General features: G+C 68.0%; 111 protein-coding genes (1 of these 111 running past the window's edge). 71 read left to right on the top strand and 40 right to left on the bottom strand.

Features of this window, described 5'->3' with window-relative positions; genetic code table 11:
• Together N177_RS10530 and N177_RS10525 are read left to right on the top strand one after the other, a co-directional pair.
• Positions 1–41, top strand: partial view of a c-type cytochrome gene (locus N177_RS10530; RefSeq protein ID WP_023432299.1) — the 3' end only. Its footprint begins 406 nt before the window's first position; only the last 41 of its 447 coding nucleotides appear in the window; its start codon lies off the left edge, out of view; its stop codon occupies positions 39–41.
• A 16-nt stretch (positions 42–57) separates the two neighbouring features.
• Positions 58–975, top strand: a complete 918-nt coding sequence (locus N177_RS10525) for a c-type cytochrome (RefSeq protein ID WP_023432298.1) — start codon at positions 58–60, stop codon at positions 973–975.
• 24 nt (positions 976–999) lie between these two features.
• Here the strand turns inward: N177_RS10525 and N177_RS10520 are convergent, their stop codons facing one another.
• Positions 1,000–1,335 carry a hypothetical protein gene (locus N177_RS10520; RefSeq protein ID WP_023432297.1) on the bottom strand — a complete coding sequence of 112 codons (336 nt, stop codon included), beginning with the start codon at positions 1,333–1,335 and terminating at the stop codon, positions 1,000–1,002.
• Between the two features lie 365 nt (positions 1,336–1,700).
• On the opposite strand from N177_RS10520, the gene N177_RS10515 reads away from it, so the two are divergent.
• Complete coding sequence (locus N177_RS10515; protein ID WP_040485560.1) at positions 1,701–2,726, top strand: aspartate-semialdehyde dehydrogenase; 1,026 nt, start codon at positions 1,701–1,703, stop codon at positions 2,724–2,726.
• A gap of 46 nt (positions 2,727–2,772) precedes the next feature.
• On the opposite strand, the gene betA is transcribed toward N177_RS10515, so the two are convergent.
• Both betA and betI read right to left on the bottom strand, forming a co-directional pair.
• Complete coding sequence (betA, locus tag N177_RS10510; protein ID WP_023432295.1) at positions 2,773–4,437, bottom strand: choline dehydrogenase; 1,665 nt, start codon at positions 4,435–4,437, stop codon at positions 2,773–2,775.
• Positions 4,434–5,021 carry a transcriptional regulator BetI gene (betI, locus tag N177_RS10505; RefSeq protein WP_023432294.1) on the bottom strand — a complete coding sequence of 196 codons (588 nt, stop codon included), beginning with the start codon at positions 5,019–5,021 and terminating at the stop codon, positions 4,434–4,436. Before betI ends, betA begins: the two co-directional genes overlap by 4 nt.
• A gap of 145 nt (positions 5,022–5,166) precedes the next feature.
• On the opposite strand from betI, the gene N177_RS10500 reads away from it, so the two are divergent.
• The 7 genes from N177_RS10500 (at position 5,167) to mdoH (ending at position 13,755) form a co-directional block, all read left to right on the top strand.
• Positions 5,167–6,114 (top strand): choline ABC transporter substrate-binding protein, encoded by a 948-nt coding sequence (locus N177_RS10500; protein ID WP_023432293.1) that lies wholly within the window; start codon positions 5,167–5,169, stop codon positions 6,112–6,114.
• 73 nt (positions 6,115–6,187) lie between these two features.
• Complete coding sequence (choW, locus tag N177_RS10495; protein ID WP_023432292.1) at positions 6,188–7,033, top strand: choline ABC transporter permease subunit; 846 nt, start codon at positions 6,188–6,190, stop codon at positions 7,031–7,033.
• Positions 7,030–8,190, top strand: coding sequence for a choline ABC transporter ATP-binding protein (gene choV / locus N177_RS10490; RefSeq protein ID WP_023432291.1), 1,161 nt, complete (start codon positions 7,030–7,032; stop codon positions 8,188–8,190). The genes choW and choV overlap by 4 nt, the downstream gene beginning before the upstream one ends.
• Positions 8,191–8,288: 98 nt before the next feature.
• A complete protein-coding gene (locus N177_RS10485; RefSeq protein WP_160170927.1) occupies positions 8,289–8,939 on the top strand; it encodes a class I SAM-dependent methyltransferase in 651 nt (216 codons plus the stop codon).
• A complete protein-coding gene (locus tag N177_RS10480; RefSeq protein WP_023432289.1) occupies positions 8,936–9,817 on the top strand; it encodes a glycosyltransferase in 882 nt (293 codons plus the stop codon). The genes N177_RS10485 and N177_RS10480 overlap by 4 nt, the downstream gene beginning before the upstream one ends.
• A gap of 285 nt (positions 9,818–10,102) precedes the next feature.
• Complete coding sequence (locus N177_RS10475; protein ID WP_152527902.1) at positions 10,103–11,593, top strand: OpgD/OpgG family glucan biosynthesis protein; 1,491 nt, start codon at positions 10,103–10,105, stop codon at positions 11,591–11,593.
• Positions 11,581–13,755, top strand: a complete 2,175-nt coding sequence (mdoH, locus tag N177_RS10470) for a glucans biosynthesis glucosyltransferase MdoH (protein WP_023432287.1) — start codon at positions 11,581–11,583, stop codon at positions 13,753–13,755. Before N177_RS10475 ends, mdoH begins: the two co-directional genes overlap by 13 nt.
• On the opposite strand, the gene hisD is transcribed toward mdoH, so the two are convergent.
• From hisD to N177_RS10440, 6 genes are all read right to left on the bottom strand, one after another.
• Positions 13,756–15,102, bottom strand: a complete 1,347-nt coding sequence (hisD, locus tag N177_RS10465) for a histidinol dehydrogenase (protein ID WP_023432286.1) — start codon at positions 15,100–15,102, stop codon at positions 13,756–13,758.
• A gap of 428 nt (positions 15,103–15,530) precedes the next feature.
• Positions 15,531–16,031 carry a response regulator gene (locus N177_RS10460; RefSeq protein ID WP_023432284.1) on the bottom strand — a complete coding sequence of 167 codons (501 nt, stop codon included), beginning with the start codon at positions 16,029–16,031 and terminating at the stop codon, positions 15,531–15,533.
• 300 nt (positions 16,032–16,331) lie between these two features.
• On the bottom strand, positions 16,332–16,568 hold the full coding sequence (locus tag N177_RS10455) for an HP1242/YdcH family protein (RefSeq protein WP_023432283.1): 237 nt from the start codon (positions 16,566–16,568) through the stop codon (positions 16,332–16,334).
• 96 nt (positions 16,569–16,664) lie between these two features.
• Positions 16,665–17,210 carry a TadE/TadG family type IV pilus assembly protein gene (locus N177_RS10450; RefSeq protein WP_023432282.1) on the bottom strand — a complete coding sequence of 182 codons (546 nt, stop codon included), beginning with the start codon at positions 17,208–17,210 and terminating at the stop codon, positions 16,665–16,667.
• 18 nt (positions 17,211–17,228) lie between these two features.
• Positions 17,229–17,693 (bottom strand): TadE/TadG family type IV pilus assembly protein, encoded by a 465-nt coding sequence (locus N177_RS10445; protein WP_341872333.1) that lies wholly within the window; start codon positions 17,691–17,693, stop codon positions 17,229–17,231.
• A 195-nt stretch (positions 17,694–17,888) separates the two neighbouring features.
• Positions 17,889–18,341: a pilus assembly protein N-terminal domain-containing protein gene (locus tag N177_RS10440; RefSeq protein ID WP_023432280.1), complete on the bottom strand. Its 453-nt coding sequence runs from the start codon at positions 18,339–18,341 to the stop codon at positions 17,889–17,891.
• Positions 18,342–18,841: 500 nt separating this feature from the next.
• Between N177_RS10440 and N177_RS21055 the strand changes: the two genes are divergently transcribed.
• The 15 genes from N177_RS21055 to N177_RS10370 all read left to right on the top strand — a co-directional run bounded on the left by N177_RS21055 (position 18,842) and on the right by N177_RS10370 (position 36,058).
• Positions 18,842–19,009: a Flp family type IVb pilin gene (locus N177_RS21055; RefSeq protein ID WP_023432279.1), complete on the top strand. Its 168-nt coding sequence runs from the start codon at positions 18,842–18,844 to the stop codon at positions 19,007–19,009.
• An 82-nt stretch (positions 19,010–19,091) separates the two neighbouring features.
• Positions 19,092–19,598, top strand: coding sequence for an A24 family peptidase (locus N177_RS10435; protein WP_023432278.1), 507 nt, complete (start codon positions 19,092–19,094; stop codon positions 19,596–19,598).
• A 120-nt stretch (positions 19,599–19,718) separates the two neighbouring features.
• Positions 19,719–20,492: a Flp pilus assembly protein CpaB gene (gene cpaB / locus N177_RS10430; RefSeq protein ID WP_040485604.1), complete on the top strand. Its 774-nt coding sequence runs from the start codon at positions 19,719–19,721 to the stop codon at positions 20,490–20,492.
• Between the two features lie 70 nt (positions 20,493–20,562).
• Positions 20,563–22,041 (top strand): type II and III secretion system protein family protein, encoded by a 1,479-nt coding sequence (locus tag N177_RS10425; RefSeq protein WP_244444266.1) that lies wholly within the window; start codon positions 20,563–20,565, stop codon positions 22,039–22,041.
• A 23-nt stretch (positions 22,042–22,064) separates the two neighbouring features.
• Positions 22,065–22,742 carry a CpaD family pilus assembly protein gene (locus tag N177_RS20600; RefSeq protein ID WP_023432275.1) on the top strand — a complete coding sequence of 226 codons (678 nt, stop codon included), beginning with the start codon at positions 22,065–22,067 and terminating at the stop codon, positions 22,740–22,742.
• 1 nt (position 22,743) lies between these two features.
• A complete protein-coding gene (locus tag N177_RS10415; protein WP_023432274.1) occupies positions 22,744–24,021 on the top strand; it encodes a CpaE/TadZ family protein in 1,278 nt (425 codons plus the stop codon).
• A gap of 12 nt (positions 24,022–24,033) precedes the next feature.
• Positions 24,034–25,551 (top strand): TadA family conjugal transfer-associated ATPase, encoded by a 1,518-nt coding sequence (locus tag N177_RS10410; RefSeq protein WP_023432273.1) that lies wholly within the window; start codon positions 24,034–24,036, stop codon positions 25,549–25,551.
• 3 nt (positions 25,552–25,554) lie between these two features.
• The gene (locus N177_RS10405) at positions 25,555–26,553 is read left to right on the top strand and encodes a type II secretion system F family protein (protein WP_023432272.1); all 999 of its coding nucleotides are present in this window, start codon (positions 25,555–25,557) and stop codon (positions 26,551–26,553) included.
• A 16-nt stretch (positions 26,554–26,569) separates the two neighbouring features.
• Entirely contained in the window at positions 26,570–27,556 is a 987-nt protein-coding gene (locus N177_RS10400; protein WP_023432271.1) for a type II secretion system F family protein, read from the top strand.
• Positions 27,557–27,689: 133 nt separating this feature from the next.
• The gene (locus tag N177_RS10395; RefSeq protein WP_200863387.1) at positions 27,690–29,279 is read left to right on the top strand and encodes an ABC transporter substrate-binding protein; all 1,590 of its coding nucleotides are present in this window, start codon (positions 27,690–27,692) and stop codon (positions 29,277–29,279) included.
• An 81-nt stretch (positions 29,280–29,360) separates the two neighbouring features.
• A complete protein-coding gene (locus tag N177_RS10390; protein WP_023432269.1) occupies positions 29,361–30,341 on the top strand; it encodes an ABC transporter permease in 981 nt (326 codons plus the stop codon).
• A complete protein-coding gene (locus tag N177_RS10385; RefSeq protein ID WP_023432268.1) occupies positions 30,341–31,285 on the top strand; it encodes an ABC transporter permease in 945 nt (314 codons plus the stop codon). Before N177_RS10390 ends, N177_RS10385 begins: the two co-directional genes overlap by 1 nt.
• Before the next feature lie 5 nt (positions 31,286–31,290).
• Entirely contained in the window at positions 31,291–33,030 is a 1,740-nt protein-coding gene (locus tag N177_RS10380; RefSeq protein ID WP_023432267.1) for an ABC transporter ATP-binding protein, read from the top strand.
• A 74-nt stretch (positions 33,031–33,104) separates the two neighbouring features.
• A complete protein-coding gene (locus tag N177_RS10375) occupies positions 33,105–34,292 on the top strand; it encodes a M20 aminoacylase family protein (RefSeq protein WP_023432266.1) in 1,188 nt (395 codons plus the stop codon).
• 161 nt (positions 34,293–34,453) lie between these two features.
• Positions 34,454–36,058, top strand: a complete 1,605-nt coding sequence (locus tag N177_RS10370) for an OpgD/OpgG family glucan biosynthesis protein (RefSeq protein WP_023432265.1) — start codon at positions 34,454–34,456, stop codon at positions 36,056–36,058.
• A gap of 13 nt (positions 36,059–36,071) precedes the next feature.
• Here the strand turns inward: N177_RS10370 and ggt are convergent, their stop codons facing one another.
• A complete protein-coding gene (ggt, locus tag N177_RS10365) occupies positions 36,072–37,850 on the bottom strand; it encodes a gamma-glutamyltransferase (protein ID WP_023432264.1) in 1,779 nt (592 codons plus the stop codon).
• A 154-nt stretch (positions 37,851–38,004) separates the two neighbouring features.
• Between ggt and N177_RS10360 the strand changes: the two genes are divergently transcribed.
• From N177_RS10360 to N177_RS10345, 4 genes are all read left to right on the top strand, one after another.
• Positions 38,005–39,351, top strand: a complete 1,347-nt coding sequence (locus N177_RS10360; protein WP_023432263.1) for an aspartate aminotransferase family protein — start codon at positions 38,005–38,007, stop codon at positions 39,349–39,351.
• The gene (locus N177_RS10355; protein ID WP_023432262.1) at positions 39,348–40,181 is read left to right on the top strand and encodes a beta-keto acid cleavage family enzyme; all 834 of its coding nucleotides are present in this window, start codon (positions 39,348–39,350) and stop codon (positions 40,179–40,181) included. Before N177_RS10360 ends, N177_RS10355 begins: the two co-directional genes overlap by 4 nt.
• Before the next feature lie 74 nt (positions 40,182–40,255).
• On the top strand, positions 40,256–40,906 hold the full coding sequence (locus tag N177_RS10350; RefSeq protein WP_023432261.1) for a DUF1007 family protein: 651 nt from the start codon (positions 40,256–40,258) through the stop codon (positions 40,904–40,906).
• Between the two features lie 246 nt (positions 40,907–41,152).
• Positions 41,153–41,821, top strand: a complete 669-nt coding sequence (locus N177_RS10345) for a haloacid dehalogenase type II (RefSeq protein ID WP_023432260.1) — start codon at positions 41,153–41,155, stop codon at positions 41,819–41,821.
• Between the two features lie 15 nt (positions 41,822–41,836).
• Here N177_RS10345 and N177_RS20595 read toward each other — a convergent pair whose 3' ends face one another.
• Positions 41,837–42,259 (bottom strand): hypothetical protein, encoded by a 423-nt coding sequence (locus N177_RS20595; protein ID WP_023432259.1) that lies wholly within the window; start codon positions 42,257–42,259, stop codon positions 41,837–41,839.
• An 81-nt stretch (positions 42,260–42,340) separates the two neighbouring features.
• Entirely contained in the window at positions 42,341–43,108 is a 768-nt protein-coding gene (locus N177_RS10335; protein ID WP_040485558.1) for a gamma-glutamyl-gamma-aminobutyrate hydrolase family protein, read from the bottom strand.
• Positions 43,109–43,422: 314 nt separating this feature from the next.
• Here N177_RS10335 and N177_RS10330 point away from each other — a divergent pair, with 314 nt between their 5' ends.
• Positions 43,423–44,520, top strand: a complete 1,098-nt coding sequence (locus N177_RS10330) for a TRAP transporter substrate-binding protein (RefSeq protein WP_023432257.1) — start codon at positions 43,423–43,425, stop codon at positions 44,518–44,520.
• A gap of 102 nt (positions 44,521–44,622) precedes the next feature.
• Here the strand turns inward: N177_RS10330 and N177_RS10325 are convergent, their stop codons facing one another.
• Both N177_RS10325 and N177_RS10320 read right to left on the bottom strand, forming a co-directional pair.
• On the bottom strand, positions 44,623–46,014 hold the full coding sequence (locus tag N177_RS10325; RefSeq protein ID WP_023432256.1) for a TRAP transporter large permease: 1,392 nt from the start codon (positions 46,012–46,014) through the stop codon (positions 44,623–44,625).
• Positions 46,015–46,018: 4 nt separating this feature from the next.
• On the bottom strand, positions 46,019–46,564 hold the full coding sequence (locus N177_RS10320) for a TRAP transporter small permease subunit (protein ID WP_023432255.1): 546 nt from the start codon (positions 46,562–46,564) through the stop codon (positions 46,019–46,021).
• A gap of 258 nt (positions 46,565–46,822) precedes the next feature.
• On the opposite strand from N177_RS10320, the gene N177_RS10315 reads away from it, so the two are divergent.
• From N177_RS10315 to N177_RS10300, 4 genes are all read left to right on the top strand, one after another.
• Complete coding sequence (locus tag N177_RS10315) at positions 46,823–47,341, top strand: TRAP transporter small permease subunit (protein WP_023432254.1); 519 nt, start codon at positions 46,823–46,825, stop codon at positions 47,339–47,341.
• Between the two features lie 26 nt (positions 47,342–47,367).
• Positions 47,368–48,894 carry a TRAP transporter large permease gene (locus N177_RS10310; protein WP_040485597.1) on the top strand — a complete coding sequence of 509 codons (1,527 nt, stop codon included), beginning with the start codon at positions 47,368–47,370 and terminating at the stop codon, positions 48,892–48,894.
• An 84-nt stretch (positions 48,895–48,978) separates the two neighbouring features.
• Positions 48,979–49,167 (top strand): DUF3008 family protein, encoded by a 189-nt coding sequence (locus N177_RS10305; RefSeq protein WP_023432252.1) that lies wholly within the window; start codon positions 48,979–48,981, stop codon positions 49,165–49,167.
• Positions 49,168–49,235: 68 nt separating this feature from the next.
• Positions 49,236–50,264: an agmatine deiminase family protein gene (locus tag N177_RS10300; RefSeq protein WP_023432251.1), complete on the top strand. Its 1,029-nt coding sequence runs from the start codon at positions 49,236–49,238 to the stop codon at positions 50,262–50,264.
• Positions 50,265–50,321: 57 nt separating this feature from the next.
• Here the strand turns inward: N177_RS10300 and N177_RS10295 are convergent, their stop codons facing one another.
• Positions 50,322–51,440, bottom strand: coding sequence for a PA0069 family radical SAM protein (locus N177_RS10295; protein WP_023432250.1), 1,119 nt, complete (start codon positions 51,438–51,440; stop codon positions 50,322–50,324).
• Between the two features lie 99 nt (positions 51,441–51,539).
• On the opposite strand from N177_RS10295, the gene N177_RS10290 reads away from it, so the two are divergent.
• A complete protein-coding gene (locus N177_RS10290) occupies positions 51,540–52,232 on the top strand; it encodes a TIGR04283 family arsenosugar biosynthesis glycosyltransferase (protein WP_023432249.1) in 693 nt (230 codons plus the stop codon).
• A 2-nt stretch (positions 52,233–52,234) separates the two neighbouring features.
• Positions 52,235–52,825, top strand: a complete 591-nt coding sequence (locus N177_RS10285) for a TIGR04282 family arsenosugar biosynthesis glycosyltransferase (RefSeq protein ID WP_244444265.1) — start codon at positions 52,235–52,237, stop codon at positions 52,823–52,825.
• A 10-nt stretch (positions 52,826–52,835) separates the two neighbouring features.
• Here N177_RS10285 and N177_RS10280 read toward each other — a convergent pair whose 3' ends face one another.
• Positions 52,836–53,705, bottom strand: a complete 870-nt coding sequence (locus N177_RS10280) for an MBL fold metallo-hydrolase (protein ID WP_023432247.1) — start codon at positions 53,703–53,705, stop codon at positions 52,836–52,838.
• A gap of 195 nt (positions 53,706–53,900) precedes the next feature.
• Here N177_RS10280 and N177_RS10275 point away from each other — a divergent pair, with 195 nt between their 5' ends.
• Positions 53,901–55,517 (top strand): BCCT family transporter, encoded by a 1,617-nt coding sequence (locus N177_RS10275; RefSeq protein WP_023432246.1) that lies wholly within the window; start codon positions 53,901–53,903, stop codon positions 55,515–55,517.
• On the opposite strand, the gene N177_RS10270 is transcribed toward N177_RS10275, so the two are convergent.
• Entirely contained in the window at positions 55,493–56,449 is a 957-nt protein-coding gene (locus N177_RS10270) for a LysR family transcriptional regulator (protein ID WP_023432245.1), read from the bottom strand. The genes N177_RS10275 and N177_RS10270 overlap by 25 nt on opposite strands.
• 93 nt (positions 56,450–56,542) lie before the next feature.
• Between N177_RS10270 and N177_RS10265 the strand changes: the two genes are divergently transcribed.
• Both N177_RS10265 and N177_RS10260 read left to right on the top strand, forming a co-directional pair.
• A complete protein-coding gene (locus N177_RS10265; protein ID WP_023432244.1) occupies positions 56,543–57,547 on the top strand; it encodes an NAD(P)H-binding protein in 1,005 nt (334 codons plus the stop codon).
• Positions 57,547–57,936 carry a DUF6220 domain-containing protein gene (locus tag N177_RS10260; protein WP_023432243.1) on the top strand — a complete coding sequence of 130 codons (390 nt, stop codon included), beginning with the start codon at positions 57,547–57,549 and terminating at the stop codon, positions 57,934–57,936. Before N177_RS10265 ends, N177_RS10260 begins: the two co-directional genes overlap by 1 nt.
• A 13-nt stretch (positions 57,937–57,949) precedes the next feature.
• On the opposite strand, the gene moaB is transcribed toward N177_RS10260, so the two are convergent.
• Positions 57,950–58,498, bottom strand: coding sequence for a molybdenum cofactor biosynthesis protein B (gene moaB, locus N177_RS10255; RefSeq protein WP_023432242.1), 549 nt, complete (start codon positions 58,496–58,498; stop codon positions 57,950–57,952).
• A gap of 99 nt (positions 58,499–58,597) precedes the next feature.
• On the opposite strand from moaB, the gene N177_RS10250 reads away from it, so the two are divergent.
• Positions 58,598–59,209, top strand: a complete 612-nt coding sequence (locus N177_RS10250) for a LysE family translocator (protein WP_023432241.1) — start codon at positions 58,598–58,600, stop codon at positions 59,207–59,209.
• A gap of 19 nt (positions 59,210–59,228) precedes the next feature.
• Here N177_RS10250 and N177_RS10245 read toward each other — a convergent pair whose 3' ends face one another.
• From N177_RS10245 to N177_RS10235, 3 genes are all read right to left on the bottom strand, one after another.
• Positions 59,229–59,699, bottom strand: a complete 471-nt coding sequence (locus N177_RS10245) for a helix-turn-helix domain-containing protein (protein WP_081718476.1) — start codon at positions 59,697–59,699, stop codon at positions 59,229–59,231.
• The gene (locus tag N177_RS10240; RefSeq protein WP_040485556.1) at positions 59,696–59,995 is read right to left on the bottom strand and encodes a type II toxin-antitoxin system HigB family toxin; all 300 of its coding nucleotides are present in this window, start codon (positions 59,993–59,995) and stop codon (positions 59,696–59,698) included. Before N177_RS10240 ends, N177_RS10245 begins: the two co-directional genes overlap by 4 nt.
• 68 nt (positions 59,996–60,063) lie before the next feature.
• The gene (locus N177_RS10235) at positions 60,064–60,846 is read right to left on the bottom strand and encodes a uracil-DNA glycosylase (protein WP_023432239.1); all 783 of its coding nucleotides are present in this window, start codon (positions 60,844–60,846) and stop codon (positions 60,064–60,066) included.
• A gap of 119 nt (positions 60,847–60,965) precedes the next feature.
• Between N177_RS10235 and N177_RS10230 the strand changes: the two genes are divergently transcribed.
• The 3 genes from N177_RS10230 to N177_RS10220 are packed head-to-tail and all read left to right on the top strand — an operon-like array spanning position 60,966 to position 65,375.
• A complete protein-coding gene (locus N177_RS10230) occupies positions 60,966–62,627 on the top strand; it encodes an electron transfer flavoprotein-ubiquinone oxidoreductase (RefSeq protein WP_023432238.1) in 1,662 nt (553 codons plus the stop codon).
• Between the two features lie 52 nt (positions 62,628–62,679).
• Positions 62,680–64,476, top strand: a complete 1,797-nt coding sequence (locus tag N177_RS10225; RefSeq protein WP_023432237.1) for a tetratricopeptide repeat protein — start codon at positions 62,680–62,682, stop codon at positions 64,474–64,476.
• The gene (locus N177_RS10220) at positions 64,473–65,375 is read left to right on the top strand and encodes a 4-(cytidine 5'-diphospho)-2-C-methyl-D-erythritol kinase (RefSeq protein WP_023432236.1); all 903 of its coding nucleotides are present in this window, start codon (positions 64,473–64,475) and stop codon (positions 65,373–65,375) included. Before N177_RS10225 ends, N177_RS10220 begins: the two co-directional genes overlap by 4 nt.
• Here N177_RS10220 and N177_RS10215 read toward each other — a convergent pair.
• Positions 65,359–66,294, bottom strand: coding sequence for a polyprenyl synthetase family protein (locus N177_RS10215; protein WP_081718488.1), 936 nt, complete (start codon positions 66,292–66,294; stop codon positions 65,359–65,361). The two genes, N177_RS10220 and N177_RS10215, sit on opposite strands and share 17 nt — an antisense overlap.
• Before the next feature lie 218 nt (positions 66,295–66,512).
• On the opposite strand from N177_RS10215, the gene N177_RS10210 reads away from it, so the two are divergent.
• From N177_RS10210 to glyS, 7 genes are all read left to right on the top strand, one after another.
• Positions 66,513–66,731, top strand: a complete 219-nt coding sequence (locus N177_RS10210; RefSeq protein WP_023432234.1) for a putative signal transducing protein — start codon at positions 66,513–66,515, stop codon at positions 66,729–66,731.
• Positions 66,718–67,524: a tRNA1(Val) (adenine(37)-N6)-methyltransferase gene (locus N177_RS10205; protein ID WP_023432233.1), complete on the top strand. Its 807-nt coding sequence runs from the start codon at positions 66,718–66,720 to the stop codon at positions 67,522–67,524. Before N177_RS10210 ends, N177_RS10205 begins: the two co-directional genes overlap by 14 nt.
• Positions 67,525–67,532: 8 nt before the next feature.
• Complete coding sequence (locus tag N177_RS10200; protein WP_040485587.1) at positions 67,533–68,375, top strand: S49 family peptidase; 843 nt, start codon at positions 67,533–67,535, stop codon at positions 68,373–68,375.
• A gap of 14 nt (positions 68,376–68,389) precedes the next feature.
• Positions 68,390–68,596, top strand: coding sequence for a hypothetical protein (locus N177_RS10195; protein WP_023432231.1), 207 nt, complete (start codon positions 68,390–68,392; stop codon positions 68,594–68,596).
• Between the two features lie 109 nt (positions 68,597–68,705).
• Complete coding sequence (locus N177_RS10190) at positions 68,706–69,617, top strand: glycine--tRNA ligase subunit alpha (protein ID WP_200863391.1); 912 nt, start codon at positions 68,706–68,708, stop codon at positions 69,615–69,617.
• Positions 69,617–70,033, top strand: a complete 417-nt coding sequence (locus tag N177_RS10185) for an endonuclease domain-containing protein (protein WP_023432229.1) — start codon at positions 69,617–69,619, stop codon at positions 70,031–70,033. Before N177_RS10190 ends, N177_RS10185 begins: the two co-directional genes overlap by 1 nt.
• Entirely contained in the window at positions 70,026–72,278 is a 2,253-nt protein-coding gene (gene glyS / locus N177_RS10180) for a glycine--tRNA ligase subunit beta (RefSeq protein WP_023432228.1), read from the top strand. Before N177_RS10185 ends, glyS begins: the two co-directional genes overlap by 8 nt.
• A 40-nt stretch (positions 72,279–72,318) precedes the next feature.
• Here glyS and N177_RS10175 read toward each other — a convergent pair whose 3' ends face one another.
• Complete coding sequence (locus N177_RS10175) at positions 72,319–72,807, bottom strand: AAC(3)-I family aminoglycoside N-acetyltransferase (RefSeq protein ID WP_023432227.1); 489 nt, start codon at positions 72,805–72,807, stop codon at positions 72,319–72,321.
• A 122-nt stretch (positions 72,808–72,929) separates the two neighbouring features.
• On the opposite strand from N177_RS10175, the gene N177_RS21050 reads away from it, so the two are divergent.
• The 3 genes from N177_RS21050 to N177_RS20590 all read left to right on the top strand — a co-directional run bounded on the left by N177_RS21050 (position 72,930) and on the right by N177_RS20590 (position 77,267).
• The gene (locus N177_RS21050; RefSeq protein ID WP_023432226.1) at positions 72,930–73,067 is read left to right on the top strand and encodes a DUF3096 domain-containing protein; all 138 of its coding nucleotides are present in this window, start codon (positions 72,930–72,932) and stop codon (positions 73,065–73,067) included.
• 152 nt (positions 73,068–73,219) lie between these two features.
• Positions 73,220–75,898, top strand: coding sequence for a pyruvate, phosphate dikinase (gene ppdK / locus N177_RS10170; RefSeq protein ID WP_023432225.1), 2,679 nt, complete (start codon positions 73,220–73,222; stop codon positions 75,896–75,898).
• A 367-nt stretch (positions 75,899–76,265) separates the two neighbouring features.
• A complete protein-coding gene (locus tag N177_RS20590; protein WP_051402328.1) occupies positions 76,266–77,267 on the top strand; it encodes a cell wall hydrolase in 1,002 nt (333 codons plus the stop codon).
• Positions 77,268–77,280: 13 nt separating this feature from the next.
• Here N177_RS20590 and N177_RS10160 read toward each other — a convergent pair whose 3' ends face one another.
• Positions 77,281–77,880, bottom strand: a complete 600-nt coding sequence (locus tag N177_RS10160; protein ID WP_023432222.1) for a cysteine hydrolase family protein — start codon at positions 77,878–77,880, stop codon at positions 77,281–77,283.
• Positions 77,881–78,007: 127 nt separating this feature from the next.
• Here N177_RS10160 and N177_RS10155 point away from each other — a divergent pair, with 127 nt between their 5' ends.
• Entirely contained in the window at positions 78,008–78,625 is a 618-nt protein-coding gene (locus tag N177_RS10155) for a glutathione S-transferase family protein (RefSeq protein WP_040485554.1), read from the top strand.
• Positions 78,626–78,769: 144 nt separating this feature from the next.
• Positions 78,770–79,987 carry an MFS transporter gene (locus tag N177_RS10150; RefSeq protein WP_023432220.1) on the top strand — a complete coding sequence of 406 codons (1,218 nt, stop codon included), beginning with the start codon at positions 78,770–78,772 and terminating at the stop codon, positions 79,985–79,987.
• Positions 79,988–80,002: 15 nt separating this feature from the next.
• Here N177_RS10150 and N177_RS10145 read toward each other — a convergent pair whose 3' ends face one another.
• A complete protein-coding gene (locus N177_RS10145; RefSeq protein WP_040485553.1) occupies positions 80,003–80,911 on the bottom strand; it encodes an NAD(P)/FAD-dependent oxidoreductase in 909 nt (302 codons plus the stop codon).
• A 145-nt stretch (positions 80,912–81,056) separates the two neighbouring features.
• Between N177_RS10145 and acuI the strand changes: the two genes are divergently transcribed.
• Entirely contained in the window at positions 81,057–82,058 is a 1,002-nt protein-coding gene (acuI, locus tag N177_RS10140) for an acrylyl-CoA reductase (NADPH) (RefSeq protein WP_023432218.1), read from the top strand.
• On the opposite strand, the gene N177_RS10135 is transcribed toward acuI, so the two are convergent.
• From N177_RS10135 to ygfZ, 3 genes are read right to left on the bottom strand one after another with little or no spacing between them, the layout of a single operon-like run.
• Positions 82,055–82,576, bottom strand: coding sequence for a tyrosine phosphatase family protein (locus N177_RS10135; protein WP_023432217.1), 522 nt, complete (start codon positions 82,574–82,576; stop codon positions 82,055–82,057). The genes acuI and N177_RS10135 overlap by 4 nt on opposite strands.
• A gap of 28 nt (positions 82,577–82,604) precedes the next feature.
• Positions 82,605–83,210 (bottom strand): YfbR-like 5'-deoxynucleotidase, encoded by a 606-nt coding sequence (locus N177_RS10130; RefSeq protein ID WP_051402335.1) that lies wholly within the window; start codon positions 83,208–83,210, stop codon positions 82,605–82,607.
• Between the two features lie 35 nt (positions 83,211–83,245).
• Positions 83,246–84,124, bottom strand: coding sequence for a CAF17-like 4Fe-4S cluster assembly/insertion protein YgfZ (ygfZ, locus tag N177_RS10125; protein WP_023432215.1), 879 nt, complete (start codon positions 84,122–84,124; stop codon positions 83,246–83,248).
• Between the two features lie 93 nt (positions 84,125–84,217).
• Here ygfZ and N177_RS10120 point away from each other — a divergent pair, with 93 nt between their 5' ends.
• Positions 84,218–85,546 (top strand): dihydroorotase, encoded by a 1,329-nt coding sequence (locus N177_RS10120; RefSeq protein ID WP_023432214.1) that lies wholly within the window; start codon positions 84,218–84,220, stop codon positions 85,544–85,546.
• Between the two features lie 109 nt (positions 85,547–85,655).
• On the top strand, positions 85,656–86,291 hold the full coding sequence (locus N177_RS10115) for a LysE family translocator (RefSeq protein ID WP_023432213.1): 636 nt from the start codon (positions 85,656–85,658) through the stop codon (positions 86,289–86,291).
• Here N177_RS10115 and N177_RS10110 read toward each other — a convergent pair whose 3' ends face one another.
• On the bottom strand, positions 86,292–86,672 hold the full coding sequence (locus N177_RS10110) for a TIGR02301 family protein (RefSeq protein ID WP_023432212.1): 381 nt from the start codon (positions 86,670–86,672) through the stop codon (positions 86,292–86,294).
• Between the two features lie 10 nt (positions 86,673–86,682).
• A complete protein-coding gene (locus tag N177_RS10105) occupies positions 86,683–87,162 on the bottom strand; it encodes an NUDIX hydrolase (RefSeq protein WP_051402327.1) in 480 nt (159 codons plus the stop codon).
• A gap of 42 nt (positions 87,163–87,204) precedes the next feature.
• On the opposite strand from N177_RS10105, the gene N177_RS10100 reads away from it, so the two are divergent.
• Positions 87,205–87,945, top strand: coding sequence for an SOS response-associated peptidase (locus N177_RS10100; RefSeq protein ID WP_023432210.1), 741 nt, complete (start codon positions 87,205–87,207; stop codon positions 87,943–87,945).
• Positions 87,946–87,948: 3 nt separating this feature from the next.
• Here N177_RS10100 and N177_RS10095 read toward each other — a convergent pair whose 3' ends face one another.
• The 3 genes from N177_RS10095 to N177_RS10085 all read right to left on the bottom strand — a co-directional run bounded on the left by N177_RS10095 (position 87,949) and on the right by N177_RS10085 (position 92,599).
• Complete coding sequence (locus N177_RS10095; RefSeq protein ID WP_023432209.1) at positions 87,949–89,925, bottom strand: putative bifunctional diguanylate cyclase/phosphodiesterase; 1,977 nt, start codon at positions 89,923–89,925, stop codon at positions 87,949–87,951.
• Positions 89,926–90,047: 122 nt separating this feature from the next.
• Positions 90,048–91,463 carry an FAD-binding oxidoreductase gene (locus N177_RS10090; RefSeq protein ID WP_023432208.1) on the bottom strand — a complete coding sequence of 472 codons (1,416 nt, stop codon included), beginning with the start codon at positions 91,461–91,463 and terminating at the stop codon, positions 90,048–90,050.
• A 155-nt stretch (positions 91,464–91,618) separates the two neighbouring features.
• Positions 91,619–92,599, bottom strand: a complete 981-nt coding sequence (locus N177_RS10085; protein ID WP_023432207.1) for an L-threonylcarbamoyladenylate synthase — start codon at positions 92,597–92,599, stop codon at positions 91,619–91,621.
• Positions 92,600–92,744: 145 nt separating this feature from the next.
• On the opposite strand from N177_RS10085, the gene N177_RS10080 reads away from it, so the two are divergent.
• The 10 genes from N177_RS10080 to N177_RS10035 all read left to right on the top strand — a co-directional run bounded on the left by N177_RS10080 (position 92,745) and on the right by N177_RS10035 (position 103,413).
• Positions 92,745–94,520: an acyl-CoA dehydrogenase family protein gene (locus N177_RS10080; RefSeq protein WP_023432206.1), complete on the top strand. Its 1,776-nt coding sequence runs from the start codon at positions 92,745–92,747 to the stop codon at positions 94,518–94,520.
• 25 nt (positions 94,521–94,545) lie between these two features.
• The gene (locus N177_RS10075; RefSeq protein ID WP_023432205.1) at positions 94,546–95,409 is read left to right on the top strand and encodes an SDR family oxidoreductase; all 864 of its coding nucleotides are present in this window, start codon (positions 94,546–94,548) and stop codon (positions 95,407–95,409) included.
• 43 nt (positions 95,410–95,452) lie between these two features.
• Positions 95,453–96,388: a histone deacetylase family protein gene (locus N177_RS10070; RefSeq protein ID WP_023432204.1), complete on the top strand. Its 936-nt coding sequence runs from the start codon at positions 95,453–95,455 to the stop codon at positions 96,386–96,388.
• 124 nt (positions 96,389–96,512) lie between these two features.
• Positions 96,513–96,731 carry an exodeoxyribonuclease VII small subunit gene (locus N177_RS10065; protein ID WP_040485583.1) on the top strand — a complete coding sequence of 73 codons (219 nt, stop codon included), beginning with the start codon at positions 96,513–96,515 and terminating at the stop codon, positions 96,729–96,731.
• Positions 96,721–98,034, top strand: a complete 1,314-nt coding sequence (locus N177_RS10060; protein WP_051402326.1) for a hypothetical protein — start codon at positions 96,721–96,723, stop codon at positions 98,032–98,034. The genes N177_RS10065 and N177_RS10060 overlap by 11 nt, the downstream gene beginning before the upstream one ends.
• An 88-nt stretch (positions 98,035–98,122) precedes the next feature.
• The gene (dxs, locus tag N177_RS10055) at positions 98,123–100,039 is read left to right on the top strand and encodes a 1-deoxy-D-xylulose-5-phosphate synthase (protein ID WP_023432201.1); all 1,917 of its coding nucleotides are present in this window, start codon (positions 98,123–98,125) and stop codon (positions 100,037–100,039) included.
• A gap of 30 nt (positions 100,040–100,069) precedes the next feature.
• Positions 100,070–100,795: a TlyA family RNA methyltransferase gene (locus N177_RS10050; protein WP_023432200.1), complete on the top strand. Its 726-nt coding sequence runs from the start codon at positions 100,070–100,072 to the stop codon at positions 100,793–100,795.
• On the top strand, positions 100,788–102,017 hold the full coding sequence (locus N177_RS10045; RefSeq protein ID WP_023432199.1) for a class I SAM-dependent RNA methyltransferase: 1,230 nt from the start codon (positions 100,788–100,790) through the stop codon (positions 102,015–102,017). The genes N177_RS10050 and N177_RS10045 overlap by 8 nt, the downstream gene beginning before the upstream one ends.
• Before the next feature lie 127 nt (positions 102,018–102,144).
• Positions 102,145–103,098 (top strand): class I SAM-dependent methyltransferase, encoded by a 954-nt coding sequence (locus tag N177_RS10040; RefSeq protein WP_160170926.1) that lies wholly within the window; start codon positions 102,145–102,147, stop codon positions 103,096–103,098.
• Between the two features lie 21 nt (positions 103,099–103,119).
• Positions 103,120–103,413, top strand: coding sequence for a hypothetical protein (locus N177_RS10035; RefSeq protein WP_023432197.1), 294 nt, complete (start codon positions 103,120–103,122; stop codon positions 103,411–103,413).
• Positions 103,414–103,450: 37 nt separating this feature from the next.
• Here the strand turns inward: N177_RS10035 and ribB are convergent, their stop codons facing one another.
• The 6 genes from ribB to N177_RS10005 form a co-directional block, all read right to left on the bottom strand.
• Positions 103,451–104,557: a 3,4-dihydroxy-2-butanone-4-phosphate synthase gene (ribB, locus tag N177_RS10030; RefSeq protein WP_023432196.1), complete on the bottom strand. Its 1,107-nt coding sequence runs from the start codon at positions 104,555–104,557 to the stop codon at positions 103,451–103,453.
• A gap of 26 nt (positions 104,558–104,583) precedes the next feature.
• Positions 104,584–105,672, bottom strand: coding sequence for a chorismate synthase (gene aroC, locus N177_RS10025; protein ID WP_023432195.1), 1,089 nt, complete (start codon positions 105,670–105,672; stop codon positions 104,584–104,586).
• A 72-nt stretch (positions 105,673–105,744) separates the two neighbouring features.
• Positions 105,745–106,371: a histidine phosphatase family protein gene (locus N177_RS10020; RefSeq protein WP_023432194.1), complete on the bottom strand. Its 627-nt coding sequence runs from the start codon at positions 106,369–106,371 to the stop codon at positions 105,745–105,747.
• 73 nt (positions 106,372–106,444) lie between these two features.
• Positions 106,445–107,446, bottom strand: coding sequence for an NADP-dependent oxidoreductase (locus tag N177_RS10015; protein WP_023432193.1), 1,002 nt, complete (start codon positions 107,444–107,446; stop codon positions 106,445–106,447).
• Positions 107,446–108,276, bottom strand: a complete 831-nt coding sequence (fabI, locus tag N177_RS10010; RefSeq protein WP_023432192.1) for an enoyl-ACP reductase FabI — start codon at positions 108,274–108,276, stop codon at positions 107,446–107,448. The genes N177_RS10015 and fabI overlap by 1 nt, the downstream gene beginning before the upstream one ends.
• Positions 108,277–108,405: 129 nt before the next feature.
• Entirely contained in the window at positions 108,406–109,353 is a 948-nt protein-coding gene (locus N177_RS10005) for a DnaJ C-terminal domain-containing protein (RefSeq protein ID WP_023432191.1), read from the bottom strand.
• A gap of 241 nt (positions 109,354–109,594) precedes the next feature.
• Between N177_RS10005 and pdxH the strand changes: the two genes are divergently transcribed.
• Entirely contained in the window at positions 109,595–110,185 is a 591-nt protein-coding gene (pdxH, locus tag N177_RS10000; RefSeq protein WP_040485578.1) for a pyridoxamine 5'-phosphate oxidase, read from the top strand.
• A gap of 22 nt (positions 110,186–110,207) precedes the next feature.
• Positions 110,208–110,960, top strand: coding sequence for an SDR family NAD(P)-dependent oxidoreductase (locus N177_RS09995; RefSeq protein WP_023432189.1), 753 nt, complete (start codon positions 110,208–110,210; stop codon positions 110,958–110,960).
• A gap of 100 nt (positions 110,961–111,060) precedes the next feature.
• On the opposite strand, the gene N177_RS21660 is transcribed toward N177_RS09995, so the two are convergent.
• Positions 111,061–111,237, bottom strand: coding sequence for a hypothetical protein (locus tag N177_RS21660; protein ID WP_023432188.1), 177 nt, complete (start codon positions 111,235–111,237; stop codon positions 111,061–111,063).
• Between the last annotated feature and the right edge of the window lie 233 nt (positions 111,238–111,470).

Below are 111,470 nucleotides of genomic sequence, written 5' to 3'. Positions count from 1 at the left end.
GCGGCGCGTGCCACGAGGACTACCGCGTCAAGAAGGACTGATTCGGAGCACCCGACATTGCGCATCGCCCGCGCGCTTCTCGCCCTCGCCGCGGTCGCCGTCGTCATCGCGGCGGCCGCCCTCTTCTGGCTCAGCCGTCCCGTCAGCGTCGCCGCCGAGGACCTGCCGGGTCACCAGCCGGATCCCGCGAACGGAGAGTTCGTCTTCTGGGCGAGCGGCTGCGCCTCCTGCCACATCGCCCCCGGCAGCGACCAGCGCACGCTGCTCGCCGGCGGCGTGGAGCTCGAGACGCCTTACGGGGTGTTCCGCGCGCCGAACATCTCGCCCGATCCCGAGCACGGCATCGGCGGTTGGTCGATGGCGCAGTTCGTGAGCGCGGTGAAGTACGGCACCGCGCCGGACGGCCACCACTACTACCCGGCGTTCCCCTACGCCTCGTACCACAAGATGAGGGTCGAGGACGTGATGGACCTCAAGGCCTTCCTCGACACGCTGGAGCCGTCGGACAACGATGTCGCCGGCAACGTCCTGTCCTTTCCCTACAACATCCGCCGCGGCCTCGGCCTGTGGAAGTTGCGGTACCTCTCCGAGGATCCGGTGGTGGAAGACCTGCCGGACGACCCCGCCGTGCGCCACGGCCAGTACCTCGTCGAGGCGATGGGCCACTGCGGCGAGTGCCACACCGCGCGCGACGGCGCCGGCGGCATGCTCCCCTCGATCTGGCTCGCCGGGGCGCCGAACCCCGAGGGCGAGGGCATGGTCCCGAATATCACGCCGCACCCTCAGGGTCTCGCGGACTGGAGCGAGGGCGACATCGCCTACGCGCTGGAGACGGGGCTGACGCCGGAGTTCGATTCCCTCGGCGGCTCGATGGCCGAAGTGGTGCGCAACCAGTCCCGCCTCGCCGACGACGACAGGCGGGCGATCGCAGCCTATCTGAAGGCGATCCCGGCGCGCACCCCGGAGGACCGGTAGCCTGCTAGGGCCTCCGGGCCGGCTTCAACTCCCCGTGCCGGGGGTGAACAGGCAGATCGTCCGGCCGTCGGGATTTCCGCCCGCGCTGCAGATATGGTAGCGCCCGTCGGGGCTCACGCGCGCCTTCTCGAACGGTATCGTCTCGCCGGTCCGCTCGATGAGCCAGCCCGCTTCCGTGAATCGGACGGCGGTGGCCTCCACCGGCTTGCAGTCGCGGTCCGAGCAACACGACCAGGGGTACCAGCTGTGCGCCGCAGCCGGCTGCGGCGCCAGGATTGCGGCGGCGATCGAGGTGGCGAGAAGCGCAGCGCGCGCTGCATTGGCTTCCGAGGTCGAAAAGGTCGAGGACGTCCAGCGCATCGGGTGCCTCCCCGGCTGGAGTTGAGGAAGCGCGGCGCGCCCCGTCACAGGTGCTCGCGCGTTGTTGCTAACGTTGCGGAAGGTCTCCGGTTCGGGCTTTGGGGATTCTGTTGACAGCCGGACATTTATCGTGTTCCGGAATAGCAGCGCGCCCACGCGGCGCGACGGACGAGGATTTTCAGGATGACCGCCGTGGTCACGACGAAAACGACGAAGACCATCACGGGCACCGGCACGGCCGGCGCCTGACGCTCTTCCTCGTCCCCGGTTCCCTCTCCCCGGCGGGGCGAGAGGGCCGGCCCTCGAAGGGCCGCTTTCACTGCCCCGGGGAGAGACGGGACAGGTCGTTTCCAGGAGTTTTCGACATGGGCTACAAGGTCGCCGTCGTCGGTGCCACGGGCAATGTGGGCCGCGAGATGCTGAACATTCTCGACGAGCGGGAGTTTCCGGCCGACGAGGTCTTCGCCATAGCCTCGCGGCGTTCGCACGGGCGGGAGGTCTCCTTCGGCGACAAGACGCTGCGGTGCATCGACATCGAGCAGTTCGACTTCTCGAAGTGCGACTTCGCGCTGATGTCGGCGGGCGGCAGCGTCGCCAAGGAGTGGGCGCCGAAGATCGCCGCGACCGGCTGCCTCGTCATCGACAACTCCTCCTATTTCCGCACCGACCCGGACGTGCCGCTGATCGTGCCGGAGGTGAACGCCGACGCGGTCGACGGCTTCTCGAAGAAGAACATCATCGCGAACCCGAACTGCTCGACCGCGCAGCTCGTCGTGGCCCTGAAGCCGCTGCACGACCACGCGGGCATCAGGCGCGTCGTCGTGTCGACCTACCAGTCCGTCTCAGGGGCGGGCAAGGAGGCGATGGACGAGCTGTGGACGCAGACCCGCGGCATCTTCGTGACCGACCAGCCGAGCCCGGAGAAGTTCACGAAGCAGATCGCCTTCAACGTCATTCCCCACATCGACGTCTTCATGGAGGACGGCTCGACGAAGGAGGAGTGGAAGATGATGGTCGAGACGAAGAAGATCCTCGACCCGAAGATCAAGCTGACCGCCACCTGCGTGCGCGTGCCGGTCTTCGTCGGCCACTCTGAGGCGGTGAACATCGAGTTCGAGAACCCCATCACGGCCGATGAGGCTCGCAACATCCTGCGGTCCTCGCCCGGCATCCTGGTGATCGACAAGCGCGAGGACGGCGGCTACGTGACGCCCGTGGAGTGCGTCGGCGAGTATGCGACCTATATCAGCCGCATCCGCGAGGACATGACCGTGGAGAACGGGCTGGCGATGTGGATCGTCTCCGACAATCTCCGCAAGGGCGCCGCGCTGAACACCGTCCAGATCGCGGAGACGGTGGTCAATCGCGGCCTCCTGAAGAAGGCCGCCTGATCGCACGGAACAGGCTCCCGCGCTCCGTTCGCGGAGCGCGGGGCATCTATCTCTGCTTCGTCTGCCACTCCGGGTGGATCCACACCCGCCGCGTGTCGCGCGGCAGCGGAGGCTTGCCGAGGATGTGGTCGGCCGCCTTCTCCCCGACCATGATCGAGGGCGCGTTCAGGTTGCCGTTCGTGATGCGCGGGAAGATCGAGGAATCGACGACGCGGAGGCCCTCGACGCCGATCACCCGGCACTCGGGATCGACGACGGCGAGCGGATCCTCGGCCGCACCCATGCGGCACGTGCCGCAAGGGTGGTAGGCGCTCTCCACCTCCTCGCGCACGAACTCGTCGAGCGCCTCGTCGTCGGTCGCGTCCGGCCCCGGCATGATCTCCCGGCCGAGATAGTCCTTCATCGCCGGTTGCCGCAGGATCTCCCGCGTCAGTCGGATGCAGGCGCGGAAATCCTCCCAGTCCTCCGCATGCGACATGTAGTTGAAGAGGATCTCGGGAGCGGCCTCCGGTTCGGGCGAGGTGAGCGCCACGTGGCCGCGCGACTTCGAGCGCATCGGCCCGACATGCACCTGGAACCCGTGCGCCTTGACCGCGCTCGTGCCGTCGTAGCGCACCGCGAGCGGCAGGAAGTGGTACTGGATATCGGGGTAACTGACGCCGGCCTTCGAGCGGATGAAGGCGGCGGATTCGAACTGGTTCGAGGCTCCGAGGCCCGTCTTCGTGAAGAGCCACTGGGCACCGACGAGCGCCTTGCCGAGCAGGTTGTTGTAGCGATAGAGGGTCACCGGCTTCAGCGACTCCGCCTGTAGGTAGATCTCGAGGTGATCCTGAAGGTTGCGGCCGACGCCCGGACGGTCGGCCTTCACCTCGATGCCGAGCTTCCGAAGCGCGTCGGCGCCGCCGATGCCCGACAGCATCAGGAGCTTCGGCGAGTTGATGGAGGATGCCGACAGGATGACCTCGCGCCGGGCCCTGACCGTCCGCTCCACGCCCCTCGCGCCGATCTCGACGCCGGTCGCGCGGCCGTTCTCGATCACGACACGCCGCACGAAGCTGTTCGCCATGACCCGGACGTTCTTGCGCTTCCACGCCCTGCGCAGATAGGCGTTGGCGGCCGACCAGCGCCGCCCGCCCCAGACCGTCATCTCCATCGGGCCGAAGCCCTCCTGGCGGTGGCCGTTATAGTCGGCGGTCTCGCCGTAGCCCGCTTCCTTCCCGGCCTCGACGAAGGCGTGGTAGAGCGGGTTCCTGCGCGGGCCCCGCGTGACGTGGAGCGGACCGTCGCTGCCGCGCCATCCCGCCTCGCCGCCGTGGCTCGTCTCGAGCTTCAGGTAGTAGGGCAGGATATCGGCGAAGCCCCAGCCCTTCGCGCCATCCGCCTCCCACCCGTCGAAATCGCAGGCGTGGCCGCGCACATAGACCATTCCGTTGATGGAAGACGATCCTCCGAGCACTTTTCCGCGCGGCACGGCGAGCCGGCGGCCGCCGAGATGCGGTTCGGGTGCGGTGCGAAAACCCCAGTCGTAGCGATTCATGTTCATGGGATAGGAGAGGGCGGCCGGCATGTGGATGAACGGGCCCCAGTCGGTGCCGCCGCCCTCGATGACGAGCACGGAGTGGCGGCCGTCCTCGCTCAGCCGGTGGGCGAGCGCGCAGCCGGCCGAACCCGCTCCGACGATGACGAAATCGGCCTCGAGCGGCTCGCTCATGGCGCATTCACCTTCAGTTGCGTGTCGACATAGTCCTCCACGAGCGCGATCGCGGCGGCGGGGTCGGGGGGCTCGGCGCGCAGGGCGTGGCGGATCCACAGCCCGTCGATCAGCGCGGCGGTGCCGTCGGCGATGCGGGCGCCGGCCGTCCGGTCCGTGAGTTGGGCGAGCTCGTGCTGCAGGTTCGACTTCAGGCGCAGGGCGTAGATGCGCAGGAGGCGGTTCGCCCTCTCGCTCGTCTGCGCCTGGAGGTAGAAGGCGAGCCAGGCGGAGATGACGGTGGGGGTGAACTGCACGGGATCGAAATTGCCGGCGATGATCGCCGAAACCCGCGCGCGAGGGCCCGGCGCGGCCGCGAGGCGCTTCGAGACCTCCAGGCCGAGCTCGCTCAGGAGGTGGCGCATCGTCTCCGCGAGCAGCTGCTCCTTGGAGCCGAAATAGTGGTGGGCGAGGGCGGGCGAAACGCCGGCGCGGCGGGCGATCTGGCCCATCGTCACCTCGCAGAACCCCGCATCATGAATCGCCTCGATCGCCGCCCCGATCAGTGCCCGCCTGCGTATTGGCTGCACGCCCACCTTCGGCACGTCGGCCTCCAGAGCACTTTGATTGATTGACTGGTCAATCAATAAACCTTGCCAAGGCCGGCCGTAAAGTGCTCAAATGCCGCCATCCCGACGACGGCGGCGCCCGAGCGTGTCGTCATGTGCCATCGCTAGCGGAGGAACCCACATGAACCTTGCTCTGAAGGGGCTTTTCGGACTGACGGCACTGGCCGCCATCACCGGGCCGGCGTTTGCGCAGGAGCCCGAGGCGTGCCGAACCGTGACGTTCTCCGACGTCGGCTGGACCGACATCACCGCCACGACGGGGGTCGCGACGACGGTGCTGGAAGCCTTGGGCTACGACACGGAGGTGAAGGTTCTCTCCGTGCCCGTCACGTACACCTCCCTTGCCAGCGGGGACATCGACGTCTTCCTCGGCAACTGGATGCCGACCATGGAGGCCGATCTCGCGCCCTACCGTGAGAAGGGCACCGTCGAGGTGCTCGACGAGCCGAACCTCGAAGGCGCCAAATACACGCTCGCGACGCCGCAATACGCGTTTGACAATGGGCTCACGAGCTTCCAGAGCATCGACGAGTTCAGGGACGAGCTCGGCGGCAAGATCTACGGCATCGAGCCCGGCAACGACGGGAACCGCCTGATCCTCGACATGATCGAGGGCGACCAGTACGGCCTCGGCGACTTCGATCTCGTGGAATCCTCGGAGCAGGGCATGCTCGCCCAGGTGCGGCGCGCGGTGCAGCGCGAGGAGCCGATCGTGTTCCTCGCCTGGGAGCCGCACCCGATGAACTCGAACTTCGACATCGCCTATCTCGAAGGCGGCGACGACGTGTTCGGGCCGGACTACGGCGGCGCGACGGTCTATACCAACGTGCGCCAGGGCTACCTCGAGGCCTGCCCGAATGTCGGGCAGTTCCTGAGGAATCTCTCCTTCTCTCTCGAGATGGAGAACGAGATCATGGGCAAGATCCTGGACGACAACCAGGAAGCCCAGGCCGCGGCGACCGCGTGGCTCAAGGACAACCCCGACGCGCTCGACGGCTGGCTCGACGGCGTGACGACCGCAGCGGGCGAAGAGGGGCTTCCGGCGGCGAAGCAGGCGCTCGGCCTCTGACGCGGGCGCGACGTCCTTCCGGCGGCGCGTGGTTCAACCGCGCGCCGCTTGTCCTTCGTGAGGAGCCTCTCCGGTGAACTGGCTGACAGACCACAAGATTCCCGTCGGTGCGTGGGTCGCCGACGGCGTCGACTGGGTCACGATCAACGCGCAAGGGGTGTTCGACTTCATCTCCTTCGTGCTCGATCGGATGATCGGCGGCATCCTGTGGGTCCTGCAGTCGCCGCATCCCTTGATCATCGTCGCGATCGCCGGAGCGCTCGCCTATCTCGTCCGGCGATCGGCGGTCTTCGCGGTCTTCGTGGTCTTGAGCCTGCTCTTCATCATCAATCAGGGCTACTGGCGGGAGACGACGCAGACCCTGTCGCTCGTGCTGTCGGCGACCTTCGTCTGCATGGTCCTGGGCGTGCCCCTCGGGATCGCGGCGGCGCACCGGAAGTGGCTCCAGGAGGCGCTCCGCCCGATCCTGGACCTGATGCAGACGATCCCGACCTTCGTCTACCTCATCCCCGCGCTCATCCTCTTCGGCCTCGGCATGGTGCCGGGCCTGATCGCCACCGTCATATTCGCCATACCCGCGCCGATCCGCCTGACGCAGCTCGGCATCTCCTCGACGCCGAAGCAGCTCATCGAGGCCGGCCTCGCCTTCGGCGCGACGAAGCGGCAACTCCTGTGGCAGGTCGAGCTGCCTTACGCGCTGCCGAGCATCATGGCGGGGCTGACGCAGACGATCATGCTGTCGCTGTCCATGGTGGTGATCGCCGCCCTCGTCGGCGCCGACGGCCTCGGCGTGCCGACGCTGCGGGCGCTCAACACGGTCAATATCGCGCGCGGCTTCGAAGTCGGCATGGCCATCGTGCTCGTCGCGATCGTGCTCGACCGCTTCTTCCGTGTGAACGAGCCGGGGAAAGGCAGATGAACGAGAAGAGCGAGCCGATCGTTCGCTTCACGAACGTCTCGATCGTCTTCGGCGACGACCCGGGCTCGGCGCTGCCGCTGATCGACCAGAACAAGACCCGCGGCGAAATCCAGGAGGAGACGGGTCAGATCCTCGGGGTCGCGGATGCGACGCTGGACGTCGAGGAGGGCGAGATCGTCGTGCTGATGGGCCTGTCCGGCTCCGGCAAGTCGACCTTGATCCGCGCGGTGAACGGCCTGAACGACGTCGCACGCGGAGAAGTCGTGGTGCGCGGGCCGAAGAAGGCGATCAATCCGCACTCTTGCTCCAGGGCCGATCTCCGCGACCTCAGGCGGCACCTGGTGACGATGGTGTTCCAGCAGTTCGCGCTTCTGCCTTGGCGCACCGTCGCGGACAATGTCGGCTTCGGGCTGCAGCTCTCCGGCGTGAAGTCGGCGGAGCGGCAGAGGAAGGTCGAGGAGCAGCTCGCCCTCGTCGGTCTCGAGGGCTGGGGCGACAAGTACGTGCACGAACTGTCGGGCGGCATGCAGCAGCGCGTGGGCCTCGCCCGCGCCTTCGCGACCGACGCGCCGATCCTCCTGATGGACGAGCCGTTCTCGGCGCTCGACCCGCTGATCCGCTCACGGCTTCAGAACGAGCTGCTCGAGGTCCAGGAGCGCCTGAAGCGAACGATCATCTTCGTCAGTCACGACCTCGACGAGGCGCTGAAGATCGGCAACAAGATCGCGATCATGGAGGGCGGCCGGATCGTCCAGTTCGGAACGCCGCACGACATCGTGCTCGAGCCGGCCAACGAGTACGTCGCCGACTTCGTGGCGCACATGAACCCGCTGTCGGTTCTCAGGGCACAGGACATCATGCTGCCGGTGGAATCGTTCGCCCCGGTGAGCGGCGGCTACTACGTGGACCAGGTGCGAAACCTCGTGCTGACGGACGAGGGAAGGTTCCGCCAGAACGCGAGCGAGCTGCCGACTGTCGAGCTTCGGACGAACGAGCCCGTGGAGGGCTGCATCGCGATCGCCGACCGCGGGACATCGGTGCGCGACCTCATGATGGCGAGAACGGTCAGCGGCTATCCGGTCTTCGTCGCGGAGGAGGGCAGTATCGTCGGGCGCGTCGGAGACAGCGAGATCTACGCGGGGCTGCTCGGCCGCTGAGGCGCTTGCGGGGCGTCGCCTGCCGCGTATCCTGCGGCACCCGCAGCACGCGTACCGTGCGGCTGCCCGGCAACAGGATCGATCGCAGGCATTCGATGATGGACGGTGAACCCGGCGGATACTTCACGCGTGCCCGGCTGGAGGTGTTGCCCTACCTCCCGCAGCGCTGCGACAACGTGCTCGATGTCGGCTGCGGCTCGGGCGCGACCGTCGAGGCCATCCGTGTCCACCGCGACGTCGCTTGGGCCGGCGGAATAGAGATCGACCCGGCCGCGGCAGCCGCCGCGCGGGGACATCTGGACTACCTCTACGAGGGCGATGTCGCCTCCGCTCCGCTGGAAGAGGTCCTCGGGCCGGGAAGTCTGGACCTCGTCCTCTGTCTCGACGTGCTCGAGCATCTCGTCGACCCCTGGTCCACCGTGCACCGGCTTACGCCCCTGCTCGCGCCCGGAGGTCGCCTCGTCGTCTCGGTCCCGAACATTCGCAACTGGAAGTTCATCTGGCGGCTCCTGACGAAAGGAGACTTCCGCTACCGCGACTCCGGGCTTCTCGATCGGACGCATCTGCGCTTCTTCGTCCGCGAGACGGCGGCGGAGCTTGCCTGCTGCGGTGGCCTGAAGCTCGTGGCCTGCGACAATGCCACCCGCTACCGGGCGTCCGAGATGCGGGCCTGGATCTCCAGGGCGACCGGCGGGAGGGCGGACACGCTGCTCGCCAAGCAGTTCATCGTGGTCGCGACCCCACAATGATCGACGTCTCGATCACACGTCTCGTCGTCTCCTACAACTCCGCGGCGATTCTGCCGTGGCAGGCGCGGCAATGCTGCGAGATGCCGGTGCTCGTGGTGGACAATGCGAGTTCCGACGGCTCCGCCGATCTCGCCGCTTCGCTCGGCGCGCGCGTGCTGCGCCTTCCGGCCAACATCGGCTATGGCCGCGCGATCATGTCCGGTCTGGCGCAGGTCGATACGGATTTCGCCCTCGTGCTGAACCCCGACGCCGCGATCGATGCCGCAAGCCTCGGCGCGCTCGCGGACGCCGCCACGCGCTACCCGGAGTGCGATCTGTTCGTGCCGGCGCTGATCGGTGAGGACGGGACCGGCTTCTACCGCGTGGAGTCGAGCCTGGAGAAGCGCCAGCGGCATCGGCGTCCTCCCGAGGGCGAGGCATGCGTGCCCATTATCTCCGGCGCGGCCATGCTGGTACGGGTGCGCGCATTCCGGGAATTCGGGGGCTTCGATCCAGCGATCTTCCTCTATTTCGAGGAGGACGAGCTCTGCTTCCGCTACCGCGCAGCGCGCCGACCGATCATCTACGTGCCGTCCGCGACGGTGCAGCATCTTCGCGACCGCTCGTCGAGCGGGGACGATGCCACAGGCCTCGTGAAGGACGTGTCTTTCGGCTGGTCGTTGGCCTACGTCATGCGACGGCACGGGGTCGGCCGGCCCTGGCGGACCTTTTTTGGCCTCGTGGCGAAGCTCCCGCTCTACCTTCTGGCGGGGCGGCGGCGGCGCCTGCGTCGGCAACTCGCACGCATCCGCGGGTTTCTCGCAGGAGCGAGAGGAAGACCCGCTCCCTTCATGCCAGTGGACGGCCTGCATGAGGCGCGCGCGACCGCCCACGGCTAGACGAGCCGGTGAGCGCGTTCATATGCCTTGAAGCGGCCGGGTTCAGCCTTCATTCAACGCGCCGCCACAAATTGATGCGCAACTTCGCGTCGCTGCGGCCGGCGCCGCATTCTCAAGCTCGGGAAATGCCTCTAGAAAGGGCGTGACCTGATCGTGAGCATATGCGCCTGAAGTCACATTCTCCACTTAAGGGGGCGGAGCGGTTTCATGATGTTGGATCGTCGAGGACTTCTTCTTGTCGGCGCTGCCGCGGCGTTTGCGCGGTGGCTGCCGGCGGGAGAGGCGATGGCGCAGGAGGAGGGGGCGGTCCTGCAGTTTGGCGACCCGACCGAGTTCAACGCCGCGATGGTGCGCCAGCGGGCTCGTGCCCTGGCCGCGGAAGCCTACGAGCCGGCCGAAGGTGATTTGCCGGACGCGGTGAGCGACCTCACCTACGACCAGCTTCGGGACATCCGCTTCAGGAGCGCCTCCGCCCTGTGGGCGAACGAGGAACCTGAGTACGAGGTGCAGTTCTTCCATCCCGGCAACGTCTTCACGGACCTCGTGCGGATCAACGTCGTCGCCTCGGGCGAGGCACGGCAGGTCCTCTTCTCGCCTCAGCTCTTCGATTACGGTCCGCTCGTTCCGGAGGACCTGCCGAAGGAAGGCCTCGGCTTCTCGGGCTTCCGCGTGCACGGTCCGGTCAACCGGGACGACTATCTCGACGAAATCCTCGTCTTCCAGGGCGCGAGCTACTTCCGCGCGGTCGGCCGAAGCCAGACCTACGGCCTCTCCGCCCGCGGCCTCGCCATCGGCACCGCGGAGCCGCAGGGCGAGGAGTTTCCGACCTTCCGGGAGTTCTGGATCGAGCGCCCGCGGCCGCAGTCCAACTCGGTCGTCATCCACGCGCTCCTCGACAGCCCGAGCACGACCGGTGCCTTCCGCTTCACGGTGCGCCACGGCGACTTCACCGTCATGGATGTCGAATCGGTCTTCTACCCGCGCGCCGAGATCGACCGTGTCGGGATCGCGCCGATGACGTCGATGTTCTTCTTCTCGCCGCACGACCGGCAGGACGTGGACGACTACCGCGAAGCCGTGCACGATTCCGACGGCCTCCTCATCTGGAACGGCCGCGGGGAGTGGCTCTGGCGGCCCCTGATCAACCCGATGATCCTCCAGGTATCCTCCTTCGTCGACCAGCAGCCGCAGGGCTTCGGCCTGATGCAGCGGTCTCGCGGCTTTGCCGACTTCCGCGACCTCGAGGCGAGCTACGAGCGGCGCCCGAGCCTGTGGATCGAGCCCGTCGGCGACTGGGGCGAAGGCGCGGTGATGCTCGTGGAGATCCCGACGGCCCGCGAGGTGCACGACAATATCGTCGCCTTCTGGCGCCCGGCCGAGAGGCTCCTGCCGGGAGAAAGCTACCAGTACACCTACAAGCTCCACTGGGGCCCTTCGGTCCCGCTCGATCGCAACCTCGCTTACGTCGCGGGCACGTTCGGCGGCGCGGGCGGCAATCCGGCGCTGCACGAGAACACGTCGCGCCGGCTGCTGGTGGCGGAGTTCGTCGGAGGACTGCTGGCCGAGATGACCGACCTCAGCGAGATCGAGCCGGTCGTCACGACGACCGGGGGCGAGATGGCTCGTCCCGTGATCAGCCGAAATCCCCACACGTCGGGCATCCGTGTGAGCATGGATTTCGATCCTCAGGGCGCCCAGATGATCGACCTGCGCTGTTCCCTCGCCCGCGGAGGAAAGACGATTTCAGAGGTCTGGATCTACCGATGGGCGGCGTGAACGAGTCCGCCTACAAGCGGCGGGGGGTGGCCGACGTCGTTCTGCCGCCCGAGGCGCCGCTGGCGATGCCGGCACAGGACCTGCGACATCCGCCGGCCACCATTCGTGAACTGCCGCGGGACCGGACTGCCACGGTCATCCGCGCCGGTGTCGTCGTCGGCACGCTCGGGCTGACGGCCATCTTCTCCCACGAGATGTATGCGGTGCTCGCGGTCGCCGGCCTGACGAGCGTCGAGGCGGTGATGCTCGTCCTCTTCGTCATCAACATCGCCTGGATCGCCCTCTCGGCCGTCAGCGCGGTCGCGGGCTTCGCCGCGCTTGGACGCCGCCCCTCGGCCTGGCCGGCAGACGGCGGCGAGACGCCGATGCCGAGAAGCCGCACCGCCATCCTCATTCCTGCGTACAACGAGGATCCGGCCCGCGTCTTCGCGGCGGCAGCCGCCACGGCGGAAGGGTTGGCTGCGGCAGGTGCGGAACGCCTGTTCGACATCTATGTCCTCGCCGACACGACCGATCCCGACGTCTGGGTCGCGGAGGAGGTCGCCTATCGTGCCGTCCTCCGGCGGCGCGCCCCGCGTTGCCGGATCTTCTACCGGCGTCGCCGCAAGAACACCGAGCGCAAGGCCGGCAATGTCGCCGACTGGGTGAGGCTTTCCGGCGGCGCGTACCCGTTCTTCATCTGCCTCGACGCCGACAGCCTGATGCAGGTCGACACGCTCCTGCGGCTGGCGGCCACGATCGAGGCCAATCCCGATCTCGGGCTCCTGCAGACCGTGCCGATGCTCGCGAACCGGAACACGGTCTTCGCCCGCATGCAGCAGTTCGCCGGACGCGTGTACGGCCGCGTGATCGCCGCCGGGCTCGCCTCTTGGACCCGCTCCGAAGGCAACTACTGGGGCCACAACGCGATTATCCGCACGCGAGCGTTCGCGGAGGCCGCGGGCTTGCCGCATCTGAGGGGAAAGCCGCCCTTCGGCGGGCACATACTGAGCCACGACTTCGTGGAAGCCGCCCTGATGCGGCGCGCCGGCTGGCAGATCCAGATGGCGCCGACCCTCGACGGCTCATACGAGGAGAGCCCTCCGACCCTGATCGACCTGGCCCAGCGCGACCGGCGCTGGTGCCAGGGCAACCTGCAGCACTCCAAGGTGCTGCCGGCCAGGGGCCTGCACTGGATCAGCCGCGTGCATCTGGGCATGGGCATCATGTCCTATCTCGCTTCGCCGATCTGGCTCGCCTTCCTGCTCGCCGGTCTCGTCCTTGCCCTGCAGGCGCACTTCATCCGCCCGGAGTACTTCACGAGGGAGTTCCAGCTCTTTCCAACCTGGCCGGTCATCGACTCCGAGCGCGCGATCGGCCTGTTCATCGCGACGATGCTCCTCCTGTTCACGCCGAAGTTCCTCGGCCTCGCCTATGCGCTGCTCGACGAGAAGCGCCGGCGGGCGATCGGCGGCGGGTTGCGGGGGACGGTCTCGCTGCTCGTCGAGAGCCTGATCTCGGCTGTCATCGCGCCGATCCTGATGGCGATCCAGTCGGCCGCCGTCATCGAGATCCTGATCGGACGCGACAGCGGCTGGAACCCGCAACGGCGCGACGACGGCTCGATGCCGGTCATGGACGTGGCGCGCCGCCACTTCATGCACATGATGTTCGGCATCGTCCTCGGCGTGAGCGCGTGGCTCGTCTCGCCGCACCTGCTCGCCTGGATGAGCCCGGCGGTCGCGGGTCTGGTTCTCGCGATACCCGCCTCCCTCTTCGTCGCGCGCAGGGATGTCGGGCTTTGGCTGCGTCGCAAGGGCCTCATGATGACGCCGGAGGAGCAGGAAAAGCCGGCCATACTGACCGCTTCCCAGGCGATCACGGAGGATCTCGAGCGCGAGCTGAGCGGCGATATCGACGCCTATCTCCGCCTGTCGTCCGACCCGGCCCTCCTGGCCTTCCATCGCGCGAGCCTGCCGCCCGTGCAGCCGCTGCCGCCGGGGGAGATCGACATGTCGCTGGTGGCGGGGCTGGCGCGCCTCGAGGCCGCGGAGACCCTCGAGGACGCCATCCACTATCTTTCCAAGAAGGAGCGTCTGGCCCTTCTCGCCGACCCGGAGGGGCTCGACCGGGTGGCGATGTTGCCTCGCCGCAAGCCGCCGCAGGGCTTCGCGGCCAGCTGATCAGTCGGCGCTGTTGCCGCCGTCGCGCAGGCGCGAGACGGCGTTCGCATGGGCGTCGAACCCCTCGTATCTCGCGAACACCCTGGTGGGAGCCCGCAGCGGCTCGAGACCCTCGGCACTCAGGCAGGCGATCGTCTGGCGCTTCGTGAAGTCGAACACCGACAGCGGCGACCGGGTCCTGGCCCACCCTCCCGTCGGCAGGACATGGTTCGGTCCGAGGACGAAGTTCGCGATGGAGATGGCCGAATGCTCGCCGAGCAGGATCTCTCCCGCGTGGGTGAGCTTCGCGAGGTAGGGCCAGGGATCCTTGCTCTCGACCATGAGATGCTCGGGCGCGTAGTCGTTGACGAAGCGGCAGGCCTCGTCGATGTCGGGCGCGATGACGATGCCGCCGCGCGTGCCGGTGAGGACCGCCCGCGAAAACTCCACGCGCTGCGGGCTCATATGGGTCCAGAGGTGCTCCACGGCGAGCTCGACCCGGTCGGCGAGGCGCGGATCGTTCGTGACGAGATAGGCGGAGGAATCCGGCCCGTGCTCGGCCTCGTTCAGGAGGTCGAGCGCCGTGCGGCGCGGGTCGGCCGTCTCGTCGGCCAGGACGATCGACTCCGAGGGGCCGGCGGGCGGGCCGACATCGATCACGTTCGACAAGACGTGCATCGCCGCCACGACCCAGGACGAGCCCGGACCCACGATCTTCGAGCAGCGGGGAACGGTGCGGGTGCCGTAGGCGACGGCCGCGACGGCCTGGGCGCCGCCGCAGCGATAGGCGCGGGTCACGCCGGCGAGCCGGCAGGCGAAAAGCGTGGCATCGTCTATGCCGCCGCTCTCCGTCGGCGGTGTGAGAACGACGATCTCCGGGACACCCGCCACCGCCGCGGGGATCGCCGTCATCAGCGCCACGGAGGGAAAGGCGCCCTTGCCGCGGGGCACGTAGCACGCGACGGAGGGGATCGGGAGGGTGCGCTCGCCAGCGAGCTGCCCGGGGCCCATCTCCTCGAGCCACATGCCGTGCGGCATCTGCCGCTCGTGGAAGCGCCTGATGTTGGCGGCGGCGAGCCGCATCGCGTCCTTCAGCTCCGGATCGAGCCTGCGCTCCGCCGCGTCGAACTCCTCTTCGGTCGCCGCGAGGCGCCGCGGATCGAGATCGGCCGCCCTGTCGAAACGGCGGCCGTAGTCCGCGAGGGCCTCGTCGCCCCGTGCCTTCACGTCGGCGATGATCGGCTGCACGCCGGCGATGAAGTCGGAGAGGTCAGCCTCGCTGCGCAGGAGCAGGCGCTCGCGCTCCTCGTGCGAGAGGCGAGCGAGCTCGTGGCGGGACAGGCGGACGGTCGGGCGTTCGGCGGACATGGCGGCTTGAACCTCGGTTGGCGAGGTCGGAGTAGTCGACTTGCGCCGCCGTCTCAAGCCGCGAGTTGGCGGAGTGGCGCGCCCGGATCAGATCCTCGCGAGGAGGAACGGCGCGACGAGCACCGCGAAGAGGCCGAGCGCCTTCAGGCGATCGGAGAACCTGTCGATGCCAAGCACGCGGGGAGGAACGCGCATCTCTTTCTCCTGTGAATGCTGCGCCGCATATAAGCTCGCGCCGCGGGTCGCAGGAGGATGCAAAAGGTCGCATAGGTATTAGGCCAGAGGGCGGCCGCGGCGGGATCTTGCGCCTCGGTGGGCGCGGCTCCCCGCGTCCGTACGGCATGCCGATACTCTGGAGCCGGGGAGAACGGCTGCCACGACAGCAGGATCGTCAGTGGGGGACGCGAAGGCGGGCGCCGCCGGCCGTCTCAGAGCGCGTCGTCGCTGCCGGACAGGGCGGTCTCGAGCGTGCGGGCGAGCGCACTGGGGGTGATGTTCTTCTTGGAGTGGATGAACAGGTTCGCGTCGGTGAAGAAGGCCTGCAGCTCTTCGGAGGAGAGGCTCGACAGCATCACCACCGGGCAGGAGCAGGGCGAATTCGTCAGGAGCGAGACGAGCTCGACGCTGACGCCTCTGCCCAGCCACACGTCGATGATGACGAGGTCGTGCTTGTGCTCGCGCCAGACGTGCTGCGCCTCCTTCGGGTCGGAGACATGCCGGACGGTGAATTTCGGGTTCTGGCACTCGGCCAGCGAGGCCAGGATCTCCTGCGTCTCGGCATCCGTGCCGTCGATCAGCAGGACCGAGACGCCTTCGGACGGCGAGCGCTCGTGGTTATTCTCCCGACGCGTCTCGCGCCATGTCTCGCCTCTGCAACTATCGCGGAAAGACATAAGCGCGTGCGCGCCGGCAAGTGCGTCGCCGGACATCCAGGCCCCCTAGATCTCGTCCGTGCGCCGTCGACTTCGATGTGCCGCATCTAGCCGACAAGGTGAGCATTTTCCCCCTGCGCACGATTCGCGATCATCCTGCGCGTTGCGGGATTCGGCGTCAATCAGATTGGGGAAAATCTGCGGCAAATTCGATGCGAGTTTTGGCCGAAATGCGGCGCGGCCTGTGGGGAAAGCTGTGGACGAAGATGAGGAAGGGCAGGTGCGTCAACGACTTGTAAACCCGTTCGTGCGCCCTGCCGCTTCCTCCACAGTGGTGGACAACCTCCGTCTGCGGGCTCAAGCAGTGAGCAGGGCCGCGATCTCGTCCTTCAGCGCCACCCGCTCGTGTCTGAGCTGCCGCGCGCGCTCGTCCGAGGCCGGCTCGACATCCGTCTCGATGCGGTGGATCTGCCGGTTGATCTCGTGGTAGCGCTCCGCGAGACGGGCGAAGTGCGGGTCGCTCGTCTTCAGGGCGTGGATGCGCTCCGCCTTGTCGGGGAAGTCCTCATGAAGCTCGTGCGGGACGTGTGACATCGGGATCTCTCCATCCGGTGGTCGTTCCGGATGTTTGTTCCCGTTGTTCGGATCGCGTGCCTTGATCCCGGTCAACGCGGGGTGGCGGGATCGGCCTCAGCAGCTGTGCTCGATGACGGCGCTGCGGCGGGGGCGGAGGTAGAAGGTGTCGCTGAAGGTGATCGCTTCCTTGATCACGTTGCCGAAGGTCGGCTTGTAGCGGTACTTGACCTCGGCGACGACGAGGCTCGTGCCCTCGATCCTGATGTTGTCTGGAAGGTTCATGCTGCTGCCGCAGCCTCGCGCCGTTCCCCCGCCGCTGGCCTCGCTCCACAGGACTTCGGTGCCGTTCTGCGTGATCCTGACGTTCGAGACGACGATCTCGAGCGGCGCGGCGTCGTATGGGGTCAGCACGGCGTCCGTCGCGTCGAAGATGTTCCGGATGTCTGCATTGGAGAGCTGTGTGGCCTGCGCCACGAGGTCACCGACGACGCTCGCCGCCGTCGTCACCTTGCGGTCGACGGTGAGGGCGTGGCTCAATTCCACGCAGCCGAGATAGAGCAGCACCAGTATGGGAAGGATGAGCGCGAACTCGACCGCCGAAACGCCTCGCTCGTCGCGGAACTGCTTCAGCTCCGCCATCATGTTGCGAACTCCAAGCATGCCCCGATCTCGCCTCCCTCAGCTGCCGAACGGCTCGTTGCGGAACGCCACGGTCGAAGCCAGGAGCCTCTTGCCGTTCGGGAGGTTCGCCATGTCCGCTCCGAGGCCCGGCACGATGGTCGGCCACTCGTAGAAGGCGCGCACGACGACGATGTCGCCGCCATTGCCGGGCTGGAAGGCGAAGTCGTTGCGCAGGTTGCCGTCCTCGTCGACCGGCGGCGTGACGTCGATGGAGGCGAAGCTCGGGTAGGTGCGGACCTCGAGGCGCAGGCCTCCATCGCAGTCGAAGAGCGCGAGGATGCGGTCGCACACGGCCGTCTTGAAGGATGTCGCCTCGAAGCCTTGCGCCTGCCCGGTGCGGATGAGCCGCGCGGCCTGCGAGACACCGGTGTCCATGACCTGCTGGGCGAAGAAGATCAGCGCGACCTCGAGGATGGCGAAGAGGAGGGCGAAAAACGGTACTGCGACGAGAGCGAACTCCACCGCAGTCGCTCCGGTCTCGTCGCGACGGAACTTCCTGAACGGAAGCGGCCGAAGTAAGAGAGGCCTTTTCTTGCGCATCGACTGATCCTCGGGTGGAGAAGCGCGCGGTCTGTCGCGCCGATTTCCAGCCTGGATCAACCCATAAAAAGCTTTCGGAACCCTTGCCTCTATACCAGGGGCGAGGAGGCAGCCTGTTTATTGGGCCATTTGGCCGCGCGAGAGGCCGATGCGGCCTTCGAACTGCTGTTGCAGGGTGTCGAAGTCGTCCTTCTGCGTGCCGGGGGTCAGCATGCCGTTGCAGTTGGGCGTGCAGCTGTAGGAGTAGCGGCTCGGCCCGCGCTGCACCGTCACCGTCGTCCGGGCTTCCGCGCCGACCTGGAGAGCGTACTCGCCGACCTTCTCACCGGCCGCGTCGAGCACGATCAGGTTCGTGGCGCCGTAGCTCTTGCCGGTGACCACGAGGAGCTGGGGGCTCTGCACGAGCGCGTCCGCGATCGCCGGGTTGCCGACGATGATCGTGTTGGCCGGCTGATCGAGGCGCAGAACCTCTGCCTCGTCGAGGCCGAGCGTCACCGTCTCGGCCGCCGCGGCGCACGGAAGGGCGAGGAGAGCTGCGAGGAAGGCGGCGCCTCCGAAGCGAGCGATCATGGTTCAACGGCCTCTCTGTACCGGCACGCGCGCGATGCGGCGGTCCTTGGATCACAGCAATAGTGGGAATTGGTAAACAGATCGGAAACGCTTGCGCGCTGTAAGCACAGCCATCGGGCGTGGCCCGACTCGCGTCGGCACGAGATGCCCCGTCGTCTATCGATTGAGAGTATCGAGGCGCCATTCAGGTTCCTGCTCCTGCTGCGGGAGGCGTTTCGATCCTCAATTCAATCGTTAACTTCAGGGATAAACATCCTGCAGACACATTGGCTAACGGAGGTTAACCAATGTTGTGTTTCGGATAATCGCCTTGCGCCATAAATATGGCAAGTTATAATTTGTTTACTATAGGCGGAGACATGGCGGTTATTGGCCTGTCTGCACTATTTCATTAAGCCGTTCGTAACGGGCGGGGCGTAGCGTCACGGCAGTTCCGGACGGGGGAGCCACACCGCGACGGGACGATGTGCAGGAACCGGGAATTTCAGGGAGAAATGAAAATGAAGGCCCTCATCCAGCGCTTTGCCCGCGACGAGTCGGGCGCCACGGCCATCGAGTACGGCCTCATCGCCGCCGGCATCTCGGTTGCGATCATCGTGATCGTCAACACGCTCGGCGAGTCGCTGACCGGCACCTTCACCTCGGTCAACGATCAGCTGAACAAATAAGCTCTCACACCGATGATCCGCGCCGGGAGCCCCGGCGCGGTCATCATCCGTTTCCGCGGCTACCGAAATGGCGGGACACGACATGGACACTTCGATCGTCCTGCTGGCATTTCCGGCCCTCATGGGGCTGGCCGCCTCCTTCGACGCGTTGACCATGACGATCCCCAACCGGATCAGCATCGCGCTCGTGCTGTCCTTCGCCCTGGCCGCGATCCTCGTCGGCTTGCCGGCAGCCGGCGTTTGGGCTCATGTCGGCGCCGGCGCTTTGGCGCTCGCGGTTGGCTTCGCCTGCTTCGCCCTCGGCTGGATCGGAGGGGGGGATGCGAAGCTCGCGGCCGCGGCGGCCCTTTGGATCGGCTGGTCGCATCTTCTGGAGTACGCGCTCCTGTTCTCGATCCTTGGCGGCGTTCTCACGCTCGCGATCCTCATGGGTAGGCAGCTTCCGCTTCCACAGATGCTCTGCAGGGTCGGCTGGATCGATCGTCTGCACGACCGCAACACCGGCATTCCCTATGGGATAGCGCTTGCCGCCGCGGCGCTGGTGCTTTTCCCGGAGACCGGGTGGATGAGCCTCATACCCGCCCCGTAAACTTCCCCTACGGGCGCCTCCAGTTCTCATTAACCATAAGTTGACGAATGAGCCGGCATGCTCGGCCTCATGGTCGCACCTCCGCGGCCGGACGCGATCTCCCGCGCAATGAGGCTCTGTATGAAGGCGGCTCGACTCATCGTCCTTGTCATCGCGATCGGCGCGGGCCTCCTCGCGTGGATGATGGCGCGGAACCTCGGCTCATCCGATGCGGGGCCTGTCGTGGTCCAGCAGGAGATCGACGTCGACGAGGTGCTCGTCGCCGCCAGGGACCTGCCGCCCGGCTCCGTCGTCACGAGCGGCGACATGCGCTGGCAGAAATGGCCCATGGACGGCGTCGGAGCCGGAATGGTCACCCGCTCCGCCAGGGCAGGCGGCGCCGAGGAGTTCGTGGGCGCCGTCACGCGCTCGTCCTTCACCGCCGGCGAGCCGATCCGCGAGACGAAGCTCGCCCAGGCGGGCAGGGGCGGCTACCTCTCCGCCATCCTGCCTGCCGGCAAGCGGGCGGTCGCCACGCGCACCTCGCCGCAGACCGGCGCCGGTGGCTTCATCCTCCCGAACGACCGGGTCGACGTGATCGTGACGCAGCGCCAGTCGGACAACGGGCGCGACCTCTTCGTCAGTCGAACTGTGCTCGAGAACGTCCGTGTGCTGGCCATCGACCAGACGGTGGAGGACCAGGACGGACGGTCCGTGGTGGTCGGCAACGTGGCGACGCTCGAGCTCGAGCCGGGGGATGCGGAGACGCTCGCCCGCGCAGAGCAGCAGGGCGACCTCTCCCTCACGCTTCGCAGCATTCTCGACGGCGAGGGTGACACGACCACCGTCTCCCGCCGCTCCTCGACCGTGAACGTCGTGAAGTTCGGCGTGCAGAGCCAGGTCAACACGAACTGATTTTCGAGCGGATGGATCGGTGATGAACAGGTTGTCTCGGATTCTGGCGCCGCATCGGTCGCATCTGGCGATGCTCGCGGGCGCCGCGTTGCTCACGGTGGCGGCACCGGGCCTCGCGCCGCAAGCCCTCGCGCAGCAGTCTCACATGTCGATCAGCCCGGCGGAGCTCTCGTCCTCGCGGGACGTGGCTCTCGGTCTCGGAAAGTCCCTCGTGATCGACCTGCCGCGGGACGCCAAGGACGTGCTCGTGGCCAATCCCACCGTCGCCGACGCGGTCATGCGGACGGCGCGCCGGGCCTACCTGATCGGTATGACGGTCGGCCAGACGAACGTGTTCTTCTTCGACGAGGCCGGCCGTCAGATCGCGGTGCTCGAGGTGAACGTCGCCCGCGACACGCATGCGATCGGCCAGACGATCCGGCAGCTCATCCCGGGCTCGCAGGTCAAGGTCGAGGCGGCGGCCGACAACATCGTGCTGACCGGCAGCGTTCGGACGCCGGCCGACGCGAAGACCGCCGCCGACATCGCCGCGCGCTACATTGGCGAGCCCGAGAAGGTCTTGAACATGATCTCCTCGGCGGGGTCCGAGCAGGTGCACCTAAAGGTGACGATCGCGGAGGTGAAGCGTTCGGTCCTGAAACAGCTCGGAGTGAACCTCTCGTTCCTTGGCGCCAATAACCGGCTGTCGGGCCAGATCTCGAATCCCTTCTCTGTCAATGGCCCCATCAGCGACACGAGTGTCGTCGCCACGCTCGGTAACGCGACCTGCCGGGCTCTTGCGGGGGGCGACTACGCTCCGGGGGAGATAATTCCCGTGGTGCCGGACCTCATATCTAACGCGTGTAGCAACCTTGGCGGTGCCGTAGACGGCGACCTTGTATCGGCTCAGATCCGCGCGATGGAACAACAGGGTCTCATGCGGGTGCTGGCGGAGCCGACGTTGTCGGCGATCAGCGGCGAAACAGCCGATTTCCTGGCAGGCGGTGAGTTCCCGGTCATCACAGGTGTGGACCGCGACACGGGCGCTCCGACGTTGGAGTTCAAGCAGTTCGGCGTCGCTCTGGGGTTCACGCCTGTCGTCCAGTCCGGTGGGCGCATCTCGATGAAAGTGCGCACGGAAGCAAGTGAACTCTCAAACGAGGGGGCGGTCACCATTGCCAATGGCTACGCGATCCCCGGCCTCCAGGTGCGTCGCGCCGAGACAACGGTCGAACTACCGAGCGGCGGTTCGCTTGTCCTTGCGGGGCTTATCCAGCAGGAGTCACGGCAGGCTTTCAATGGTGTGCCGGGCCTGAAGGACGTGCCGATCCTCGGCGCCCTCTTCCGCAGCCGCGACTACATCAACAACGAGACGGAACTCGTCGTCTTCGCGACGCCCTACCTCGTGAAGCCTGTGGCGGCGAAGGAGCTGACCCGCCCAGACAAGAACCTCGCCCCCGCCTCGGACCCCGCCGCGATCCTGCTCGGCCGCTTCAACCGCCTCTACGGGGTGGGCGGTGCGACGCCGACGGGGGGATACCAGGGCCAGGTCGGTTTCATCGTCGAATGACGCTACAGCCCGGGATCACCGCGATGATGCGCACCTCACACCTCAGCCTCCGCCGGCCTGCCCCGAAGGTCCTGGCGGCGCTCCTGGCGATCCTGCCGGTCGCCGCCTGCCAGAACGGCCAGATGACGACCGCATCGATGCCGATCGCGGTCGAGGACCGCCACCCGATCGGCGTCGTCCCGGAGCGCGTGGTGCTCGATGTGAACGGCGGGGGTGCCGCCGAACTGCAGAGCTTCGTGCTGGCCTATGGGCAGGAGGGCCACGGACCGCTCTACGTCCTCGCCCCGAACGGCGGTGACCGGCGGATGTCGGAAGCCGTCTACGCGGACGCGCGCCGTGCCGCCAACGCTGCGGGCATCCCCGTCGCCTCGATCTCCTACGCCGGTTACGAGCCTGTGACACGGGGTGCGCCGGTGAAGCTCGTCTACGAGCGCATGGTGGCGGCCACGACCTGCGGCCAGTGGCCCGACAATGCTGCGCAGGGGGCGCGAAACGAGCCCTACTACAATTTCGGCTGCGCGACCCAGAAGAACTTCGCGGCGATGCTCGAGGATCCGCGCGATCTCGAGGGGCCGCGCTACCAGACGCCGCGCGACGCCACCCGCCGGGACGTCGTCTTCGACAAGTATCGCCAAGGCGAACGGACCGGCGCTGAGGCCGAGACGGGCGGCGACGGCAGGGCGAGCGAGGTGGGGGAATAGCATGAGCATGGCATTGCGGCACGATGCCGAGGCGGCTTCCGAGCCACGGTCGGAGGTTCAGTCGAACTTCATCCCGCCGCTCCCGCGGGTCACCATCCAGTGCTTCTGCGAGACGTCCCCGCTTCACGCCGCGCTGACCCAGGCATCGGCCGACCGGCGCGTCGCCCGCGCCCACATGACGGTCCAGATGGGCGGCATCGCGGCTGCCGTTCAGGCATATGCCGACCAGCCCACGCCGAACGTCGTGGTGCTGGAATCGACGGCGAACGCGCAGGCGATGCTCGACATGCTCGACCAGTTCGCCGAGCGCTGCGACCCCGGAACGAACGTGATCATCGTCGGCCACACGAACGATATCAGCCTCTACCGTGCGCTGAAGGAGCGGGGTGTCAGCGACTACCTCGTCGCCCCGGTCCCGGCGATGGAGGCACTCCGGGCCCTGTCCTCGATCTATGAGAGCGCCGAAGCCTCGACGCTCGGCCGCACCGTCGCCTTCCTCGGCGCGAAGGGCGGCGTCGGGTCTTCGACGATCGCCCACAACGTCGGCTGGTCGATCGCCCGCGACACGCAGAACGACGTGGTGATCGCCGATCTCGACCTGCCGTTCGGCACCGCAGGCCTCGACTTCAACCAGGACCCGCCGCAGGGCATCGCCGAGGCGATCTACTCGCCGGAGCGTCTCGACGAGGTCTATCTCGAGCGCCTTCTCTCGAAGTGCACGGACCATCTGAGCATCATCGCCGCCCCCTCGACGCTCGAGCGCGAGTACGACCTCGGCGGCGACGCGGTCGAGCCTGTGATCGACATGATCCGCAAGACGGTTCCCGTCGTCGTGCTCGACGTGCCCCACCTCTGGACGCGATGGGCAAAGGGCACGGTGCAGGCGGCCGACGAGATCGTGATCACCGCGATGCCGGACCTGGCCAATCTGCGCAACGCCAAGAACCTGATCGATCTCATCAAGCAGACGAGGCCGAACGACCGGCCGCCGCATCTCGTGATCAACCAGGCAGGCGTTCCGAAGAAGCCCGAGATCGGTGTCGCGGACTTCGCGGCGGCGCTCGAGATCGAGCCTTCGGCGGTCATCGCGTTCGAGCCGCAGCTCTTCGCCACGGCGTCGAACAACGGTCAGATGATCGCCGAGATGCAGGCGAACGCGAAGCCGGTAGAGGCATTCCGGCTGCTCGCCACGACGCTGAGCGGCCGCGGCGAGGTTCGGCGACCGAAGAAGTCGGCGTTCGGGCCGCTCCTCGAGCGGTTGCGTCTGAAGAAGGGGTGACGGGGGTCCGCGATGTTCGGCAGACGAGGCACCGGCGCGCCGCCTGAGGCGCCGAAGACGGACGCCCACACGAAGCCCGTCCAGATCGAGCCGCCGCGCGTTGCGCCGGATCCCGCGCCCGAGCCGGTGGTCGAGCGCGCGAAGACACCACCTCCCGTCATCCCGGAGCCGGTGAAGGCGACCCCGCAGCCCGTGCGCGAGCCGCAGGCGCCGCCGAGCCGGTCCCGTTCGGCCGACTACTACGACACGAAAACCGCGATCTTCTCCGCCCTGATCGACGCCATCGACCTGTCGCAGCTCGCGCGCATGGACACTGAGTCCGCGCGCGACGAGATCCGGGACATCGTCAACGAGATCATCTCGCTGAAGAACGTCGTGATGTCGATCTCGGAGCAGGAAGACCTGCTCGACGACATCTGCAACGACGTTCTCGGCTATGGTCCGCTCGAGCCTCTGCTCGCGCGCGACGACATTGCCGACATCATGGTGAACGGCGCCGACACGGTCTACATCGAGGTGCAGGGGCGCATCGAGCGCACGGGCGTGCGCTTCCGCGACAACAGCCAGCTGATGAACGTGTGCCAGCGCATCGTCAGCCAGATCGGGCGCCGCGTCGACGAGTCCTCGCCGATCTGCGACGCGCGCCTGCCCGACGGGTCGCGCGTGAACGTGATCGCTCCGCCGCTGGCGATCGACGGCCCGACCCTGACCATCCGCAAGTTCCGCAAGGACAAGCTCACGCTCGAAGACCTCGTGAAGTACGGGTCGATCTCGCGGGAGGGCGCCCAGATCCTCGAGGTCATCGGCAAGTCCCGATGCAACGTCCTCATCTCGGGCGGCACGGGCTCTGGCAAGACGACGCTCCTCAACTGCCTGACGGCCTATATCGAGCACAGCGAGCGCGTCATCACCTGCGAGGACGCCGCCGAGCTCCAGCTGCAGCAGCCCCATGTGGTGCGCCTCGAGACGCGCCCGCCGAACCTCGAGGGCGAGGGTGAGGTGACGATGCGCGACCTCGTGAAGAACTGCCTGCGCATGCGGCCGGAGCGCATCATCGTCGGCGAGGTGCGTGGCCCCGAGGCCTTCGACCTCCTCCAGGCGATGAACACCGGTCACGACGGCTCGATGGGCACGCTTCACGCCAACAGCCCTCGCGAGGCGCTGTCGCGTATCGAGGGCATGATCCTGATGGGCGGCTACAACCTGCCGCCGCGCACGCTGCGCGAGATGATCGTGTCTTCGATCGACGTGATCGTGCAGGCGGCCCGCCTGCGCGACGGCTCGCGTCGCATCACGCACATCACCGAGGTGCTGGGCACCGAGGGCGACGTGATCACGATGCAGGACCTCTTCGTCTACGACATCCAGGGGGAGGACGCGGGAGGCCGGGTGATCGGCCGGCACCGCTCGACCGGCGTCGCCCGGCCGGGCTTCTGGGATCGGGCCCGCTATTTCGGCGAGGAGAAGAAGCTCGCGGCCGCGCTCGATGCCGCCGAGGCTCCGGATCCGGCCATGGCCGGGGGGCTCTAGCTCATGCTCGGCGCGACGGCGACAGCGCTCGCGATGGCCTTCATGGCGGCGGTGGCCGTCGGCGGCCTCGCATGGGTCTTCCTGGGACCGCTCCTCTCGGGCCAGTCTCCGGCTGAGAAGCGGGTGAAGGCGCTGACGCGCCACCAGGGGAACGCCCTTACGAGCTCGGTCCGCAACGAGCTCGCGGACATGCAGAAGCGCCGCAAGCAGCTGGCCGACACGCTGAAGGAGATCGAGACCAAGAACAAGAAGCGCAAGAGACCGCCGCTCAGAGCAAGACTCGCGCAGGCGGGCCTAAGCTGGGAGATCAACACGTTCGTGATCGTCAGCTTCGTCTTCGCGGCGGTCGGGGGTTTCGTCGCCTACGCGGTCGGCGCGCCGCTTCTGGTCGTCCTCGGCGTGGTGCTGGCCGCGGGGCTCGGGGCTCCGCAATGGCTCGTGAACTACCTGATCGCGCGGCGGACGAAGAAGTTCCTCAACGAGTTCGCCAACGCGATCGACGTCATCGTGCGTGGCGTGAAAGCCGGTCTGCCGCTGGCCGACTGCATACGCGTCGTCGCGGCGGAGGCGCAGGAGCCGGTGCGCACCGAGTTCCGGCGGGTGATCGAGTCCCAGGGCGTCGGCCTGCCGCTCGCCGAGGCGGTGGAGCGCATGTACGAGAGGATGCCGCTTCCGGAGGTGAACTTCTTCGTGATCGTGGTGGCGATCCAGCAGAAGGCGGGCGGCAATCTCTCCGAGGCACTCGGGAACCTGTCGAAGGTTCTTCGCGATCGTCGCAAGATGCGCCAGAAGATCATTGCAATGAGCCAGGAGGCGAAGGCCTCGGCAGCGATCATCGGTGCTCTGCCCGTCGTCGTGATGCTTCTCGTTTTCCTGACGAGCCCGGAATACATCTCGCTCCTCTGGCAGGAGCAGCTCGGGCACATCATGCTGGTCGCGTCGGCGTTCTGGATGCTCTGCGGCATCCTGGTGATGCGCAAGATGATCAACTTCGACTTCTGAGGAAGGCGGGAATACGATGCTGCGCGGCCTTATGAACTTCACCGACGCGCTCTATCAGCCGGAGGTCCTCGTTGCCGTGCTGGTTGCGATCGCCGCCTTCGCCGCGGTGGTCTCGGCTGCGATGCCCTACATGACGGCCGACCGCCTCGGCTCGCGCATGCGCTACGTCGCGAAGGAACGCGATCGCCTCCGCGCACAGGAGAGGGCGCGGCTCGCGGCCGAGGGCCCGGGCTCCCTTCGCCGCAACGCGGCCAAGCCGTACATGCAGCGCGTCGTCGACCAGCTGAATCTCCGGAAGCTGCTCGAGAGCGACGATACGCGCACGAAGCTCAAGATGGCTGGCCTTAGGAGCCAGGCGCATCTCATCACCTTCCTGTTCTTCCGCGTCGTGCTGCCCCCGGTCCTGTTTCTGGTCGTGGCGATCTACATGTTCTTCATCGGCGGCTACGAGGAGCAGCCGACGATGGTCAAGTTCCTCGTGGCACTCGGGGCAGCCTATCTCGGGTTCTTCGCTCCCAACATCTACATCTCGAACAAGGTCAAGCGCCGCCAGCAGGAGATTCAGCGGGCCTTTCCCGACGCGCTCGATCTCATGCTGATCTGCGTGGAGTCCGGCATGTCGATCGAGCAGGCGTTCCGCAGGGTGTCGAACGAGATCGGCTCGCAGTCGATCGCGCTTGCGGAGGAGCTCAGCCTCACGACCGCCGAGCTCTCCTACCTGCAGGATCGCCGCGCGGCCTACGAGAATCTCGGAAAGAGGACCGGGCTCGAGGGCGTGAAGGCCGTCGTCACCGCGCTCACCCAGGCCGAGCGCTACGGCACGCCGCTCGGAAACGCCATGCGCGTCATGGCCCAGGAGAACCGGGACATCCGCATGTCCGAGGCCGAAAAGCGCGCCGCCGCCCTGCCTCCCAAGCTGACAGTGCCGATGATCGTGTTCTTCCTGCCGGTCCTGTTCATCGTGATCCTGGGACCCGCTGCCATCAAGCTCATGCGCCTCTGATCTTCCGGCCGTCGCGAAATCCGGAAGTCGATCCTCCGCCATCTTCCACCTTTGGCTGGTGACAGCACGACGGGCACGGCTATAAGCTCGGCCCAATCAGCCAGAGCTGAAGAACAAGCCGGAGGACGAACTGATGAGAATCATGGGTCTGTCGCTCGCCGCTGGCGTCGCGGTGGCCGTTTCGGCGATCTCTCCCGCCGATTCCGCCACGCTGCGATGGGCGTTCCAGGGGCAGCTGAACGCGCTCGATCCCTACACGCTCAACGAGACGTTCACGCTCGGCCAGCTCGGCAACGTCTACGAAGGCCTCACGCGGCGCGGCCCCGACCTCGAGATCGAGCCGGCGCTGGCCGAGAGCTGGGAGATCATCGAGCCCACGCGGTGGCGGTTCCACCTGCGGCAGGGCGTGAAGTTCCACAACGGCAACGACTTCAACGCCGATGACGTCGTGTTCTCCGCGGAGCGCGTGCAGTCGCAGAACTCGGATCTGAAGACCCGCCTGCCGGGCGACGTGAAGGTCGAGAAGGTCGACGACCACACGGTCGACTTCGTCCTGTCCCAGCCGAACCCGATCCTGCACTACGAGTGGGACACCTGGTACATCATGGACAAGGAATGGTCGGAGGAGAACGGGGCGACGGAAGTCGTGTCGGCATCCGACCGCTCCGACAACCGAGCAGCCTTCGAGACGAACGGCACAGGCCCCTACACGATCGACAGCCACGAGCCGGGCGTGCGGACCGTCTTCAAGGCCAATCCCGACTGGTGGGACGAGATCGAGGGCAACATCGAGGAGGTCGTCTTCACGCCGATCTCCCAGGATTCGACGCGGGTCGCCGCTCTGCTTTCGGGCGAAGTCGATCTCGTCGATCCCGTTCCCGTGCAGGACGTCGCCCGGGTGGAGCAGAACCCGAATACCGACGCGCTGACCGGGCCCGAGCTGCGCACGATCTTCCTCGGCTTCAATTCGATGGACGACGAGCTCTCGAGCTCGGACATCAAGGGGGAGAACCCGTTCAAGGACGCGCGCGTCCGCAAGGCCCTCTACCAGGCCATCGACATCGAGGCGATCAAGCAGAAAGTCATGCGCGGAATGTCCGAGCCGTCCGCGCTCCTCATCTCGCCGCTGCTCTACGACCGCGCCGGCGAGTTCGAGCGTCATGCCTACGATCCCGAGGCCGCGATGCAGCTCCTCGAGGAGGCGGGGTATGGCGACGGCTTCACCGTGACGATGGACTGCCCGAACGACCGCTACGTCAACGACGAGGCCATCTGCCAGGCGGTCGCGTCCATGGTTGCGAAGATCGGCGTGAGGATCGACCTCAACGCGCAGCCGAAGGCCCAGTATTTCGGAAAGGTGCTCGCGACGGGCGGGTACGACACCGACTTCTATCTTCTCGGCTGGACGCCCTCGTCGATGGACTCCTACAACATCTTCGCCAACCTTTCGGGCTGCCGCGACGAGACGGGCAAGGGCAGCCCGTTCAACCTCGGCGGCTGGTGCAACGAGAAGGTCGACGAGCTTGCCGGCCAGGTGCTGACCGAGAACGACCCGGACAAGCGCAACGAGCTGATCTTCGAAGCCTTCTCCATCATGCACGACGAGGTCTCGCACATCCCGCTTCACCAGCAGTCGCTGGCGTGGGGCAAGTCGACGAAGCTCGATCTCGTCCAGAGGGCCGACAATCAGGTCCTCTTCAAGTGGATGACGCTCAGCGAGTGATCACCGCTCCGGGGCCGGCCCCTCGGCCGGTCCCGCCCTCGACCCGCCGCCTCCGTTTGTCGTTCCAAGAGTAGGGGCTCCGTGGCCGGCTATATTCTCCGACGCCTCGTCCAGTCGATCGTGGTGATGCTGGCAGTGGGCCTCATCGCCTTCATGATGTTCCGCTACATCGGCGATCCCGTGAACCAGATGGTCGGTGTCGACACGACCCCGGAGCAGCGCGCGGCGCTGCGCGAGAGGCTGGGCCTCAACGATCCGATGATCGTGCAGTACGCCCGCTACATGTGGAACGCCGCGCAGTTCAAGTTCGGCACCTCCTACCAGTTCAAGGAGCCGGTCGCGCAGCTGATCGCCTCACGGCTGCCGGCGACCCTCGAGCTGTCGATCGTTTCGGCGCTTTTCGCCCTCCTCGTCGGCGTGCCGATGGGCGTCTACACCGGAATCAACCGCAATTCCTGGCTTTCGAAGGTCTTCATGACCGTTTCGCTCGTGGGCATCTCGCTGCCCACCTTCCTGATCGGTATCCTGCTGATCTTCGTCTTCTCCGTGCACCTGCACCTCCTGCCGAGCTTCGGCCGCGGCCAGGTCGTCGATCTCGGCTTCTGGCGGACCGGCCTCCTGACCGGGTCCGGCCTCAAGGCCCTGATCATGCCGGCGATCACGCTGGGGCTCTTCCAGATGACGCTGATCATGCGCCTCGTGAGGTCCGAGATGCTCGAGGTGCTGCGCACCGACTACATCAAGTTCGCCCGCGCCCGGGGCCTGTCGAGGCGTGCGATCAACTTCAGCCACGCGCTGAAGAACACGCTGATCCCGGTCATCACCATCACCGGCCTCCAGCTCGGTTCGATCATCGCCTTCGCGATCATCACCGAGACGGTGTTCCAGTGGCCGGGCATGGGCCTCCTGTTCCTGCAGGCGGTGCAGAATGTCGACATCCCGATCATGGCCGCCTACCTGTTGCTGATCGCCTTCCTCTTCGTGCTCATCAACCTCGTCGTCGACATCCTCTACACGGTGGTCGATCCGCGTGTCCGGGTGGACGGGGGAGCGTCGGCCTGATGAGCGAGACGAGACAGATCGCCCCCGACGAGCGCCGCGGCATTCTGGCACGCTCGCTCGACTCCGACCTCCTGCACTCCTTTCTCGCCTCGAAGGTGACGGTGCTCGCGGCGATCGTGACGGCGGTCTTCTTCCTCGGTGCACTGCTCGCGCCGCTGATCGCCCCGCACGATCCCTTCGACCTCAGGCAGATCTCGATCATGGACTCCCTCGTGCCGCCGGCGTGGAGCGATATGGGCGACCCGCGCTTCCTCCTCGGCACCGACGATCAGGGCCGCGACATCCTCTCGGCCATCATGTACGGCGCCCGCATCTCTCTCGCCGTCGGGTTCTGCAGCGTCATACTGGCGGCGATCATCGGCATCACGCTCGGCCTCGTCGCGGGCTATGTCGGCGGCTTCACCGACACGGTCATCATGCGGATCGCCGACGTGCAGCTGACCTTCCCGGCGATCCTGATCGCGCTCCTGATCAACGGCAGCGTCCACGCCGTGATGGACGTGACGCGGGAGCAGTCGGCCTTCTGGGTGCTCGTCGTCTCGATCGGGCTCTCCTTCTGGGTCCAGTACGCCCGCACCGTGCGCGGCTCGACCTTGGTGGAGCGGAACCGCGAATACGTGCAGGCCGCGCGCGTGATCGGGGTCCACCCGATCCGGATCATGATCCGCCACGTCCTGCCGAACGTGATGGGGCCGGTGCTCGTGATCGCGACCATCAACCTCGCGCTGGCGATCATCACGGAGGCGACGCTGTCGTTCCTCGGCGTCGGCATTCCGCCGACGCAGCCCTCGCTCGGGACGCTGATCCGCATCGGCCAGGACTTCCTGTTCTCCGGCGAGTGGTGGATCACGATCTTCCCGGGCTTCGCGCTCGCCGCGCTCGTCCTCGCCGTGAACCTTCTCGGCGACTGGCTCCGCGACGCGCTCAACCCGAAGCTGAGGTGAGCGGGATGGGCCTTCTCGACATCCGCAACCTCACGGTCGATTTCCCGAGCCGCCGCGGCACGTTCACGGCGGTGCGGGACGTCGCTCTCGACGTGCAGCGCGGCGAGATCCACGGTCTCGTCGGCGAGTCCGGCGCCGGCAAGTCGACGATCGGCAACGCGATCATGGGCCTGCTAGAGCCGCCGGGGCGCATCGCGAGCGGCGAGATCGAGATCGAGGGGCGGCGCATCGAGAGCCTTCCGCCCGAGGAGATGCGCAAGGTCCGCGGCAAGACCGTGTCGATGATCTTCCAGGACCCACTGTCATCGCTGAACCCGCTCTTCACGGTCGAGCGGCAGCTCGTCGAGACGATCCGCGAGCACAACCGGATGAGTGAGCGGGAGGCGAAGGCCTTCGCGGTCGATCTCCTCGACCAGGTCGGGATCCCGAAGCCGGCGGAACGCGTCGCGCAGTATCCGCACCAGTTCTCGGGCGGCATGCGCCAGCGCGTCGTGATCGCGCTCGCCCTGTGCTCGAACCCCGACCTCGTGATCGCGGACGAGCCGACGACGGCGCTCGACGTCTCGATCCAGGCGCAGATCCTGAACCTCATCCGGTCCCTGTGCACCGAACGCAATGTCGGCGTCATCCTCGTCACCCACGACATGGGCGTGATCGCGGAGACGACCGACCGGGTGGCGGTGATGTATCGCGGCCGGATCGTGGAGCGGGGCGCGACGCGCAAGGTCCTGGGCGATCCCGACCACGAATACACGAAGAGCCTCGTCGCCGCCGTGCCGCGACCGGACGTCAGGCTGCACCGCTTCCCGATGGTCAGCTACATCGAGGGCCCGGCCCGAGAGTTCGAGGCGATCGACCTCGGGAAGCACTGGCTGGGCCAGGGCCGCCGCGACGCCTCGAACGACCGGCACGAGAACCTGATCGAACTCAGGAACCTCGAGATGGACTTCGAGACGAGGCGCTCGATCTTCCCGAGCCGCCGTCGCCACTTCCGGGCGGTCGATGGCGTCTCGCTTCAGATCCGGGAGGGCGAGATCTTCGGCCTCGTGGGCGAATCCGGCTCGGGCAAGTCGACGGTCGCCCGCCTCATCTCAGGGCTCTATACCCCGACGGGCGGCGAGATCCTGTTCGACGGCACCGATATCGCCAGGCTGGGGGCCAGTGCGGAGCGACGGCCCTTCCAGCGGCAGATGCAGATGATCTTCCAGGACCCCTATTCGTCGCTCAACCCGCGCATGCGGGTGGCCGACATCGTGGCGGAGCCGATCCGCCACCACAACCTCGCGTCGGGCGGCGCCGAGCGTCGGGCGGTCGTCGAGGATCTGCTCGAGCACGTGGGGCTCGGCCGGGAGGCGGCGCGGAAATACCCGCACGAGTTCTCGGGCGGCCAGCGCCAGCGCATCTCGATTGCCCGGGCGCTCGCCACAAGGCCACGCTTCCTGATATGCGACGAGCCGACCTCGGCGCTCGACGTTTCGATCCAGGCGCAGATCCTGAACCTTCTCAAGGACCTGCAGGAAGAGCTCCGGCTGACGCTGCTGTTCATCAGCCACGACCTGCCCGTTATGCGGCAGATGTGCCACCGGATCGGCGTCATGCAGAACGGCCGGCTGTGCGAGGTGGCTGAGACCGAGGACCTCTTCGAGCGCCCGCAGCACCCGCACACCCAGGAGCTCGTTCGGCTGATGCCTCGCCTCGACTATCTCTCGAGGCGCGGGCTCGACATGGAGCCCGCTCACGCCTGACCAGATCCGCGGGCGTCCCCCCGCGGCAGCTTTCCGGCGCCCCAGAGGGCGCTCCATCGAAAGAGGACTTTCAGATGCCCATCAAGGACGATGTGCGCCCTTATCTCGACGAGCTGACCGCCATTCGCCGCGATTTCCACGCCCATCCCGAGCTCGGCTTCGAGGAGGAGCGCACGAGCCGGATCGTGGCGGAGAAGCTCAAGGAGTACGGCGCCGACGAGGTGCACACCGGGATCGCCAGGACCGGAGTCGTCGGCGTGGTGCGGGGGAAGGGCGGCTCGAACCGCGCCGTCGGGCTGCGAGCGGACATGGACTGCCTGCCGATGGACGAGGTGAACACGTTCGAGCACCGCTCCGTCCACCCCGGCCGGATGCATGCCTGCGGCCATGACGGGCACACGACGATGCTGCTCGGCGCGGCGCGCTATCTCGCCGAGCATCGCGACGCCTTCGACGGGATCGTCTATCTCTACTTCCAGCCCGCCGAGGAGGGCCGCGCCGGAGGCCGCGTGATGGTCGAGGACGGGCTCTTCGAGAGGTTCGACGTGGAGCAGGTCTACGGCATGCACAACATGCCGGGACTGCCGCTCGGCGAGATCGCGATGCGGTCGGGGCCCTGCATGGCGTCCGCCGACGAGTTCGAGATCCGCGTTTTCGGCAGGGGGAGCCACGGCGCGATGCCCCATGTCAGCCGCGACCCGGTCATCGTCGGCTCCTCGATCGTGATGGCGCTGCAATCCATCGTGTCACGGCGGGTCGACCCGATCGAGGAGGCGGTCGTCTCCGTCACCCAGTTCCACGCGGGCTCGGCCTTCAACGTCATCCCCGAGGAGGCCGTCCTGCGCGGCACCTGCCGCAGCTTCCTCCCGTCGGTGCGCGACCTGCTGGAGAGCGAGCTTCGGCGTGTCGCGACGAACGTCGCTGCGGCCTACGACGCGCGGGCCGAGGTGACATACATGCGCAACTATCCAGCGACCATCAACACGCCCGCCGAGACCGAGACCGCGGCGATGGTCGCCCGGGCCGTCGTGGGAGAGGCGAAGGTTCAGACGGACGCAGCGCCGAAGATGGGCGCGGAGGACTTCTCTTACATGCTGAACGAGCGGCCGGGCGCCTATATCTGGCTCGGCAACGGCATGCCCGGCGAGAAGGGCGGCGCGATGGTCCACACGCCGCAGTACGACTTCAACGACAACGCCATACCCTACGGAGTGAGTTTCTGGGCCCAACTCGTGGAGACCGTGCTTCCGGTGGAGCGGTAGGCGCCAGAGGCCCCGATGTGGCGGCGGCGAGCCAGCGCCGCTGGTCTCTTCATCGCATTTGGAGCCCCCGCCACGCGACTTGCCGCTGGACCTCTGCCACTTTGAGGACATAGATCGCCTCCAGGGTCTCGCGCATTCTTCATCTCTTCCGGGGGCAAACGGTGGATGTGAACGACGGAAACGGCGTCACGAGGCGCCGCGTCATGCAGACGGGCGGCGCGCTCGCGGCGCTCTTGTTCGGGGGCGGTCTCGATCGTGCTCTCGCTGAAGGTCTCGTCAGGTTCGGCGAGGCCCGCCCGTTCTCCTTCGAGGGGCTGAAGCAGACGGCCGAGGCGCTCGCCGGCGCGCCCTACTCGAAGCCCCTCGTGCGTGCGGCGGACGTGCTCGAGACGATCGACTACGACGCCCACAACAGGATCGGTTTCGATCCGGATGCGACGCTCTGGGGCGAGGATCCGGCCAGCCCGGCGGTTCGCTTCTTCCATCTCGGCCGCTACTTCAAGAATCCGGTGAATGTCAGCGTCGTCGGGCCGGACGGCAGCGCGCGGGAGCTTCTCTACAGCGCGGATCTCTTCACGCGACCTCTCGACAGCCCGTCCCGTAGGCTGCCCGACGACATAGGCTTCGCGGGGCTGCGGGTGATGGATCCCGGCCAGAAGGACGACTGGCTCGCCTTCCTCGGCGCGTCCTACTGGCGGACCTCCGGCCCCTTCGGCCAGTTCGGGCTGTCGACGCGCGGCCTTGCCGTCGACACTGCGATTCCGAACGGAAGCGAGGAGTTTCCCCGCTTCACGAGCTTCTGGCTCGAGGCGACGGGAGAGAACAGCCTCGTGATCCATGCCCTGATGGACAGCGAGAGCGTGGCCGGCGCCTACCGGATCGAGAGCGAGAAGCGCGAGGACGGCATCGTCCAGGAGGTGGAGGCCGCGCTCTACATGCGCGAGGCCGTCGAGCGGCTGGGCATCGCGCCGCTCACCTCGATGTACTGGTACGGCGAGAACAGCCGGCATCTGGCGTCCGACTGGCGCCCGGAGATCCACGATTCCGACGGGCTCGAGATCTGGAGCGGAAACGGCGAGAGGATCTTCCGACCGCTCAACAACCCGCCCCACGTCATGGTCAACAGCTTCATGGTGACGGGCCCGAAAGGCTTCGGCCTCATGCAGCGGGACCGCGACTTCGAGAACTACCAGGACGATGGCGTGTTCTACGAGAAGCGCGCGAGCCTGTGGGTCGAGCCGCTCGGCGACTGGAGCGAAGGCTGTGTCGATCTCGTGGAGCTGCCGACGGACGACGAGATCCACGACAACATCGTCGCCTTCTGGACGCCCTCGGAGCCGACAGCGCCCGGCCGGGCGATGACCATGCGCTACCGGCTGAGCTGGGTCGCGGACAATCCGCATCCGGCCGAGGTCGCCACGCTGGCGAGCCTGCGGATCGGGCGCGGCGGCGTGCCGGGCCAGCCAAGGCCGGAGGGCGTGGCGAAGTTCGCTCTCGATTTCCGGGGGGAGAAGCTCAAGCGCCTGTCCCGCGAGAGCGGGGTGGCGGCCAAGATCGAGGCGAGCCGAGGCGAGATCGGCCTCGTCAGCGCCTATCCCGTGGTGGGCACGGACGAATGGCGGCTGCTCTTCGACCTCGACGCACAGGGAGAGGAGCCGGTCGACCTGCGCGTCTACCTCCTGCACGAGGGCGACGCGCTGACGGAGACGGTGCTCTACCAGTTCTTCCCCGAGACCTTCCTCGAGAAGATGGCGGCCATGCCCTGAGGCGGCCGGCAGGTCAGTCGCCTGCCGCCTCGCCCTCCCGGCGAGGGTCAGCGCCTCCCTCGAGCCTTCCGTCCCGGAGTGCGATGATGTGGAGCCCGCTCGTCATCTCGGCGAGCGTGACCTCGTGGCCGAACGGCTCGATCTGCGCGCGCCACCGCTCCGCGCCGGGCATCCGCTCGATCTCGAACGGCCCGTTGCGGCTGCCGAAATTGAAGAGGGCGGCCGCCTGCTGCGGATCCATCCCCCAGTCGACGAGCGCGATCACCGCCTTCACGACATAGGGAATGATGCGGCTGCCGCCCGGGGAACCCATAACGAAGACGGGGCGACCATCGGGCCCGAGCACGATCGTCGGCGCCATGGAGGAGCGGGGCCGCTTGCCGGCCTCGACCCGGTTCGCGACGGGGCGGCCGTCCTCATCGTCGGGAGCGAAGGAGAAGTCCGTCAGCTCGTTGTTCAGGAGAAAGCCGCGCGCCATGAGGCGCGAGCCGAAGCCGGATTCGATCGTCGTCGTCATGGAGACGACGTTTCCGTCCGCATCGACGACGGAGATGTGGCTCGTGCTGGGCGCCTCCTTCGTGCCGTCGGTGCCGGGAGATCTCCGGCTGCCGGGCGGGGTGCCGGCCTCGGCCCTGCCCATCGACTGGTAGCGTTCGATCAGCCCGGAGCGCTCCCCGAGGTAGCGGGGGTCGAGGAGGCCGTCCGGCACGTCGACGAAGTCAGGGTCGGCGATGTAGCGGTCGCGATCGGCGAAGGCGAGCTTCTCCGCCTCGGCGACGAGGTGCATGGCGCGCGGCGTCGGCTCGGTGCCGAGGTCGAAGCGTTCAAGCATCGCCAGCGTCATGCCGACCGTGTGGGCGCCGGAGGAGGGCGGGCCCATGCCGCAGACCTCGTGGCCGCGATAGGGCGCGCAGACCGGCTCGCGCTCGACCACCTCGTAGGCCGCCATGTCGGCGGCCGAGAGATCGCCGGGATTGCGCCACGCCTCCCGAACCGCCGCGGCGACGTCGCCTGCGATCTCGCCGTCATAGAAGGCCGAGGGCCCCTCGGCTGCGATACGCTCGAGCGTATCGGCGTAGGCGTCGTTCGTGAGCACGTGGCCGAGCGGCCAGGCTTCGCCGTCAGCGTCATAGAAATAGGCGCGGGCGGCGGGGGAGAATGCCTCGGGGTCGTCGTCCCGCAGAAGCGCGGCGAGCCTCGGCGACACGCCGAAGCCCTCGCGGGCGAGACGGATCGCCGGCTCGAAGAGGTCGGCCCACGGGAGGACGCCGTGGCGGTCGTGCACGGCGGCGACCATCGCGAGCATGCCGGGCACACCGACGGAGAGGCCGCCTGGCACCATCTCCGGCCAGCGAGCGGGGCTGCCGTCCGCGCCCAGGAAGCGCTCCGGCGTGGCGGCGGCCGGCGCCGTCTCGCGCCCGTCCCAGGCGGTCAGCTCGCCATTCTCCGCGTCGTGGTGGATAAGGAACGCACCCCCGCCGAGCCCGGAGGATTGCGGCTCGACGAGGCCGAGAACCATCTGCGCCGCGATGGCGGCGTCGACGGCGCTGCCGCCCTTCCTCAGCATCTCCCGTCCGGCACGGGCGGCGAGCGGGTGCGCGGCGACGACCATGTGCCGCTCGGCGAGCGCCGGCTCCGCCGCCTGGAGCGTCGGCGGCTCCGGCGCGGCACGGCTCGCCTGGGCGTGGACCGGCTGGGGCAGGGCGAGGCACAGCCATGCGAGGCACAGGGTGAGGGCCTTGATGGGCCGGCTCGCCGGCGCGTCGGGCTCCCGGGCCGACAAATGGTGCATTTGATCTCGCTCCTTCCGTCGACATGGGCTTTGCGCTACTGGTGCGAAGCGGCGCCGGATGGCCCGGCTGCGGGGCAGTCTAGAGGCATTCGCAACCAGATGGCGAGGCGTGCGCCGCACGTCATCCACCGACCCGAGAGGGAACGAGACGATCATGACCGACCGCCGAAGCCACGTCTTCTATCGCGACCTGAAGACGGAGTACCCCCTGGCCGTGGCGGGCGAGGGCGTCTGGATCGTCGATTCGGAAGGCCGGCGGTACCTCGACGCGTCCGGCGGTGCGGCGGTCTCGTGTCTCGGCCATTGCCATCCCCGCATCGTCAAGGCGATCCGCGACCAGGCGGGGAAGCTCGAGTTCGCCCACACCGCCTTCTTCACGAGCGAGCCCGCGGAGGAGCTGGCGGAGCGCCTCGTCCGCGCGGCGCCGGACGGCTTCACGCGCGTCTACTTCGTCTCGGGCGGGTCGGAGGCGAACGAGGCGGCACTGAAGCTCGCGCGCCAGGTTCACGTCGAACGTGGCGAAAGCCACCGCATCTACGCGATCTCGAGGCTCCAGTCCTACCACGGCAACACGATCGGGGCCCTGTCGCTCGGCGGAAACCCGGCGCGGCGTGCGCTCTTCGAACCACTGCTCGGCCTTCCGGTCGCCCATGTCGACCCCTGCTACGCCTACCGCCACCAAGGGGCGCACGAGAGCGAGGAGGATTACGGCGTCCGCGCGGCGCGGTCGCTCGAGGAGAAGATCCTGGAGCTCGGTCCCGAGAACGTGTCCTGCTTCTTCGCCGAGACGGTGGTCGGCGCGACGGCCGGCGCGGTGCCGCCGGCACCCGGCTACTTCCGCGAGATCCGGCGGATCTGCGACCGCTACGGCGTCCTGATGGTGCTCGACGAGGTGATGTGCGGCATGGGCCGAACCGGCACGCTCTTCGCCTGCGAGCAGGAGGACGTGGTCCCCGACATCATCACCGTGGCGAAGGGGCTCGGCGCCGGACACCAGTCGATCGGCGCGGTGCTCGCGCGGTTTCCGCTGGTCGACGCGATCGAGAGGAACGGCGTCTTCCAGCACGGCCACACCTATATCGGCCACGCGATCGCCTGCGCGGCCGCGCTCGAGGTGCAGCGGGTGATCGAAGACGAGGGGCTGCTGGAGCGCGTGTCCGAGGCCGGCGAGACCTTCGCGCGCCGGCTCGAGTCAGCATTCGGCCAGAACCCCCATGTCGGCGACATCCGGGGGCGCGGCTATTTTCGGGCGATCGAGCTCGTCGCGGACAGAGAGTCGAAGCAGCCGTTCCCGCGCAAGGCCGGTCTCGCCGCCAAGATCAAGGCACGCGCGATGGCGGCGGGTCTCGTCTGCTATCCCGGCAACGGGACAGCCGACGGCGAGCACGGCGACCACGTGCTCCTCGCACCACCCTTCATCGCGAGCGACGAGGAGCTCGACACGATCGTCGAGTTTCTGGCCGGAGCCGTCGAGGGCGCTCTCGGAGAGGTGGCGGCATGAACCGATACCCGACCTACATCATGGCCGCTCCGAACGGGGCACGGCGGACCAAGCGCGACCACCCGAACCTGCCGATCACGATCCCGGAGCTCGTCGAGGAGGCCGTGCGCTGCCTCGAGGCGGGCGCCTGCGCCCTGCACGTCCACGTCCGGGACGCCGACGGCGGACACATCCTCGATGCCGGGCTCTACCGCGAGGCGTTAGCCGCCATCCGGGCCGAGGTCGGCAGCGACCTCGTGCTGCAGGCGACGACGGAGGCCGTGGGCCGTTACGGCGCGGCCGAGCAGATCGCCCTCGTTCGCGAGCTGAAGCCCGAAGCCGTCTCGGTGGCGCTTCGCGAGATCTATCCCGAAGGCAGCGATCCCGCGCCGGTGTCGGACATCTTCAACTTCATGTCCGACGAAGCGATCTGGCCACAGCTCATCCTGTACGATGCGGACGACGTGCGTCGCTTCGCGACGCTTCGGCACGGGGACCTGTTCCGCCAACGTCGTTCGTCGGTCCTGCTCGTGCTCGGACGCTACGCGACGAACCAGATGGCCGATCCCGCGGAGCTCGAGGTCATGCTCGACGCGCTGGAGCCGGCCCGCGACGGCGTCGAATGGTGCGTCTGTGCGTTCGGTCCCGCCGAGAACGAGGTCGCGCGGGCCGTGTTCGCCAAGGGGGGGCACATGCGCGTCGGCTTCGAGAACAATCTCGAGACGGCCTCCGGCGAGCGGGCGGAGCACACGGCCGACCTCGTGCGGGCAGCCGTCGCGGAAGCGAAGGCCGCCGGCCGCTCGCCGATGACCGCCACCCATCTCCGGCGGGCGATCGCCCTCTGGCGCTGAAGCGCCAGGATGCCGCCTTTCAATCGCCGGCATCTTGCGTAGGCTCACCGCGAACGCAGGAGCGGCGAATCGGCATGAGACGGCTTCTTTGGGGGCTCACGATCACGGGGGCGGCGTTGGCCGCGCAAGAGGCGCGGGCGCATCCGCATGTCTGGGTGACGACGCAGTCGGAACTCGTCTTCAAGAACGGCGTCCTCGCGGCCGTCCGCCACGAATGGACCTTCGACGAGTATTTCAGCGCCTATGCCGCGCAGGGGCTCGACGCGAACGGTGACGGCGTGCTGTCGCGGGAAGAGCTCGAACCTCTGGCGAAGGTGAACGTGGAGTCGCTGAGCGACTTCGAGTTCTTCACCTTTCTCAAGGTCGGCGAGTATCCGGCCGCCTTCCAGGAGCCGCAGGACTACTGGCTCGAGGAGAAGGGCGACCAACTCGTCCTCCACTTCACCCTGCCGATCGAGAAGCCGATGCTCGTCGGCGATCGGAGGACTTCGCTCGAGATCTACGACCCGACCTTCTTCGTCGACTTCACGCTGGCGGAGACGGAGAGCGTCGTGATGGCCGGTGCGCCGGACGGCTGCCGCCTCGACATCGAGCGGGCGAGCGGCTTCGCGCCGGGCATCGCCGCGCGGCTCGCCGAGCTTCCTGTCGACATGCGCGACATCCCCGACGACCTCTTCGAGATGACGTCAGGCAACGCGAACCGCGCCCTCGTCACCTGCAACTAGGTCAGTCCCCGTCCAGATCGGTCCATCTGGACGGGGACTGCTCCAAATTCGGATCGTGAGCCATTTCTTTCGATCAGGTGCAGCCCACCTGATCGGAAAAGGCTCCAGGGCGACGGGTTCTCGGGGCCGGGCAGCCTGCGCCGGGCTCGCATCCGTACCTTCACGAAGCTGGACATCGGGTCGAGGGGCCAGCAGAGTCTTCTGCAAGAAAAGCGGAGACGACCGGGAGGGGGAGCGGACTGCGGCATGATCGATAACATCAAGGCCTGCGTGTTCGACGCCTATGGCACCCTGTTCGACGTTCATTCTCCCGTCGCGCGATCGGCCGAGAGCCTTGGGGAGAAAGCCGATCCGCTTTCCAGGCTCTGGCGGGAAAAGCAGCTGCAGTACACGTGGCTGAGGTCGCTCATGGGGCTCCATGCCGACTTCTGGCAGATCACCGGCGATGCGCTCGACTACGCCATGAATGTGACCGGTGCCGATCGCGCGATGCGCGACCGGTTGCTCGAAGCCTATCTCACGCCCGACGCCTACGGCGACGCCCTGCCGGCGCTCCGGGCGTTGAAGGAGAAGGGCAAGACCACCGCGATCCTCTCGAACGGCTCGCCGCGAATGCTCGAATCCGCGACCCGCACGGCCGGCCTCTGCGACAGCCTCGATGCCGTGCTCTCGATCGAGGAGGTCGGGGTCTACAAGCCGCATCCGAAGGTCTATCGGCTGGCCTGCGACAGGCTGGGGTGCGAGCCGGCGGAGATCTGCTTCGTCTCGATGAACCCGTGGGATGCGAGCGGCGCTGCCGCCTTCGGCCTGCGCGTCGCGCGCATCAATCGCTTCGATCAGCCGGGAGACGTGCTGCCCGGTGAGATCGCCGCCGTCATCTACACGCTCGAGGAACTGCCGGACCTCGTCGCCTGAGGCCCGGCCGCCTCGTCAGGCATGGATCGCCTCGAGGTCCTCGAAGGTCCCGGCGTTCGGGCAGTAGGCCCGGTAGGCGCGGGCGGCCTCGCCGCGGGAGAGATTGCGACGGCAGAGGCGGCGGGCGGTGCATGCCATGCAGACGCGCTCGATGTCCCGCATCACCGCAGGCTGGGCAGCCGTCAGCTCACAGCGATCGAGCCCGACCACCTCCATCAGGGAGCCTGCGAGGTCCTCGTTCGCGAAAGGCTGGTCGAGACAGCTCACGCCCTGGTTCGGCGGCAGGCCGATGTCGCGGAAGAGCCTTTCCGTTTCCTCGCGACCGAGGTCGGAGAAGGTCAGGCGCTCCGTCTCCCGCTCCCACGCGTCGCGCAGTGAACCGGCGGCCGTGCGGCCGACCCCGCGCACCCAAGTCCCGATCTTCGTCTGCGTCCTCATGAGCCGTTCTCCCTTGCGGTGCAAATCACGCTACCGCAAGGGAGAAGCGGGCGAATTGCGCTGGCTCAAATTGGCCTCTGCTCAGGCCACGGCGCGCGCCGGGGCGTCGCCCCGCAGCGCCGCCCCGTAGGCACGGAAGATGCGCTGGCTCATGGGCTCGCTGCCGGCCCAGTATTCGGGGTGCCACTGCACGCCGAGGGCGAAGCTCCGCGCGCCCTCCACCGACACGGCTTCGATCGTGCCGTCCTCGGCGGTCGCTTCGACGGCGAGGCCTTCCGCCAACCGGTCGATCGCCTGCCGGTGGAGCGAATTGACGCGGAAGGGCTCGACGCCGACGATGCCGGCCAGGATCCCGCCGGGCACCGCCCGCACCTCGTGGCGCAAGGCGAAGCGCTCGTCCTGCGTCGGCAGGTCCGGCGCGCGATGGTCGTCGCGACCCGCGATCTCCTGGATCTCCGTCGCGATCGAGCCGCCGAGCGCGACATTCAGCTCCTGCATGCCGCGGCAGATGGCGAGGAGCGGCAGGCCGCGGTCGATCGCCGAGCGGATGAGCGGCAGGGTGGTGGCATCACGGTCCTCGTCGAACGGCCCGTGCCGCTCGGTCGGCTCGACGCCGTAATGCGCGGGATGCACGTTCGACTTCGAGCCGGTGAGCATCACGCCGTCGACCCTGTCGAGAACGGCTTCGACCTCGAGTGCCTCGCCGAGCGCCGGCACGATGAACGGCACGGTGCCCGCGACCCTGGCGACGGCGTCGACATACGGCGTCGCCGCCACGTGCCAGCGATAGTTGTCGAAAATTCGGATGTCGGCCGGCACCGCGATCACCGGCAGTTTTTCCTTGGGCACGTCTTGCGCACTCTCTCTGAAGGGGCCGCGTCTGAAGGTCGCTGCGCCGGCCGGCCACTGCGGCGCCCGGGTCGATCGGGCAAATATGGTCGTGCCGACCGCATGGTCGCAAGGGTGCCGGCCCGATCGGGCAATCTTCCTTCGCCGTCGCCCGCAATGCCGAGACAAGTCGAAGCGTCGGCTTGTGCATTTCGCGACGAGGCCTGTATACCTCCGGCCAATCCGCCGCTTGAGACGGCGGCCGGGCAGCACCGGGGATGACCGGAGCAGGCCCTCATCCAACGCTTTACGGTCCCCCGGGAGGACAGGTTTCCATGGATCGCCGTTCGTTTCTGAAGAATGCCGGGCTGGCGGGTGGCGTCGCCGCCGCCTCGACGCTCGCCTCGCCCGCCATCTCCCAGAACCGCCAGGAGTGGCGGATGGTCACGACGTGGCCGAAGAACTTCCCCGGCCTGGGCGTCGGCGCGCAGCGCATGGCCGACCGCATCACCGCAGCCTCCGACGGCCGCCTCACCGTCCGGCTCTTCTCGGCGGGCGAGCTCGTGCCCGCGTTGCAGTCGCTCGATGCCGTGATCGACGGCTCGGCCGAGATGAGCCACGGCGCGGCCTATTACTGGCAGAACAAGAATGTCGGCCTGAACTTCTTCACTGGCGTGCCCTACGGCATGACCGCGGGCGAGCTGTCGGCGTGGGTGCGTCACCTGGGCGGCCAGGAGATCTGGGACGAGATCTACGCCCAGTTCGGCCTGAAGGGCTTCCTGTCGGGCAACACGGGCACGCAGGCCGGCGGCTGGTTCCGCAGCGAGCTCAACAGCGTCGCCGACATCCAGGGCCTGCGCTTCCGCACGCCGGGCCTCGGCGGCCGGGTCTGGGAGAAGATGGGGGCGACGGTGACGAACCTCGCCGCGGGCGAGATCTTCCAGGCTCTCCAGTCGGGCACGCTCGACGCGGCGGAGTTCGTCGGTCCCTACAACGACCTCGCGCTCGGCTTCTACCAGATCGCGAAGAACTACTACTTCCCGAGCTTCATCGAGCCGGGCCTCGCGACCGAGCTCGTCGTCGACAAGGCGAAGTACGAGGCGCTGCCGACGGACCTGCAGGAGATCGTCCGCTCGGTCGCCCAAGCCGAGTACGAGATGGTGTGGTCGGACTTCACGGCGAACGACCCGCGCGCGCTGCAGACGCTCGTGAACGACCACGGCGTCAAGGTTCTCGCATTCCCCGAGGACATCATGGAGGCCGGCGCCAAGGCGTCGATGGAGATCTTCGAGGAGCTGCGTGCGTCGGACGACCCGCTGACGAAGAAGGTCGCCGAGAGCTTCGTCGAGGGACTGGCCCTGGTCCGGCAGAAGACGTCGGATGCGGACGAGCCGTTCCTGCGGGCCCGCGAGAAATACTTCCAGCTCTCCTGACGGGCGGCAGCCTCGAGACGCGAAAAGGCCCGGGCTGAAGCTCGGGCCTTTTTCGTTCTAGGTTCGTGATGCCGCCCCGCGGTGCCGAACCGGGGCGGCGGTTCACCCGTAAAGCTGCGCCGGCAGCCAGGTCGCGAGCTCGGGGAACAGGAAGAGAAGGACGATTGCCGTGACCTGCAGCGCCACGAAGGGCATGACGCCACGATAGATGTCGGCCGTCTTGAGCGAGGCCGGTGCGACACCCCGGAGATAGAAGAGGGCGAATCCGAAGGGCGGCGTCAGGAACGAGGTCTGCAGGTTCAGGCCGACCATCACGCCGAGCCACACCGGGCTAACGCCGAGGTCGAGCAGGATCGGCGCGGTGATCGGGATGACGATGAAGATGATCTCGAACGTGTCGAGGATGAAGCCGAGCACGAACATCACGAGCATGACGACGATCACGGCGCCGACGACGCCGCCCGGCATCTCGCTCAGGACGTCGTGGACGAGCGCGTCGCCGCCGAGCATGCGGAAGACGATCGAGAAGACGGACGCGCCGAGCAGGATGACGAAGACCATCGAGGTGATGGTCGCGGTGCCGATCGCCACTTCGTGCAGGATGCGGAAGGTCAGGCGGCCGCGGAGGAGTGCGAGGAGGGTCGCGCCGACAGCCCCGACGGAGGCGGATTCCGTGGGGGTCGCGATGCCGCCGATGATCGAGCCGAGGACGGCGATGATCAAGAGGAGCGGCGGCAGCAGGGCGACCGGGATGTCCCTGAGGAGCGAGCTCTGCTCCTCGTCCGACACCTGGACGGACGGTGCCGTCTCGGGCTGCAGCATGGCCTTCACGAGCAGGAAGACGATGTAGACGCCGACGAGCGCGAGGCTCGGCAGGAGGGCGCCGGCGAAGAGGTCGCCGACCGACACCGGCGTGGGCGCGAAGTTGCCCTTCGCCATCTGCACCTGCGCGTTGATGCCGGACAGCATGTCGCCCATGAAGATGAGGACGGTGGAGGGCGGCACGATCTGGCCGAGCGTGCCGGAGGAGCAGATGATGCCGCAGGCGAGCTTCGGGTCGTAGCCGGCGCGCGTCATCGCCGGCAGGCTGATGAGGCCCATCGTCACCACGGTCGCGCCGACGATGCCGGTCGAGGCGGCGAGCAGCGCCCCCACGATGATGACGGACAGCCCGAGCCCGCCGCGCATCGGGCCGAACAGGCGCCCCATCGTGACGAGCAACTGCTCGGCGATCCGCGACCGCTCGAGCATCACGCCCATGAAGATGAAGAGCGGCACCGCGACGAGGACCTCGTTCGTCATGAAGCCGGTGTAGCGCGAGGCGAGCCCGCCGAGATTGGAGAAGTCGAAGGTCCCGAGCAGCCAGCCGACGAGGCCGAAGAGAAGGGAGGTGCCGGCCAGCGTGAAGGCCACCGGGAAGCCCAGCATCAAGACGCCGATGATGACGAAGAACATGGAGCCGGCGAGGATCTCGCCGGTGAGCGAGGCACTCATCCGTTCAGTCCTGATAGTGGAAGCGCGGGGGCAGGAGGTCTTCCCGGCCGGCGAGCACGATGATCGAGCGCATCGCCATCGCGAGGCCCTGCAGCGCGACCAGGACGGCGAAGACGATGATGAAGCTCTTGACGACGTAGAGACCGGTCATGCCGCCCGGATTGACCGAGCCCTCGCCGTAGCGCCACGACCTGGCGACGAACTCCCACCCGAAATACGCGATGACGAAGGTGAATGGGAGGAGAAAGACGAGGGTGCCGAAGAGGTCGACGATCGCCCGCCGCCGCGGGCTCGCCGCGCGGTAGAAGATGTCGACCCGCACGTGGTCGTTGCGCAACAGCGCGAAGCCGGCCACCGCCATGAACATCACGCCGTTCAGCCAGACATAGAGGTCCTGCATCCACACGAAGCTCGTGGAGAAGACATAGCGCTGAACCACGACGGTGAAGCAGACGGCGACGATCGCCACGGAAAGCCAGGCGAAGACGTTGCCGATGACGAGGTTGATGCCGCTGATCAACCGGACGAGTGAGGCGAGGACGCGCAGCATGAGGCGGGTGTTCCTGGCGGAGATCGCGGGACCCCGCCGTCGGTTTGTTCGGCCGCCGGGGCAAGTGCCGCCTCGCCCGGCCGTAGCTGATAGGTGTTTCCCCAGTCGGGCGCCTTCGCCGCAAGCGGCGCCGCCTCTTTGACTTGCGGTGGATCGTTAGCAGCTTTGCCCACGGCCGCCAAGAAAGCTTGTGTCGCAACGCGGGCCTTGCGACAAGCGCCGCTGCCGCGAGGCAACAGGAGATGGAGACGGTTTCCGGTGGAGCGGCTCGCGAAGGCCATCGACCGCCTGAACACGCGCGTGGGACGCGCCGTGGCGTGGCTCGCGCTCCTGATGGTGCTGCTCGAGTTCACGGTCGTGATCTCCCGCTACGTCTTCGGCGTCACCTCGATCGCGATGCAGGAGGCGGTGGTCCATATGCACGCCTCGCTCTTCATGCTCGCCGCCGCCTGGACGCTGCGCGCCGACGCGCATGTGCGGGTCGACATCTTCTATCGGGGCGCAACTCCGCGGGCCAAGGCGACGGTCGACCTCCTGGGATCGATGCTTCTGCTCCTGCCGACCTGTGCGCTCATCCTCTGGGTCGCCACGCCTTACGTCGCGCAGGCCTGGGCGGTGCGCGAGGGTTCGCGGGAGACCTCCGGTCTCGGCGGCGTCTACCTTCTGAAGACCGTCATTCTGATCTTCGCGGCACAGCTTGCGCTTCAGGCGGCCTCGATGGCCTTCCGCGCCGTCCGCGTGCTTGCCGGGGCGACCGCCGGGGAGACGGAGCGTTGAGCGGGCTCGCCCAGTGGCTCGATCTCATGATGTTCGCGGCCGCCTGCCTCTGTCTCATGGCCGGGTTTCCCGTCGCCTTCACGCTGGCAGGCACAGCTCTCGCTTTCGCGGCGCTCGGCCATGTCCTCGGCGTCTTCGACATCGCCTTCCTGCGCGCCCTGCCGCAGCGCATCTACGGCACGATGACGAACGAGGTGCTGGTCGCCGTGCCTCTCTTCGTGTTCATGGGCGTGATGCTCGAGAGGTCGCGCGTGGCGGAGGACCTGCTGGAGGCCCTTGCGACCCGGTTCGGCAAGTTGCGCGGAGGGCTCGGGCTGGCCGTCACCGTGGTGGGAGCGCTTCTTGCCGCCTCGACCGGCGTGGTCGGAGCCACGGTCGTCACCATGGGCCTGCTGGCGTTGCCCGCCATGCTGAGACACGGCTATTCCCCCTCGCTCGCCGCCGGCTCGATCGCGGCGGCCGGCACGCTGGGGCAGATCATCCCGCCCTCGATCGTCCTCGTCATCCTCGCCGACCAGCTCTCGAACGCCTATCAGAAGGCGCAGCTCGACATGGGGCTCTTCCGGCCGGAGACGCTGTCCGTCGGGGACCTCTTCGCCGGAGCGCTGGTGCCGGGCCTCCTGCTCGTTGGCCTCTATCTCGCCTATCAGCTTCTCGCCTCGGCGCGCGTCCCGCGTCCCGCGCCTTCGGCACCGTCCGCCGACCGCGCGGACCTGCGGCAGGTCGCCGAGGCGCTCGTGCCGCCGCTCGTCCTGATCGTGGCGGTTCTCGGCTCGATCCTCGTGGGCGTCGCGACGCCCACCGAGGCGGCGTCGGTTGGCGCGGTCGGCGCGATCCTGCTCGCGGGGCGCCGGATCGGCGGCGGGCGCCGCGCCTCGACCGTCGCAGGTGGTTGTCTCGTGGCGGTGCTCGGACTGGCCGCCGTGACGGACCTGCGCGGGGGCGGCAGCGCGGTCATGGCGGCCGTTGCGCTCGTCCTGTGCGCCGTGCTCGCCGGCGGGCTCGTCCTCGTCCTGTGGCGGCTCCACCGCACGCAGGTGCTGCGGGCGGTCGTCGGGGCCACGGCGCAGGTGACGTCGATGATCTTCGTGATCCTGATCGGCGCCACGCTCTTCAGCCTCGTGTTCCGCGGGCTCGGCGGGGAGGATCTGGTCGAGGCGGCGCTTGCCGCCATGCCGGGCGGCACGTTCGGCGCGCTCTTCGCGGTGATGGCGCTGATGTTCCTCCTGGGCTTCTTCCTCGACTTCCTCGAGATCGTCTTCGTCGTCGTGCCGCTCGTCGCGCCGGCGCTTCTCAGGATGGAGATCGGCGGCGAGCCCGTGAGCCCGGTCTGGCTCGGCGTGCTCATGGCGGTGAACCTGCAGACCTCGTTCCTCACGCCGCCCTTCGGTGTCGCGCTCTTCTATCTCCGAGGCGTCGCTCCGGTGGAGGTGACGACGGGGGCGATCTATCGCGGCATCGTGCCGTTCGTCGCCCTGCAGGTCCTGGCGCTCTTCGTGCTCTGCCTCTTCCCCGGCCTCGCGACGTGGCTGCCCCGCATGATCTACGGCTGAGCCTGCGGGAGCGGCCGGCGGCGGGGAACGTCGCCCTCGGCGAAGCCGTTTTCGTCGGACAGGTGCAGACAGATGGAGAGAACCATGCCTGCGAAGTCCAAGGCGCAGCAGAAGGCCGCCGGCGCGGCCCTGTCCGCCAAGCGCGGCGACACGAAGGTCTCCGACCTCCAGGGCGCCTCGAAGAGCATGTACGAGTCGATGAGCGAGAAGAAGCTCGACGAGATGGCTTCGACGAAGCGCAAGGGCAAGCCTGAGCACGACTCGAAGGACTGACGTCGGCGCAGGGGCTTGCAAGTCGCTCCTCCCGCGGCGACAGTCCGCCGCCGCGAGGAGGAGCCGAAATGTCGAACGGGCGCTGGACGATGCCGCCGGAGTGGTCCCCCCACGACGGCACGTGGATGGCTTGGCCGGTGAGCGACTACGTGCTCGTCGGCACCGGCGGCGCGGACGGCGCCTATCGCGCCTGGGCCGGCGTCGCCAATGCCATCGCCCGGTTCGAGCGACTGACCATGATGGTGCCGCCGGGGCAGGTGGAGACGGCGCGAGGCTATCTCGATGATGCCATCGAGATCGTGGAGCACCCGATCGGCGAGAGCTGGATGCGGGACTTCGGGCCGACATTCGTCGTCTCTTCCGACGGAGCGCTCGGCGCGGTCGACTGGCAGTTCAACGGCTGGGGCGGCCGGACTTTCCCGGAGGGCGCGATGGACGCGCTCGTGGCGCGCGAGATCGCGCGGCGCTCGGGCGCCGAGCGCATTCCATCGAAGCTCGTGAACGAAGGCGGCGGCATTCATGTCGACGGGGAGGGCACGGTGCTCGTGACGGAGAGCGTGCAGCTCAACCCGAACCGGAACCCGAGCTGGACGCGCGAGGAGGTCGAGGCCGAGCTTCACCTGCGGCTGGGCACGCGGAAGGCGATCTGGCTGCCGCGCGGGCTCGTCGCCGACACGGACGAGACGGGCACGGACGGTCACATTGACACACTCGCCTGTTTCGCCGCCCCCGGCGTCGTCCTGGCCCACCGGGAGCCCGACCCGCAGCACCCCGATTTCGCGACCTGCGACGAGAACATCCGCATCCTGAAGGCCGCGACCGACGCGGAGGGCCGCTCGCTCGAGGTCATCGAGCTTCCCGCACCGTCGCCGAAGAGGGACGTGAACGGGAACCCGCTGTCGCTGACCTACGTGAACTTCTCCTTCGTGAATGGCGGCATCGTGATGTGCGCCTTCGAGGATCCGCGCGACGCGGAGGTGGCGGAGCTCTTCGGGCGGCTCTTCCCCGACCGCGAAATCGTGCCGGTGACGGCGACCCGCATCTTCGAGGGCGGTGGCGGCGTCCACTGCATCACGCAGCACCAGCCGAGGGCGTGACGGCCCCGAAGCCCGGCAGGCACCGAGGGCAGCCCGGCGGCCGGGACCGCGCCGACTTCAGAACAGACGCAGCTGCCCGCCCTTCGGGACGGGCGGCTCGAAGAGGTCCGTTCGCAGGGGAAACCGGCTCTCGTTGAGGCCGTTGCGCCTGGCTGCGAGCTCGAAGCGGCGCCCGATCGTCCAGGCGATCGGGCCGGAGCCACGCATCCGCGTGCCCCATTCGGCGTCGTAGTCCTTTCCGCCGCGCATCTGCCGGACGAGCGACATCACTCGCTCCGCACGGTCCGGCACGTTCTCGCGGAGCCATTCCTGGAAGAGGTCGCGGATCTCGAGCGGCAGACGCAGCATCACGTAGCCCGCGCCCACCGCGCCCGCGCCGGCTGCCGCCGCGAGGATCGCCTCGATTTCGGGATCGTTCAGCGCGGGGATCACGGGAGCGACCATGACGCTCGTCGGAATGCCGGCCTCGGCGAGCCGCATGATCGTCTCGAGCCGTCGCGGCGGCGTCGCGGCCCGAGGCTCGAGCGCTCGGGCGAGCTTCCGGTCGAGCGTCGTCACCGAGAGGGCGACCTTTGCGAGGCCCTTTCCCGCCATGCGCGAGAGGATGTCGATATCCCGCGTCACGAGCGCCGATTTCGTCACGATGCCGACGGGATGGTTCGCCCGCTCGAGCACCTCGAGGATCTGCCGCGTGATGCGGTGCTCGCGCTCGATCGGCTGATAGGGATCGGTGTTCGTGCCGATGGCGATCGTCTTGCACTCGTAGCCGGGCGCCGCGAGCTCCTTCTCCAGGAGTTCGGCAGCGTTCGGCTTCGCGAACAGGCGTGTTTCGAAATCGAGGCCGGGCGACATGCCCATATAGGCGTGGGTGGGCCTCGCGAAGCAGTAGGCGCAGCCGTGCTCGCAGCCGCGATAGGCGTTGATCGACCTGTCGAAGGAGATGTCGGGGGACTGGTTCCTCGTGATGATCTTCTTCGGCGTCTCGAGCGTTACCTCCGTCCGGACCGGAGGGAGCTCTTCCACCGTGCCCCAGCCGTCCTCGAAGATTGCCCGGGTCAGCGCCTCGTAGCGCCCCGAGCGGTTCGTCGCCGTGCCGCGGCCGCGCCGCCTGTCCGGAGCGATCGCATCCGGAAGAAGGGGCTCCTCGGACCGCCTCTTGCTGATCACGCTTGCCATGGCCTCAACCTATCTTCGCCATAAGAACAAAGCAAGAACATTAACGGTTCCGCAGGATGCTTAATTGTTGGTGAACGCTCGGGGGCGTATAAGCGGTGCATGCTGAGCGTCGTGGTGCCGACCCTGAACAGCGAGCGCGGGCTGACCCGCACCCTCACGGCCCTCGTCGTCGCGGCCGCGGAAGGCGTCGTGTCGCAGGTGGTCGTGGTCGACGGCGGATCGACCGACCGCACGATCGAGATCGCCGAGGGGTTCGGCTGCGACGTCGTGCAAGGTCCGCGCGGGAGAGGGACGCAGCTGGCGCTGGGGGCGCGGGCGGCCAGGCACCCGTGGCTGATGTTCCTCCACTCCGACACCGTTCTCGAGGAAGGCTGGCACCGGGACGTGGCCGGCTTCGTCGAAAGGCAGGATGCGAAGGAGGAGACGCGCCGCTTCGCCGGAGCCTTCCGCTTCGCGCTCGACGATGACCGACGGGCCGCGCGGGCGCTCGAGGCTCTCGTCGCCATGCGCTGCTTCCTGCTCGCTCTGCCTTACGGCGACCAGGGCCTCGTCATCTCGGCGAGGCACTATGCGCGGATCGGCGGCTTCCGCGAGATGCCGCTGATGGAGGACGTCGATCTCGTCCGCCGCATCGGCCGGCGGAGACTGACGATCCTGAGGCCGCGCGCGGTCACCAGCGCCGAGCGCTATCGTCGCGACGGCTATCTCGCCCGCGCGGGACGGAATCTCTTCTGTCTCAGCCTTTTCTATCTGCGCGTGCCGCCGCGCCTGATCGCCCGCCTCTACGGGTGAACGTGGAGCGGCCAACTCTGGTCGTGATGGCGAAGCTCCCCGTCGCCGGTGCCGTGAAGTCGCGGCTGGCGGCCGAGGTGGGAGTGGCCGAGGCGACGCGCTTCTACCGCACGACGCTCCGGCGCACGCTGATGCGGCTCTCGCCCGACAGGCGCTGGCGGACGGTGCTGGCCGTTGCGCCCGACAGGTCCGCCCGGTGGGCGTGGCCATGCGGCGTGCCGGCATGTCCGCAAGGGCGGGGCGATCTCGGCCGGCGCATGCAGCGCATCATGGACGCGATTCCGCCGGGCCCCGTGGTGATCGTCGGAAGCGACATACCCGGCATCCGGCCGCGGCACATCGCCTCCGCCTTCCGGCTGCTCGGCCGGAGCGACGCCGTGTTCGGCCCGGCCGAGGATGGCGGATACTGGCTGGTGGGCCTCAGGCGCCGGCCGCGCGTGCCGCAGATCTTCGACTCCGTCCGCTGGTCGAGCGACCACGCCCTCGCCGACACGCTCGCGAACTGCCAGGGACTCTCGGTCGGTTTCGCCGCCACCCTGCCGGACGTCGACACGGCTGCCGGGTGGCGCGCGTGGCGGCGGCTGGAGGGCTGAGGGGACGCCCTCAGAGGTTCATCTGATAGCTCGCCGCGACCCATCGATAGCCACCGGCCGCACGCTCGACGAAGCCGACCGACGGGAACGGCATGTGGTAGCCGATCGCGGGGATGCGGTCGGTCGCCACCATGTCGAGCACCCGCTTGCGCGTCTGGACCGCCTGCTCCTTGTCGAAGTCGAACGCGACGTGCCAGTCGGGCCTCGCGAGGGAGGCGACATAGTGGTTCGACACGTCGACGAAGTGCAGGAGCTGCCGGCCGCCGCTCTCGAGCATGAAGATCGTGTGCCCCGGCGTGTGTCCCGGCGCGGCCATCGCCGTGATGCCCGGTGCGACGGTGTCGCCGTCCTTCAGGAACGTCGTGCGGTCGCGCAGGGGCACGACGTTCGACTGGAACATCTGCGCGTTGTCGCCGCGCCCCGCCTGGGCCGGCCTGTCGGACGTCCAGAAGTCCCATTCCGTCTCGGCGATCGCGTATCGGGCGTTCGGGAAGGAGGGGCGGCCTTCCGTCATGATGCCGCTGATATGGTCGCCGTGGCCGTGGGTGACGACGACGAGGCTCACGTCCTCGGGCGCAAGGCCGAGATGGGCGAGACGCGCCTGCAGGTGCCCGGCCGTGGGATTGCTCCCGGGCGAGAAGCCGGTGTCGAAGACGACGACCTCGCCGCCCGTCTCGACCACCACCGGCACGAAATGGTTCTCGTAGCGGCCGTTCGGCAGGAAGTTCTGCCGAAGGAGATCGGCCATCTCCTCCTCGCTCGCATTCGCGCCGAAGGTCGGCCGTGGACCGTCGCGATGGGCGTAGCCGTCGAGGACGGTCGCGACCGTCATCTCGCCGAGCTGAAACCTGTAGTGGTCCGGCCGCTTCGTCGCCTGCATCTGGGGGTGCTCCTGTCGTGTCCTCGCCCTTGCAGAGTCGTTTGTGGCCGGCCGGGCGTGCCGTGTCCACCGTGCGCTTCCTCGGCTGCTGCGGGATCGATTCAGCCCGTCCGGCATTGTGTCCCAATGATGACCGAGTGGTGGCGCCACTAGGACCGCTGCCTGACGAGCCAGAAGAAGAGGGAGAAACATCCCGTGCCAGAGTCCTTCCGCCAGCCCGTCTTCCTGATCTCGGGCGCCGTCATCCTCACTTTCGTGATCCTGGGAGCGGCCTTTCCCGAGGGCTTCAAGTCGGGCGCCGAGGCGGCGCTCGGCTGGGTGACGACCTTCTTCGGCTGGTTCTACCTCATCTCGGTCTTCGGCTTCGTCGTCGTGCTCGTCTATCTCGCCTTCTCCAAATACGGCGAGACGCGGATCGGGCCGCCGGATTCGACACCCGACTACTCGTTCTTCTCCTGGGTCGCGATGCTGCTGGCAGCAGGCTTCGGCGTGGGGCTGGTCTTCTACGGGCTGGCGGAGCCGATGACGTTCTTCCTCAAGCCGCCATACGAGGAAATGGAAGGCGGGAGCGAGGCCGCGGCGCGCTTCGCGATCCAGTACGCCTTCTTCGACTGGGGCGTCCACCAGTGGGCGGCCTTCTCGATCGTCGGCCTGATCATCGGCTACTTCCAGTTCCGCAAGGGCGAGGCGGGACTTGTCTCGACGACGCTCGAGCGCATGACGAAGCGTGCCCCCGGCGGCAAGCGGCTCGGCAACGCCTTCGACATCTTCGCCGTCGTCGCCACCGTCGTCGGGGTCGCGACCTCGCTCGGCCTCGGGGTGCTGCAGATCAATGGCGGCCTGAATTACGTGTTCGGCCTGCCTGAAGGCTTCGTCTGGCAGCTCGCGATCCTCGGCGTGATGTTCGGCGCCTACATGGTCTCGGCGGCGTCCGGCCTCGACAAGGGCATCAAGATCCTGTCGAACATCAATCTCGGCCTCGCCATCGCGTTGATGCTCTACATCCTGATCTTCGGGCCGACGCTGACGATCCTCAACACGATCGTCCAGGGCCTGGGCGACTATCTCCAGCACTTCCTCGAGATGAGCCTGCGCACCGACGCCTTCGCGGGCTCGGAGTGGGCGTCGAGCTGGACCATCTTCTACTGGGCCTGGGTGATCGCCTGGTCACCCTTCGTCGGCACCTTCGTCGCGCGCATCTCGCGCGGCCGCACGATCCGCGAATACGTCTTCGGCGTGCTCGTCATGCCGCCGCTGCTCGCCTGCCTCTGGATCGGGGTCTATGGCGGCGCGGGCCTGCACTACGAGCTCGTCGAGGGAGCGGGGCTGGCCCAGGCGACGAGCGACAACATCACGACGGCGGTCTTCCATTTCTTCGACCTCCTGCCGATGTCGATGGTCCTGAACGTGCTGACCTGCATCCTGATCTTCATTTTCCTGATCACGTCGGCGGATTCGGCCTCCTACATCGTCGCCCAGATGACCGACAAAGGCTCGATCGATCCTCCGCTCGTGAAGCGCCTCTCCTGGGGCGGGCTGATCGCGGCGATCTGCCTGACGCTCATCGCGACGGGCGGCTTGGAGGGCCTCCAGTCGGCGGCGGTCCTGGCGGCGCTGCCCTTCACCTTCATCCTCTACGCCATGGTCTACACGCTCTTCCGCGAGCTGAAGGCGGACCGGCAGGCGATGCTGCAGGAGCTCTACGAGAAGCACGACCAGACGCCGGTCGGCGCTTCGATCCACGAGGCGCGGGAGCTCGCGGACAACGGCGACGAGGGGGAGCCCGCCTACTCGCCCTCGGCGGCGGAGTAGGGCGCCGGCGAGGCTTCGGCGCCCGAAGCGGCGGCGTCTTTCTCCTCGCGAAGATAGTCGAGGAGTCCCACCACCAGTTCGTCGAACACCGCGCGGCACCGCGGGGTCGAGCGCAGGTTCTCGTGCATCACGACAAAGGTCGGGAGCTTCAGGTCGAACTCCCGTTCGAGCAGGCGAACGAGACCCGCGCGCCGCCCGAGCTGCACCTGGCACACCCCGATCCCGAACCCAGCCGCGATCGCCTCGAACTGTGCGAGATCACTGTCCGTCTTCAAGGCGAAGCGGCTCGTATCGAACTGAGGCACGCTCCCGACGAGTTTGCGTATCCACGGTGTCACCTTGTCGAAGCCGATGACGTCGTGCCGGGCGAGGTCCTGCAGCGATGATGGGCGTCCCCGTCGATCGAGGTAGTCCGGCCGTGCATGCAGGCCGAGCGCGACGGCGCCCGCCCGCCGTACGACGAGCGCGCCCTGCGTCGGCTCGACCATTCGCACGGCGATGTCCGCCTCTCGGTGCAGCAGGTCTTGCAGCGTGTTCGAGATCGCGAGCTCGACGACGAGGTCGGGGTGCCGCCGCCTAAGGCCTCGCAGGATCTCGGGCACCACCTTGATGCCGATCACCTCGCTCGCGCTGATGCGCACCGTGCCGCTCAGAGCGCCGCTCGAGCCGGACGCCGTCCGCCGCAGGGCCGCCTCCGTCGCGGCCATCGTCCTGAGATAGGGGACGAGCTCGCGCGCGGCTTCCGTCGGTTCGAGCCCGTTCTGCGAGCGCAGGAAGAGCTGCACCGCCAGAGCCTCCTCGAGCGCCGCGACATGGCGGCCGACCGTCGGTTGCGCCACGCCGAGCCGCCGTGCCGCGCCCGACAGGGATCCCTCCTCGATCACTGCGAGGAAGGCCCGATAGAGGGTCCAGTCCGGCTCCGTTCGTGCCATGCGATTCTGTATAGCGGATGCACGAGATTCCACAATTCCGTTCAGGCTGGCCGGCGATCAAGTTTCGCTCCACGGCAATGATGGAGAGATCCGGTGAGACAGGAACGAACGGCCCTCGTGCTCGGTGCGACGGGCGGCATAGGTGGCACGGTCGCGCGGCGCCTGAAGGCACGCGGCTGGCATGTCAGGGCAATGGCCCGCCAAGGCCGGATGCTCGCAGCGTGCCGGAACTTCGAATGGGTGGCGGGCGACGCGATGAACGCGTCCGACGTCGCGCGGGCCGCCAACGGGGCTGCGCTCATCGTTCACGCCGTGAACCCGCCTGGCTACCGGGACTGGCAGAGGCTCGTCCTGCCGATGCTCGACAACACGATCGCGGCGGCGAAGTCGGAAGGGGCCCGTATCCTCCTGCCCGGCACCGTCTACAACTACGGGCCCGATGCCTTCCCGGAAATCGACGAGGCTTCGCCGCAGAACCCGGTGACGCGGAAGGGGAAGATCCGTGAAGAGATGGAGCGGCGGCTCGAGGTGTCCGCTGGGGAAGGAGCCCGTGCTCTGATCCTGCGGGCCGGCGACTTCTTCGGTCCGAGAGCCGGGAACAACTGGTTCTCGCAAGGGCTCGTGAAGCCTGGCAAGCCGGTGACCTCGATCACCTGCCCGGGCACGATGGGTGTCGGCCACCAGTGGGCGTACCTGCCCGACGTGGCGGAGACGATGGCGGCGCTCGCCGAGCGGGAGAACGAGCTCGACGACTTCGCGACCTTCCACATGAACGGCCACTGGGACGAGGACGGCAACCGCATGGTGGAGGCGATCCGCCGCGCCACCGGGAATCCCACGCTCAGGGCTTATCCGATGCCCTGGCCGGTGATGCGGCTCCTGTCGCCGGTCGTGCCGCTGTTCCGCGAGCTCGTCGAGATGCGCTACCTCTGGCGGCAGCCGATCAGGTTGCGCAACGACAGGCTGATCGACTTCCTGGGCGCCGAGCCGCACACGCCGCTCGACCGTGCCGTGCGGGAGACGCTGGAGGCTCTCGGCTGCCTTCCGCCGGCAGGCCGCGCGACGGCCCGTACGGTGCGCCTGGCGGAGGGGCGGTGATGTCCGGAGCCATCGCTCGCCCGCGCGCCACCGGGTCGCGCCTCGCCTTCCGAACCGCGGCGACCGCCGTCCCGATCATGATCACGGGCCAGTTCTTCCTGATCGGCCTCGCGATCTTCGCAGATGCGGCCGCCTTCGATCTCCACCGCGCGCTCGGTGGCCTGGTCGCGGTGCCGGTCGCAGCAAGCGTGGCGCTGGCGTTCCTTCTTGCGGAATTGCGCCCGATGAGGCGCGGGGCCGCCACGCTCCTCGCCCTCTATGTGACGCAGATCCTCTGGCTGGAACTCGGAGAGGCGACCGGCCTGGGCACGGTGCAGGCGTTGCACGCGCTGAACGCGGTCTTCCTCATGGGCGCGTCCGTCTCTCTGGCTGAGCGGGCGGGGCGGTGAATCGAGCCAGAGTTCATCCCTTCGTCCGCTGCAGGTGCTCTCCCAGCCGCGGCATGATCTCGACGAAGTTGCACGGCATGTGGCGGTAGTCGAGCTGCGCCTCGAGGATGCCGTCCCACGCATCCTTGCAGGCGCCCGGCGAGCCCGGCAGCACGAAGACGTAGGTCTGGTGGATGACGCCGCCCGTCGCCCGGCTCTGGATCGTCGAGGTCCCGATCTTCTCGTAGGAGAGGCGGTGGAAGATCACCGAGAAGCCGTCCATCACCTTCTCGAACAGCGGCTCGATCGCCTCGGGCGTCACGTCGCGGCCGGTGAAGCCGGTGCCGCCCGTGGTGATGATGACGTCGACCTCCGGGCTCTGAGCCCAAGCGGTCACCTGCGCGCGGATCTCTTCGACCTCGTCCTTCACGATCGCCCGCGCGGCGAGGTGGTGGCCGGCCTTCTCGATCCGGCCGGCGAGCGTGTTGCCGGACTTGTCGTCCTCCATGGTGCGCGTGTCGGAGACCGTCATCACGGCGATGCGGACGGGGATGAAGGGGCGGTCGCCGGTGGCGTGGGGCATGGGCTCGCCTCGTGTCTCTCTGGTTGGTCTTGCCGAACCCTCGGCACGGCAACATCCTCGCATATGGCGTCGCGGTCGACGCGACAGGAGGTCCCGCCCATGAGCATCGAGTTCCTGCTGACATCGCTCGTCATCGTCGCCTCGCCAGGCACGGGCGTGCTCTACACGCTGGCGGCTGGCCTCGCCGGCGGGGCGCGCACGAGCATCGTTGCCGCGTTCGGCTGCACGCTCGGCATCGTGCCGCACCTCGCGGCCGCGATCCTCGGGCTGGCGGCGCTCCTGCACACGAGTGCCGTTCTCTTCACGCTCTTCAAGTATCTTGGCGTCGCCTACCTTCTCTACATGGCGTGGCAGACGCTGAAGCAATCCGGAGCCCTGAAGGTCGACGGCAGCCAGTCACCGAGATCGGCTGCCCGTGTGGCGGCAACGGCCGTCCTCGTCAACATACTGAACCCGAAGCTGTCGATCTTCTTCCTCGCCTTCCTGCCTCAGTTCGTCAGCCCCGGCGAGACGGCCCCGCTCGCCCGAATGGTCGAACTCTCCGCGGTCTTCATGGCGATGACCTTCGCGGTCTTCGTCGTCTACGGCCTGTGCGCTGCCGCCGTGCGCGACCACGTCGTCTCGCGGCCGGGGGGCCTCGCCTGGATGCGCCGCAGCTTCGCGGCCGCCTTCGTGGGCCTCGGCGCAAGGCTCGCTCTGACCGAGCGATGAGAAAAGCTCTCTTTGGCGGCTATCCGATCAGGCGCTTTGACTGGGCTTTTGCCCGAGGGGACGGTCTCGGGCGGTTTGGCGCCAATCCCCGCGGCCCGGCGTAGCGTCCCTTGTTGCCGCTGAAGCCCCTGAGTAGAGCGTCCGCCGGAATACCCCACTCCTCATGCAACTTTGAGGCGGCTTGCAGGCTCAGTCGCCCACGCCTCTTGAGCAACTCTGATGCGCGTACGCGCGAGCCGAGCAGGCGAGCGAGGTCGGCATGACTGAAGCCGCTTGTCTCCATGCGGTGGCGGATGGCGTCGACCGGATCGGCCGGTTCAATGGGCCAGTGTGCAGCTTCATAGGAGGCGATGAGGTCAGCAAGAACGTCGAAGCGATCAGCCTCGGGAGTGCCTCGGCTCGGTTCCTCCTCGAAATACCGAGAGATCTCCTCCAGTGCCCACTCGTAATCCGCCTCGTTTCTGATCGGGCGAACGATGACGTCGCTCATCTTATCCTCGCTGCGTCGATGCGATCGTAGTCGCGGTGGGTCCCGATGAACTTGATCAAAACGCGCTTGAACTCGTAAGACACGTGAACAACCAGTCTATACTTGTTGCCACCAATGTCGAAAACGACCCGGTTGTCGGCGACGAAATCGACGGTCGTTCCGAACAAGTCCTTGATGTCTCGGGGGGATGACCATTCCGCTCTCTCCACGACAGAATGCCATGCCCGCAGCGGGCCCTCTGCCCGATGGTGTCGTTCCCAAAACAGCTTGAGGGTCCGCTTTGCGACGATCTGCATCCGGCCAAGAGTATTTGCATCTTGCTGTTACAGGCAAGCACTGCGCGAATTGAACTAAAGGTAAGGCGCTATCGCGTTCCCTCCAGCGCCTTCCTGATCGAGAGCAAATCCCGCCACGCGAGCCGCTTCTGCGCCGGCTGCCTCAGGAGGTAGGCCGGATGGAGCGTCGCGATCGCGGGGATCGCGCGATCACCCGCCCTGTACTCCATCCACCGGCCTCGCATCTTCAGGATCCCGTCGGAGCGCTGCATCATCTCCTTCGCCGAGGCGCCGCCGAGGAAGACGAGGATCTCCGGCGCCTTCAGCTCGATCTGCCGCTCGATGAACGGCTTGCAGACCTGGATCTCCTGCGGCGTCGGCGTGCGGTTTCCCGGCGGCCGCCAATAGACGATGTTCGCGATGTAGGCGCTCGTCCGGTCGAGCCCTATCGAGGCGAGCATGCGGTCGAGGAGCCGGCCGGCGCGTCCGACGAAGGGCTTGCCCTGCAGATCCTCCTCGGCGCCCGGCGCCTCGCCGACGAACATGATGCGGGCCTCAGCGTTGCCGTCGGCGAAGCACATGTTCTTCGCCGTGTATTTCAGCGGGCAGCCCTCGAAGCCCGCGAGGATGTTGCGAAGCTCCTCCAGCGTGGTGGCGAGCCGCGCCTGCTCGCGCGCGAGAAGCAGCGGGTCGCTCGCCTGCGGGGCGTCCGACGGTCCGATGCCTGCGGCCTCGAGCGCGGTCGAAGGCGCGGGCGGTGGCGCAAGCCTGTCGCGCGGCGCAGCCTCGACCGCCTCGTCGACGCCTGCCTCCCGGTACCAGGCGAGAAGCGCGTATGCCTCCTCGCGGGTGAGGCTCTGAGCCTCGCTCATGGCAACTCGTTGACCTCGGATTGTCCTCTCCTTCCGATATAAGCCATAGTGCCGCCGATCGAAATGCGCCGCCTCCGCCGGCGCCCCGACGCGGAGAGACAATCGTGGCAGGAGTAACGATGGCTGACGGCGCGAGCGAGCTTCCCGAACGCGAATCGATGGAATTCGACGTCGTGATCGTCGGCGCCGGCCCGGCGGGCCTCGCCGCGGCGATCCGGCTCAAGCAGCTCTCGGAGGAGCTCTCGGTCGTCGTGCTCGAGAAGGGTTCGGAGGTCGGCGCCCACATCCTGTCGGGCGCGGTCGTCGATCCCGTCGCGATCGACCGCCTCCTGCCGGAGTGGCGCCAGGAGGAGACGCCGCTCAAGACGCAGGTGACCGACGACCAGTTCCTGTTCCTCGGTCCCGCAGGATCGCTGAGGCTGCCGAATGCGCTGATGCCTCCGCTGATGTCGAATCACGGCAACTACATCGTCTCGCTCGGGAATGTCTGCCGCTGGCTCGCCGAGAAGGCCGAGGCGTTGGGCGTCGAGATCTATCCGGGCTTCGCGGCGGCGGAGGTGCTCTACGGCGATAAGGGCGAGGTGATCGGCGTCGCCACGGGCGACATGGGAGTCGGGCGCGACGGGGAGCCGAAGGACGGCTACACCCGCGGCATGGCGCTGCTCGGCAAGTACACCTTCTTCGCGGAAGGGGTGCGCGGCTCGCTATCGCGCCAGGTTATAGACAAGTACGCGCTGAACAAGGACTGCGACGTCTCGAAATACGGTCTCGGCGTGAAGGAGCTCTGGGAGGTCGATCCGGCCAAGCACCGGCCGGGCCTCGTGCAGCATTCGTTCGGCTGGCCGCTCGACCGCAAAACGGGCGGCGGCTCGTTCCTCTACCACTTCGAGGAGAACCTCGTGGCAGTGGGTTTCGTCGTCCACCTGAACTACGAGAATCCGTACCTCTCGCCGTTCCACGAGTTCCAGCGCTTCAAGACGCACCCGGCGATCCGCGAGACCTTCGAGGGCGGCAAGCGGCTGTCCTACGGCGGGCGCGCGATCAGCGAGGGAGGCTGGCAGTCCGTGCCGAAGCTCTCCTTTCCCGGCGGCGCGCTGCTCGGCTGCGCCGCTGGCTTCGTCAACGTGCCGCGGATCAAGGGTTCCCACAACGCGATGCTGTCCGGCATGCTCGCCGCCGAGCACGCGGTGGAGGCGCTCGGGGCCGGCCGAACGAACGACGAGCTCGGGAGCTATGACGCCGCCTGGCGCGACTCCGAGGTGGGCCGGGACCTCAGGCGCGTGCGCAACGTGAAGCCGCTCTGGTCGCGCTATGGCCTCGTCGGCATGGGGCTCGGCGGCCTCGACATGTGGGCCAACACGATGGGCTTCTCGCCCTTCGGTACGCTGAAGCACGGGAAGGCCGACCACGAGAGCCTGAAGCCCGCGGCGCAATGCCGGCCGATCGATTATCCGAAGCCCGACGGGGTCGTGACATTCGATCGCCTTTCTTCGGTGTTCCTGTCGAACACGAATCACGAGGAGGATCAGCCGATCCACCTCAAGGTCAAGGACATGGCGCTGCAGAAGCGGAGCGAGCACGACGTGTACGCCGGCCCTTCGGAGCGCTATTGTCCCGCGGGGGTCTACGAATGGATCGAGGAGGACGGCGCGGAGCCGCGGTTCCAGATCAACGCGCAGAACTGCGTCCACTGCAAGACGTGCGACATCAAGGACCCCAACCAGAACATCGTCTGGACCGTGCCGGAGGGCTCCGGCGGTCCCAACTATCCGAATATGTGACGGCGGAGGGGAGGGCGCCCGCCCTTTCGCGGCCAGTCGAGGAGTTCGCGCTTTGCCGAAGATCGCCAGCGTCCTGACAGGACGCTTTGCCGTGGTCGCCGCCGTGGCGTCCGCCATGCTGCTCGGTCCCGCCATGATTGCTGGCTCGGTGCCCCTGCACGCCGAGGGCAAGGCCGACTTCCAGTTCGGGCCGAAGGCGTTCAGCACGCTCGGCCCGGAGTCGGGCAGCTTCTCCGGCAGCTATCTCGCGGGCCGGCTCGCGGGGAGCCAGGGTGACGCGCCGGCGGCCGCGGAGTTCTACCGCAGCGCTCTCGCCGCGGACCCGAACAATCTCGCGCTGCTCGACCGCGCCTTCACCCTGTCGGTGGTCGCAGGCGATGTAGAGGCGGCCGCCGACCTCGCCGCGCGCGTCGCGGAACAGGACGAGAGCCATCTCCTCGCGCGCCTGACGCTCGCGGCCGAGGCGGTGAAGCGCGACAGGCTCGATACCGCGGCGGACCTCGCCGAGAAGCCTGGCCAGGGACCGCTCGCCGAGCTCACGATCCGCATCCTTCAGGCATGGATCCAGTATGGCCAGGGCCAGGTCGACGAGGCGCTCGCGACGATCGAGGGGCTGCAGGGGCCGGACTGGTACAAGGTCTTCAAGCCGCACCATCGCGGTCTGATCGCCGAGCTCGCAGGGCGCGACGACCTGGCCGACGCGGCCTTCGCCGAGGCGTATGCCTCCGACCCCGGCGCGCTGCGCGTGGTGCAGGCGCAGGTGCGCCGCCTGATGCTGGCCGGCAGGAGCGACGAGGCGCGGGCGATCGCCGACGAGTTCGTGGAGCGCGTGCCAAATCACCCGCTCACGATCGAGTTGCGGCGGCTTCTCGAGAGCGGCGAGGTGCCAGAGCCGCTCGTGACGTCGGTCGCCGGCGGCCTCGCGGAGCTCCTCTACGGGCTCGGCTCCGCCCTGGGCAGCGACAGCGCCGAGGAGTATGCGGCCTCCTACGTCCAGCTCGCGCTCTATCTCGAGCCCGGCAACGCGCTCGCGCGCTTCACGCTCGCCGACTTCTACGAGCGGCTGAAGGACTATAACGCTGCCGCGGCCGCCTATGAGGGCGTCGGCGAGAAGTCCCCGCTCTACGACACGGCACAGGTGCACCGCGCCCTCGTGCTGAACGCGGCCGAGAAGCCGGAGGAGGCGCAGCAGGTTCTCGAGGCCGTGGTCGCCCGCAATCCGGAGGCTCTCGACGCCGTCGTCGCCCTCGGGAACATCCAGCGCGCCCGCGAGATGTTCGACGAGGCCCGCGAGACCTACACGCGCGCGATCGACGAGACCGAGGCGCGGGGCGAGGAGAACTGGACGCTCTACTACTTCCGCGGCATCGCCAACGAGCGCACGAAGAGGTGGGACGAGGCCGAGACCGATCTGAAGAGGGCGCTCGAGCTTCAGCCCGGCCACCCTCTCGTGCTGAACTATCTCGGCTATTCCTGGATCGATCAGGGCATCAACCTCCAGGAGGGGCTCGAGATGATCACGGAGGCCGTCGAGGCGCGGCCGAACGACGGCTATATCGTCGACAGCCTGGGCTGGGCCTATTACAGGCTCGGCGAGTACGACGAGGCGGTCGAGCACCTCGAGCGGGCGGTCGAGCTGATGCCGCAGGAGGCCGTCATCAACGATCACTTGGGCGACGCCTACTGGCGGATCGGCCGCAGGCTCGAGGCGAAGTTCCAGTGGAGCCACGCCCTCGATCTCGACATGTCCGACGAGCCCGGTCTCGAGGAGAAGATCCGCAAGAAGCTCGTCGAGGGCCTGACCGACGAGGAGGAAAGCCCCGCGGCGGTCGCGCGCGACACCGAGTGAGGCACGGCGAGGCAGCGGCCCGGCGGCTGTCGCTCGAGGCCCCGGCGAAGGTGAACCTCGCGCTGCACGTGACGGGCCGCCGCGACGACGGGTATCACCTGCTCGACACGGTGGCGGTTTTCACCGGCGTGGCCGATCGGCTCGAGACGGAGCCCGCGGTGGATCTGGGGCTCGTCGTTGAAGGGCCGTTCGCCGCCTCCCTTCGCGACGAGGACGTCTCGGAGAATCTCGTTCTGAAGGCGGCGCGGCTGCTGGGCGGGTTGCCGGTCCGCATCGAGCTCGAGAAGAACCTTCCCGTCGCTGCCGGAATCGGCGGCGGCTCGGCCGATGCGGCCGCCGCTCTGCGCCTGCTGGCGGATCTGAGCGATCGTTCGCCGGATAGGGCGCGGCTTCACGCCGCAGCTCTTGCCCTCGGTGCCGACGTGCCGATGTGCCTGGCGGGAGTGCCGCTCCGCGCCCGCGGCATCGGCGAGGTGATCGAGCCCCTGCCGGGCTTCCCGTCGCTGCCGCTTCTCCTCGCGAACCCCCTCGTCCCGGTTCCGACCGGCAGGGTCTTCCGCGCCCTGGACCTTCGTTCGAGGGGTCCGCTGCCGCCAAGCGAGGGCCTGCGCGACATCCCGGACGTGGTGGCGTGGCTGGCCCGGGCGCACAACGATCTCGAGGCGCCGGCGATCGCGACGGAGCCGGTGGTAGGCGAGGTGCTGGCGGCTCTGCGGCAGCTGCCGGGCTGCGGCTTCGCCCGCATGAGCGGCTCCGGCGCCACCTGCTTCGGTGTCTTCGCCGACTTGGACACAGCCGAGCGCGCGGCGGCCGAGCTGCGCTCCGTGCGGCCGAAGTGGTGGATCTTGGCGACCGCGACGCGCACCGTCGCTCCGACGATCGTCAGAATCGCCGGTTGACGCAGAAGCCGACGACGTCGAGCAGAGCTTCGCGATGCGGCGTCTCCGGCAGCCTCATGAGAGCCTCCTGCGCGGTCGCGCCATGCGCGTTCGCGCGGGCCACCGTCTCCTCGAGCGCTCCGTGCCGAGCCATCAGGTCGATCGCCCGGGAGAGATCCCGGTCGGTCTGGTTGCCTTCGCGCATGGCGGTCCGCCAGAACGATTTCTCGTCGTCGTCGCCCTTCCAGTAGGCGATCAGCACGGGCAACGTGATCTTCCCGTCGCGGAAATCGTCGCCGACGCGCTTTCCGAGCTCCGCCTGGACGCCCGAGTAGTCGAGCGCGTCGTCGATCAGCTGGAAGGCGAGGCCCAATTCGTGCCCGTAGGTCCGAAGCGCTTCGCGCTCTGCCTCACCCTTGCCCGCGACGATCGCCCCGACCTCGGCCGCCGAGGCGAAGAGGGCGGCCGTCTTGGCTTCGATCACGGCCATGTAACGCGCTTCGCTCGTTTCGAGCTCGTGCGCCGTCTTGAGCTGCATCACCTCGCCCTCGGCGATCACGGCGGCAGCACGCGACAGGACCTCGAGCGCCGGCAGCGAGGCAACCTCGACCATCATGCGGAAGGCCTGACCGAGCAGGAAGTCGCCGACCAGGACGCTCGCCTCGTTGCCCCACACCATGCGGGCCGCAGCCTTGCCGCGGCGCAGCTCGCTCTCGTCGACCACGTCGTCGTGCAGAAGGGTCGCGGTGTGCATGAACTCGACGCTCGCCGCGAGCTTGACGTGACCGTCGCCGCGATAGCCGAACATCTGCGCACAGGCGAGGGTCAGCATCGGTCTGAGCCGCTTGCCGCCGGAATCGATCAGATGCGCCGCGACCTCGGGGATGAGCGTGACGTCGGAGCCGGTCCGCTCGATGATCAGCTCGTTCACGGCCTTCATGTCGCCGGCCACGAGGCCGACCAGCGGCTCGATGCTGTCTGTGCGGGCGAACTGTGTCTGGGCTTCTGCGGCTGTCTGCAAGGCTCGCGAACTCTCCGGTGAGGCTGTCGCGGAAAGTAGCAGAGAGGGAGTATGGAGCAAGCCTTGGGGAGGATGCGCGGGCGTGCGATGGTGGCGGGCCCGGCCCGGCCCGATTGGCGCTCGCAAGAAGGTCCCGCATGAAAGAGCTCCTGCGCACGAACGACTTCGTCCTGATCAGCTTCGTGGAGAGCCTTCTGCGGGATGCCGGCATCGGCGCGGTTGTGCTCGACCAGAACATGAGCGTCCTGGAAGGCTCCCTCGGCGTGTTGCCGCGCCGCGTTCTCGTGCCCGACGACCGATACGACCAGGCGCGCCGGCTCATGATCGACGCGGAACTGGCCGATGAGCTCGGGTGAGCCTCCTGAGCTGACCGACGACGCCTTCCTCGGCGGCCGGGTGCGGGCCCTGCAGCCGCGGCGGGGCCACCGCTCCGGCCTCGAGGCGGTGCTGATCGCCGCCGCCTGCCCGGCATGCGAGGGCGAGACGGTGCTCGATCTCGGCGCCGGAGCGGGGGTCGCGAGCCTCTGCCTCCTCGCGCGCGTTCCCGGGGCGAAAGCGATCCTGGTCGAGGCGGATCCGGCCATGGCGGAGCTCGCGGAGGAAAACCTCCGGCGCAACGGGTTCGGCGACCGCGCGGCGGTCCGCTGCCTGCGTATCGGCGAGGCGGGAGCTGAAGCCTCGAATGCGGTCGCGGAGCATGCGATCGCCAATCCGCCGTTCCGCGATCCCCGCCGCCACCGGAGCTCGCCGGAGCGGGAGGCCGCCCACCTGCTGCCCGTCGAGGCGCTCGGGGCGTGGATCCGCTTCTCCGCCGGCGCCGTCCGGGGGCGTGGCACATTGACGCTGGTCCACGAGGCGGAGGCGCTCGAGGGCGTGCTGCACGCTTTCGGTCATCGCTTCGGCGATCTCCACCTCCTGCCGCTCCACCCGCGGCCTGGGCGAAGCGCGCGGCGCATCATCGTGCAGGGCCGCCGCGGCGCGAGGGCACCGCTATCGCTCCTGCCGGGGCTAGCTCTTCACGGCCGGGATGGCGACGGATTCAGCGACGAGCTCGACCGTGTCCTGCGCGATGGCGCGCGCCTTGCCCTCGGCAGGAAAGCGCGCGATAGGGAGAGGGTTGTGGGGGCATCCTGCGGGAGACCGGAATAGTGGGGATCATGTCCGCCTTGTTCGGGAGGCTCGGGCTCGGAAAGCCGGTCGTGCCGACCGTCACGCTCAGCGGCCCGATCGGCGTCGCTTCGCCGCTGCGGCCGGGGGTCACGCTGGCGGCCGTCTCCGGCGCGCTCGAGAGGGCTTTCCGGTACAAGCGAGGCGTCGCCGTCGCGATCCGCATCAACTCGCCGGGCGGCTCGCCCGTGCAGAGCCGTCTCATCTACTCGCGTATCCGCACCCTGGCCGAACGGCACAAGAAAAAGGTGCACGTCTTCATCGAGGATGTCGGCGCGTCGGGAGGCTATCTCGTGGCGCTGGCCGGCGATGAGATCATCGCGGATTCGAGCTCGATCGTCGGCTCGATCGGCGTCGTGGCGGCCGGCTTCGGCTTCGACAAGCTGATCGAGCGTGTCGGCATCGAGCGCCGGGTCTACACGAGCGGCCCGCGCAAGGTCATGCTCGACCCCTTCCAGCCGACGAAGGATGAGGATGTCGAGCGGCTGCGCGCGATCCAGGCGGACATCCAGCAGATGTTCGTCGACCTCGTGCGCGAGCGCCGGGCCGGCAAGCTGACGGTGCCGGACGAGGATCTCTTCACGGGCGAGTTCTGGTCCGGCCACAGGGCGCACGACCTCGGGCTCGTCGACACGCTGGGAGACCTGCGCCAGACGATGCAGGACCGATACGGTGAGGACATCCGGATCGTGCCGGTCTCGACGCAGCGCGGATTCCTCTCCCGCCGCATGGGCCCGTTCCGCGACGGCGGGCTGACCGCTGATCCGAGCTTCGCGGAGGATCTCGTCGCCACCCTCGAAACAAGAGCCATGTGGTCGCGTTACGGGATCTGAAGGAGGTCTCCCGCATGCCGCATCCTTTTCTCGTCGGAACGGCGCTACTGGGGGCAGGGCTGACGGCGCTTCGTCTCCTCCGGCGCGAGCAGCAGCGCGTGCGCAGGGTTCTCGACCGGGTCGAGGCCGAGGAGGGAATCGGGCGCCTGCCGGCGCAGCGCCTCGAGCGCGATCCCGCGACCGGCGTCTATCGCCTGCCGGACGACCGCCCTTCGTCTTGACCCGGGGAGGGGCCGTGGCTACACGTCCGCGGCATCCAGCGGCGCCGAACCGGCTCACGCGCCGCGACAGCTCGAAAGCCCGTAGGTCCAGATGTCCGATCAGGATTTCCTGAGCCCCTTGCGCTCGTTCCAGGGGCTTCTCCTCACGTTACAGCGCTACTGGGCCGCCCGCGGCTGCGTCGTGCTGCAGCCCTACGACATGGAGGTCGGCGCGGGCACGTTCCATCCGGCGACGACGCTGCGCTCGCTGGGACCGAAGCCCTGGAAGGCGGCCTACGTGCAACCTTCGCGCCGGCCCAAGGACGGCCGCTACGGCGAGAACCCGAACCGGCTGCAGCACTATTACCAGTTCCAGGTGCTCTTGAAGCCGTCGCCGCCGGACCTGCAGGACCTCTATCTCGGGTCCTTGCGCGAGATCGGCATCGACGAGAAGAACCACGACATCCGCTTCGTCGAGGACGACTGGGAGAGCCCCACGCTCGGCGCCTGGGGCCTCGGCTGGGAGGTCTGGTGCGACGGGATGGAGGTCTCGCAGTTCACCTACTTCCAGCAGGTCGCGGGCTTCGACTGCCACCCGGTCTCGGGCGAGCTGACCTATGGGCTCGAGCGCCTCGCGATGTACGTGCAGGGCGTCGACAACGTCTACGACCTGAACTTCAACGGGCGCGAGGGCGACGAGAAGGTCACCTACGGCGACGTGTTCCTGCAGGCCGAGAAGGAATACTCGACGCACAATTTCGAGCACGCCGACACCGAGATGCTCTTCGAGCAGTTCCGGATGGCGGAGTCCGCGTGCCGGAGATATGTCGAGGAGGGCTGGGCAGGGGAGCCGCGCGAGCGGCACCTGATGGCGCAGCCGGCCTACGACCAGTGCATCAAGGCGAGCCACGTCTTCAACCTGCTCGACGCGCGCGGCGTGATCTCGCCGACCGAGCGGCAGAGCTACATCCTGAGAGTGCGAGAATTGGCCAAGTCCTGCGGCGAAGCATGGCGTGCCACCGAAGCGGGGGGAGCGATCTGATGCAGCGTCCCAAGACCACGGCGCCCTCGCGCGGCGCTCCGCCCCGTCCGATCGCCGCCGGCGAGAGCGAGGCCGCTCGGCGGCTGCGCCGGGCGCTTGCCGAGCGGATGCCGGCCGCGCAGGTGCGCAATCACGTGCAGATCGGCTCCTACATGGTAGACCTCGTCGCGCTCGGCCCGAAGCTGATCGTCGAGATCGGTGTCGGCGAGACCGATCGCGCGGCCGCCGGCCGGCCCGAGCGGCGGCGCACGGCGTTTCTCGAGGCGAGGGGTTACCGGATCCTGCGCTTCTCCACCGACGAGGTGACGGCCGATCTCGACGCCTGCGTCGAAAAGGTCGCTGCCGTGGCGGGCGATCGGGGTGGCGCGAAGGCGACGAAGACCGACGACGGGGCCGCAGGATCGGACGATGCCTGATCTCCTGCTCGAACTCTTCTCCGAGGAGATCCCAGCGCGGATGCAGGCGCGCGCTGCGGAAGACCTCAGGAAACTCGTGACCGACGGGCTCGTCGAGGCGGGACTCGTCTACGAGGGCGCGAAGGCCTTCGCGACGCCGCGGCGGCTCGCGCTCAACGTCGTGGGCATCCCCGCCAAGGGGCCCGACTTGCGCGAGGAGCGCAAAGGCCCGCGGGTGGGGTCGCCCGAGAAGGCGATCGAAGGCTTCCTGCGCGGCGCGGGGCTCGCCTCGATCGACGAGGCGCGCATCGAGAGCGATCCGAAGAAGGGCGAGTTCTACGTCGCGGTCATCGAGAAGCCCGGCCGGACGGCGGAAGAGGTGATCGCCGAGCTGGTGCCGGACGTCATCCGCAGGTTCCCCTGGCCGAAGTCGATGCGCTGGGGCACGGGATCGTTGCGCTGGGTGCGGCCGCTGCACTCGATCCTCTGCGTGTTCGGGCCCGAGACCGAGGACACGGACGTCGTGCCGTTCGAGGTCGACGGCATCGGGTCGGGCCGCACGACGCGCGGCCATCGCTTCATGGCGCCGGGCGAGATCGAGGTGAAGCGCTTCGAGGACTACGAGAAGAAGCTCTTCGACGCGAAGGTCGTGCTCGATCCCGCGCGCCGGAAGGAGATGATCCGCGCCGACGCGAAGAACCTCGCCTTCGCGCAGGGGCTCGACCTTGTCGAGGACGAAGCTCTGCTCGACGAGGTCGCGGGGCTCGTCGAATGGCCGATCGTGCTGATGGGCGAGTTCGACCGCGATTTCCTCGAGATCCCGCCGGAGGTCATCCGCCTGACGATACGGGCGAACCAGAAGTGCTTCGTCGTCAATGACCCTGCCACGGGCAGCCTGTCGAACCGCTTCGTGCTGGTGGCGAACCTCGAGGCGGAGGACGGCGGCCGGAAGATCACAGAGGGCAACCAGCGGGTGATCGCGGCGCGGCTGTCGGATGCACGCTTCTTTTGGGAGCAGGACAAGGCGACGACCCTCGCCGACCACGCGAAGAAGCTTCGGAGCATCGTCTTCCACGAGAAGCTCGGCACGCAAGGAGACCGCGTCGCCCGCATCGCCCAGCTCTCGCGCGAGCTTGCGGCCGGGCTCGGGGCCAGCGGCGACCGTGCGTTTCTTGCCGCCCGCCTTGCCAAGGCCGACCTCGTGACCGAGATGGTCGGGGAGTTTCCGGAGCTGCAGGGCGTGATGGGCCGCTACTACGCCTTCGCCGAGGGACGTGAGGCCGACGTCGCCAATGCCTGCCGCGACCACTACAAGCCGGTGGGACAGGGAGATGCCGTGCCGACGGAGCCGGTCTCCATCGCCGTCTCGCTCGCCGACAAGCTGGACATGCTCTCGGGCTTCTGGGCTATCGACGAGAAGCCGACGGGTTCGAAGGACCCGTACGCCCTCCGCCGCGCCGCGCTCGGCATCATCCGGATCGTCCTGGAAAACGGGCTGCGGGTCCGCCTCCTGCCTATCCTTCGCGAGCAGGTCGAGCGCCAGGAGCGGCAGGTGCACTCCACGGCTGCCCTGAACCAGGCGATCGACCAGGCCGTCGCGACGCTCGGCCTCGATCTCTCGGGGAAGACCGAGGAGGAGATTTCGGACGAGATCTACCGCCACCACCAGGTCGATCCGGCGCGTGTGGCTGCGGCGGCGGCGGATCTCGTCGCCTTCTTCGCCGACCGCCTGAAGGTGCAGCTGCGCGAGCAGGGGGCGCGGCACGACCTCGTCGACGCCGTGTTCGCGCTTGGCCGAGAGGCGGGGAGCGCCGCAGGCGCGACAGGGACGCCGGAACCTCAGGACGACCTCCTGATGATCCTCCGCCGGGTCGAGGCGCTGGGCGCGTTCCTCGACACCGAGGACGGCGCGAACCTGCTCGCCGCCTATCGCCGCGCGGCGAACATATTGCGCATCGAGGAGAAGAAGGACGATCGCTCGCATGCGGGCGAGGCGAGCCGCGAGAAGCTCGTGGAGCTGGCCGAGGCGACTCTCTACGAGCGGCTTTCGGCGGTCACCGCGGAGGTCGACGCCGCGCTTGAAGCCGAGGACTTCGCGGCCGCGATGACGGCGCTGTCGCAGCTCCGCGCGCCGGTCGACGCATTCTTCGACCACGTCACGGTGAACGCCGACGACGCCGCGCTGCGCGAGAACCGCCTGCGGCTCCTATCGCAGATCCGCGCGACGATGGACCGGGTCGCCGACTTCTCCAGGATCGAGGGCTGACCGTGCCCCTCTCGCGCAGACGGGGCAGCGCAGGGGCGCCTCAGCCCGCTTCGTCCGCCTTTCCGTCGCGGGCGGAGACGGGCAGGTCGAAATGCAGCACCTCCTCCCGGGTCCCGAGGCTCTCGTAGAGGGCGATCGCGGGCTCGTCGCCGTGGTCGGCCTGCACGAAGACGACCCAGCCGCCGGCGTCGGCGGCGATCCTGCGGAGCTCGTTCAGGAGCGCCGTCGCGCAGCCCCTGCGGCGGAAGCCTGCGTCGACGGCGAGGTCGTAGACATAGTACTCCCGGCGCGCCTGCTCGAACTTGTCGAGCGCGTAGGCGACGAGGCCGCCGACGAGACGGCCCTCCGTCACGGCCACAAGGACCACGACGTGGTCCATCGCGAGAAGCCGCCGGAGGTAGGGGTCGTCGGGAGGCCGGCCGGAATAGGTCGCCCGGTCGTCGAAGACGGTCGCGAAGAGAGCGTTCAGCTCCCTGAGGTGTGGCACGTCCTCGAGCGCAAGGCGCCTGATCGAGATGTCGTCGCGCATGCCGCAACATAGCATGGCGGCGCGGAACCGCTCTTCCTCTGGCGGGTTTTAGTGCCGCCGCGGCGCCGCGCGCGCTCCAGTCCTTGCGCCGCGGTTCCATCCGGAGCAGAGGTATCCCGATAATGACCTTCGATTTCACGACCGTTCAGCCGCTCGTGGCGCTGATCGCCGGCATTCTGATCCTGATCATGCCGAGGCTCCTGAGCTTCATCGTCGCGATCTATCTCATCGTCATCGGGCTCGTGGGACTGACCGCCTGAGGCAAGGCCCGCCCCACGGAGCGGTCGCCCGGCGGCTGCCGCCGCTGCAGAACAGGACGCTGCCGGGCGCACGGAGATTGAAGTCTTCGGCAATTTGCGCGATTGCATGGCCCGCGCGGGACTCTTGCGGCGCGACCAACGGGGAATGACTGATGACGAAGTGGGTGTACACGTTCGGTGACGGCGAGGCCGAAGGCCGCCAGGACATGCGCAATCTCCTCGGCGGCAAGGGCGCGAACCTGGCGGAGATGGCGAGCCTGGGCCTGCCGGTGCCGCCGGGCTTCACGATCACCACCGACGTCTGCACCTACTATTACGAGAACGGCGAGAGCTATCCCGCAGATCTCAACGAGCAGGTCGAGGCGGCTTTCGCCAAGATGGCCAGCATCGCCGGCAAGCGCTTCGGCGATCCAAAAGACCCCCTTCTCGTCTCCGTCCGCTCCGGGGCCCGCACCTCGATGCCGGGGATGATGGACACGGTGCTGAACCTCGGCCTCAACGACAGGACCGTCGAAGCCATCGCCGAGGCGACGGGCGACCGCCGCTTCGCTTACGATTCCTACCGCCGCTTCATCCAGATGTATTCCGACGTCGTTCTCGGCGTCGAGCATCACGAGTTCGAGGAGATCCTCGAGCTCTACAAGGACGAGAAGGGCTACGAGACCGATCCCGAGATCACGGCCGAGGACTGGCAGGTCCTGATCGAGAAGTTCAAGGAACGGATTCAGGAGCAGCTCGGCGAGCCCTTCCCCCAGGAGCCGGAGAAGCAGCTCTGGGGCGCCATCACCGCGGTGTTCGGGTCGTGGCGCAACCAGCGCGCCAAGACCTACCGGCGTCTGAACAACATCCCCGAGAGCTGGGGCACGGCCGTCAACGTGCAGGCCATGGTGTTCGGAAACCGGGGCGACAGTTCGGCGACGGGCGTCGCCTTCACCCGCAACCCCTCGACCGGTGAGAAGGCGCTCTACGGGGAATTCCTCGTGAACGCGCAGGGCGAGGACGTGGTGGCCGGCATCCGCACGCCCCAGAACATCTCCGAGGCGGCGCGTATCGAAGCGAAGTCCGACAAGCCCTCGCTCGAGGCGCTGATGCCCGATCTCTACGGAGAGTTCATCGGCATTTGCGACAAGCTCGAGGCGCACTACCGCGACATGCAGGACCTCGAGTTCACGATCGAGGAGGGCAAGCTGTGGATGCTCCAGACGCGTAACGGCAAGCGGACCGCGCGCGCGGCGCTGAAGATCGCCGTCGAACTCGCGAACGAAGGCGTCATCAGCCGCGAGGAGGCGGTGAAGCGCATCGATCCGCTGGCACTCGACCAGCTCCTCCATCCCACGATCGATCCCAAGGCCACGCGCGACGTCGTCGCGAAGGGCCTGCCGGCCTCGCCGGGCGCCGCGCAAGGCGAGATCGTGTTCGACGCCGACGAGGCCGAGGAGGCCCGTCACGAGGGGCGTCGCGTCATCCTGGTGCGCATCGAGACGAGCCCGGAGGACATTCACGGCATGCACGCGGCCGAGGGCATCCTCACCTCGCGCGGTGGCATGACCAGCCACGCCGCCGTCGTCGCGCGCGGCATGGGCAAGCCCTGCGTGGCGGGCGCCGGCAGCCTTCGCATCGATTACAAGGCGGGCACGCTTTCCGCCGGCGGCAAGACGCTGAACAAGGGCGACATGATCACCGTCGACGGGGCCACCGGCGAGGTCCTCGTCGGCGAGGTGCCGATGCTGAAGCCCGAGCTCTTCGACGAGTTCGCCACGCTCATGGAATGGGCCGACGGCTTCCGCCGCATGAAGATCCGCACGAACGCCGAGACGCCTCTCGACGCACGTGCCGCGCGGGAATTCGGCGCCGAGGGGATCGGCCTGTCGCGCACCGAGCACATGTTCTTCGAGGGCGACCGCATCGTCGCCGTGCGCGAGATGATCCTCGCCGACGACGAGACCGGCCGCCGGAAGGCGCTCGAGAAGCTCCTGCCGATGCAGCGGCAGGACTTCGAGGAACTCTTCGAGATCATGGCCGGACTGCCCGTGACCATCCGCCTGCTCGATCCGCCGCTGCACGAGTTCCTGCCTCATGGCGAGGACGACATCGCCGCGGTCGCCAAGGGCATAGGTGCCGATCCCAAGAAGCTTCACGAGAAGGTGATCGAGCTCACGGAGCTCAATCCCATGCTCGGTCATCGCGGCTGCCGACTGGCGATCACCTATCCCGAGATCTACGAGATGCAGGCGCGCGCGATCTTCGAGGCCGCCGCCGAGGCCGGCAGGAAGACGGGCAATCCGGTGACGGCGGAGATCATGGTGCCGCTCATCGTCTCCAAGGCCGAGCTCGACATCCTGAAGGCCGACATCGTGGCGATCGGCGAGGCGGTCGAGAAGGAGAAGGGTGTGACGCTGAAGTACCAGGTCGGCACGATGATCGAGCTGCCGCGCGCGGTGCTGCGGGCGGAGGAGATCGCCGAGACGGCCGAGTTCTTCTCGTACGGCACGAACGATCTGACGCAGACCGCCTTCGGAATCAGCCGCGACGACGCCGGGCGCTTCCTGCCGACCTATGTCGCCAAGGGCATCCTGCCGTTCGATCCGTTCGTGTCGATCGATCCGGAGGGCGTCGGAGAGCTCATGAAGATCGCGACCGAGCGCGGCCGCAAGGCGCGTCCCGACATCAAGCTCGGCATCTGCGGCGAGCATGGCGGCGATCCCTCCTCCATCGCTTTCTGCGAGGAGGTCGGCCTCGACTACGTTTCGTGCTCGCCCTACCGGGTGCCGATCGCGCGCCTCGCGGCGGCTCAGGCGGCTCTGGGCGTCAAGGTCGAGACCGACCGCTAGCAAGACTTCCGTTCAACGGCGGACGTCACGTGAGGGAGGGCTCCTCGGGCCCTCCCTTCTTCTTGACCTTCTTCTTGCCGTTCTTCTCCGGCATCGGAGCAACGGGCGGCGGCCTTCCTCGGCTACGTCTGTGACGCAGCGGCGCCACAGGTTCCGCTCGACTTCGGATCATAGTTAAGCGGCCATAAAGAATTTTCCGCCACATTGAGACCACGAGGCGGGGCGCACTCCTGGCCCCCTGCCGATCATGGAAACACGGCCGATGCGATGAATCGGCGTCGGCTTGCGACCGGTCGTGTCGGGCGGTGGAGTAAGTGTGCGTATGCTTCGACGGAGGCAGGCAGGTGGCCGATCTGCGGCCCGGGCGTTGGCACCCTACGGACTTGGTGCGGCGCTGTTTTTCCTTCTCACCATGCCGGTGGCGTTCCAGGACGCGACCGCGCTGATGGACCGGGCGGCGCTCGCGTCGTCCGCGCGGTGGAAGGCGGCCCTCATCGCCGACCCCTATGGCAGCACGGCACGCGCGACCCCGGCCTTGCCCCTCGTGCCGACGGAGCTCCTCGAGAAGCGCCCCGCCGGCATCCGTCTCGGCCGCGAGCCGGGCAACGAGGTCGTCATCATGCAGCCGGAGAGGGTGGATCCGGTCATCACCGGCTCGCTCCAGCGGGATGTGCGCGAATTCCCGCAGTCGACCGCGGCGCGGAAGGGCGATCTTCTGATGAGCCGCGCGGCCACCCGGCCGAGCCTCGATCTGGAGAACGGCCTCATCCGGCGGGCGCCGCGCCTCCTGCTGGATTCGAAGCCGAGCGCCGGCAGGCAGTCATTTCTTCCGCCCGGTTCGTTCGAGATCGGGCGGCCGATCCAGGTGGCCTCGCTCGGCACCGACAACTTCCTCATCGGCCGCCAGTATCTGGAGACGCCGATGGAGGCCGCCATCCGCCGCAAGCGCGAGACGCGGGAATACCTCGCAGACCGGCAGTGCCTCGCCACCGCGATCTACTTCGAGGCGCGTGGCGAGACGCCACGGGGCCAGGAAGCCGTCGCGCAGGTCGTGCTGAACCGCGTCAAGGACGAGCGCTACCCCGACTCCGTCTGCGGCGTCGTGTACCAGAACCAGCACATGCGCAACCGCTGCCAGTTCTCCTTTGCCTGCGACGGCACGCCCGACAGGGTTCGCGACGAGAGTTCGTGGACGCTCGCGATGACGATCGCCGACAGCCAGCTCCTCGGATATTCGGAGGTGCCGGAGATCGGGGGGGCGACGCACTACCACGCGACATACGTCAATCCGCGCTGGAGCCGCTACCTAAACAAGCTCGAGCGGATCGGAACGCACATCTTCTACGCCCTGAAGCCCGGGCAGCGCTGAACAGAGTTCAGCCTCAGTTCGGCACCTCGCCTTCGGCCGCCACGACCGTCGCGAAGCGGTCGGCGAGGGCTGCGAGGCTCGCGAGCTGCAGGGCCTCCCACCCGATGTTCTCTCCACCGACCTGCGAGGGCAGGTCACGGGTCGCCGTGGCGTTGGCGACAACGGTGGAGGAGAGGCCGAGGTCGAGTGCCGCCCGCACCGTGGAGCTCACGCACATGTGTGTCATGAAGCCGCAGACGACGAGCTTCTGAACCCCCAGCGCCTTGACCGCCTCGTGTAGCTCCGTTCCGGCGAAGGCGTTGGGCAGCGTCTTCTCGATGACCCGTTCGCCATCATGAGGCTTCAGTGCCTCGATGATGCGCCCGCCAGCCTCCGGGTCGAAGAGCCCGCCCGCCTTGCCGCGATGGACGACGTGGAGGACCGGCCGGCCTTGCCGCCTCGCCCGCGCCACGAGCGCGCTGATCTCGGCGATCGCCGCATGCACGGCGGGAAGCGCGATGGGCCCTTCCTCATACTCGCGCTGCGCGTCGATCACCACGACGGCGCTTTCGGAAAGGGCGGCGGGTGCCGGTGTCGCACCGGCGAGCTCGAGCAGGGTCTTCGGCGTGGTCATCCGGTCTCCTAGCGTGGAAAAGGCGGCAGGCCTCCGCCATGCGCGCGAAACATGTGGATACGCAAACGCGACTGTGTCTCCAATGTTCAATCGCTCTGCTCGAGCGGAGCGCCGGCAGGAGGATCAGATGAAGCTCTACTGGTGTCCGCATACCCGCTCCTTCTCGATCCTCTGGCTCATGGAGGAGGCCGGGCTGCCGTACGAGCGGGTGCTCGTCGATATCCACGCCGGCGAGCAGCGCAAGGAGACCTACCTCTCGATCAACCCGATGGGGAAGGTTCCGGCGCTCGTCGACGGGGAGACCGTGGTCGCCGAACAGGGCGCGATCTGCGCCTATGTCGCCGACCGTTACCCCGAGAGCGGCCTCGCGCCGCGCATCGACGAGCCCTCGCGCGGACGCTACCTCGAATGGCTGTTCTTCGCGGGCAGCTGCATCGAACCGGCCTTCATGGAGAAGGTGAGCGGGTGGGAGGTGAAGCCGACCATGTCCGGCTGGGGCAACTACGACCGCGTCGTGGCCGCCCTGGAACGGGCGCTGGCCCAGGGGCCGTGGGTGCTGGGGGAACGGTTCTCCGCCGCGGACATCATGATCGGTTCCGGCGTCCATTTCGGCCTCGCCTTCGGCATGCTCGACAAGAAGCCGGTGTTCACGGCCTACGAGGAGCGCCTTGTTGCGAGGCCTGCCTTCCAGAGGGCTCACGAGATCGACGAGGCGGGCGCGGTGGAGCGCGTGAAGGCTTCCTGATCGCTTGCAGATCGTATTCGGATGGCTGCTGATACCGCCCCATTCGATCAGCGCCGTTGATCTAGGCCATCAAAGAAGTTCGTTGGTGCGCGAGCGATCATGGCGCTACGATCCGGCCGTTCCTGATCAGGAGGAGAAGCCGTCATGAGCGTGGCAGGGACAGCCTCACCGGGCTGGCGGACGCCGCTCGTCATCGTGCTCTGCGGATGCACGATCTCGATGATCGCCTTCGGCCCCCGTTCTGCGATGGGCCTGTTCCTCACGCCGCTGTCGAACGAACATGGCTGGAGCCGCGAGGTGTTCGCGCTCTCGCTGGCCATCCAGAACCTCGTCTGGGGGCTCGGTCAGCCGCTCTTCGGGGCGATCGCCGATCGATACGGCGAGGCTCGGGTGATGGTGCTCGGCGCGTTTCTCTACGCCGCGGGCCTCGCGCTGACCGCCTCGGCCGGCTCGCCCTTCGTGCTCCATCTGGCGTCGGGCGTGCTGATCGGGCTCGGCATCGCGGGCTCCGCCTTCGCCCTCGTGATCGCCGCTTTCGGCAAGCTTCTGCCGGCCGAAAGCCGCTCCTGGGCGTTCGGCATCGGGATGGCTTCCGGTTCCCTTGGCCAGTTCGTCTTCGCGCCGCTGGGCCAGGCCTTCATCGGGAGCTTCGGCTGGCAGAACGCGCTCTATCTCTTCGCGGTCATCGCGCTGGCGATCCCCTTTCTGGCGATAGGACTTCGCGCGCCGGCGCGCGGTCAGGCCGTGGCGGGCCAGACCTTCGGGCAGGCGATCTCGGAGGCCTTCGGGCACCGCTCCTACCTGCTTCTCGTGTCCGGGTTCTTCGTGTGCGGGTTTCAGGTCGCCTTCATTACCGTCCATATGCCCGCCTACCTCAACGACATCGGCATGCCCGCCTATCTCGGAGCGTGGTCGCTGGCCGTGATCGGTCTGTTCAACGTCGTAGGCGCATATTCCGCCGGGATCCTCGGTGGGCGGATGCCCAAGAGGTCGATCCTGTGCTGGATCTACGGGCTGCGCTCGCTCGCCATCGCGGCCTTCATCATGATGCCGGCGAGCCCCGCCAGCGTCCTCACCTTCTCCGCCGTCATCGGGCTTCTGTGGCTGTCGACGGTGCCTCCGACATCGGGCCTCGTCGCGGTGATGTTCGGCCCGCGCTACATGGGGACGCTCTTCGGGATCGTCTTCCTCAGCCACCAGCTCGGTTCGTTCATCGGCGTCTGGCTCGGCGGCTACGCCTACGCCCGGCTCGGCTCCTACGACCTGTTCTGGTGGCTCGCCATCGCGATGGGCGCCTTCGCGGCGATCGTGCACTATCCGATCCGTGAAGCTCCTGTCGCCCGGCTTGCTCCGGCGGAGTAGCCGGAGGCGGCAGCTTCAGCGTTCGCGCAGCCGGTTGTGGATGTCGGTCGCGGCCTTCGCGGCTTCGCCCATGCCGATGCTGATCTGGTCGAGGCCGTCTGCCACGTCGCCTGCGGCGTAGAGGCCGGGTATGCCGGTGCGGGCATGGTCGTCGATCAGCAACGAGCCGTTCTGGCCCGCCTCGGCTCCGAGCGAAATCGCGAGCTGCGACCGCACCTTCAGGCCGAGCGCGACGTAGAGCGTGTCGAAGCGGCGGCGCCCGCCTGGCGTGATCGCCTCGATCCCGCGGTCGTCCCAGGCGAAGCCGATCACCGGTGCCTCTTCCCATCCCAGATGATGATCGAGGATCCGCTCCATCTCCTCTGCGCCCGCGTCGAGCGCAACACGATGGCTGAGAACCGTCACGTCCTCGCTATAGGTGCGCAGGAAGATCGCCTCCCCGATCGCGCTGGTTCCCGTGCCCATGACGGCGATCCGGCGTTCGCAAGCCTCGAACCCGTCGCAGATCGGGCAGTAGCGGATGCGTCCCGACGCGATCGCGCCGGCCAGATCCGGCACCTGCGCCTCGACGTCCATGGCGCCCGCGGCATAGAGCACCGTGCGCGCGCGAACGCTGCGCCCTCCGGCCGTGCGGGCTTCGAAGCCCCCGTCGGAAAGACGATCCAGTGCGGTCACCTCCTCATTGAGCAGTGGCGCCCCGTAGCGCGTCGCCTGGGCGCGGAGCCTTTCGAGCAGCTCGCCCCCGGAAATGCCCTCGGGATAGCCGGGGTGGTTGTGTGTGCGGGGGATGATCGAGGCACGGCTCGCGCCGGAATCGAACACGACGAAGCTGCGCCGGAAGCGCGCGAGGTAGATCGCGCCGGTCAGCCCCGCCGGGCCGCCGCCGATCACGATGCAGTCGAGAGGCTCGCGTTCATGTGTCATCGCCACGGAAGCCGCTCGGGGTCCGGAGAGTTCCGAGCTCCTTCCGTACCTCGCAGAACATTCGCGGAAGTCGCGCGCTTCCCTGCGAGGCGGAAAACGGACAGGGTGTCGCCCAGACCGTTCCGACAAGCAGGGAGAATCGAACATGGCTGACCGTTTCCCCGCAATTCTCGTTTCCAAGGAAGGGGAGAAGGGCCAGAAGGTCGAGCGCGTCGAGCTGGGGCTCGACGACCTGATGGAGGGAGACGTGGTGGTCGAAGTCGCCCACTCGACCGTCAACTACAAGGACGGGCTTGCCGTGACCGGGAGGTCGCCCGTCGTCCGGCGCTGGCCGATGATCCCCGGCATCGACTTCGCGGGCAGGGTAGAGACCTCCGAGCATCCGGACTTCTCCCCGGGAGACCGGGTCGTGCTCAACGGCTGGGGCGTCGGCGAAACCCACTACGGCGGTTATGCCGGCAAGGCGCGGGTGTCCGGCGACTGGCTCGTGAAGCTGCCGGACGGGCTCGACGCCGCTCATGCCATGGCCATAGGCACGGCGGGCTACACGGCGATGCTGTGCATCCTGGCGCTCGAGCGGCACGGGGTGACGCCGGAAGCGGGGCCCGTGGTCGTCACGGGCGCCACGGGCGGAGTGGGCTCGGTGGCCGTCGCGATCCTGTCGAAGCTCGGCTACCACGTCGTCGCCTCGACCGGCAGGGCCTCGGAGGCCGATTGGCTGAAGAGCCTCGGCGCCGCGGAGATCATCGATCGGGCCGAGCTCGAGGCGAAGCCGAAGCCGCTGGCCAAGGAGCGCTGGGCCGGCGCGATCGACACGGTCGGCTCATCGACACTCGCGAACCTTCTGGCGATGACGCATTACAGAGGCACCGTCGCCGCCTGCGGCCTCGCCGGCGGCATGGACGTGCCGTCGACCGTCGCGCCGTTCATTCTCCGCGGCGTCACGCTCGTCGGCATCGATTCCGTCCGGGCGCCGAAGGCCGACCGCGTGGAAGCCTATGCGAGGCTCGTGCAGGATCTCGACCCGGCCAAGCTCGACGCCCTCTCGACACATATCCCGTTCGACGACGTCGTCCAGGCTTGCCACGACATCCTCGACAACAGGCTTCGCGGCCGCGTCGTGGTGGATATCGGCGAAGGGGCCTAGCCGCGCCTGCCAACGGGTATCGAGAAGGGGATACCCTCGTGCGCGAAGGCGCCGCGGCCGATCGCCTCGACGGCCGCGACCATCCTTCCGTTCCGCCCCAGTGTCTGGTCGCCGAGCTCCACCAGTCGCCGATTGGGCGTGGCTGTGGGCGAGTTGAACCTGATGTCGCGGGCAAGCTCCGCCTCGTCGAAATCCGGCCTGATCGCGCAGGCCATGATGAAGGCCGCTGCCGTCGAGCGGCTGATGCCCGCCCAGCAATGGACGACGCAGGGCCGCTCCCGGTCCCAGCGGCGGGCGAATTCGACGAGGTCGCGGACATGCGCCTCTCCCGGCATCACCTGACCTTCGAGCGCGCTCACGATGTCGTTCATGCCCAGGAACAGGTGGTTGCCCTCCACCACGCTCTCCGGTCGCGGCACGGGCGTCTCGGCGTTGATGAGCGTCACCACGTGGCTCGCCCCGCAGGCGGTGGTGACCTGCGGCAGGCGGGCCAGCGAACAGACGTGTATCTCGGGCATGTCGGTCCCTCGGAGCGGAGATGTCGGCCTAAGAGATAGGGCAGGGGCGGGCGCTCGTCTCAGAGGCAGCGCAGAGGCCGTCGAACCGCTCGAGATAACGCGCCTCCGCCTGGCCCGTCGGCACCGGCACGAGCTGAAATTCCGACTCGATGTCATGGCCGCCGGTGCGCGCGGGCTTGCGAAAGAGCCGATGGGCCTCCTCGCGGGAGAAGCCGGCGAGCTGCGTCGCCTCGAGATAGGCGGCTGCCTGGTCCGCACGCTTGATGAGGTTCGTCACCCGCTCCGGCAGCCTTGCCGGCAGACCGAACCTGAGGTGAACCGCGGCGAGGATCCGGTGCTCCACCGCCTTGTAGCTGTCGCCCAGGACGGCTTTGAAAGGGCTGATGATGTCGCCGATCACATATTCCGGCGCGTCGTGCAGGAGCGCCGCGAGGCGCCAGCGGGTTTCCGTCTTCGGCGCGATCCGCCAGACGAGCTCCTCGACCAGCAGCGAATGCTGCGCGACCGAATAGGCGTGGACACCGATCGTCTGGCCGTTCCAGCGGGCCACGCGCGCGAGCCCGTGCGCCACGTCCTCGATCTCGACGTCGAGCGGGGAGGGGTCCATGAGGTCGAGCCGCCTGCCTGACAGCATGCGCTGCCAGACGCGCGCCTGTTCGCCCGCTCGGCTCAAGCCCGCGCCTCCGAGGGTGGCGCGGCGAGCGTGAACGGAGCCCAATCGGGTAGGCGCGGCAGGAGAAGCTCGCCGGCGGCCTCGAGCGTCCGGCCGGCCGCGGCGGCCTCCGCCGCGCGGTCGAGGCGGACGAGGGCAAGTCCCTCGGGTCCGGCGGACGATCCCATCGTGCCGACCAGTGTTTCGCCGTCACGGATCTCGGTGCCTGCCGGCGGCAGGTGGCCGCGGCCTTCCACGATGAGAAAGCGCTTCTTCGCCGTGCCGCGGTGGTGCATCCGCGAGACGACTTCCTGTCCGACGTAGCAGCCCTTGTCGAAATCGACCGAGTGGAGACCGTCGAGATTGGCCTCGTGCGGGAAGACCTCGTTCGGCTGGTAGTCGCGGCAGCACTCGGCGACGCCATGCGCGATGCGGTGGACGTGCCACTCGGCGGTCGTGGCGGGTGCGCTGCCCGGTGCGACCTCCTCGGGCGATTTCGCCGCCTTCCTGACTCCTCGGCGTCCCAGCGCAGCGAGGCGGGAATCGGTCGGCAGGTCGTTCGCTTCCAGGTCGCCGCCCCACACGGCGAACGGCGCGAGATCCTCGCGCGGCCCGATATCGAGCTTCAGCCGAAGGCGGTAGAACATCAGCCGCTTCACGAGCTCGTCGCGCAGCTCCTTCGCCACGTCCAGAAGGATCCCGCCCTGCGAAGGATGGATGCCGAACTCGAACAGGATCTTGCCCTGAGGTGTGAGGAGCGCGCCGTGCCGCGGAGCTTCGTCGGCGAGATGCGAGAGTTCCACCGTCGCGAGTCCCGCCAGGAAGCCCGCCGCACCCTCACCCTTGATCTCGACCACGGCCCGGTCGTCGAGCCGCGCTGATCTTGCCTGAGCCATTGCCGTTCAACCCCTGTCCCGATCGCTTCGGCGTTTCGTGCTACCTATGCCCGCGATCGAAGCGAGACAAGCGAAGACAGCGGAGGCAAGCATATGCCGAGTTACGACCTCGTCCTCAGGAATGGCACCGTCGTCAATCAGGACGGTGTCGGCCCACGGGATGTCGCGGTGCGCGGCGGCCGCATCGCAGAGATCGGCGATGTGAGAGGGGACGCGGCGGAGACGATCGACTGCACCGGCCTTCATATCCTTCCGGGTGTCATCGACAGCCATGTGCATTTCCGCGAGCCAGGCGCCGAGCACAAGGAGAACCTCGAGACAGGATCGCTCGCCGCAGTGATGGGCGGAGTGACGGGCGTTTTCGAGATGCCGAACACGTCGCCGATGACGGTCGACGCGGCCTCGCTACAGGACAAGCTCGCCCGCGCCTCCGGCCGCATGCACTGCGACCATGCCTTCTATGTCGGTGCGACGACCGAGAACGCCTCCGATCTCGGGGAGCTCGAAATGCTGCCCGGCTGCGCGGGCGTGAAGGTGTTCATCGGCTCTTCCACCGGAACGCTGCTGATCGAGGACGACGAGGGGATCGCCGAGGTGATGCGCAGCATCCGTCGGCGTGCCTCCTTCCACGCCGAGGACGAGCCGCGGCTGCGCGAGCGGGAGAGGCTGAAGGTTGCCGGCGATCCGTCGAGCCACGCGATCTGGCGCGACGAAACCGCCGCGCTGATGGCGACGGAGCGGCTGATCGCCCTCGCCCGCAGGTTCGGCCGCCGGATCCACATTCTCCACGTCTCGACGGCCGAGGAGGTCGCCTATCTCGCCGACCACAAGGACATAGCGACCGCGGAAGCCACGCCGCACCACCTCGTCTTCAGCTCCGACGACTATGCGGAGCTCGGCACGAAGCTGCAGATGAATCCGCCGGTGCGCGCCGCCCGCCACCGGGACGCCATCTGGGCGGGTGTCGCGAGCGGCGTGATCGACACGATCGGATCCGACCACGCGCCCCATGCGCTCGAGGAGAAGGCAAAGCCCTATCCGTCCTCTCCGTCGGGCATGATCGGCGTTCAGACCCTCGTTCCTCTCCTCCTCGATGCGGTGAGCGCCGGGCGCCTGACCATCGAGCGGTTCGTCGATCTGACGAGCGCCGGTCCCGCGCGTGTCTACGGCATCGCACGCAAGGGACGGATCTCCGCGGGCTACGACGCGGATTTCACGGTGGTCGACCTGAAGCGGAAGGAGACGATCACGAATGCCTGGATCGCCTCGCGCTGCGGCTGGACGCCGCATGACGGCCGCGCCGTCACGGGATGGCCGGTCGGCACGTTCGTGCGGGGCCAGCGCGTGATGTGGGAGGGCGAACTCGTCGCCCGGGGTGGCGGGCGCCCCATCGAGTTCCTCGAGGCCCTTCAGCGAGGTTGAAACGCCCGGAAAGAGCCGGAAATTTTCGCTTCTGCGGAAGCTCACCTGTTGTGGCCCGACCCGGCGCCGCCTAAGAGATGGGCGGAGCTCCACCCGCGTCCCACGGTTGATGTCCGAACTCCTGGTCCTGCCGATCGGCATCGTGATCGGTCTCCTCGTCTCAGCGCCCGTCGGTCCCGCCAACCTCATCTGCATGGAGCGGGCAATCCGCTACGGCTTCTGGCCGGCCTTCGTCGCCGGCATCGGCGCCGCGGTGGGAGACGGTATACTGGCGACGGTCGCGGCCTCGGGGTTCGAGGTCGCCGAAGATTATATCCGTCGCTACGACGAACCCGTGCGCCTTGTCGGAGGGCTCGTTCTGATCGCCTTCGGAATCTTCGTGATCCGCTCGCATCCGCACATCCGGCGCGAGATCGAGCCGGGTAGCCGGCCGCCGTGGCTCCGCGGCGCGGCCGCCTGCTTCGCCGTCACGGTCACCAATCCCGGAGCGCTGCTCGCCTTCGCGGCCTTCTTCTCGGGCCTCGCCGGCGAACAACTGATGCACGACATGAGCCGTCCGGCCCGGGTGCTTCTGGTCGCTTCAGTCGTGGGAGGCGCGCTTCTCTGGTGGCTCGGCATCGCGACCATCGTGACCAGGCTCCGCGAGAAGTTCTCCGACGACGCGCTGCACCGCATCAACGTCGTCTCCGGCTCGATCCTGGCTGTCCTCGGAATCGTCGTGCTGGGTGGCGTGCTGTTCTGGTGATCAACGGCCGTAGCGCGAGGCGATGCGCTGCGCGATCTCCGAGCCTTCGTCCATGTAGCTGCCGATCACGTGGACGGCCGTCTCGGTGCAGCGCCGATAGCTCTGCTGAAAGCCGTGATATCCGCGATTGAAGCTGTTGACGAGCCTCGCGCGTCGCTCGGGAGAGGGATTTTCCGCGTCGATCAGCTGCTGCATCAGCGAGCGCCAGGTCTGCCCCTCGTCCGCCTCGCAGAGCTCGCGGAGGTAGTGCACCGCGCCGAGGATCTCGGCCAGGCGATGCAGGTCCTTCTCGTAGGGCGGAGCATCGGCTGGGTTGGCTGCGGCCGGCAGGGACGCGGCGAGCAGAACCAGGATGGCGAGAAGATGTCGGAGACGGCTCATGAGGCCTTCTCTACCTCGATTGCTCCTGCGACGTAAGCGCTTCTCCCGTGCCGACGATGGCCGCCGCCTCGCGGATGATGTCGGCAGCACCCTCCGTCATCGGCAGTTCGCCGAGCTGCTGCGGATGCACCCATCTCACGGCCTTCGTGGCCTCTCCGGCGTGAGGCTCGCCGGAGACGTACAGCGCGGCGAGCGCCAACACCACGTAGTGCCGCTCGACCATGCCTTCGCCGTTTCGCGCGATGATGTCGACATAACCGGCCGTGCCGACGACCTTCGCCGAGATGCCGGTTTCCTCCGCCAACTCCCGCAGCGCTGCCTGTGCCACCGTCTCGCCGATCTCGACGATGCCGCCCGGCAGGCTCCAGAGGTTCCTGAGAGGAGGGTTGTCCCGCTGCGCCAGCAGCACCTGGTCTTCGCGGAAGACGGCCACCGAAGCACCGAGAATCGGCCGGGGAGGGAACCGCCTGTCGTCGTGACGTTCGTTCAAGCCTCTCTCCCAGCTTCGCTCATTCCTGCTACAAAGCGAGCCATGTGTGGACGCTACAGCCTGACCCTGCCGCCCGAAGCGGTGCGCCGCTTCTTCGCCTTCCGCGAGCAGCCGAACTTCCCGCCGCGCTACAACATCGCCCCGACGCAGCCGATACCGGTGGTGCGGCTCGACCACCAGGGCCGCAGCTTCATCCTGATGCGCTGGGGGCTTCTGCCGTCCTGGCTCGAGAAGCCGGGCGGATTCCCGACGCTCTGCAACGCCCGCGCCGAGAGCGTGGCGGAGAAAGCGGCCTTCCGCAACGCCTTCCGTCGCCGCCGTTGCCTCATTCCGGCCGACGGCTTCTACGAGTGGCGCAAGGTCGGCAAGGGACCGAAGGTGCCCCATTTCATCCACCGGGCGGATCGCGGGCCCTTCGCCTTCGCGGGCGTCTGGGAGACGTGGATCGAACCTGAGGGCGGCGAGATCGACACCGCCGCGATCCTCACGACGACGGCGAACGACACACTGCGCCCGTTGCACGACCGGATGCCGGTGGTCCTGCAGCCCGAGGACTGGGATCGGTGGCTTGCCCAGGATGCGGACCGTACCGATCACGTCCGCGACCTGCTCAGGCCGGCGCCGAACGAGTTCTTCGTCGCCGAGCCGATTTCGACGAGGGTGAATGCCGTGGCGAACGATGATGCCGCGATCCAGGAGCCGGTGGCGGAAGACGCGTTGCCGGCGGCGACCCCCGACGGATCCGGCAGCGAGCCCGGCCCGAGGCAGATGGATCTCTTCTGACCGTCAGGAGGATGTGCTGGGGCAGGCGGCGCGTCGGCGCGAGGCGTGCCGCGACAGAAGCGCGGCCACCTCCTCCTCGCTCATCGGCCGGCCGAACAGATAGCCCTGCATCAAGACGTCTCCGAGCCCCGTGACGATGTCGCGCTGCGCCTGCGTCTCGATGCCCTCGATCACGCAGTCGAGTCCGAGATTGCGGCTGAGCTCGATCACCGTCCTGACGATGCTGAGGCCGCTATTGTCGGTCTCGATCGACGAGACGAAACTCCGGTCGACCTTGATCCGGTCGAGCGGCAGGCGGTGGACGTATCCGAGGCTCGAATGGCCGGTGCCGAAATCGTCGAGGGAGATGCTCAGGCCGAGCTCGCGGAACCGCCACAGATGCTCGAGAGCGATGGCGAACTCCTGCATGGCAGCCGTCTCCGTGATCTCGATGCCGATGCGCGCAGGCGCCACCCCGCTGCGGGCGATGATCCCGCAGATCTGGTCCACCGCGTCTGCCAGCACGATGTCCCGGGCCGACAGGTTGATCGACAGCCCGATGTCCTCCGGCCAGGTGGCAGCTGCCGCGAGCCCCTTGCGAAGCACCGCGAGCGTCAGGCGATTGATGAGGGTCGACCGTTCCGCCACGGGGATGAAGACCGAGGGGAGAACCTCGCCCAGCGACGGGCTGGACCAGCGGGCGAGTGCTTCGAACGCGACGATGCTGCCGCGAGGGGAGACGATCGGCTGGAACATCAGGCGAAGTTCGGTGTCGAGGTCGGCGTCGCGCAGCGCCTGCTCCGTCATCGACGTGGTGCGGATCTCCTCCTCGTGCTCCTCGCTGAAGACGACGATCGAGCCGCGTGACTGGCGCTTGGCGAAGCTCATGGCGTAGTCCGCCCGCTCGAACAGTTCGTGAGGTGTCGCCCCCGCCTCAGGAACCCGTGCAAGCCCGATAGAAGCGGAGAGGCCGGAGGCCGTCACCGTCGTGCGAGCGGACCCGCGCAGGGCTTCCGCGACCTCTCGGCCGAATGCTCTGAGGGTCTCATCGTCGCCCGGCCGCCGGACGAGGAAGGCGAACTCGTCGCCCCCGAGGCGGGCGGGAAAGGCGCGTCCCTCACAGACGGCCGAGAGGCGGCGCGCGACGTCCTTGAGCACCACGTCGCCGGCCGCATGGCCGAGCGCGCTGTTGATCGACCGGAACCCGTCGAGGTCGAGGAGGCCGACCGCGAGTCCGCCCGACGGCCGGGGGGTCTCGTCGATCGCGTGCGACAACTCCGCGAAGAAGCGCCGCCGGTTCGGCAGCTCCGTCAGCGGGTCCACGGAGGCCAGGCGCGCGTTCTCATCGCTCAACCGCAGGGTCTCGAGGCTCTTCTCGACGATCGCCTTGCGCGAGGCGATGAGGTCGCGGAAGTCGTTCTGGTGCGTCACCATGACGAGCGACGTCCCGATCGACACAAGAGCGATGTTGGCCGCCATCGCCGGGAAAACGGCGTCTCCGGACAGGGCGAGCATCAGGAGAAAGGGCGAGAAGACGAGACCCGTCATCAAGATGGAGGCGGACTTCAGGTGGACGAGGCAAACGCAGCATCCAATCACCGTCAAAGCGACCCCGAGGACGATGTGGCTGCGCGTTGCGGTGGTACCGTATGCGAATAGCGCCGCCGACCAGAGCGCACAGGCGGAGCTGAAGACGAGCACAAGCACGATCGCGGTCTGAAGGTTCCGCACCGCGGTCGCGTGATCCACCGCGCGGTGGCGCAGGCTGTACCAGAACGCGACGCGTATTGTGCAGATGACGCACCATATGGCGGGCAGAACCACGGTCAGGAAGGCCGGGGCCAACCCGTGATGCGTGTAGGCGACCGCAAGCGTGTTGACGACGAGGACGAAATAGAGGAGGGGAACCTGCCGGCTGAACGCGGCGAGCTGCGCCTGCGCCAGTTCCGGGTCGCCGATCGGCAGCCCCAGCAGGGACCAGATCCCTTGATGGCTCTGCATGGGCCCCCGACCATTCAAATTCACCGCCGCAAAATTTATGGCGTTGAAGCTTTAAGGTGAAGTGAACCGGCAGATTCTGCTTCGAGTGGCGAGGCGTCCGCCCGGGATGCTCGCCGTCTCCGCTATTCCTTCAGTTCGAGGACCTTGCCGGGGTTGAGCAGGCCCTGCGGGTCGAGCGTGCGCTTGATCGCCAGCATCAACTCGTATTCGACAGGGTCCTTCACCCTCGGCAAGAGTCGGCGCTTCAGCTGCCCGATCCCGTGTTCGGCCGAGATCGAGCCGCCCAGTGCCGCCGCGACGCCGTGCACCCGCTCGTTCATCTCGTCCCACATCGACAGGAAGCGCGCCTTGTCCATGCCCGGCGGCTGGGAGACGTTGAAGTGGATGTTGCCGTCGCCGAGGTGGCCGAAGGGAACGAGGCGCGCCTCGGGAAGGAGTTCGATCACGGCCTCCCCCGCACGCGCCAGGAACTCCGGCACCTTCGCCACGGGGACGGAGACGTCGTGCTTGATCGACCCGCCTTCGTGGCTCTGCACCTCGGAGAGCATCTCGCGCAGCCGCCAGAAAGCGCTCGCCTGGTTCCCCGAGCGCGCGACGACGGCATCGAGCAGGAGGCCCTCCTCGAACGCGCCTGCCAGGTCCGCCTCGAGCGCGTCCCGGGCGGTCGCCTCTTCGACCCCCGACGAGACCTCGATCAGGAGGTACCAGTCATGCGGGGCCCCGAAAGGGTCGCGCGTGCCGGCCGCGTGGCGAAGCACGAAGTCGAGGCCGATCCGCGGCAGGATCTCGAATGTCGTCAGCGTGCCTCCGGCCGTTCCCCTGAGCACGGAGAAGAGCCTCAGCGCATCTGCCGGCGAGGGCGTCGCGGCCATCGCCGTGACGCGGCTGCGGGGCTTCGGAAAGAGCTTGAGCGCAGCGCCGGTGACGATGCCGAGCGTGCCCTCCGAGCCGACGAAGAGGTGGCGAAGGTCGTAGCCCGTGTTGTCCTTGCGCAGCGTCCTCAGGCCGTTCCAGATTCGTCCGTCTGCCAGCACGACCTCGAGCCCGAGCACGAGGTCCCGCATCGTCCCGTAGGCGAGGACGGCCGTGCCGCCGGCGTTCGTGGCGAGGTTGCCGCCGATCTGGCAGCTTCCCTCGGAGGCCAGGCTCAGGGGGAAGAGCCGGTCCACATCCTCGGCGGCCTGCTGAACCTCGGACAGGGTCGCGCCCGCATCGACGATGATCGTGTCGCCGGCAGGATCCACGGACCGGATGCGCTTCATCCGGCCGAGCGACACGAGCACCTCGTCGCCGGCCGGGACCTGACCGCCGACGAGACCCGTGTTGCCGCCCTGGGGCACGATCCTCGTGCCGGTCTCGTGCGCGAGCTCCAGGATGCGAGCCACCTCCGCAGTCGAGCCCGGGCGCAGGACGACCGGCGTCTCTCCGTGCCACAGACCCCGCCATTCCACGAGATAGCGCTCCTGGTCGGCAGGGTCGCGCAGCGCGTTGGCCGGGCCGACGATGGCGGCGAAACGGTCGATCAGCTCGGGTGACATCGGCCTCTCGCTCTGGCCTTGGGAGGTTCGGTGACCGCGGGCCAAGTTATGAGCCCGAAAGATCGGAGTCGACTCGCCTCGGCGCGAAGCCGGCGGATCCGCCGCAACGTGGGGCAGGCACGCCGCCGGGATGGCCGCAGGGCTACCGGGCGGGCTCAGCGCGGTGCGGCGGCTCTCCGGAGGCGGTCGTTGATCGCCTCGCCGAGCCCCTGGTCGGGAACTGGGGCGACGGCGATCGTCGGCGCCCCCGTCGCGTCGAGCGCGCGCAAATGCGCGAAGAGATTGATCGCCGCTTCCCTCAGGTCGCCACTCGCCGACAGATTGCGGGTGAAGCCTGGCCGCGCTCCCGCCGGGGTCTGCCCGAAGGCGAGATACGCCTCGCCCTCGGCGGGGCCTGCGGCATGGAGACGCACTTTGGCGCGTGGCGCGTAGTGCGAGCTCAGCATTCCCGGCGCCCGCGGGCTCTCGTCGTCGGTCACCTGTTCCGGCCGCCTCAGGTTTTCGCCGAGCGCCTCTTCAATCGCCCCCCTCGGCACCCCGCCCGGCCGCAGCAGGACTGCCGAATCGTCAAGGCAGGCAACGATCGTCGATTCGACACCCACTCCACATGGCCCGCCGTCGAGCACGAGAGCCACCCGGTCGCCGACCTCCGACGCGGCCGCCTCCGCCGTGGTGGGGCTGATGCGGCCGGAGCGGTTGGCGCTCGGTGCGGCCAGCGGGCGGTCCAGTCGCGCAATGAGACGGCGCACCGGATCAAGGCCCGGGATGCGGAGCGCGATCGTCGAGTGTCCGGCCGTCACGAGCTCGCTGATGCCACAGCCCGGCCGCCGTGGAACGACGAGCGTGAGCGGGCCTGGCCAGAAGGCCCGGGCGAGCCTGCGCGCGCGGTCGTCGAACACCCCGAAACGTTCGGCCATCGCGAGGTCTGAGCAATGGGCGATCAGCGGGTTGAAGCGCGGCCGGTCCTTCGCCTCGTAGATCTTCAGCACGGCATCGTCGCGCGTCGCGTCGGCCGCCAGCCCATAGACGGTCTCCGTGGGAACCACGACGAGGCGGCCCGCGGCGAGAGCGCGAAGGGCTGCGTCCTGGGCCGCCTCGTCCGTCACGTCCGCAATCTGCACTTGCCGCCCAGCCATGAAACCGCTTGTCTTCGCCCACGACATATCAGGAGGCGCGTCGCATGACGCGCACGAAACAGGGTCAGGAAATGAGGACCGCTTAGACGACCTGGCGCCCCCTTGCCAGTCCCTCGTGCGTAGCGGCCCCACCGAGGAGTAGCCGATGTCCTTCCGAGTGCCCGTCCAGGAGATCTCCCACGCCCTGCGCCACGGTGCGGGGCTCGACAAGATGATCTCCAGGGGTCTTTTTCCGGATCTGTCCGACGATCTCGTCGAGGCCGTGCTCGAGGAAGCCGGCCGCTTCGCCTCGGAGGAGATCGCGCCTCTGAACCGGATCGGCGACCAGCACGGCACGCCGTTCGAGAACGGGGTGGTCCGGACGCCGCCCGGCTGGAAGGAGGCCTATCAAGGCTGGGTCGACGGCGGATGGATGGGCCTCAGCGCCTCGCCCGAGCATGGCGGGCAGGGGCTGCCGCTGATGCTCTTCGCGGCCACCACCGAGATGTGGAACCAGGCCTCGATGGCCTTCGGCATAGGGCCCGTCCTCACGGTCGGCGCGATCGAGGCGCTCGCCACGCACGGCAGCCCGCACCTGAACAAGACCTACCTGCCGCGCCTCGTCTCGGGCGAGTGGGCCGGCACGATGAACCTGACGGAGCCGCAGGCGGGCTCCGATCTCGCGCTTCTCAGGACGAAGGCGGAGCGGCGCGACGACGGCACCTACCTGATCCGCGGCCAGAAGATCTACATCACCTACGGCGAGCACGACCTCACGGACAACATCGTCCATCTCGTTCTCGCCCGGCTGCCCGATGCGCCCGAGGGAACGCGCGGCATCTCGCTCTTTCTCGTGCCGAAATACCTCCCGGACGGCGAGGGCCGGTTCTCGATCCGCAACGATCTCCGCTGCACGGGCGTCGAGCACAAGCTCGGCATCCACGGCAGCCCGACCTGCACGATGTCCTACGGCGAGGGCGAGGGCGCGGTCGGATATCTCGTCGGGGAGGAGAACCGCGGCCTGAACTGCATGTTCACCATGATGAACAACGCGCGCCTCGCAGTCGGGCTGCAGGGGGTGGCGATCGCGGAGCGGGCGTATCAGCAGGCGCTCGCCTATGCCCGCGAGCGACGGCAGGGGAAGGCACCCGGCGCAGCCGGAGGCGAGCCGTCGCCGATCATCCTGCATCCCGACGTGCGCCGGAACCTACTGACCATGAAGGCGCTCACGGGGGCCGCCCGCATCATCTGCTACGAGACGGCCCACGCGCTCGACATCGCCCGCCACGGAAGCGACGACGAGGAGCGCAGGGTGGCGCAGGAGAGGGCGAACCTCCTGACGCCCGTGGCGAAGGCCTTCTCGACCGATGTGGGGGTGGAGGTCGCTTCGCTCGGCGTGCAGGTGCATGGCGGCATGGGCTTCATCGAGGAAACCGGCGCGGCGCAGCACCTGCGCGACGCGCGCATCGCCCCGATCTACGAAGGGACGAACGGGATCCAGGCGATCGACTTGGTCACCCGCAAGCTCGGCCAGTCCGACGGCGAGGCGGTGCGGAGCTACATCGCGGAGATGCGGGAGACCGTGGCCCGGCTCGGGACGTCCGACCTGCCGGGCCTGGGCGAGGCAGGGGAACGGCTGGCGGCGGCGATCGACGCGCTGGAGCGGGCCACTCTCTGGATAACTGAGCACGCATCGCTCGATCCGGCGCAGGTGCTCGCCTCGGCCACGCCGTATCTCAGGCTCTTCGGCATTGCCGCCGGGGGCGCGGGGCTCGCCCGCGGCGCGCTGGCCGCGGCCGAAGCCGGCGCGGAGGGCGCGCGGGCGCAGATCGAGCTGACGCGCTTCTTCGCCGAGGCGATCGCCCCCGAGGCGGGTGCCCTCGCCCAGATCGTGACGGGGGGAGCGGAAGCGACGCTCGCGGCAGACGCCGCGCTCGCATGATCCATCTCGACCGGAAGGACATTCCATGAGCACGCTTCAGGGCAAGACCCTGTTCATCACCGGCGCGAGCCGCGGCATCGGGCTGGCGATCGCGCTCCGCGCCGCCCGAGACGGCGCCAACGTCGCCATCGCCGCGAAGACCGACACCCCGCATCCCAAGCTAGAAGGCACGATCCACACCGCGGCCGAGGAGATCGAGAAGGCCGGCGGAAGGGCGTTGCCCCTCGTCTGCGACATCCGCAACGAGGAGGACGTGCAGGCGGCGGTCGCGAAGACGGTGGAGCGCTTCGGCGGCATCGACATCTGCGTGAACAATGCGAGCGCCATCTCGCTGACCGGCACGGCCGACACCGAGATGAAGCGCTTCGACCTCATGCACCAGGTCAACACGCGCGGCACATTCCTCGTGTCCAAGACCTGCCTGCCGCATCTCGAGAAGGCGCGGAACCCGCATATTCTCATGATGTCGCCGCCGCTCGACATGAGCGCACGATGGTTCGCGCCGCATGTCGCCTACACGATGGCGAAATACGGCATGTCGATGTGCGTCCTCGGCATGGCCGAGGAGCTCCGGCCCAAGGGCATTGCCGTCAACGCGCTCTGGCCGCGCACGACGATCGCCACCGCGGCGGTGAAGAACCTGCTCGGGGGCGACGCGATGGTCCGCGCCAGCCGCACACCGGAGATCGTGGCTGACGCCGCTCACCTCGTCTTCCTGAAGCTCGCGCGCGAGTTCACGGGGCACTTCCTGATCGACGACAGCTTCCTCGTCGAGAATGGCGTGCACGATCTCGACAGGTACCGGGTCGACCCGGCGCAGGATCTGGTTCAGGATTTCTTCGTGCCAGCCGACAGCGTGCCACCCGCGCCGCTCAAGGCAGCGAAGTAGAGCCCTCCTTTCAAGAAGAGACGGCGCCAACACGGGGGAAAGCTTGCCCACCCTTCTCATCAGCCATCCCGCGAGCCTCGGCCACCTGGTTCCCGAGGGCCATCCGGAGCGACCAGACCGCATGCGCGCCATCGATCGGGCGCTCGAGGCCGAGGAGTTCCAGTCCCTCCTGCGCGAGGTCGCGCCACTGGCGCCGATCGATGCCGCGCTTCTCGCGCATCCGGAGGATTATGTCAGGGCGATCGAGGCGGCGGCGCCCGGCGAGGGAGAGGACCTCGTCGGGGTCGACGCAGACACCGTGATGTCCTCGGGCAGCCTCGAGGCGGTGATGCGCGGAGTGGGGGCGGCGATGCTCGCGGTCGACGAGGTCGTGGCCGGCAATGTGAGCAACGCCTTCTGCTGCACGCGGCCGCCGGGCCACCACGCCGAGCGGCGGCGGGCGATGGGCTTCTGTATCTTCAACCAGGCGGCCATCGCGGCGATCCACGCCCAGAAGGCGCACGGCCTGAAGAGGGTCGCCGTCATGGATTTCGACGTCCACCACGGCAACGGCACGCAGGACATCTTCTGGAACCACGAGGACCTGTTCTACGCCTCGACGCACCAGATGCCGCTCTATCCCGGAACCGGCGCCGCCCGCGAGACGGGGGCGGCCGGCAACATCGTCAACGCGCCGCTGGCGCCGGGCTCCGGCGGCCGCGAGTTCCGCGAGGCGATGGAGGGTATCGTCCTGCCGGCGCTCGATGAGTTTTCCCCCGAACTCCTCATCATTTCGGCCGGGTTCGACGCCCATCGGCGCGATCCCCTGGCCAGTCTCAACTTCGTCGAGGAAGATTTCGCCTGGGGGACGCGGAAGCTCATGGAGGTTGCCGACAGGTCCTGTGGAGGCCGTGTTGTGTCCGTCCTCGAAGGGGGATACGACCTCATGGGCCTCGCCCTTTCGACTGCGGCGCACGTGCGTACCCTGATGACGCGGTGAGGGCGCAGGGCGGGATCGGCCGCGGTCCGCGTCTTGCCGAGGGCCGAGAGTGACGGAGAGTGAGCGCTTGAAGGAGAGTGTCGTGACCGACCGGGCCGACCCCATTCCCGACGACGTTGCCGCGATGAGCTTCGAGGAGGCATTGGCCGAACTGGAGAAGATCGTCGGCCGGCTGGAGAAGGGAAACGTGGCGCTCGAAGAGTCGATCGCCATCTACACGCGGGGCGACGCGCTGAAGAAGCACTGCGACAGGCTCCTCAGGCAGGCCGAGATGCGCGTCGAGAAGATCGCCGCCGACGCGGAGGGTCGCCCGACAGGGGTGGAGCCCCTCGATGTCGGCTGAGATCATCGAGCACCCGGCGCTGCGGCGGCCCACCGTTCCACCGGCGCGGCGGGCGAGCTTTCCGCTCCGCCGACGGCACGTCTTCTATGTGCCGGGCTACGATGGCCGAGGCGTCCGCCAATATCGCCGCATGTACCGCGAGGGTTGCGAGAGCCTGCGGACCGTGTACGGCGTCGAGGCCAAGCTCGGCCGGGTGTCGCGTTCCCGGCTCTGGGGCACCTATCTTTGGCAGGCGTCGGCTCGGACTGAGGAATGGCAGGTCGAGACGACCTACGAATTCTGTCCCTGGGAAGATCTCGTCCGCGAGGATCTTCGGGCCCCGGTTCGCCGTCAGGTCTCCCGCGCGGTGCGCACCTTCTGGCTCTACCTCTCCAGCGGGGCGATGCGACGCTTCTTCGAGGCGAGGTGGCAGTTCGGAGCGTTCGTCCTCTATCCGTTCGCGATGGCCATCTTGTTCGTGGCCGTGGCGCTGGCGGCTGGGGGAGCGGCCGGTGTCGGGCTGGCGAGCCTCGGCTTCCCCTGGCACGTCGTGGGTCTCGCGGTCCTGACGGTCTCCGCTCTGACTTGCAATCAGCTTTTTCGGCGCCTGTCGCGGCCGCTCTATGTCGGGTACCTTGCCGTGGATTTCGCGGAGGCGGCGGAATATGCAGCCGGACGGCGGCCCGACTGGGAGGAGCGGCTCGACCGGCTTGCCCAACGCATTGCCCAAGTATCTCTCGAGGACGGCGTCGACGAGATCCTCGTGGTCGGCCACAGCTCCGGCGCCTTCCTCGCTGCCGACGCCGTGGACCGTGCGATGCGCCTCGAGCCGAAGCTCGGTCGCATCGGCCCGCGCCTGTCGTTGCTGACGCTCGGCAGCGTCATGCCGCTCGTCAGCTACCTGCCCGAAGCGGACTGGTTCCGCGAGGCGCTTCTTCGGCTGTCGACCAGCGACCGGCTGACCTGGCTCGAATATCAGGCCCGCAAGGACGTGATGAGCGTCCATCGGTGCGACCCCGTCGCCTCGAGCGGTGTCCGAGTTCCGGACGGCGAGCGGACGAACCCGACGGTCGTGTCGATCCAGCTCCGGTCGATCCTCAAGCCCTCGACCTACAAGGCTCTGTCGGGGCGCTTCTTCAAGCTGCACTTCCTCTACCTGGCAGCGGCCGAGAAGCCCTGCCACTTCGACTACCACATGTTGACGCTCGGTCCCGTGCCGCTCGCCCTGCGCGCCCGTTTCGGGGAGGAGGCCTTCGCGGCGCTTCTGCCGGACCGACGGGCCGCGGCATGGGCGCGGCTGGAGCGCACGGCGCACGAAGTTTGAGCCGGGTACCCTCGCTAGCGCGAGCTTGCACCCCATATCCCAGGGACAGTACTCGTCCCGATGTCCGAAAGTCCGCTAGGTTCGCCCCGTGAATTCTCCAAAGCCGCTCCTCGACACGATCCGCAGCCCGGAAGATCTGCGTCGTCTGCCGGACGACGATCTCCCCCAGCTCGCGAAGGAGCTCCGGCAGGAGACGATCGAGGCGGTGTCCGTCACCGGAGGCCATCTCGGCGCCGGCCTCGGGGTCGTGGAGCTGACGGTTGCTATACACCACGTCTTCGACACGCCGGCCGACAGGCTGATCTGGGACGTCGGCCACCAGGCCTATCCCCACAAGATCCTCACTGCCCGGCGCGACCGCATCCGCACGCTGCGGCAGGGCGGTGGGCTCTCCGGCTTCACGAAGCGGGCGGAAAGCGAGTACGACCCGTTCGGTGCCGCCCACTCCTCGACGTCGATTTCCGCAGGGCTGGGAATGGCGGTGGCGCGCGATCTCTCGCATGGCGACAACAACGTCGTGGCCGTGATCGGTGACGGCGCAATGTCGGCCGGCATGGCCTACGAGGCGATGAACAATGCCGGGGGCATGGGCAAGCGGCTCATCGTCATCCTGAACGACAACGACATGTCGATCGCGCCGCCGGTCGGCGGCATGAGCGCGTATCTCGCGCGGCTGATCTCGGGGCGCACCTACATGAACGTGCGCCGGACGGGCAAGCAGCTCACCTCGCACCTCCCGAAGTCCGTCGACCGCACGATCACCCGCTGGGTCGAGCACACGCGCGGCTTCGTGACCGGCGGCACGCTCTTCGAGGAGCTCGGCTTCTACTATGTGGGCCCGATCGACGGGCATAATTTCGAGCATCTCCTGCCGGTGCTCCGCAATGTCCGCGACGCGCCGGAAGGGCCCATCCTCGTCCACGTCGTCACCCAGAAGGGCAAGGGCTACGAACCGGCCGAGGAGTCGGCCGACAAGTATCACGGCGTGTCGAAATTCGACGTCATCACCGGCGAGCAGGCGAAGTCGCCGTCGAACGCGCCGAGCTACACGAAGGTGTTCGCGAAGGGGCTGATCGCCGAGGCCGAGGCCGACGACAAGATCGTGGCGGTCACCGCCGCCATGCCGGGCGGCACGGGGCTCGACATATTCGGAGAGAGGTTTCCTGACCGCACCTTCGACGTCGGCATCGCCGAGCAGCACGGCGTCACCTTCGCGGCGGGCCTCGCCACGGAAGGCTACAAGCCGTTCTGCGCGATCTACTCGACCTTCCTGCAGCGCGCCTACGACCAGGTGGTGCACGACGTCGCGATCCAGTCGCTGCCGGTGCGCTTCGCGATCGACCGGGCGGGCCTCGTGGGGGCGGACGGGCCGACCCATGCGGGCGCCTACGACATCGCCTATCTCTCCTGCCTGCCGAACTTCGTCGTGATGGCGGCCGCCGACGAGGCCGAGCTCATGCACATGGTGGCGACGGCCGCGGCGATCGACGACCGCCCGTCCGCCTTCCGCTATCCCCGCGGCGAGGGAGTCGGCGTCGAGCTTCCCGAGCGCGGAACGCCGCTACAGATCGGCAAGGGACGGATCGTCCGCGAAGGCTCGAAGGTCGCGATCCTGTCGCTCGGCGCGAGGCTTCAGGAATGCCTGAAAGCCGCCGACGAACTCGCGGCCTACGGCCTTTCGACGACGGTGGCGGACGCGCGCTTCGCCAAGCCCATCGACACGGATCTCATCCGTCGACTGGCCCACAACCACGAGGTTCTGGTGACGATCGAGGAGGGCTCGGTCGGCGGCTTCGGCGCGCACGTCCTCGAGTTCCTGGCCGCGGACGGCGCCCTCGACGAGGGCCTGAAGGTGCGCACCATGACGTTGCCGGACACCTTCCTCGACCAGGACGCGCCGAAGGCGATGTACAAGACCGCCGGTCTCGATGCGGACGGCATCGTGTCGCGCGTCATGTCGGCGCTCGGGCGCGACCACGCCGAGGAGCGGACCCAGCTCGCCTGATCGGGCGAGCGCCCGGAGGACGGCGAAACCATGCGTCTCGATGAGGCGCTCGTCGCGCGGGGGCTGTCGCCGAGCCGCGCGCGGGCGCGTGACACGATCAAGCGCGGCTGCGTCTGCGTCGACGGACGCGCCGTGGTGAAGCCTGCCGCTCCCGTGCGCGACGGCCAGCGCATCGAGGTGGAAGATCCCGCCGGCAGGTACGTGTCGCGAGCCGCGCTGAAGCTCGCCGCGGCGCTCGAAGCGTTCGCGTTGGATCCGGCAGGCGCAATCTGCCTCGACCTCGGCGCCTCGACCGGCGGCTTCACGCAGGTGCTGCTCGAGCGGGGCGCAAGGCGGGTCTTCGCGCTCGATGTCGGCCACGATCAGCTCGCCGAGTCGCTGCGGCGCGAACCGCGCGTCGTCTCGCACGAAGGCGTCAACGCCCGCACTCTCTCCCGCACCGAGGTCCCCGAGGCACCCCGCCTGATCGTCGCCGACCTGAGCTTCATCTCGCTGCGCCTCGCCCTGCCGCCGGCGCTCGCTCTCGCCGCCCCCGGAGCCGTCCTCGTGGCGCTCGTCAAGCCGCAGTTCGAGCTCGGTCGCGACGCTCTCGACAAGGCCGGCGTCGTCAAGGACGAGGCGGCGGCGTCACGCCTGCCGGAGGAAATGGCGCGTTGGCTCGAGAGCCTCGGCTGGCAACGGCTCGGCGCGATCGTGTCGCCCGTGAAGGGCGGCAGCGGCAACACAGAATACCTGATCGGAGCGCGGCGTGCCTGAGATCCTCGATATCGACCGGCTCGGCCACCGTGGCGACGGCATCGCCGCCACTGCGGAAGGCGAGCTGTTCGTACCTTTCACCCTGCCCGGCGAACAGGTCGAGATCGATCGAGGTGGCGAGCGACCCGAGCTTCTCCGTGTCGTCCGACCTGCGGCTGAGCGTATCGCACCCGTCTGCCGCCACTTCGGCACCTGCGGCGGCTGCCAGCTCCAGCACCTCGCGCAGGAGCCCTACCTCGCCTTCAAGCGCGGCCTCGTCATCCACGCGCTGAGGCAGCGCGGCCTGGAGGCGGAGGTCGACCCCGTCATCGCCGTCCCGCATGCGAGCCGGCGGCGCGTGGTCTTCTCGGCCCGCCGCGTGAAGGGCGGCGCTGTCCTCGGCTATTCGGAGCGCATGAGCCACACGCTCGTCGATGTCGAGGAGTGCCCGATCCTCGTTCCGGATCTCGAAGCGATGATCGCTCCGATGCGGGGATGGCTGCCGCCGCTCGTCTCCCCGAAAGGTGATACCCGCATCACCGTGCTCGACACCCAGACCGGTCTCGACGTGGCGGTGGAGCAGGGCGTGACGCCGAGCCCCCGTCAGATCTCGGAGCTGGCAGCGGGCGCGGCGGCATTGCGCCTCGCCCGCCTCTCGCTCGACGGCGAGACACTGATCCTGCGGGACGAGCCGGTCATTTCCTTCGACGGCATTCGCGTCACGCCCCCGCCCGGGGCGTTCCTGCAGGCATCGGCCGCTTCGGAGGCGGCCATGGCGCAACTGGTGCTCGATGGCGTGGGCAAGGCGAAGAAGGTGGCCGACCTTTACTGCGGCATCGGCACCTTCGCGCTGCGTCTAGGCCGCAAAGCCCGCGTGACGGCCGTCGAGGCAAGCCAGGCCGCGCTCGACGCGCTCGAGAAGGCCGCGCGGGCAGGGCAGGGGACGAAGCCGCTCGCGACGCTGCGACGGGATCTCGATCGGCTGCCGCTGACGGCGCCGGAGTTGAAAGGGTTCGACGCGGTCGTGTTCGATCCTCCCCGCGCCGGCGCAAAGGCGCAGGCGGAGGAACTGGCGCGCTCCTCCGTACGCCGCGTCGTCGCCGTTTCATGCAATCCCGCGACGCTGGCGCGCGACCTCAAAATCCTGTCCGAGGGTGGCTTCCAGATCCGTTTCGTGCGTCCTGTGGACCAGTTCGTGTTCTCTTCCCATATTGAGTGCGTCGCAGCGCTCGAACGCGGATGAGTGCGGAGAGAAAATGATGGCCGGACCCGTCGAACGTCTTGGTTTCAGAGCTGGTTATGGCGTTCAGCAGGCGGGCAGGGTCGTCTGGTATACCGCGCATTCATACGCTCTGGGCCGGCTCCGCCGAATGGCCGAGCGCTTGTACCCCGAGGCGCGCGTCGAGCGGTCGAAGGTCTCCACCCCCGACCGGGCGCGCATCTGGCGCGATCTCGTCGCCCTTTTCCAGCGCGACGCCGTTAACATCGAAGCCGGCATCTATCCTGCGCCTCGCGACTACGAGGGTGGGCCGGCGGAGCTTCTGAGCCGCAGTGGTGCCTTCTTCCGGGACGTCCCGAACGTCTTTCGCCGACGCACCGCGAAGAACGGGCAGGAGGTGTTCACGGAGGAGTGGCAAGGCCGGCTGCCGCGATACTACCTGCAGAACTTCCACTACCAGTCCGGCGGCTATCTGAGCCCCGATTCAGCGAGGCTCTACGACACGCAGGTCGAGGTCCTGTTCAACGGCACGGCGAACGTCATGCGGCGGCAGTGCCTCGTGCCGATCGCGCAGTACCTGAAGGAGCACGACAGGCGGAAGGTGACGCTCGTCGACGTCGCCTGCGGCACGGGCCGCTTCCTGCGGCAGGTGCGCGAGGCCTTCCCCGGCCTGCGCCTCACCGGCATCGATCTGAGCCAGGCCTATGTCGAGGAGGCGCGGCGCCACGTCGGCAATCTCGGCCGCACGCGATTCTCGGTGGGAATGGCCGAGAACCTGCCGTTCGCCGACGCGAGCGTCGACATCGTCACGACCGTCTACCTCTTCCACGAGCTGCCGCCGAAGATCAGGCGCGAGGCGGCGCGGGAATTCGCCCGGATTCTGAAGCCCGGGGGCATTCTCGTCTTCATGGACAGCCTTCAGGTGGGCGATTCCGACGATTATGACGGGCTTCTCGCGCTCTTCCCCGTCGGCTACCACGAGCCCTACTTCGAGAGCTACACCCGCGAGGACCTCGACGAGATCTTCGGCGCGGAGGGCCTCGAGCCGCTTCTCCAGGAGCCGGTCTTCGTCTCGAAGCTCGCCGCCTATAGAAAGCCGGTCTAGGTCGAGCTCAGAGCGCACACGATGTTCCCGCACCTGTTCCTGAAGTCGCTCGGCATCCTCTCGCTGATCTTCGGCGCCATCGTCTTGCCGACGCCGATCCCGCTCGGCGCTCCGCTCATCGCGTTCGGTGCGGCGCTGCTCGTGATGACGAGCAGGACCGCGCGGAGCATCTTGCGCCGCCTTCGCCGCGAGTATCGCGGGCTGAACGACCTGGTGGCGCGCGTCGAACCTCGGCTCGCCCGGCCGTTGAGGGTGTTCCTGCGACGCACCAGGCCGGCCACGCGCCGGCCCCGGCTGCAGCCTCCCGCAGACTGATCACCCGCGCCGCCCGCGGCTGAGCCCTCCGGAGGGCTCAGCCGTCGATCAGCTCGGTCGATACGATCTCGATGCCGAAGCCCGCGAGGCCGACATAGTGCCTCGTCTGCGTCGTCAGGAGGCGGATCGTGGAGACGCCGAGGTCGCGGAGGATCTGCGCGCCGACACCGATCTCGCGCCACGAGCCGACCCGTGCCTGCGCGGATCCATGCTCTTCGACGATCCCCTCCCGCGGCCGGCCCGGGTTCTCCGGCGCCACGCCCGCCGCTCCCTCGCGGAGATAGACGATGATGCCCCGGCCCTCGCGGGCGATCCACTCCGCCGCCGCCTCGATGCGGCGTTGCCGCCCGAACACGTCGTCGAGCACCGTCTCGCGGTGCAGCCGGACGGGTACGCTCTCGCCGTCGCGGATGTCGCCGAAGACGAGCGCCAGATGCTGCACCGGATCCCACTGCGTGGAGTAGGTGATGGCGCGGGCAGCTCCCGCGAAGGTCTCCACCTGGGCCTCGGCCACGCGCTCGACCAGCCGCTCCTGTCTCTGCCGGTAGGCGATGAGGTCGGCGACCGAGACCGTCTGCAGCCCGTGCGCCTCGCCGAACGCCCTGACCTCCGCGCCGCGCTTCACCGTGCCGTCGTCGTTGACGAGCTCGCCGATCACGCCGACAGGCGGGAGCCCGGCGAGGCGGCAGAGGTCGACGGCGGCCTCGGTATGGCCGGACCGCATGAGCACGCCGCCTTCCCGTGCGATCAGCGGGAAGACGTGGCCGGGCCGCACGAAGTCGCCGGCGCCGCTGTTGGGATTGGCGAGCGCCCGCACCGTCGCGACGCGCTCCTCCGCGGAAATGCCCGTCGTCGTGCCGTGACGGTAGTCGACGGAGACGGTGAAGGCGGTCGAATGCGGGGCGTCGTTGTCGGCGACCATCGGCTGCAGGTTCAGCCGCTTCGCCTCCTCCCGCGTCATCGGCGCGCAGACGATGCCCGAGGTGTGGCGGATGATGAAGGCCATCTTCTCGCTCGTGGCATGGCTCGCCGCCACGATCAGGTCGCCCTCGTTCTCGCGATCGTCGTCGTCGGTGACGATCACCATCTCGCCCCGCTCGAAGGCGCGGATCACCTCGGCGACGCGGCGCATCTCTTCAGTCATCGGACGTCTTTCTCTTGTGTCTGCCGTCACGGCGTGCCGGTCTGGCCGCGGTGACGCAGGTAGTGATCGGCGAGCACGATGGCGAGCATCGCCTCGCCGACGGGCACGGCGCGAATGCCGACGCACGGGTCGTGGCGGCCCTTCGTGACGACCTGCGTGTTCTCGCCGGATCGCGTGACGCTCGCGCGCGGCGTGAGGATGGACGATGTCGGCTTCACGGCGAAACGCGCCACGATGTCCTGGCCCGTCGAGATGCCGCCGAGGATGCCGCCGGCATTGTTCGCCCTGAAGCGGATCTTGCCGTCGTTTCCGATCTCCATCTCGTCGGCGTTCTCTTCACCCGTCAGCGAGGCCGCCTGGAAGCCTGCTCCGATCTCGACGCCCTTCACGGCGTTGATCGACATGACGGCCGAGGCGAGGTCCTGGTCGAGCTTGCCGTAGATCGGAGCGCCGAGACCCGCCGGCACGCCTTCCGCGACGACTTCGACCACCGCGCCGATCGAGGACCCCGACTTGCGGATCCGATCGAGGTCGTCGGCCCACAGCTCCGCCGTCTTCGCATCGGGGCTGAAGAACGGGTTGCGGCCGATCTCTTCCCAGTCCCAGCGGCTGCGATCGACGGCGCGGGCGCCCATCTGCACGAGCGCCGCCCTGACCTTCATGTTCGGCACGATCTTCTTCGCCACCGCGCCCGCGGCGACGCGCATCGCGGTCTCGCGTGCCGAGGAGCGGCCGCCGCCGCGCGGATCGCGCAGGCCGTACTTCATCTCGTAGGTGAAGTCCGCGTGCCCCGGCCGGAACGTGTTCTCGATCTCCGAATAGTCCTTCGACCGCTGATCCGTGTTCCAGATCATCAGCGAGATCGGCGTGCCGGTCGTCACCTGCCGGCCGTCCTTCTCGTAGACGCCCGACAGGATCTTCACCTCGTCGGCCTCGCGGCGCTGCGTGGTGAAGCGCGACTGGCCGGGCTTCCGGCGGTCGAGGTCGACCTGGATCTCGGCCTCGGTGAGGGGGATGCCGGGCGGGCATCCGTCGACCACGCAGCCGATGGCCGGTCCGTGGCTCTCGCCCCAGGTGGTGACGCGGAAGAGGTGGCCGAAGCTGTTGTGGGACATGGGGTGCGGTTCGTGGCGCCGCGCGGGCGAAGGGGCTTTGAAACTGCCTTCTAGAGCGGCCCGCCAACCCCGTCAAATAGCGGTGGCGGGCACGCCGGCATGCCAGGTCTCGCGGCCGCCCTCGATGACGGCGAAATGATCCTGCGGCACCGGGAAGACCGGCACCTCGTCGACCGGCACGCCGAGCACGAGGCCTCGCACCGCCCGGATGATGCCGCCGTGGCAGACGCAGATCGTGTCGTGCTCGCGCGACCTCAGCCACGCCCGGACGCGCTCGCTCAGCATCTCGTAGCTTTCGCCGCCGGGCGGCACGTAGGCCCACTTGTCGGTCTGGCGGGCGGCGTGGGCGACGCGGTCGCGGCTCTCGACCTCCGGGAGGGTCGAGCCCTCCCAGTCGCCGAAGGAGATCTCGATCAGCTGCTCGTCGGTCCGGTACGCGCTCGGGTCCATACCCAGGACGCCGCGCACGATCTCCATCGTCTCGCGGGTCCGCCCGAGAGGGCTCGAGACCCAGTCGAAGCGCTCGAGACGAAGACCTTCCCTGTCCGCGAGCGCCTTCAGGGCGAGGCCGTTGCAGCGCGCCTGCTCCCGGCCGACCCCGTTCAACGGCACGTTCTGGCGGCCCTGCAGCCGGCCCTCGGCGTTCCAGTCGGTCTGGCCGTGGCGGATCAGGATCATGCGGATGGAGTGGGGAATCATGCCGTACGGGCCTCCTCGCCTCGACCTTCATATGAGGGAAGCCGGAGACGCCTGCAATCGGCACCGGCCGCGCTCAGAGCGCGAGGACGAGCTTGCCGTTGTTTCCGCCGGAATAGAGTTCGTTCAGCGTGTCCGCGAAGGCCTCGAGACCGCCCTCCCTGATGTCCTCGCGCATCTTCAGCCTTCCTTCGCCGTGCCAGCGGCCGAGCGCGTCGAGAGCCTCGGGGATGCGATCCGCGAAGTCGAACACGATGAAGCCCCGCACGGTCAGCCGGCTCGTCAGGATCTTGCGGAAGTTGTACGGGCCCGGCTGGGGCTCCGTCGCGTTCATCGCGGAGATCATCCCGCAGAAGGGGATGCGCCCGAAATCGTTCATCTGGTCGAGCACGATGTCGAGGATCTCGCCGCCGACATTCTCGAAGTAGACGTCGATGCCGTCGGGGCAGGCGGTCCGCAGATCGTCCGCGAGAGAGCCTGTCTTGTAGTCGACGCAGGCATCGAAGCCCAGTTCGTCCGTCACGTAGGCGCACTTGCGCGGTCCGCCCGCGATGCCGACGACGCGGCACCCTTTCAGCTTTGCGATCTGTCCGACGAGCGAGCCGACCGCGCCCGAGGCGGCGGAGACGACAACCGTCTCGCCCTCCTTCGGCCGACCGACCTCGAGGAGGCCGAAATAGGCCGTCCAGCCCGGCATGCCGAGCCCGCCGACCCAGCGCGGCAGCGGCGCGAGGTTCGTGTCGACCTTCAAGACCCCGGTTCCGTCGGAGATCGCGTGGTGCCGCACGCCGAAGCGGCCCGCCACCGCCTGGCCGACAGGAAAGTCCGGGTTGTTCGACGCCTCGACGGTCCCGCAGGAGAAGGCGCGCATGACCTCGCCGATCTCGACCGGCGGCACGTAGGAGCGGGCGGCCGACAGCCAGCCCCGCATGGCGGGGTCGAGCGACACGTACTCCAGCTTCACGCGGAACTCGCCGTCGCCCGGTTCGGGCAGGGGCTCCTCGCGGATCTCGAAGTTCTCCGGACGCACGCGGCCGGTCGGGCGCGAGGCGAGGCGTAGTGACCGGGTCGCCGACATCAGCCCTTCTCTTCGTTGATGACCACGCTGATGTCGGGCGCGTCCACGGCCTTCATGCCGACGACATGATAGCCCGAATCCACGTGGTGGACCTCTCCGGTGACCGCGCGGCCCATGTCGGACAGGAGGTAGAGCGCCGACTGGCCCACCTCGTCGATCGTGACGACCCGCTTCAGCGGCGAGTTGTACTCGTTCCACTTCAGGATGTAGCGGAAATCGCCGATGCCGGAGGCGGCGAGCGTCTTGATCGGTCCAGCGGAAATCGCGTTGACGCGGATGTTCTGCCGGCCGAGATCGACGGCGAGGTAGCGCACGCTCGCCTCGAGCGCCGCCTTCGCGACGCCCATGACGTTGTAGTGCGGCATGACCTTCTCGGCGCCGTAATAGGTCAGCGTCAGGATCGAGCCGCCGTCCGACATGAGCTTCTCGGCCCGCTGCGCGACGGCCGTCAACGAGTAGCACGAGACGTTCATCGTCTTGTTGAAGTTCGCTTCCGACGTGTCGAGATAGCGTCCGTCGAGCTCGCTCTTGTCCGAAAAGGCGATGGCGTGGACGACGAAGTCCAGCCTGCCCCAGAGCCTCTCCACCTCGGCGAAGACGGCGTCGAGCGTGGAGGGATCCGTCACGTCGCAATGGCCGACGACCTGGCCGCCGAGCTGCTGCGCCAACGGCTCCACCCGCTTGCGCAGGGCATCGCCCTGGTAGGTGAGGGCGAGCTCCGCGCCGGCATCCGCGGCGGCCTTGGCGATGCCCCAGGCGATCGAGCGATTGTTCGCGACGCCGAGGATCAGCCCCCGCTTGCCTGCGAGAAGTCCCTGCACGTCGGCCATGGCGTTCGTCCCGTTGCGATTAAATCCCTGAGCGAGGAATGGTCCTATCGCACAGCCGGAGACCGGGTCGCAAGAAGACGACGGCCGTTGGAACGACTGCCGTTACGGCATGTTCTGCCGAGCTTAGCATCAGCTGCCAAGCTTGGGACGGGCGTCGTATGGTCTTTCGGCCTGCCACTTCTTCATCAGCGCCTCGAGCTCGGGATCCCGATCGGCCGGCAGGACGATGCGCAGCGACACGAGGAGGTCGCCGTGCCCGCCCTTGGCCTTCGGCAGGCCGCGGCCCTTGAGGCGCAGCACCCGGCCGCCGCTCGACCCCGGAGGCACGGTCAGTTCGATCTGCGCATCGAGCGTGGGGCACCGCACCCTGCCGCCCAGGACCGCCTCGTAAAGCGTCACCGGCAGGTCGAGGCGAACGTCGTCGCCCTCCACCTTGAACAGATGGTGCGGCACCACGGTCACGTTGACGATCGCGTCGCCCGGCTGGCCGCCATAGGGGCTCGGCTTCCCCTGGCCCCGGAGCCTGATCTGCTGCCCGTTCTGAAGGCCTGCCGGGATCTTGACGTCGCCTTCCTTCCCGACCGGCAGGCGCACCCGTTTCGAGGTGCCCCGCGCGGCCTCGATCGCGTCGATCTGCAGGGAAAGCTGCACGTCCTCGCCGCGCGCAGCGCGCGTCCGCGTGCGGGCGCCGGAGGCGAAGCCGCCGCCGCCGAGCCCGCCGAAAATGTCGTTCAGGATGTCCTCGGCGTTGATATCTTCCGCGGTGCCGCCGCCGCGATAGCTCCACCGGGCCCCGCGCGTCCCCGCGCCCCGGGAGAAGCCCTCGAACCCGGCCGCGCCGGCAAAGGCGGGATTGCCGTCGGCATCGATCTCGCCGCGGTCGTACTGCGCGCGCTTCGTCTTGTCGTTCAGGAGATCGTACGCGTTGGTCGCCTCCGTGAAGCGTTCCTGGGCGCGCTTGTCGTCCTTGTTCGTGTCTGGGTGATACTGCTTCGCCAGACGACGATAGGCCTTCTTGATCTCCGCCTCCGACGCCGCCTTCTGGACGCCCAGAACCTCGTATGGGTCGCGTGCCATCGTGTCCTATACCGATCTTGTTTCGGCGAGGCGTCTACACACCTCTCCAGCGTGTGATGCCGCTCGCCGTGTAGGAGATTATTCCCAATCCATGTGGTTAGCGCACGGCCGCTCCGCAAGCGCGGCGCCACGCTCTCCCTCGCCATCGGCGCCCAGGATGGATATATGAGCCATGCGTAGCGGATCGGGCGAGACTATGGAAGATATCACGGACGGGGCGCAGGCGACGGTCGAGGCCGGCATGGAAGAGGCCGAGGCGCCCTTCCGGCAGTTCCAGGCGTGGCTCGAGGAGGCGAGCCGGAGCGAGCCGAACGACCCGAACGCCGTCGCCGTGGCGACGGTCGACGAGGACGGCCTGCCCAACGTGCGCATGGTGCTGCTCAAGGGCGTCGACGACCGGGGTTTCGTCTTCTACACGAACTTCGAGAGCGCGAAGGGCCGCGAGATCCTCGCTGCACGCAAGGCGGCCATGTGCTTCCACTGGAAGAGCCTCAGGCGGCAGGTGCGTGTCCGCGGGCCCGTGGAGGTCGTCTCCGACGAGGACGCCGACACATATTTCGCCTCGCGGCCGCGGGGAAGCCGGATCGGCGCGTGGGCGTCACGCCAGTCGCGTCCTCTCGAGGATGCCCATGCGCTCGAGAAATCCGTCGCCCGCTACACCGCCTCCTTCGGCATCGGCGAGATCGCGAGGCCTCGCCACTGGTCCGGATTCCGCATCAGGCCCGTAGAGATCGAATTCTGGCGCGACAAGCCGTTCCGCCTTCACGAGCGGCTCGTCTACCGCCGAGACACACCCGAGGGCGGATGGCGGACCGTCCGCCTCTACCCCTGAGCATCCCAAGGAAGGCCGCCCGATGGCGCAGACGAACGAAGTCCGCAAGACGATGATCCTGACGGGCGCGAGCCGGGGCATCGGGCATGCGACGGTGAAGCGCTTCTCGAGCGCCGGCTGGCGCGTGATCACGTGCTCCCGCCACCCCTTCCCGGAGAACTGCCCGTGGGACGCGGGGCCCGAGGATCACATCCAGGTGGACCTCGCCGACGTCGCCAAGACCGAAGAGGCGATCCTCGAGATGAAGGAGCGCCTGAAGGAGCAGAATTCGAGGCTCGATGCCCTCGTCAACAACGCGGCGATCTCGCCGAAGGGAGAAGGTGGCGCGCGCCTCGGCACCATGAGCACCGACATCCGCGACTGGCAGGCGGTGTTCCAGATCAACTTCTTCTCGTCGATCATGCTCGCCCGCGGCCTCGTCGACGAGCTGACGGCAGCCAAGGGCGCCGTCGTGAACGTGACGTCGATCGCCGGCAGCCGGGTCCATCCCTTCGCCGGAGCCGCCTACGCCACCTCCAAGGCGGCGCTCGCGGCGCTCACGCGGGAGATGGCGCACGATTTCGGGCCGCTCGGCGTTCGCGTGAACGCGATAGCGCCGGGCGAGATCAACACGTCGATCCTGTCGCCCGGGACCGAGAAGATCGTCGAGCAGATCCCCCTCCGCCGCCTCGGGACGTCGGAGGAGGTGGCGAAGATCATCTACGTCCTCTGCTCGGACTGGGGGTCCTACGTCAACGGCGCCGAGATCTCGATCAACGGCGGCCAGCACGTATAGACGTTCCGGATCTCGACAGCTCGCCTCCCCCGTTCCGGCGGGCGAGACTTGCGTCGGCGGCCGTGACTTCAGCCGTCCAGAGCCTCCGGAAGGCTCCCCGTCAGTCGGTGCAGCAGGCGGTGTCCTCGTAGGGCAGACGGTCGGCACGCTCCTGGGCGGAGCGCTCTACGCGCGTCGTTTCCTTGCAGCAGAGGGACGCCGCGGCGACGGCCCGGTTGCCGATGCCGCTGGGCTGGGGGCGGCTGAACTCGTGGTGGGCTGCTTGTTGCGTGGTCATTGTGATTACTCGTGCGCCAGTGCTTGATCAACAACAAGGCAAACAGAGCCTTGAGACTGTGTCGCAACTGCGGCGGATGCACGGGAATCGTGCAAGTCGATCATTCGGTCGACCCCCGCCTGTTACGGGCCGGCAACAGTGTTCGCGACCATGGTGAAGCAACGGTGAACGGCAGGTGCTGTTCCGAGAGTTGAACGGCTGAAAGAAAAAGAGGGCAGGCGTGAGCCTGCCTT

The organism is Lutibaculum baratangense AMV1, from assembly GCF_000496075.1.
In the GTDB taxonomy this organism is placed as follows: Bacteria; Pseudomonadota; Alphaproteobacteria; order Rhizobiales; family Tepidamorphaceae; genus Lutibaculum; species Lutibaculum baratangense.
Note: the sequence above shows the minus strand (reverse complement) of the source record. Positions and strands in the feature narration are given on the sequence as shown.

Bases quoted from the DNA above. Each gene is read 5' to 3' on its own strand.
- N177_RS10270 (WP_023432245.1), bottom strand. From the start codon at position 56,449: ATGGCACGAACGGAGCCGGACTGGACCCTCTATCGGGCCTTCCTCGCA.
- N177_RS10485 (WP_160170927.1), top strand. From the start codon at position 8,289: ATGGACGGTGAACCCGGCGGATACTTCACGCGTGCCCGGCTGGAGGTG.
- N177_RS10080 (WP_023432206.1), top strand. From the start codon at position 92,745: ATGTCCTTCCGAGTGCCCGTCCAGGAGATCTCCCACGCCCTGCGCCAC.
- N177_RS10155 (WP_040485554.1), top strand. From the start codon at position 78,008: ATGAAGCTCTACTGGTGTCCGCATACCCGCTCCTTCTCGATCCTCTGG.
- N177_RS10020 (WP_023432194.1), bottom strand. From the start codon at position 106,371: ATGATTCCCCACTCCATCCGCATGATCCTGATCCGCCACGGCCAGACC.
- N177_RS10090 (WP_023432208.1), bottom strand. From the start codon at position 91,463: ATGTCACCCGAGCTGATCGACCGTTTCGCCGCCATCGTCGGCCCGGCC.
- N177_RS10085 (WP_023432207.1), bottom strand. From the start codon at position 92,599: ATGGCTGGGCGGCAAGTGCAGATTGCGGACGTGACGGACGAGGCGGCC.
- N177_RS10405 (WP_023432272.1), top strand. From the start codon at position 25,555: ATGCTCGGCGCGACGGCGACAGCGCTCGCGATGGCCTTCATGGCGGCG.
- N177_RS10050 (WP_023432200.1), top strand. From the start codon at position 100,070: ATGCGTCTCGATGAGGCGCTCGTCGCGCGGGGGCTGTCGCCGAGCCGC.
- N177_RS10110 (WP_023432212.1), bottom strand. From the start codon at position 86,672: ATGAGCCGTCTCCGACATCTTCTCGCCATCCTGGTTCTGCTCGCCGCG.
- choV (WP_023432291.1), top strand. From the start codon at position 7,030: ATGAACGAGAAGAGCGAGCCGATCGTTCGCTTCACGAACGTCTCGATC.
- N177_RS10455 (WP_023432283.1), bottom strand. From the start codon at position 16,568: ATGTCACACGTCCCGCACGAGCTTCATGAGGACTTCCCCGACAAGGCG.
- N177_RS10500 (WP_023432293.1), top strand. From the start codon at position 5,167: ATGAACCTTGCTCTGAAGGGGCTTTTCGGACTGACGGCACTGGCCGCC.
- N177_RS10150 (WP_023432220.1), top strand. From the start codon at position 78,770: ATGAGCGTGGCAGGGACAGCCTCACCGGGCTGGCGGACGCCGCTCGTC.
- N177_RS10145 (WP_040485553.1), bottom strand. From the start codon at position 80,911: ATGACACATGAACGCGAGCCTCTCGACTGCATCGTGATCGGCGGCGGC.
- N177_RS10520 (WP_023432297.1), bottom strand. From the start codon at position 1,335: ATGCGCTGGACGTCCTCGACCTTTTCGACCTCGGAAGCCAATGCAGCG.
- N177_RS10300 (WP_023432251.1), top strand. From the start codon at position 49,236: ATGTCGAACGGGCGCTGGACGATGCCGCCGGAGTGGTCCCCCCACGAC.
- N177_RS10065 (WP_040485583.1), top strand. From the start codon at position 96,513: ATGAGCTTCGAGGAGGCATTGGCCGAACTGGAGAAGATCGTCGGCCGG.
- moaB (WP_023432242.1), bottom strand. From the start codon at position 58,498: ATGCCCCACGCCACCGGCGACCGCCCCTTCATCCCCGTCCGCATCGCC.
- N177_RS10040 (WP_160170926.1), top strand. From the start codon at position 102,145: ATGGCCGAGCGCTTGTACCCCGAGGCGCGCGTCGAGCGGTCGAAGGTC.
- N177_RS10415 (WP_023432274.1), top strand. From the start codon at position 22,744: ATGAGCATGGCATTGCGGCACGATGCCGAGGCGGCTTCCGAGCCACGG.
- N177_RS10095 (WP_023432209.1), bottom strand. From the start codon at position 89,925: ATGCAGAGCCATCAAGGGATCTGGTCCCTGCTGGGGCTGCCGATCGGC.
- N177_RS10245 (WP_081718476.1), bottom strand. From the start codon at position 59,699: ATGAGCGACGTCATCGTTCGCCCGATCAGAAACGAGGCGGATTACGAG.
- N177_RS10075 (WP_023432205.1), top strand. From the start codon at position 94,546: ATGAGCACGCTTCAGGGCAAGACCCTGTTCATCACCGGCGCGAGCCGC.
- N177_RS10175 (WP_023432227.1), bottom strand. From the start codon at position 72,807: ATGCGCGACGACATCTCGATCAGGCGCCTTGCGCTCGAGGACGTGCCA.
- N177_RS10130 (WP_051402335.1), bottom strand. From the start codon at position 83,210: ATGCTGTCAGGCAGGCGGCTCGACCTCATGGACCCCTCCCCGCTCGAC.
- N177_RS10385 (WP_023432268.1), top strand. From the start codon at position 30,341: ATGAGCGAGACGAGACAGATCGCCCCCGACGAGCGCCGCGGCATTCTG.
- aroC (WP_023432195.1), bottom strand. From the start codon at position 105,672: ATGTCCCACAACAGCTTCGGCCACCTCTTCCGCGTCACCACCTGGGGC.
- N177_RS21050 (WP_023432226.1), top strand. From the start codon at position 72,930: ATGACCTTCGATTTCACGACCGTTCAGCCGCTCGTGGCGCTGATCGCC.
- N177_RS10205 (WP_023432233.1), top strand. From the start codon at position 66,718: ATGAGCTCGGGTGAGCCTCCTGAGCTGACCGACGACGCCTTCCTCGGC.
- N177_RS10035 (WP_023432197.1), top strand. From the start codon at position 103,120: ATGTTCCCGCACCTGTTCCTGAAGTCGCTCGGCATCCTCTCGCTGATC.
- N177_RS10005 (WP_023432191.1), bottom strand. From the start codon at position 109,353: ATGGCACGCGACCCATACGAGGTTCTGGGCGTCCAGAAGGCGGCGTCG.
- N177_RS10400 (WP_023432271.1), top strand. From the start codon at position 26,570: ATGCTGCGCGGCCTTATGAACTTCACCGACGCGCTCTATCAGCCGGAG.
- acuI (WP_023432218.1), top strand. From the start codon at position 81,057: ATGGCTGACCGTTTCCCCGCAATTCTCGTTTCCAAGGAAGGGGAGAAG.
- N177_RS10290 (WP_023432249.1), top strand. From the start codon at position 51,540: ATGCTGAGCGTCGTGGTGCCGACCCTGAACAGCGAGCGCGGGCTGACC.
- betA (WP_023432295.1), bottom strand. From the start codon at position 4,437: ATGAGCGAGCCGCTCGAGGCCGATTTCGTCATCGTCGGAGCGGGTTCG.
- N177_RS10410 (WP_023432273.1), top strand. From the start codon at position 24,034: ATGTTCGGCAGACGAGGCACCGGCGCGCCGCCTGAGGCGCCGAAGACG.
- N177_RS10160 (WP_023432222.1), bottom strand. From the start codon at position 77,880: ATGACCACGCCGAAGACCCTGCTCGAGCTCGCCGGTGCGACACCGGCA.
- pdxH (WP_040485578.1), top strand. From the start codon at position 109,595: ATGGAAGAGGCCGAGGCGCCCTTCCGGCAGTTCCAGGCGTGGCTCGAG.
- N177_RS10440 (WP_023432280.1), bottom strand. From the start codon at position 18,341: ATGATCGCTCGCTTCGGAGGCGCCGCCTTCCTCGCAGCTCTCCTCGCC.
- N177_RS10475 (WP_152527902.1), top strand. From the start codon at position 10,103: ATGGCGCAGGAGGAGGGGGCGGTCCTGCAGTTTGGCGACCCGACCGAG.
- N177_RS10320 (WP_023432255.1), bottom strand. From the start codon at position 46,564: ATGCTGCGCGTCCTCGCCTCACTCGTCCGGTTGATCAGCGGCATCAAC.
- N177_RS10325 (WP_023432256.1), bottom strand. From the start codon at position 46,014: ATGAGTGCCTCGCTCACCGGCGAGATCCTCGCCGGCTCCATGTTCTTC.
- N177_RS10355 (WP_023432262.1), top strand. From the start codon at position 39,348: ATGAACCGATACCCGACCTACATCATGGCCGCTCCGAACGGGGCACGG.
- N177_RS10260 (WP_023432243.1), top strand. From the start codon at position 57,547: ATGTCCGGAGCCATCGCTCGCCCGCGCGCCACCGGGTCGCGCCTCGCC.
- N177_RS10200 (WP_040485587.1), top strand. From the start codon at position 67,533: ATGTCCGCCTTGTTCGGGAGGCTCGGGCTCGGAAAGCCGGTCGTGCCG.
- N177_RS10360 (WP_023432263.1), top strand. From the start codon at position 38,005: ATGACCGACCGCCGAAGCCACGTCTTCTATCGCGACCTGAAGACGGAG.
- N177_RS10015 (WP_023432193.1), bottom strand. From the start codon at position 107,446: ATGTCGGCGACCCGGTCACTACGCCTCGCCTCGCGCCCGACCGGCCGC.
- N177_RS10435 (WP_023432278.1), top strand. From the start codon at position 19,092: ATGGACACTTCGATCGTCCTGCTGGCATTTCCGGCCCTCATGGGGCTG.
- N177_RS10305 (WP_023432252.1), top strand. From the start codon at position 48,979: ATGCCTGCGAAGTCCAAGGCGCAGCAGAAGGCCGCCGGCGCGGCCCTG.
- ygfZ (WP_023432215.1), bottom strand. From the start codon at position 84,124: ATGGCTCAGGCAAGATCAGCGCGGCTCGACGACCGGGCCGTGGTCGAG.
- N177_RS20600 (WP_023432275.1), top strand. From the start codon at position 22,065: ATGATGCGCACCTCACACCTCAGCCTCCGCCGGCCTGCCCCGAAGGTC.
- N177_RS10115 (WP_023432213.1), top strand. From the start codon at position 85,656: ATGTCCGAACTCCTGGTCCTGCCGATCGGCATCGTGATCGGTCTCCTC.
- N177_RS10460 (WP_023432284.1), bottom strand. From the start codon at position 16,031: ATGTCCGGCGACGCACTTGCCGGCGCGCACGCGCTTATGTCTTTCCGC.
- N177_RS10250 (WP_023432241.1), top strand. From the start codon at position 58,598: ATGAGCATCGAGTTCCTGCTGACATCGCTCGTCATCGTCGCCTCGCCA.
- N177_RS10380 (WP_023432267.1), top strand. From the start codon at position 31,291: ATGGGCCTTCTCGACATCCGCAACCTCACGGTCGATTTCCCGAGCCGC.
- N177_RS10345 (WP_023432260.1), top strand. From the start codon at position 41,153: ATGATCGATAACATCAAGGCCTGCGTGTTCGACGCCTATGGCACCCTG.
- N177_RS10135 (WP_023432217.1), bottom strand. From the start codon at position 82,576: ATGCCCGAGATACACGTCTGTTCGCTGGCCCGCCTGCCGCAGGTCACC.
- cpaB (WP_040485604.1), top strand. From the start codon at position 19,719: ATGAAGGCGGCTCGACTCATCGTCCTTGTCATCGCGATCGGCGCGGGC.
- N177_RS10350 (WP_023432261.1), top strand. From the start codon at position 40,256: ATGAGACGGCTTCTTTGGGGGCTCACGATCACGGGGGCGGCGTTGGCC.
- N177_RS10230 (WP_023432238.1), top strand. From the start codon at position 60,966: ATGGCTGACGGCGCGAGCGAGCTTCCCGAACGCGAATCGATGGAATTC.
- N177_RS10185 (WP_023432229.1), top strand. From the start codon at position 69,617: ATGCAGCGTCCCAAGACCACGGCGCCCTCGCGCGGCGCTCCGCCCCGT.
- N177_RS10480 (WP_023432289.1), top strand. From the start codon at position 8,936: ATGATCGACGTCTCGATCACACGTCTCGTCGTCTCCTACAACTCCGCG.
- fabI (WP_023432192.1), bottom strand. From the start codon at position 108,276: ATGGCCGACGTGCAGGGACTTCTCGCAGGCAAGCGGGGGCTGATCCTC.
- N177_RS10515 (WP_040485560.1), top strand. From the start codon at position 1,701: ATGGGCTACAAGGTCGCCGTCGTCGGTGCCACGGGCAATGTGGGCCGC.
- N177_RS21055 (WP_023432279.1), top strand. From the start codon at position 18,842: ATGAAGGCCCTCATCCAGCGCTTTGCCCGCGACGAGTCGGGCGCCACG.
- N177_RS20595 (WP_023432259.1), bottom strand. From the start codon at position 42,259: ATGAGGACGCAGACGAAGATCGGGACTTGGGTGCGCGGGGTCGGCCGC.
- N177_RS10330 (WP_023432257.1), top strand. From the start codon at position 43,423: ATGGATCGCCGTTCGTTTCTGAAGAATGCCGGGCTGGCGGGTGGCGTC.
- N177_RS10195 (WP_023432231.1), top strand. From the start codon at position 68,390: ATGCCGCATCCTTTTCTCGTCGGAACGGCGCTACTGGGGGCAGGGCTG.
- N177_RS10215 (WP_081718488.1), bottom strand. From the start codon at position 66,294: ATGAAGGCCGTGAACGAGCTGATCATCGAGCGGACCGGCTCCGACGTC.
- N177_RS10120 (WP_023432214.1), top strand. From the start codon at position 84,218: ATGCCGAGTTACGACCTCGTCCTCAGGAATGGCACCGTCGTCAATCAG.
- hisD (WP_023432286.1), bottom strand. From the start codon at position 15,102: ATGTCCGCCGAACGCCCGACCGTCCGCCTGTCCCGCCACGAGCTCGCT.
- N177_RS10450 (WP_023432282.1), bottom strand. From the start codon at position 17,210: ATGCTTGGAGTTCGCAACATGATGGCGGAGCTGAAGCAGTTCCGCGAC.
- N177_RS10240 (WP_040485556.1), bottom strand. From the start codon at position 59,995: ATGCAGATCGTCGCAAAGCGGACCCTCAAGCTGTTTTGGGAACGACAC.
- N177_RS10100 (WP_023432210.1), top strand. From the start codon at position 87,205: ATGTGTGGACGCTACAGCCTGACCCTGCCGCCCGAAGCGGTGCGCCGC.
- N177_RS10210 (WP_023432234.1), top strand. From the start codon at position 66,513: ATGAAAGAGCTCCTGCGCACGAACGACTTCGTCCTGATCAGCTTCGTG.
- N177_RS10395 (WP_200863387.1), top strand. From the start codon at position 27,690: ATGAGAATCATGGGTCTGTCGCTCGCCGCTGGCGTCGCGGTGGCCGTT.
- N177_RS10235 (WP_023432239.1), bottom strand. From the start codon at position 60,846: ATGAGCGAGGCTCAGAGCCTCACCCGCGAGGAGGCATACGCGCTTCTC.
- mdoH (WP_023432287.1), top strand. From the start codon at position 11,581: ATGGGCGGCGTGAACGAGTCCGCCTACAAGCGGCGGGGGGTGGCCGAC.
- ribB (WP_023432196.1), bottom strand. From the start codon at position 104,557: ATGACTGAAGAGATGCGCCGCGTCGCCGAGGTGATCCGCGCCTTCGAG.
- N177_RS10280 (WP_023432247.1), bottom strand. From the start codon at position 53,705: ATGCAGGCGACGAAGCGGCCGGACCACTACAGGTTTCAGCTCGGCGAG.
- N177_RS10060 (WP_051402326.1), top strand. From the start codon at position 96,721: ATGTCGGCTGAGATCATCGAGCACCCGGCGCTGCGGCGGCCCACCGTT.
- N177_RS09995 (WP_023432189.1), top strand. From the start codon at position 110,208: ATGGCGCAGACGAACGAAGTCCGCAAGACGATGATCCTGACGGGCGCG.
- glyS (WP_023432228.1), top strand. From the start codon at position 70,026: ATGCCTGATCTCCTGCTCGAACTCTTCTCCGAGGAGATCCCAGCGCGG.
- N177_RS10295 (WP_023432250.1), bottom strand. From the start codon at position 51,440: ATGGCAAGCGTGATCAGCAAGAGGCGGTCCGAGGAGCCCCTTCTTCCG.
- N177_RS10425 (WP_244444266.1), top strand. From the start codon at position 20,563: ATGCTCGCGGGCGCCGCGTTGCTCACGGTGGCGGCACCGGGCCTCGCG.
- ggt (WP_023432264.1), bottom strand. From the start codon at position 37,850: ATGCACCATTTGTCGGCCCGGGAGCCCGACGCGCCGGCGAGCCGGCCC.
- N177_RS10310 (WP_040485597.1), top strand. From the start codon at position 47,368: ATGATGTTCGCGGCCGCCTGCCTCTGTCTCATGGCCGGGTTTCCCGTC.
- N177_RS10375 (WP_023432266.1), top strand. From the start codon at position 33,105: ATGCCCATCAAGGACGATGTGCGCCCTTATCTCGACGAGCTGACCGCC.
- ppdK (WP_023432225.1), top strand. From the start codon at position 73,220: ATGACGAAGTGGGTGTACACGTTCGGTGACGGCGAGGCCGAAGGCCGC.
- N177_RS21660 (WP_023432188.1), bottom strand. From the start codon at position 111,237: ATGACCACGCAACAAGCAGCCCACCACGAGTTCAGCCGCCCCCAGCCC.